Annotated in this window: 88 protein-coding genes and 17 pseudogenes (1 of these 105 cut by a window edge); 66 read left to right on the top strand and 39 right to left on the bottom strand. The window is 57.9% G+C overall.

The annotated features are described in order from the left end of the window. Nucleotides 1-28: 28 nt before the first annotated feature. Together PZN02_RS30265 and PZN02_RS30260 are read right to left on the bottom strand one after the other, a co-directional pair. Nucleotides 29-268 (bottom strand): hypothetical protein, encoded by a 240-nt coding sequence (locus PZN02_RS30265; protein ID WP_280663698.1) that lies wholly within the window; start codon nt 266-268, stop codon nt 29-31. Continuing rightward, nucleotides 265-642, bottom strand: a complete 378-nt coding sequence (locus PZN02_RS30260; protein ID WP_280663697.1) for a hypothetical protein — start codon at nt 640-642, stop codon at nt 265-267. The genes PZN02_RS30265 and PZN02_RS30260 overlap by 4 nt, the downstream gene beginning before the upstream one ends. A gap of 884 nt (nt 643-1,526) precedes the next feature. On the opposite strand from PZN02_RS30260, the gene PZN02_RS30255 reads away from it, so the two are divergent. From PZN02_RS30255 to PZN02_RS30200, 12 genes and pseudogenes are all read left to right on the top strand, one after another. Further along, complete coding sequence (locus PZN02_RS30255) at nt 1,527-2,876, top strand: M16 family metallopeptidase (RefSeq protein ID WP_280663696.1); 1,350 nt, start codon at nt 1,527-1,529, stop codon at nt 2,874-2,876. Continuing rightward, nucleotides 2,876-4,240, top strand: a complete 1,365-nt coding sequence (locus tag PZN02_RS30250; RefSeq protein ID WP_280663771.1) for a M16 family metallopeptidase — start codon at nt 2,876-2,878, stop codon at nt 4,238-4,240. The genes PZN02_RS30255 and PZN02_RS30250 overlap by 1 nt, the downstream gene beginning before the upstream one ends. 177 nt (nt 4,241-4,417) lie before the next feature. Then, nucleotides 4,418-4,714, top strand: a complete 297-nt coding sequence (gene groES / locus PZN02_RS30245) for a co-chaperone GroES (protein ID WP_280663695.1) — start codon at nt 4,418-4,420, stop codon at nt 4,712-4,714. A 77-nt stretch (nt 4,715-4,791) separates the two neighbouring features. Then, a complete protein-coding gene (gene groL, locus PZN02_RS30240) occupies nt 4,792-6,429 on the top strand; it encodes a chaperonin GroEL (RefSeq protein WP_280663694.1) in 1,638 nt (545 codons plus the stop codon). A gap of 527 nt (nt 6,430-6,956) precedes the next feature. Beyond that, a pseudogene (locus PZN02_RS30235) lies at nt 6,957-7,462 on the top strand (TolC family protein); the annotation flags it as partial. After that, nucleotides 7,460-7,621 carry a hypothetical protein gene (locus PZN02_RS30230; RefSeq protein ID WP_280663798.1) on the top strand — a complete coding sequence of 54 codons (162 nt, stop codon included), beginning with the start codon at nt 7,460-7,462 and terminating at the stop codon, nt 7,619-7,621. The pseudogene PZN02_RS30235 and the gene PZN02_RS30230, both read left to right, overlap by 3 nt. Before the next feature lie 97 nt (nt 7,622-7,718). Further along, nucleotides 7,719-7,904 carry a hypothetical protein gene (locus PZN02_RS30225; RefSeq protein WP_280663693.1) on the top strand — a complete coding sequence of 62 codons (186 nt, stop codon included), beginning with the start codon at nt 7,719-7,721 and terminating at the stop codon, nt 7,902-7,904. 159 nt (nt 7,905-8,063) lie between these two features. Continuing rightward, the gene (locus tag PZN02_RS30220) at nt 8,064-8,738 is read left to right on the top strand and encodes a VOC family protein (protein WP_280663692.1); all 675 of its coding nucleotides are present in this window, start codon (nt 8,064-8,066) and stop codon (nt 8,736-8,738) included. Between the two features lie 733 nt (nt 8,739-9,471). Further along, nucleotides 9,472-9,633, top strand: a pseudogene (locus tag PZN02_RS30215) (helix-turn-helix domain-containing protein); the annotation flags it as partial. A gap of 91 nt (nt 9,634-9,724) precedes the next feature. Further along, nucleotides 9,725-11,116, top strand: coding sequence for an ATP-binding protein (locus tag PZN02_RS30210; RefSeq protein WP_280663691.1), 1,392 nt, complete (start codon nt 9,725-9,727; stop codon nt 11,114-11,116). Nucleotides 11,117-11,590: 474 nt separating this feature from the next. Next, the gene (locus PZN02_RS30205) at nt 11,591-12,094 is read left to right on the top strand and encodes a VOC family protein (RefSeq protein ID WP_280663690.1); all 504 of its coding nucleotides are present in this window, start codon (nt 11,591-11,593) and stop codon (nt 12,092-12,094) included. Between the two features lie 727 nt (nt 12,095-12,821). Beyond that, nucleotides 12,822-13,976, top strand: coding sequence for a TlpA disulfide reductase family protein (locus PZN02_RS30200; RefSeq protein WP_280663770.1), 1,155 nt, complete (start codon nt 12,822-12,824; stop codon nt 13,974-13,976). A 966-nt stretch (nt 13,977-14,942) separates the two neighbouring features. On the opposite strand, the gene PZN02_RS30195 is transcribed toward PZN02_RS30200, so the two are convergent. From PZN02_RS30195 to hemN (PZN02_RS30185), 3 genes are all read right to left on the bottom strand, one after another. After that, nucleotides 14,943-15,617, bottom strand: a complete 675-nt coding sequence (locus PZN02_RS30195) for an OmpW/AlkL family protein (protein WP_425336382.1) — start codon at nt 15,615-15,617, stop codon at nt 14,943-14,945. Nucleotides 15,618-16,349: 732 nt separating this feature from the next. Beyond that, nucleotides 16,350-17,681 carry an oxygen-independent coproporphyrinogen III oxidase gene (gene hemN / locus PZN02_RS30190; RefSeq protein ID WP_280663688.1) on the bottom strand — a complete coding sequence of 444 codons (1,332 nt, stop codon included), beginning with the start codon at nt 17,679-17,681 and terminating at the stop codon, nt 16,350-16,352. 462 nt (nt 17,682-18,143) lie between these two features. Then, a complete protein-coding gene (hemN, locus tag PZN02_RS30185) occupies nt 18,144-19,496 on the bottom strand; it encodes an oxygen-independent coproporphyrinogen III oxidase (RefSeq protein ID WP_280663687.1) in 1,353 nt (450 codons plus the stop codon). Nucleotides 19,497-19,724: 228 nt separating this feature from the next. Between hemN (PZN02_RS30185) and PZN02_RS30180 the strand changes: the two genes are divergently transcribed. The 14 genes from PZN02_RS30180 (at nt 19,725) to PZN02_RS30115 (ending at nt 33,495) form a co-directional block, all read left to right on the top strand. After that, nucleotides 19,725-20,168 carry a pseudoazurin gene (locus tag PZN02_RS30180; protein ID WP_280663686.1) on the top strand — a complete coding sequence of 148 codons (444 nt, stop codon included), beginning with the start codon at nt 19,725-19,727 and terminating at the stop codon, nt 20,166-20,168. Between the two features lie 314 nt (nt 20,169-20,482). After that, nucleotides 20,483-22,000, top strand: a complete 1,518-nt coding sequence (fixL, locus tag PZN02_RS30175) for an oxygen sensor histidine kinase FixL (RefSeq protein WP_280663685.1) — start codon at nt 20,483-20,485, stop codon at nt 21,998-22,000. Continuing rightward, the gene (gene fixJ / locus PZN02_RS30170; protein ID WP_280663684.1) at nt 21,993-22,607 is read left to right on the top strand and encodes a response regulator FixJ; all 615 of its coding nucleotides are present in this window, start codon (nt 21,993-21,995) and stop codon (nt 22,605-22,607) included. The genes fixL and fixJ overlap by 8 nt, the downstream gene beginning before the upstream one ends. Before the next feature lie 98 nt (nt 22,608-22,705). After that, nucleotides 22,706-23,050, top strand: a complete 345-nt coding sequence (locus tag PZN02_RS30165; protein WP_425336171.1) for a response regulator transcription factor — start codon at nt 22,706-22,708, stop codon at nt 23,048-23,050. Between the two features lie 79 nt (nt 23,051-23,129). Beyond that, complete coding sequence (locus PZN02_RS30160) at nt 23,130-23,768, top strand: helix-turn-helix domain-containing protein (protein WP_280663683.1); 639 nt, start codon at nt 23,130-23,132, stop codon at nt 23,766-23,768. A 796-nt stretch (nt 23,769-24,564) separates the two neighbouring features. Further along, nucleotides 24,565-26,184: a cytochrome-c oxidase, cbb3-type subunit I gene (gene ccoN / locus PZN02_RS30155; protein ID WP_280663682.1), complete on the top strand. Its 1,620-nt coding sequence runs from the start codon at nt 24,565-24,567 to the stop codon at nt 26,182-26,184. Nucleotides 26,185-26,195: 11 nt separating this feature from the next. Next, nucleotides 26,196-26,927, top strand: coding sequence for a cytochrome-c oxidase, cbb3-type subunit II (ccoO, locus tag PZN02_RS30150; RefSeq protein WP_280663681.1), 732 nt, complete (start codon nt 26,196-26,198; stop codon nt 26,925-26,927). Between the two features lie 11 nt (nt 26,928-26,938). Further along, nucleotides 26,939-27,091 (top strand): cbb3-type cytochrome c oxidase subunit 3, encoded by a 153-nt coding sequence (locus PZN02_RS30145; RefSeq protein ID WP_280663680.1) that lies wholly within the window; start codon nt 26,939-26,941, stop codon nt 27,089-27,091. 3 nt (nt 27,092-27,094) lie between these two features. Next, a complete protein-coding gene (gene ccoP / locus PZN02_RS30140; protein WP_280663679.1) occupies nt 27,095-27,964 on the top strand; it encodes a cytochrome-c oxidase, cbb3-type subunit III in 870 nt (289 codons plus the stop codon). 249 nt (nt 27,965-28,213) lie between these two features. Further along, the gene (gene ccoG / locus PZN02_RS30135) at nt 28,214-29,788 is read left to right on the top strand and encodes a cytochrome c oxidase accessory protein CcoG (protein ID WP_280663678.1); all 1,575 of its coding nucleotides are present in this window, start codon (nt 28,214-28,216) and stop codon (nt 29,786-29,788) included. A 6-nt stretch (nt 29,789-29,794) separates the two neighbouring features. After that, nucleotides 29,795-30,286, top strand: a complete 492-nt coding sequence (locus PZN02_RS30130) for a FixH family protein (protein WP_280663677.1) — start codon at nt 29,795-29,797, stop codon at nt 30,284-30,286. Next, nucleotides 30,283-32,568: a cation-translocating P-type ATPase gene (locus PZN02_RS30125; protein WP_280663676.1), complete on the top strand. Its 2,286-nt coding sequence runs from the start codon at nt 30,283-30,285 to the stop codon at nt 32,566-32,568. Before PZN02_RS30130 ends, PZN02_RS30125 begins: the two co-directional genes overlap by 4 nt. Further along, nucleotides 32,565-32,720 (top strand): cbb3-type cytochrome oxidase assembly protein CcoS, encoded by a 156-nt coding sequence (gene ccoS / locus PZN02_RS30120; protein ID WP_252746777.1) that lies wholly within the window; start codon nt 32,565-32,567, stop codon nt 32,718-32,720. The genes PZN02_RS30125 and ccoS overlap by 4 nt, the downstream gene beginning before the upstream one ends. Nucleotides 32,721-32,802: 82 nt before the next feature. Continuing rightward, nucleotides 32,803-33,495, top strand: coding sequence for a Crp/Fnr family transcriptional regulator (locus PZN02_RS30115; protein WP_280663675.1), 693 nt, complete (start codon nt 32,803-32,805; stop codon nt 33,493-33,495). Between the two features lie 384 nt (nt 33,496-33,879). Here PZN02_RS30115 and PZN02_RS30110 read toward each other — a convergent pair whose 3' ends face one another. The 5 genes and pseudogenes from PZN02_RS30110 to glmS form a co-directional block, all read right to left on the bottom strand. Beyond that, the gene (locus tag PZN02_RS30110; protein WP_280663497.1) at nt 33,880-34,911 is read right to left on the bottom strand and encodes an IS110 family RNA-guided transposase; all 1,032 of its coding nucleotides are present in this window, start codon (nt 34,909-34,911) and stop codon (nt 33,880-33,882) included. A gap of 799 nt (nt 34,912-35,710) precedes the next feature. Continuing rightward, a pseudogene (locus PZN02_RS30105) lies at nt 35,711-35,872 on the bottom strand (MaoC/PaaZ C-terminal domain-containing protein); the annotation flags it as partial. 6 nt (nt 35,873-35,878) lie between these two features. Then, the gene (locus PZN02_RS30100; RefSeq protein ID WP_280663674.1) at nt 35,879-39,100 is read right to left on the bottom strand and encodes an efflux RND transporter permease subunit; all 3,222 of its coding nucleotides are present in this window, start codon (nt 39,098-39,100) and stop codon (nt 35,879-35,881) included. Nucleotides 39,101-39,103: 3 nt separating this feature from the next. Continuing rightward, a complete protein-coding gene (locus PZN02_RS30095; protein WP_280663673.1) occupies nt 39,104-40,207 on the bottom strand; it encodes an efflux RND transporter periplasmic adaptor subunit in 1,104 nt (367 codons plus the stop codon). A gap of 87 nt (nt 40,208-40,294) precedes the next feature. Further along, nucleotides 40,295-42,121, bottom strand: coding sequence for a glutamine--fructose-6-phosphate transaminase (isomerizing) (gene glmS, locus PZN02_RS30090; protein WP_280663672.1), 1,827 nt, complete (start codon nt 42,119-42,121; stop codon nt 40,295-40,297). A gap of 1,140 nt (nt 42,122-43,261) precedes the next feature. Between glmS and PZN02_RS30085 the strand changes: the two genes are divergently transcribed. Beyond that, on the top strand, nt 43,262-43,393 hold the full coding sequence (locus tag PZN02_RS30085; protein WP_280663671.1) for a hypothetical protein: 132 nt from the start codon (nt 43,262-43,264) through the stop codon (nt 43,391-43,393). A gap of 105 nt (nt 43,394-43,498) precedes the next feature. Here PZN02_RS30085 and PZN02_RS30080 read toward each other — a convergent pair whose 3' ends face one another. Then, nucleotides 43,499-43,972: a Ros/MucR family transcriptional regulator gene (locus PZN02_RS30080; protein ID WP_280663670.1), complete on the bottom strand. Its 474-nt coding sequence runs from the start codon at nt 43,970-43,972 to the stop codon at nt 43,499-43,501. A gap of 837 nt (nt 43,973-44,809) precedes the next feature. Here PZN02_RS30080 and PZN02_RS30070 point away from each other — a divergent pair. From PZN02_RS30070 to dnaE2, 7 genes and pseudogenes are all read left to right on the top strand, one after another. Further along, entirely contained in the window at nt 44,810-45,739 is a 930-nt protein-coding gene (locus tag PZN02_RS30070) for a TauD/TfdA dioxygenase family protein (RefSeq protein WP_280663669.1), read from the top strand. A 25-nt stretch (nt 45,740-45,764) separates the two neighbouring features. Further along, nucleotides 45,765-46,850, top strand: a complete 1,086-nt coding sequence (locus tag PZN02_RS30065) for an ABC transporter substrate-binding protein (RefSeq protein WP_280663668.1) — start codon at nt 45,765-45,767, stop codon at nt 46,848-46,850. Between the two features lie 61 nt (nt 46,851-46,911). After that, nucleotides 46,912-47,736: an ABC transporter permease gene (locus PZN02_RS30060; protein WP_280663667.1), complete on the top strand. Its 825-nt coding sequence runs from the start codon at nt 46,912-46,914 to the stop codon at nt 47,734-47,736. Between the two features lie 70 nt (nt 47,737-47,806). Continuing rightward, a complete protein-coding gene (locus PZN02_RS30055) occupies nt 47,807-48,514 on the top strand; it encodes an ABC transporter permease (protein ID WP_280663666.1) in 708 nt (235 codons plus the stop codon). Then, on the top strand, nt 48,511-49,383 hold the full coding sequence (locus PZN02_RS30050) for an ABC transporter ATP-binding protein (protein WP_280663665.1): 873 nt from the start codon (nt 48,511-48,513) through the stop codon (nt 49,381-49,383). Before PZN02_RS30055 ends, PZN02_RS30050 begins: the two co-directional genes overlap by 4 nt. A 331-nt stretch (nt 49,384-49,714) precedes the next feature. After that, nucleotides 49,715-50,425, top strand: coding sequence for a sulfotransferase family 2 domain-containing protein (locus PZN02_RS30045; RefSeq protein ID WP_280663664.1), 711 nt, complete (start codon nt 49,715-49,717; stop codon nt 50,423-50,425). A gap of 449 nt (nt 50,426-50,874) precedes the next feature. Further along, nucleotides 50,875-51,218 (top strand): annotated as a pseudogene (gene dnaE2, locus PZN02_RS30040) (error-prone DNA polymerase); the annotation flags it as partial. Between the two features lie 797 nt (nt 51,219-52,015). Here the strand turns inward: dnaE2 and PZN02_RS30035 are convergent. Continuing rightward, a pseudogene (locus tag PZN02_RS30035) lies at nt 52,016-52,705 on the bottom strand (aminotransferase-like domain-containing protein); the annotation flags it as partial. Between the two features lie 16 nt (nt 52,706-52,721). Here PZN02_RS30035 and PZN02_RS30030 point away from each other — a divergent pair. The 3 genes and pseudogenes from PZN02_RS30030 to PZN02_RS32335 all read left to right on the top strand — a co-directional run bounded on the left by PZN02_RS30030 (nt 52,722) and on the right by PZN02_RS32335 (nt 54,921). After that, a pseudogene (locus PZN02_RS30030) lies at nt 52,722-53,540 on the top strand (dihydrodipicolinate synthase family protein). Between the two features lie 130 nt (nt 53,541-53,670). After that, complete coding sequence (locus tag PZN02_RS30025) at nt 53,671-54,222, top strand: sugar O-acetyltransferase (protein ID WP_280663663.1); 552 nt, start codon at nt 53,671-53,673, stop codon at nt 54,220-54,222. Nucleotides 54,223-54,699: 477 nt separating this feature from the next. Then, a complete protein-coding gene (locus tag PZN02_RS32335; RefSeq protein ID WP_425336389.1) occupies nt 54,700-54,921 on the top strand; it encodes an aminotransferase class III-fold pyridoxal phosphate-dependent enzyme in 222 nt (73 codons plus the stop codon). A 66-nt stretch (nt 54,922-54,987) separates the two neighbouring features. On the opposite strand, the pseudogene PZN02_RS32330 reads toward PZN02_RS32335, so the two are convergent. Then, nucleotides 54,988-55,293, bottom strand: a pseudogene (locus PZN02_RS32330) (site-specific integrase); the annotation flags it as partial. 541 nt (nt 55,294-55,834) lie between these two features. After that, nucleotides 55,835-56,962 carry an omptin family outer membrane protease gene (locus tag PZN02_RS30015; protein ID WP_280663661.1) on the bottom strand — a complete coding sequence of 376 codons (1,128 nt, stop codon included), beginning with the start codon at nt 56,960-56,962 and terminating at the stop codon, nt 55,835-55,837. Between the two features lie 659 nt (nt 56,963-57,621). Between PZN02_RS30015 and PZN02_RS32325 the strand changes: the two are divergent. Further along, a pseudogene (locus PZN02_RS32325) lies at nt 57,622-58,160 on the top strand (transposase family protein); the annotation flags it as partial. 142 nt (nt 58,161-58,302) lie between these two features. On the opposite strand, the gene PZN02_RS30005 reads toward PZN02_RS32325, so the two are convergent. From PZN02_RS30005 to PZN02_RS29990, 4 genes and pseudogenes are all read right to left on the bottom strand, one after another. After that, nucleotides 58,303-58,866, bottom strand: a complete 564-nt coding sequence (locus PZN02_RS30005; RefSeq protein ID WP_280663660.1) for a YecA/YgfB family protein — start codon at nt 58,864-58,866, stop codon at nt 58,303-58,305. Nucleotides 58,867-59,207: 341 nt separating this feature from the next. Next, the gene (dcd, locus tag PZN02_RS30000; RefSeq protein WP_280663659.1) at nt 59,208-59,774 is read right to left on the bottom strand and encodes a dCTP deaminase; all 567 of its coding nucleotides are present in this window, start codon (nt 59,772-59,774) and stop codon (nt 59,208-59,210) included. A 24-nt stretch (nt 59,775-59,798) separates the two neighbouring features. After that, complete coding sequence (locus PZN02_RS29995; protein ID WP_280663658.1) at nt 59,799-60,038, bottom strand: hypothetical protein; 240 nt, start codon at nt 60,036-60,038, stop codon at nt 59,799-59,801. 307 nt (nt 60,039-60,345) lie between these two features. Further along, nucleotides 60,346-60,556, bottom strand: a pseudogene (locus tag PZN02_RS29990) (IS481 family transposase); the annotation flags it as partial. A 121-nt stretch (nt 60,557-60,677) separates the two neighbouring features. Between PZN02_RS29990 and PZN02_RS29985 the strand changes: the two are divergent. Continuing rightward, nucleotides 60,678-61,838 (top strand): annotated as a pseudogene (locus tag PZN02_RS29985) (IS110 family RNA-guided transposase). A 310-nt stretch (nt 61,839-62,148) separates the two neighbouring features. On the opposite strand, the gene PZN02_RS29980 reads toward PZN02_RS29985, so the two are convergent. Beyond that, the gene (locus tag PZN02_RS29980) at nt 62,149-62,418 is read right to left on the bottom strand and encodes a hypothetical protein (protein ID WP_280663768.1); all 270 of its coding nucleotides are present in this window, start codon (nt 62,416-62,418) and stop codon (nt 62,149-62,151) included. A 203-nt stretch (nt 62,419-62,621) separates the two neighbouring features. Between PZN02_RS29980 and PZN02_RS29975 the strand changes: the two are divergent. The 6 genes and pseudogenes from PZN02_RS29975 to PZN02_RS29950 all read left to right on the top strand — a co-directional run bounded on the left by PZN02_RS29975 (nt 62,622) and on the right by PZN02_RS29950 (nt 71,240). After that, nucleotides 62,622-63,330 (top strand): annotated as a pseudogene (locus PZN02_RS29975) (IS5 family transposase). A gap of 561 nt (nt 63,331-63,891) precedes the next feature. Next, nucleotides 63,892-66,552 (top strand): glycosyltransferase, encoded by a 2,661-nt coding sequence (locus PZN02_RS29970; RefSeq protein WP_280663657.1) that lies wholly within the window; start codon nt 63,892-63,894, stop codon nt 66,550-66,552. Next, entirely contained in the window at nt 66,552-68,003 is a 1,452-nt protein-coding gene (locus tag PZN02_RS29965; protein WP_280663656.1) for a radical SAM protein, read from the top strand. The genes PZN02_RS29970 and PZN02_RS29965 overlap by 1 nt, the downstream gene beginning before the upstream one ends. Before the next feature lie 811 nt (nt 68,004-68,814). Continuing rightward, nucleotides 68,815-68,904, top strand: a pseudogene (locus PZN02_RS29960) (OmpW family outer membrane protein); the annotation flags it as partial. Between the two features lie 865 nt (nt 68,905-69,769). Beyond that, nucleotides 69,770-70,429 carry an HAD family hydrolase gene (locus PZN02_RS29955; RefSeq protein WP_280663655.1) on the top strand — a complete coding sequence of 220 codons (660 nt, stop codon included), beginning with the start codon at nt 69,770-69,772 and terminating at the stop codon, nt 70,427-70,429. Further along, entirely contained in the window at nt 70,398-71,240 is an 843-nt protein-coding gene (locus PZN02_RS29950) for a phosphoribosyltransferase family protein (RefSeq protein WP_280663654.1), read from the top strand. Before PZN02_RS29955 ends, PZN02_RS29950 begins: the two co-directional genes overlap by 32 nt. A 20-nt stretch (nt 71,241-71,260) precedes the next feature. Here the strand turns inward: PZN02_RS29950 and PZN02_RS29945 are convergent. Beyond that, nucleotides 71,261-71,624, bottom strand: a pseudogene (locus tag PZN02_RS29945) (transposase); the annotation flags it as partial. A 1,100-nt stretch (nt 71,625-72,724) separates the two neighbouring features. Between PZN02_RS29945 and PZN02_RS29940 the strand changes: the two are divergent. The 3 genes from PZN02_RS29940 to PZN02_RS29930 all read left to right on the top strand — a co-directional run bounded on the left by PZN02_RS29940 (nt 72,725) and on the right by PZN02_RS29930 (nt 76,029). Next, on the top strand, nt 72,725-73,774 hold the full coding sequence (locus PZN02_RS29940) for an NAD-dependent epimerase/dehydratase family protein (protein ID WP_280663653.1): 1,050 nt from the start codon (nt 72,725-72,727) through the stop codon (nt 73,772-73,774). Then, a complete protein-coding gene (locus PZN02_RS29935) occupies nt 73,771-74,124 on the top strand; it encodes a DMT family transporter (protein WP_280663652.1) in 354 nt (117 codons plus the stop codon). The genes PZN02_RS29940 and PZN02_RS29935 overlap by 4 nt, the downstream gene beginning before the upstream one ends. Before the next feature lie 387 nt (nt 74,125-74,511). Then, nucleotides 74,512-76,029, top strand: a complete 1,518-nt coding sequence (locus PZN02_RS29930) for a GMC family oxidoreductase N-terminal domain-containing protein (RefSeq protein ID WP_280663651.1) — start codon at nt 74,512-74,514, stop codon at nt 76,027-76,029. A gap of 48 nt (nt 76,030-76,077) precedes the next feature. Here PZN02_RS29930 and PZN02_RS29925 read toward each other — a convergent pair whose 3' ends face one another. The 3 genes from PZN02_RS29925 to PZN02_RS29915 are packed head-to-tail and all read right to left on the bottom strand — an operon-like array spanning nt 76,078 to nt 80,642. Next, the gene (locus PZN02_RS29925) at nt 76,078-78,054 is read right to left on the bottom strand and encodes a hypothetical protein (protein ID WP_280663650.1); all 1,977 of its coding nucleotides are present in this window, start codon (nt 78,052-78,054) and stop codon (nt 76,078-76,080) included. 32 nt (nt 78,055-78,086) lie between these two features. Further along, on the bottom strand, nt 78,087-79,157 hold the full coding sequence (locus PZN02_RS29920; RefSeq protein ID WP_280663649.1) for an NAD-dependent epimerase/dehydratase family protein: 1,071 nt from the start codon (nt 79,155-79,157) through the stop codon (nt 78,087-78,089). Nucleotides 79,158-79,175: 18 nt separating this feature from the next. Beyond that, nucleotides 79,176-80,642 carry a UbiA family prenyltransferase gene (locus tag PZN02_RS29915; protein ID WP_280663648.1) on the bottom strand — a complete coding sequence of 489 codons (1,467 nt, stop codon included), beginning with the start codon at nt 80,640-80,642 and terminating at the stop codon, nt 79,176-79,178. Nucleotides 80,643-81,503: 861 nt separating this feature from the next. On the opposite strand from PZN02_RS29915, the gene PZN02_RS29910 reads away from it, so the two are divergent. The 5 genes from PZN02_RS29910 to PZN02_RS29890 all read left to right on the top strand — a co-directional run bounded on the left by PZN02_RS29910 (nt 81,504) and on the right by PZN02_RS29890 (nt 86,017). After that, the gene (locus PZN02_RS29910; protein WP_280663647.1) at nt 81,504-81,692 is read left to right on the top strand and encodes a hypothetical protein; all 189 of its coding nucleotides are present in this window, start codon (nt 81,504-81,506) and stop codon (nt 81,690-81,692) included. A 45-nt stretch (nt 81,693-81,737) separates the two neighbouring features. Next, on the top strand, nt 81,738-83,054 hold the full coding sequence (locus PZN02_RS29905; RefSeq protein ID WP_280663646.1) for an extracellular solute-binding protein: 1,317 nt from the start codon (nt 81,738-81,740) through the stop codon (nt 83,052-83,054). 81 nt (nt 83,055-83,135) lie between these two features. Then, nucleotides 83,136-84,065, top strand: coding sequence for a carbohydrate ABC transporter permease (locus PZN02_RS29900; RefSeq protein WP_280663645.1), 930 nt, complete (start codon nt 83,136-83,138; stop codon nt 84,063-84,065). A 13-nt stretch (nt 84,066-84,078) separates the two neighbouring features. After that, nucleotides 84,079-84,906, top strand: a complete 828-nt coding sequence (locus PZN02_RS29895) for a carbohydrate ABC transporter permease (protein ID WP_280663644.1) — start codon at nt 84,079-84,081, stop codon at nt 84,904-84,906. A gap of 43 nt (nt 84,907-84,949) precedes the next feature. Beyond that, nucleotides 84,950-86,017 (top strand): ABC transporter ATP-binding protein, encoded by a 1,068-nt coding sequence (locus tag PZN02_RS29890; protein WP_280663643.1) that lies wholly within the window; start codon nt 84,950-84,952, stop codon nt 86,015-86,017. Between the two features lie 8 nt (nt 86,018-86,025). Here the strand turns inward: PZN02_RS29890 and PZN02_RS29885 are convergent, their stop codons facing one another. After that, on the bottom strand, nt 86,026-86,610 hold the full coding sequence (locus tag PZN02_RS29885; RefSeq protein WP_280663642.1) for a phosphoenolpyruvate hydrolase family protein: 585 nt from the start codon (nt 86,608-86,610) through the stop codon (nt 86,026-86,028). Between the two features lie 138 nt (nt 86,611-86,748). Between PZN02_RS29885 and PZN02_RS29880 the strand changes: the two genes are divergently transcribed. Genes PZN02_RS29880 through PZN02_RS29860 form a run of 5 tightly spaced genes read left to right on the top strand, consistent with a single transcriptional unit; the run spans nt 86,749 to nt 92,431 of the window. Continuing rightward, nucleotides 86,749-87,957, top strand: a complete 1,209-nt coding sequence (locus PZN02_RS29880) for a Tm-1-like ATP-binding domain-containing protein (RefSeq protein WP_280663641.1) — start codon at nt 86,749-86,751, stop codon at nt 87,955-87,957. Continuing rightward, nucleotides 87,947-88,804: a phosphoenolpyruvate hydrolase family protein gene (locus PZN02_RS29875; protein ID WP_280663640.1), complete on the top strand. Its 858-nt coding sequence runs from the start codon at nt 87,947-87,949 to the stop codon at nt 88,802-88,804. The genes PZN02_RS29880 and PZN02_RS29875 overlap by 11 nt, the downstream gene beginning before the upstream one ends. Nucleotides 88,805-88,823: 19 nt before the next feature. Next, on the top strand, nt 88,824-89,453 hold the full coding sequence (locus tag PZN02_RS29870) for a cupin domain-containing protein (protein WP_280663639.1): 630 nt from the start codon (nt 88,824-88,826) through the stop codon (nt 89,451-89,453). 40 nt (nt 89,454-89,493) lie between these two features. Then, nucleotides 89,494-90,579 carry a Gfo/Idh/MocA family protein gene (locus PZN02_RS29865; protein WP_280663638.1) on the top strand — a complete coding sequence of 362 codons (1,086 nt, stop codon included), beginning with the start codon at nt 89,494-89,496 and terminating at the stop codon, nt 90,577-90,579. Nucleotides 90,580-90,601: 22 nt separating this feature from the next. After that, complete coding sequence (locus PZN02_RS29860) at nt 90,602-92,431, top strand: phosphoenolpyruvate hydrolase family protein (protein ID WP_280663637.1); 1,830 nt, start codon at nt 90,602-90,604, stop codon at nt 92,429-92,431. A gap of 290 nt (nt 92,432-92,721) precedes the next feature. On the opposite strand, the gene PZN02_RS29855 is transcribed toward PZN02_RS29860, so the two are convergent. The 6 genes and pseudogenes from PZN02_RS29855 to PZN02_RS32320 form a co-directional block, all read right to left on the bottom strand. Further along, complete coding sequence (locus PZN02_RS29855) at nt 92,722-93,495, bottom strand: phosphocholine cytidylyltransferase family protein (protein WP_280663636.1); 774 nt, start codon at nt 93,493-93,495, stop codon at nt 92,722-92,724. Between the two features lie 35 nt (nt 93,496-93,530). Next, complete coding sequence (locus PZN02_RS29850) at nt 93,531-94,721, bottom strand: aminotransferase class I/II-fold pyridoxal phosphate-dependent enzyme (RefSeq protein ID WP_280663635.1); 1,191 nt, start codon at nt 94,719-94,721, stop codon at nt 93,531-93,533. A gap of 47 nt (nt 94,722-94,768) precedes the next feature. Then, nucleotides 94,769-95,692 carry a phosphoenolpyruvate mutase gene (gene aepX / locus PZN02_RS29845; RefSeq protein WP_280663634.1) on the bottom strand — a complete coding sequence of 308 codons (924 nt, stop codon included), beginning with the start codon at nt 95,690-95,692 and terminating at the stop codon, nt 94,769-94,771. Between the two features lie 546 nt (nt 95,693-96,238). After that, nucleotides 96,239-96,406 (bottom strand): hypothetical protein, encoded by a 168-nt coding sequence (locus PZN02_RS29840; RefSeq protein ID WP_280663633.1) that lies wholly within the window; start codon nt 96,404-96,406, stop codon nt 96,239-96,241. An 81-nt stretch (nt 96,407-96,487) separates the two neighbouring features. Continuing rightward, nucleotides 96,488-97,198 carry a GntR family transcriptional regulator gene (locus tag PZN02_RS29835; protein WP_280663767.1) on the bottom strand — a complete coding sequence of 237 codons (711 nt, stop codon included), beginning with the start codon at nt 97,196-97,198 and terminating at the stop codon, nt 96,488-96,490. Between the two features lie 166 nt (nt 97,199-97,364). Continuing rightward, nucleotides 97,365-97,485, bottom strand: a pseudogene (locus PZN02_RS32320) (IS30 family transposase); the annotation flags it as partial. 712 nt (nt 97,486-98,197) lie between these two features. Here PZN02_RS32320 and PZN02_RS29830 point away from each other — a divergent pair. From PZN02_RS29830 to PZN02_RS29815, 4 genes are all read left to right on the top strand, one after another. Further along, nucleotides 98,198-98,809, top strand: a complete 612-nt coding sequence (locus tag PZN02_RS29830) for a CDP-alcohol phosphatidyltransferase family protein (protein ID WP_280663632.1) — start codon at nt 98,198-98,200, stop codon at nt 98,807-98,809. A gap of 17 nt (nt 98,810-98,826) precedes the next feature. Next, the gene (locus tag PZN02_RS29825; RefSeq protein WP_280663631.1) at nt 98,827-99,741 is read left to right on the top strand and encodes a class I SAM-dependent methyltransferase; all 915 of its coding nucleotides are present in this window, start codon (nt 98,827-98,829) and stop codon (nt 99,739-99,741) included. Between the two features lie 32 nt (nt 99,742-99,773). Further along, nucleotides 99,774-101,663 carry an asparagine synthase (glutamine-hydrolyzing) gene (asnB, locus tag PZN02_RS29820; RefSeq protein WP_280663630.1) on the top strand — a complete coding sequence of 630 codons (1,890 nt, stop codon included), beginning with the start codon at nt 99,774-99,776 and terminating at the stop codon, nt 101,661-101,663. 222 nt (nt 101,664-101,885) lie between these two features. Further along, on the top strand, nt 101,886-103,601 hold the full coding sequence (locus PZN02_RS29815; RefSeq protein ID WP_280663629.1) for a pyridoxal phosphate-dependent aminotransferase: 1,716 nt from the start codon (nt 101,886-101,888) through the stop codon (nt 103,599-103,601). A gap of 250 nt (nt 103,602-103,851) precedes the next feature. On the opposite strand, the gene PZN02_RS29810 is transcribed toward PZN02_RS29815, so the two are convergent. From PZN02_RS29810 to PZN02_RS29780, 7 genes and pseudogenes are all read right to left on the bottom strand, one after another. Beyond that, complete coding sequence (locus PZN02_RS29810) at nt 103,852-104,685, bottom strand: ABC transporter permease (RefSeq protein ID WP_342394747.1); 834 nt, start codon at nt 104,683-104,685, stop codon at nt 103,852-103,854. Between the two features lie 9 nt (nt 104,686-104,694). After that, nucleotides 104,695-105,636, bottom strand: a complete 942-nt coding sequence (locus tag PZN02_RS29805; protein WP_280663628.1) for an ABC transporter permease — start codon at nt 105,634-105,636, stop codon at nt 104,695-104,697. Then, nucleotides 105,636-106,595, bottom strand: a complete 960-nt coding sequence (locus tag PZN02_RS29800) for an ABC transporter ATP-binding protein (protein WP_280663627.1) — start codon at nt 106,593-106,595, stop codon at nt 105,636-105,638. The genes PZN02_RS29805 and PZN02_RS29800 overlap by 1 nt, the downstream gene beginning before the upstream one ends. Next, the gene (locus PZN02_RS29795; protein WP_280663626.1) at nt 106,592-107,623 is read right to left on the bottom strand and encodes an ABC transporter ATP-binding protein; all 1,032 of its coding nucleotides are present in this window, start codon (nt 107,621-107,623) and stop codon (nt 106,592-106,594) included. Before PZN02_RS29795 ends, PZN02_RS29800 begins: the two co-directional genes overlap by 4 nt. 5 nt (nt 107,624-107,628) lie before the next feature. Beyond that, nucleotides 107,629-109,188, bottom strand: coding sequence for an ABC transporter substrate-binding protein (locus PZN02_RS29790; protein ID WP_280663625.1), 1,560 nt, complete (start codon nt 109,186-109,188; stop codon nt 107,629-107,631). Between the two features lie 225 nt (nt 109,189-109,413). Beyond that, entirely contained in the window at nt 109,414-110,187 is a 774-nt protein-coding gene (locus PZN02_RS29785) for a DeoR/GlpR family DNA-binding transcription regulator (RefSeq protein ID WP_280663624.1), read from the bottom strand. 312 nt (nt 110,188-110,499) lie between these two features. Beyond that, nucleotides 110,500-110,646 (bottom strand): annotated as a pseudogene (locus tag PZN02_RS29780) (IS5/IS1182 family transposase); the annotation flags it as partial. Between the two features lie 211 nt (nt 110,647-110,857). On the opposite strand from PZN02_RS29780, the pseudogene PZN02_RS29775 reads away from it, so the two are divergent. Then, nucleotides 110,858-111,266: pseudogene (locus tag PZN02_RS29775) on the top strand (IS66 family transposase zinc-finger binding domain-containing protein); the annotation flags it as partial. A gap of 615 nt (nt 111,267-111,881) precedes the next feature. Here PZN02_RS29775 and PZN02_RS29770 read toward each other — a convergent pair. Continuing rightward, complete coding sequence (locus tag PZN02_RS29770) at nt 111,882-113,123, bottom strand: alkaline phosphatase family protein (protein WP_280663623.1); 1,242 nt, start codon at nt 113,121-113,123, stop codon at nt 111,882-111,884. Nucleotides 113,124-113,239: 116 nt separating this feature from the next. Here PZN02_RS29770 and PZN02_RS29765 point away from each other — a divergent pair, with 116 nt between their 5' ends. Genes PZN02_RS29765 through PZN02_RS29755 form a run of 3 tightly spaced genes read left to right on the top strand, consistent with a single transcriptional unit; the run spans nt 113,240 to nt 115,333 of the window. Beyond that, entirely contained in the window at nt 113,240-114,040 is an 801-nt protein-coding gene (locus tag PZN02_RS29765) for a formyltransferase family protein (RefSeq protein WP_280663622.1), read from the top strand. Then, nucleotides 114,031-114,948, top strand: coding sequence for an NAD(P)-dependent oxidoreductase (locus PZN02_RS29760; RefSeq protein WP_280663621.1), 918 nt, complete (start codon nt 114,031-114,033; stop codon nt 114,946-114,948). Before PZN02_RS29765 ends, PZN02_RS29760 begins: the two co-directional genes overlap by 10 nt. A gap of 34 nt (nt 114,949-114,982) precedes the next feature. Then, nucleotides 114,983-115,333 (top strand): amidase family protein, encoded by a 351-nt coding sequence (locus tag PZN02_RS29755; RefSeq protein WP_280663620.1) that lies wholly within the window; start codon nt 114,983-114,985, stop codon nt 115,331-115,333. On the opposite strand, the pseudogene PZN02_RS29750 reads toward PZN02_RS29755, so the two are convergent. Continuing rightward, nucleotides 115,320-115,343: pseudogene (locus PZN02_RS29750) on the bottom strand (IS5 family transposase); it runs 733 nt beyond the window's last position. The gene PZN02_RS29755 and the pseudogene PZN02_RS29750 sit on opposite strands and share 14 nt — an antisense overlap.

The following is a 115,343-nucleotide window of genomic DNA, read 5'->3' as shown; positions in this document are numbered from 1 at the left end:
GGACCTTCCAGGGCTCGTATCTTCGTATTCACAGAGCGCCGTCTAAGGCACAACGCAGCGGTATTGCGGCGTCAGCCAGCGCCGCCAGTGCGGTGATTACGTTGCGAATGTTGGTGACGCGTAATCCGGTTTGCCCTCTGACGAATGGCGGCGACGGCATCACCCAGGTGGGATTTACCAGCTCGCGTTCGCCTCCGACCGTGTTGCGGATGAGAGGCCCGGGTTTGTCGGGAAACACCTCGGTCGTCGAGTTCGCACGGTTGGTCATGTCGCCGTGCGGCCTGCCCGCGTGCCACAGCTGGTCAAACTCGACCTCGATCCGACACCGATTGCACATGCGTCCCCCTTGTCCGTCGCGGTGCGCTCTGCCGAGATCTTGATGCCAAACGGACGCAGGAGCCCACGGACCTGCCTGTAAAGCTGGCGCTTCACATTGGCCAGTTGCTCACGCGCTCCGAGCAATGCCTTCAACCGATGGCTTTCCATGGTCTTCACATGCACCGCCGAATACCAGCCGCTTGCCAGCATCTCGGCAAGCGCCTGCGCATCCGCGCTCCCGCGCCACACCACCTGCCGATCGTGGTCCATAATGCAGATGTGCGTGCTCTTGAGACTGACGTCCAAGCCAACGTAATATTCCATCGCTGCTCTCCTTAGGTCTTCGACAAACCAGGGCAGATGTCTCATCCGCCGAGGGGAGCAGCAACCTCATGTATGGGATGTATTAGATCGATCCCAGTCGCTCGCAACCGATCGGCCCTCAGCTCACGAAGATGCTCGTAATCCTCTTCGAGCGCAACGAGGTCCTCGGACGTTCCGTGATGCCGACCTGTTTCACTGCGCCTTAAGAGTGCTTTTGCCGGCGGAAAGCAGGCCTTGATCACGCTGGGCTTTTATGTCTGCTCATCGTCGGGTTACTTCTTGACCTCACAGGCGCTACGCGGGTAGGTGCCCGCACGCATTCACAAATACACCCACGGCGGAGCCGATGAATGTGAGCGTTTACGCGACCAAACTAGGGCCCGTAGGCGCATCATCTCGTGAATGGTCGACTGCCCTGCTTTGGCAACGGGAGTGTGACGGGTCTATGTCGCTTAGCATTGTCCCATGAACGACAATGTTGGACATGCGACACAGCTGGTTTCATCGATCACGTTGTATTTAAAAGAGTTTTCCTCTGGCACGCATGTTGCATTGAGTCATTTGCCACAGGGACCACCATAATGGCGCGGAGATGTCGAATGTCAGCAAAGTTCTTTCTAGCGGGGTCTGCGTCCGCTTATTCTACAGCAGAATGTTCCATATGCAGAAGAATGAAGAGGCCGTACTCGCCAAGGAATAATCCGGCCGAGGCTGAGCAGGCACTTTTGCGTCGGTTGTCCTCGCGCGAACGCCAACTCTCACATTCGCTTCAAACCGACGATTTCCTGGGAGCCCGCAGAGCGCGCACGGCCGCGGCGACTGGGGGAGGGCGCCCGGTGACCCATGCTAGGATGGTTTCGCGAATTCGGGCATTTGTCCTGAGCATGATCGCGCTGCAGCCTCTCATGACCTGGGAAGCGGCGGCCGTCGAGGCACCGCGCGGCAAGTCCGAGATCGGAAATTTCATGCTGAGCAACGGCATGCACGTGGTCGTCATACCCGATCATCGGGCGCCAATCGTCACGCAAATGGTCTGGTACAAGGTCGGGAATGCCGATGAGCTACCCGGCAAATCCGGCATCGCTCATTTCTTAGAGCATCTGATGTTCAAGAGCACGAAGAAGCACCCGGCCGGCGAGTTTAGCGCAAAGGTCAGTGAGATTGGCGGCGAGCAGAACGCATTCACATCGTCCGACTACACCGCCTATTACCAGACGGTCACGCCGGAGTCCCTCGGGACGATGATGGAATTAGAAGCTGACCGGATGCGCCAGCTTGTACTCACCGACGCGGTAATCGTGCCGGAGCGCGATGTCATTCTGGAGGAGCGGCGCGGCCGTGTCGAAGCCATTCCCGAGGCGCTCCTCGAGGAGGAAATGCGGGCGACCCTCTATCAAAACCATCCTTACCGCATCCCGGTCATCGGTTGGATGCACGAGATGGAACGGCTCAGTCGCGAGGACGCCGTAGCGTTCTACGACCGCTACTACGCGCCGAACAACGCCATACTCGTGGTGGCTGGCGATGTGGACACCGGGACCGTGCACAGGCTGGCAGAGAAGACCTACGGGGCCGTACCGCGTGGCCGCGAACTGCCGCCGCGGGTGAGGCCGCAAGAGCCGGAGCAGAACACCAAACGAACCGTCGTGCTCACCGACCCGCGTGTGACCGTGGCGAGCTTCGAGAAATCTTGGGTGACCACGTCGTACGCAACGGCCGAGCCGGGCGAAGCGGAAGCCCTCGATCTTCTGTCGGAGATTCTCGGCGGAGGAAAGCGCAGCCGGATCTATCAGGAATTGGTGGTGAGACAGGGAATAGCCTCCTCGGGCGGTGCCTATTTCTGGGGAAGATCGCTCGATCCGACGAGCTTCACAATTTTTGGCTCGCCGCTGGGCGAGGCAAAGGTTCAAGCGGTGGAAGACGCCATCGACACTGAAGTTCGGAAAATCATCGACGCCGGGGTTCCCGACGTCGAGCTCGAGAACGCCAAGAACCGCTTGGTGCGCTCGGTCATCTTCGCACGCGACAGCCAACAGGAAATCGCCCAGCTCTACGGCGAGGCGCTTGCGACCGGCAGTACTGCGTACGACTTGCAGGTATGGCCGTTGAGGGTCCGTGCAGTAACTGCGCGAGAGGTGCAGGCGGTTGCCAAGAAGTACCTTAATCCGGACCGGTCCGTGGCGGGATATCTGCTGCCGCCGGCAAACACATTTTCGGGGGATCAAAAGCGATGATGATGATGTTCAACAGACCGCCGCTCGGGGCGGCCAAGTCACTGCTAGTCGTGCTCGTATTGCTGAGCCTTGCCGCGACGACGCACGCTCGGGCGGCCATGGCAATTCAAGAGGTTAACTCATCGAGCGGGATGAAGGCCTGGCTGGTGGAGGATTATGCGGTACCGATCGTAACGATCCGTTTCGCGTTCCGGGGCGGCAGCGCGCAGGAGCTTCCGGGTGAGGAAGGCCTCGCCAATCTCATGAGCGGGTTGCTTAACGAGGGGGCCGGAGATCTTGACAGCAATGCCTTTCAGCAGCGACTGGATGATGTTGGCGCCGAGATGAAATTCGACGCCGGGCGCGATGCGGTTTACGGGTATATGCGGGTGCTTGCCGATCGGAAGGATGAGGCCTTTGAATTGCTCCGGCTGGCGATCGAGCAGCCGCGCTTCGACCAAGCGTCGCTGGACCGCATTCGCGCTCAGATCGTCTCCGGCATCATGGCGGGAGCCAAGGATCCGCAGACGGCCGCGGAGGTTGCATGGATGAAGGCGATCTATGGCGATCATCCGTATTCCAGGCGCAAGGAGGGCACCGCGCAAACCCTAGCCGCTCTCACGACCTTCGATTTGAAAGCCTTTCACCATCGGCTTTTCGCGCGCGGCAATGTTACCATCGCAGTGGCGGGGGCGATCGATGCCCGCGCGCTCAAGCGCGACCTGGATCGTATATTCGGCGGTTTACCTGCCCATCCCTTTCTAATGCCCGTGGCGGAAACGACGCCGAAGCTGGGGCAGGAAGTTCGCGTCCACGATGATTTACCTCAGAATCGGCTGCACCTGGCCTATTCGGGGATCAGCTACAAAGACCCGCAGTTCTTCGCGGCCTATCTGATGAACCACATCCTCGGTGGTGGCGCGTTCACGTCCAGGCTTTGGAACGAGGTGCGCGAGAAGCGAGGGCTCGCTTACAGCATCGAATCTAGCCTCGAGATCAGTGACCATGCCTCGGCGCTGGTCATCGACACGAGCACCCGCCCCGATTGCGCCGCAGAGACGCTCTCCCTCATTCGCGCCGAGGTGAGGCGGATGGTGGACGAGGACGTCACCGAGGAGGAGCTCGAAGCGGCGAAGAAAAATATCATCGGCGGTTATACGATCGGCAACCTCAATTCATCGAGCGCGGTCGCCGACACTCTGGTCGAACTCCAGCTGAAAGGTCTAGACATTGACTATATCGACCGGCGGGGACAGTTAATCCAGGCCGTAACCGTTGCGGACGTCCGGTCGGCCGCGAGACGGCTTCTCTCCGCTGCCCCCGCCTTGATGATCGTCGGACCGCCCCTCGAGGGGAAGAAAGCGCTCGAGGGAAAGAAAGGATGACTATCGACTGGGAAATGCCGTCCGTCTCGGCGGCAGAATTCATGCCGCGAGATATCGCTGCCGAGGCTTGAGAACTGAGGATTATCGCGGCGACGCTAGCACTCGCTTGTGAAGAGTGCTAGCACCTCCACCGGATCGATGAAGATCCACACTGTCACTTGATCAAGGGAATAGACAATGGCAAGCACCAATTTCCGTCCGCTGCACGACCGCGTTGTGGTCCGCCGCGTCGAGTCTGAAGAAAAGACCAAGGGCGGCGTCATCATTCCGGACACCGCGAAGGAAAAGCCGCAGGAAGGCGAAATCGTGGCTGTCGGTTCGGGCGCTCGCGACGAAAGCGGCAAGGTTGTACCGCTCGACGTTAAGTCTGGCGACCGCGTCCTGTTCGGCAAGTGGTCCGGCACCGAAGTCAAGATCAACGGCGAAGACCTTCTGATCATGAAGGAAGCCGACATCATGGGCATTATCGGCTGATCGCCGGCAACCCTCCAAACTTCCGCAATTTGAAACCGGGCACGTTCCGGAATTTCGAAACCAGGAAAGCTATCAAAATGACAGCAAAAGAAGTCAAGTTCGGCCGCAGCGCGCGCGAAAAGATGCTGCGCGGCGTCGACATCCTCGCCGATGCAGTCAAGGTAACGCTTGGCCCGAAGGGTCGTAACGTCGTCATCGACAAGTCGTTCGGCGCTCCGCGCATCACCAAGGACGGTGTGACGGTCGCCAAGGAAATCGAGCTCGAAGACAAGTTCGAGAACATGGGCGCCCAGATGGTCCGCGAAGTCGCTTCGAAGACCAATGATATCGCCGGCGACGGCACCACGACCGCAACCGTTCTCGCCCAGGCGATCGTTCGCGAAGGCGCCAAGGCCGTTGCTGCCGGCATGAACCCGATGGACCTGAAGCGCGGTATCGATCTCGCCGTCACCGAAGTCGTCAAGGACCTGCTCGCCAAGGCCAAGAAGATCAACACTTCGGAAGAAGTTGCCCAGGTCGGCACGATCTCGGCAAACGGTGAAAAGCAGATCGGCCTCGACATCGCCGAAGCGATGCAGAAGGTCGGCAACGAAGGCGTCATCACGGTTGAAGAAGCCAAGACCGCCGAAACCGAACTCGAAGTCGTCGAAGGCATGCAGTTCGACCGCGGCTACCTGTCGCCCTACTTCGTCACCAACCCGGAAAAGATGGTCGCGGACCTCGAAGACGCTTTCATTCTCCTGCACGAGAAGAAGCTTTCGAACCTCCAGGCCATGCTCCCGGTTCTCGAAGCCGTCGTCCAGACCGGCAAGCCGCTCCTCATCATCGCTGAAGACGTCGAGGGCGAAGCTCTCGCTACGCTGGTCGTAAACAAGCTGCGCGGCGGCCTGAAGATCGCTGCCGTCAAGGCTCCTGGCTTCGGCGACCGCCGCAAGGCCATGCTCGAAGACATCGCCATCCTGACGGGCGGCACGGTGATCTCCGAAGATCTCGGCATCAAGCTCGAAAACGTCACGCTCGACATGCTCGGCCGTGCGAAGAAGGTCTCGATCTACAAGGAAAACACGACGATCGTCGATGGTGCCGGCCAGAAGTCGGACATCGAAGGCCGCGTTGCCCAGATCAAGGCGCAGATCGAAGAAACCACCTCCGACTACGACCGCGAAAAGCTGCAGGAACGTCTTGCCAAGCTCGCCGGCGGCGTCGCCGTGATCCGCGTCGGCGGTGCGACGGAAGTCGAAGTGAAGGAAAAGAAGGACCGTATCGACGACGCGCTCAACGCGACGCGCGCTGCTGTTCAGGAAGGCATCGTACCGGGCGGCGGCGTTGCCCTGCTGCGCTCCTCCGTCAAGATCACCGTCAAGGGTGAAAACGACGACCAGGAAGCGGGCATCAACATCGTTCGCCGCGCTCTGCAGGCTCCGGCCCGTCAGATCGTCGAAAACGCTGGTGACGAAGCCTCCATCGTGGTCGGCAAGATCCTCGAGAAGAACACCGACGACTTCGGCTACAACGCCCAGACCGGCGAATATGGCGACATGATCGCCATGGGCATCATCGACCCGGTCAAGGTCGTTCGCACCGCGCTCCAGGATGCAGCCTCGGTTGCTGGCCTCCTCGTCACCACCGAAGCCATGATCGCCGAGCTGCCGAAGAAGGACGCTCCGGCAATGCCGGGCGGAATGGGCGGAATGGGCGGCATGGACATGATGTGATAGCGCGAAAGCCTTAGCACAGGTTGATCCATCCGGATCGAAGGGCGGCTCTCGGGCCGCCCTTCTGCGTGGTCTCCGGGACTGGACCCGTCGCAGCTCTATGCGTGCGTCGTAAGGTGCCTTCGTCGATCCTGATGTGATGCAGCGCACGCAAGATGGCAAGCGATCCGAGCGGCTACTCACCTTAGGTCGCGCGGCTGGTCCGCACGCTTCACTACCGGTGGCATGAAGTGTTCGCACCGAAGGGGTGGTCCCGGTCAGTTCATCTATAGCGACACGCTGCGGTTGTCGGTTTCGACCTCACCGTTCTTTCGGGAGAGGATCGCGGGCCGATACTGAAGGGCACCGACACTACACGGAGAGACTCGGATAAGTCTCAAAGAGCCGCCGAGGGGGAACGGATGGGGAAAAGTCAGGAAAGAACCGCAACGGCGGTTGGAGAGGTGACGTAGCCGTGCGATGGCTGCGCTCATGGCCGGCTGAATCTCGGCTTGCCGCTTCCGCCCGGGCCGTGAGCCTTGCGTCCCGACAACCGGGATCTCAACGCGTGCGCGGGTCTGCGGGCAACGGACGAGGGGATTCCGATCGCCAAGGCCAAGGTACCGGCCGCGCGTTTCTGGTGCGGCGACCGGCATGCTCACGCGCGTCGACTCGGAGGCAACCGGTACGCGCGACTTTCACAAGGGGCAGGTAGGCATCTCCATCACGCAAACGATGTTTGATGGATTTCAGACCCTGAACAATGTCAGAGCGGCCGAGTCGAACGTGTTATCGAGCTGCGAGAGTCTGAAGGCCAAGGAGGTCCAGATCCTTCATCGGCTGCGCAATCTTACGCGAACATCGCCCGCGACCACCAGATCGTTTCGATCCGCCGTCAGAACCTGACCTTCCTTCGTGAACAGTTGAACGCGGCCCAGAGCCGCCTCGACGTGGGCGAGGGTACGCGTACCGACGTGAGTCAGGCGGAAGCGCAACTCGCAAACAGTCCCTGCTCGTCGCCGCGGTCGCGCAGCTGAAGGACGCGATCACCGTGAACCGCTCGTTCGTGCGCCAGACCGATTTCGTGCGCGGCGCGCACGCCATCGCGTCAGGCCCGTTCGGCGAGACCTATACTTGCCTGCCGCGCGAGGCGCAACTCGAGCAGGCGCCCTCCGTTGCGATGCCCTTCTTCCGGAAGCATCAATGTCGGTGACGCTTAAGGCCATCCATCTCGGTGCCGAGAAAGAGTGCGTGGGCGAAGGTCTCTCTGACAGCGCCAGTATCCGCGAGGATACCTAGTTGGCGACCCCATGACGCTGAAGCAGCTGGTCGAGGCGCGCGCGTGTCACCGTCAACGTCAGCAAGGAAGCCGCAGCAGCAGTGACGGGAATTGCTATAAGCATGCTTGTATTTTCCGCAAGCTCATCCCGATCCGCGTGCCGTGCGCCAGGTTTTTGACGGCCCAGGAATCCCTTTATCCGTTTGCCCGCTGTTGAGGCGTCAACTGATATAAGCGTCGCTTGGTCGGGGCGCTTCCGCAGGTGGGCTGCGTTGCGCGATGTATGACAATGTCGGACATACGACTTTAGAGGATTAGCGCTACCAGGTTGTTCTAAAAAGGTTTTATGTTTTGGCGCAGTATGTGCAGGCGAGGAATGAAGAGCCGCGATGTCATCCTATCTGACCAGTTTGGTCAGATTGAACTCAGTTACCCTGAACGGCCCGCTGATGAGGCTACTCCTGTCGTCACCCTGTTGCCAGGCTGCTGCCTGGTGATTCATCCCGCTACCGAAAGTAGAAGGACTCAACAAATGAATGGGTTTGTGAACTCGCCAATCAATGCCGCTCGGCAAAACTCTAGCGAAACGGGTAGCCATTCTAGTCCACTATTTTGCAGTGTTGATCACATCGCTTTAGCTGTTCACAACTTAGACGACGCAATTCATTTGTTTCAAGATGTCCTTGGCTTTAAGCTCAAGCGTTTGCACGTAGGTAAGGGTGCAGGGACGGTTTGTGCGGACATGGTTCGCGACGGGATGTGCTTCGTGCTTTGCCAAGGTACGGGGCCAGAGTCTCAGGTTTATCAACTTGTCGAAAATTTTGGGGCCGGCCTCTATCATGTTGCCTTGGCCGTCGACGATGTACCGGCGGCGGTCGATACTCTCAAAGAGCGAGGGCTGTCCTTTGACACGACCGCTGTTGAGAGTGCTGGCCTGACACAGGTAAGTCGATGCCCCAACACGGGGATGAGCATTGAACTCATCGATCGGAACAGCGAGGGTAGGTTTCTCGACAGCAATAGCTTGAGCAAACCGGAAAAGAACAATTGACTCGTAAACGAGCCAGCAGTTCAGCAATTGACGACATCTCACGAATTCAGACGAGCGGGCGCTGACCGCTCTCTGGACCTATTCATCTACACCCTGCCTGTGCGGCTTCAGCTGGAGGGAAGCTGGGTCGGAGCGAGTGCGTGCAGCACGCATGCAGTGGAAGTCAAATATAATCGAAGGACGGAGCGGAGTGGCTCCCAAACGAAGTCGCTGCCAACGCTCATCAAATCTCGGGCGGCGCTTTTGGCCCTTGCCGTGTTTGTCACGGGTTTTCCCTACCGCTTGGGAGTGCGATGGGCGCAGCCCGGTCTGCTACCGGCCACGCGTGATCTGGACCAGGTAAGATCGATGTCAGGAACTACCGTTTTGTGTCACGGTCTCCTGCCGTCAAAGGACGTCATGCGGCGTGTCGCACGCTATCTCTGGATCTTAGCGCCGCTCACCGCGCGCGAAGCACGTGTCTAAAACCCGACAGGAGGTGTGGCTCGAACGTGACAACAAGGTCCAATACAGGCGGCCATTGACAGCATGCTGGGAGCTTCGAAAGCACAATCAGGAACTTACTGCCTGCTAAGCGCGGCTGGCACGCCCTTTGCAACAGTGAGTAAGGACAGACGCGCAAGGAGGAGCGATGCTCTCTTCCCTTGAACCCGTGGGCCTCACGCTAACAGGGAAACAAACTCATGCATAAAGTCGCGCAACCTTCTGAAATAGCTTTGGGGAACGACATGGTTTGCCGATGTTGCGGCAGGACATTGCCGACTATCTCGGCCTCACGATCGAGACAGTATCGCGCGTGATGACAAAACTCAAAGACCGCAGCGTCATCGCTCTTAGAGGCGCAAGGACGATCGACATCATCAAACCGGATGCTCTCCGTGAACTTTGCACCTGAGGGTGCCCGCGGCCTGTGCAAGGTCCCGGCCAGGATGGCAAATGTACGGCTCCGCAAAACTCATCCCAGAAACAAACGTCGAAAGTATATCATGACCAGTATAGACCGCTTCGCATGGCAAGCCCTTCATCGCCATTTCAAGAACGATGATTTGACCGGTCTCGTTAGCTCCCGCCGAAGGTTTGCTCCACATCTCCTGCCAGACATTCAAACCGTCATTGAAGAGCAGATCGCACCTCTGTCTCCCAAGCTTGTCGGCGTCCAGCAGCAAGACGAGCGCTTCCCCATGAAGCTGGCAGACCTGGTCATTCGCGAGGGAGGCCGCGCCGTTTCGCTGACGCCGTTGCGATATGAGGACATCGACATCGGCGGAGCTGAGCCTTTCGCTTCTCTGCACAACGCTCTGTGGCTATTCCAGATCGGCCACGAGCCGGTCGCGATTCTTCTGTCGCAGTTCCATGACTACTGGCGCCGGGTGCTTCAAGTAGAAATCGCTCATCTGCCCGGCGAGGAGGCATCCGCCTTATCGCGCGGATTTCTTCGGAACATCCAGGCCGCGGGCGAGAGATCACGGTATTATCGCAACAAGGTTCTCTCCTTCGAGCTCGATACAGGCGAGAATGGGATGCAGGGTACGATGCGCGTTCATCGCCTTCCTAACATACAGCGGGAAGACGTGGTGCTTTCCGAAGCAACTATGGCGCGTCTCGACACTCACATCCTCGAATTTGATCGACACCGAGAGGGGCTGAAGCGCCGCGGCCAATCAGTGAAAAAGGGTATTCTGCTCTACGGGCCACCTGGCACCGGCAAGACGCACGTCATCCGTTATCTTTCTGCGAACCTACCGGGGCGCACCACCATTCTGGTCACGGCTGAGCAGATGACGATCCCGTTCGCGATCCAGTACTACATCGGGCTGGCCCGTACCCTGCAGCCGAGCATCGTCGTGCTGGAGGACGTCGATCTGGTGGGCCGGTCGCGAGAAGATATTTATAGTTACAAAGCCGAAGGCCTCCTCAATCGTCTGTTGAACGAAATGGATGGTCTTGCAGCAGATGCAGACATTTTCTTCATCCTAACGACGAATCGGCCGGAGGACATTGAAGACGCGCTCGCCTCGCGCCCAGGCCGCGTGGACGAAGCTATTGAGGTTCCGCTCCCCGACGCTGTTTGCCGCGAGCGGCTGATCAAGCTGTATGGTCATGCACTCGTTTTCGAGAACGGAGCCATGGCCGATGCCGTCGCGCGGTCAGAGGACAGCAGCGCGGCTTATGTCAAGGAGATGGTCCGCCGTCTCGCGCAACGGAGCCTTGCTCGAGATGGCGGTCATTTTGTCTCCCGCGAGGATGTGGAGGTGGTCGTTGGCGACTCCGCAGTATTGGCCGACCGCCTCGGTAGGCGCATTGTTGGCCTCAGCGTGAAAACTTCAAGAAGAGGAAGACAAAGCGCCGAAGAAGATGACTCAAACTGCTGCGATTAAAGGTCCTACCACTGACACTCCATATGAGAAAGGTCGTTCTCCGTTTGAGCAAGCTGAGAATTTGGCGAGAGCCATGGCGTCGGTGGCGAGCTTCGCCGGCGCCAGCCAACCTTGGCATCACGAAAATCCACCGGCGGCCGCCGCCGGCTGGGCCCGGTGCAGGTGGGCATCACGGCAAAACGAGCAGAGAGCGGACCGAGGATGACCAATTCCAGAACGATGGAGCAGTTCCGTCCCCTGCCGGTCTCGCGCGTGACGCTTGGCGGACTCTGTAATGTCCGATGTTGAACAATGTTGAATATGCGACACGCTGGTTCACGAGCTATGGAAGAGAACGCAAGCTGGCGGAGTAGCCCCCTTGTCGTTGCCAACTGGCTGGTGGCCGCGCCTGGAGCGGGATGAGGAAGGTGTGGGTAGTTTTCTGGCCTCGTCCCCCCTCTAGCTATTCGTGATCCGGCGAGAAAACGAGAGGCCATGCTGGTCAGGGAAATGTCTCTCCAAGAAGGTCATGGGCTCGTGGCGGCGGGAGGTCTGGCGCGATTGCCCCCTGATCACATCGCCTTAGCTGTTCGCAATTTAGACGACGCAATTCATTTGTTTCAAGATGTCCTTGGCTTTAAGCTCAAGCGTTTGCACGTAGGTAAGGGTGCAGGGACGGTTTGTGCGGACATGGTTCGCGACGGGATGTGCTTCGTGCTTTGCCAAGGTACGGGGCCAGAGTCTCAGGTTTATCAACTTGTCGAAAATTTTGGGGCCGGCCTCTATCATGTTGCCTTGGCCGTCGACGATGTACCGGCGGCGGTCGATACTCTCAAAGAGCGAGGGCTGTCCTTTGACACGACCGCTGTTGAGAGTGCTGGCCTGACACAGGTAAGTCGATGCCCCAACACGGGGATGAGCATTGAACTCATCGATCGGAACAGCGAGGGTAGGTTTCTCGACAGCAATAGCTTGAGCAAACCGGAAAAGAACAATTGACTCGTAAACGAGCCAGCAGTTCAGCAATTGACGACATCTCACGAATTCAGACGAGCGGGCGCTGACCGCTCTCTGGACCTATTCATCTACACCCTGCCTGTGCGGCTTCAGCTGGAGGGAAGCTGGGTCGGAGCGAGTGCGTGCAGCACGCATGCAGTGGAAGTCAAATATAATCGAAGGACGGAGCGGAGTGGCTCCCAAACGAAGTCGCTGCCAACGCTCATCAAATCTCGGGCGGCGCTTTTGGCCCTTGCCGTGTTTGTCACGGGTTTTCCCTACCGCTTGGGAGTGCGATGGGCGCAGCCCGGTCTGCTAGCCGGCCACGCGTGATCTGGACCAGGTAAGATCGATGTCAGGAACTACCGTTTTGTGTCACGGTCTCCTGCCGTCAAAGGACGTCATGCGGGCGTGTCGCACGCTATCTCTGGATCTTAGCGCCGCTCACCGCGGAGCACGTGTCTAAAACCCGACAGGAGGTGTGGCTCGAACGTGACAACAGCAGGTCCAATACAGGCGGCCATCGAGGGATGCTGGGAGCTTCCAAAGCACAATCAGGACTTATGCCTGCTAAGCGCGGCTGGCACGCCCTTTGCAGCAATGAGTGAGGGCAGAGGCGCAAGGAGGAGCGACGCTCTCTTCCCATTGAACCCGTTTACCTTGTCTCTAACAGGGAAACAAACTCATGCATAAAATCGGGCAACCTTCTGAAATAACTTTGGGGAACGATATGGTCTTGCGTATGGGGTCTCCGGCTCCAGCGATCAAAGTGCAGAACTGGCTGCGTGGCGAGCCCCTCGCGAACTTTCAGCCGGACAAAGTCTACATCGTCGAGTTTTGGGCAACTTGGTGCGGACCCTGTGTGGCGGCGATGCCGCATCTGGTGCAGCTCCAGGAGCAATACAAAGACAGCGGACTTGAGGTCGTCGGTGTTGCGGCACATGAACACGCTCCAACGGCCGATGAGGCCCGAACCAAGTTGGACGCGTGGTTGACCGAAAAGTGCTCGAATCTGAACTATCGGATCGCATTCGACTCCACAGGCGAAATGAACAAGCGTTGGATGGAACCGAGCTTTTCTGTTGGGATTCCGACCTCGTTCGTGATCGACCGAGACGGCCACATTGCCTTTATAGGTCACCCGATGTCACTCTATGACGTTTTGCCGCAAGTGCTTGACGGCAGCTGGCGCACCAGTGATCAAGCGAAAGCCGCCGATAGGGAGCGGATCGCCAAAACGGAACACACAGCGCGAGAACAAGCGTTGAAGAAGCCGATCAATGACAAATTTTGGGCGGCGGTGAAGGCAAAGGATTGGAAGACGGCCCTCTCGGCAATCGAAGACGGCATCGCCTTGATGCCGGACGACATCAATTTCCGCGTAGCTCATGCGCACCTGTTGCTTCACAGGATGCGCGACATGCAGACCGGCTTGCCCGTCATACGCCAATTGGTTCGCGACGCAATCGACCGAAACTCCGAGCATTGGATGATTATGGCGATAGACCAACTCTTCCATCCGGCAAATGACTATTCGGGGTTTCCGGCTGCTGAGCGCTTTGCGATGGGTAAGGAGCTCTCCGAACACATCCTGGCACCAAATCCCTCACCAGACGACGTCCCTAAGTTCCTGTCTTATCGGGCGGTCGCTCACTACTATCATGAGATCGGCAACAAAGATCGCGCGATCGCGTTGTTGGAGCTGGCAATAAAGGCGCTGGACGGTCCAGAGCCTATGCCGGACGAACTGAAACGGGACTTTCTACCGGGTTTGCTGCAGACCCTCGCCAACTACAAGGGCGAGAAGGTTTGTTACGGCGCTCTCTGTGCGACTCCGCAAACGATTTCCCCCACGCCGAAGGCGGACAAGGAGAATTTGACTTGAAGATGTATAAGAGGACTTCTTGTCCTGCCGGGCGGCCGTGCTGACGGCGGCGTGACGCCGTAGAACGCTGCAGCGGCGTGTGCCCCAGCACGCCGCAATGTCGCGCCCCCTCTCTTGGTCTGCCGCTGCGGGCGCCAGTGCAACAAGTGCGGTCGGGGTGGTCGGCCCGGTTCCAGGAAATCATCATCAGCCGCTTGCTTCGGCATCCTCTTCGGCGCGCCGTGGACCTTCCAGCAGCGCCACCCTCTCGTCCAGCGACGCAACCGTTCCACAAGCAGGCGCAAGATCGGTCGGGCATCTCAGGAATGCTGGAGCGGTCAGCCTCGATCGCCGCCACAAGCTCGGACACATGGAAGTCCCTCCGTCGCTACTACCCCTCGGCGAGATGGCCGCGGATCGCAGTGATGGGCGACCCTTCGCCGCTATGATGCCGAACTTTGTCAAGTGCGCCCGGACCACATTGCGGATCTGCGTGCGATTTCCTGAAGCCGCCCCAAAACCGTGAGAACCTGCGCAAGCCCCCATGCCGATCAAGCAAACAACTGGCTGCGGCGAAGCTGGCGGCGCACGACAACCCGACCGCTCTCATCTGGACTGAAAGACGCTCTTTGCGGGTCGATACAGCTGTGGCCGCGCTCAGACATGGATGGCTCCTTCGCTCGGGACGACAACTATGGCGCAAACGCCGGGAGCAGGAGCCACCCACACCGTCAATCGAAAAGCTCTTCGCCAAGAGGTGCAAGCCAGGTCACGGCAGGCCATCTACGACTGACTGTGGACAAACCTCAACGTCGTCGCCCCGCAAGAATGCGATGATTACCTTACCGAACCCGGATATGACCGGACCTAAAAAGCATCAGCTCTAATTTGAAGGAGAGCTTTAGCCCTAAGGTCGGCCAAGGGGCGACTGCTGCGAACGATTCCTCGATATCTAGCTCCGAGGATGCTTGATATCGCCGAAGCGAATTAAAAACGATAGGTAATGCCAACGCCGAAGAGCAAGGGATCAAGCTTCGCTTTGCCAGTGACATTCCTTCCGCCGACGTTAGCATCGAAATCCGGCCTCAAGAAGATCTTCTTCGCGTCTGCGTTGAAGCCCCAATGATCATCGATCATGTAGTCAAAACCAACTTGCAAGACCGTACCAAACGCGTTCTTGACGTCGAGCCTGTCAGCGGATTTGCCTGACTGATTGTAGAAGACCGTATAGTTCACGCCGGCGCCCACATAGGGTCGGAAGGCACCAAAGTCGGTGAAATGGTATTGCAGGGTTAACGTCGGCGGCAGCAGCCAAGTCTTGCCGAGCTCACCTAAACCGGCAATTGAGCCACCGCCTTGGACCCTTGCATATGTCGTGCCGAGGATGAGCTCGGCCGCTATATTGTCATTGAAGAAATAGGAGATATCGAATTCTGGGACGACAGTGTCAGAGAAAGAGAGGGCGGAGCCTGCTAATCCATCAACGCGGCCAGAGTCTCTTGTGATGACGTCGAGTGCGCGCAGGCGCACCTGCCATGGGGTAGGGCTAGCCGCGATTTCGGCCGCATCGTGTGCGCTGATAAAGTCGGCTGCTTCAGCTGCACCAGCCACAGCGACGATCGCCGCGGTGATACTCGCATAGAGAATTTTTATGATGTTCACGTTTCTCTCCATTAGTAGTGTTGGCCATGAAGGTGGTATGAGCTGCTTGATGACGAAGGTGGGGGTACCGGATTGAGACTGCGAGCCGCCGGAGAATGACAGTAATTGGCCACACACCATTGCTTGACCTGCTTGTGGCTTCCATAGAAGTGTTCAACGGCGAGGGTGAAAAGATGAGTTTCTCGCATAGAATCACGCCTCGATGTTCGCACCAACACGATGGGCAGTTCCGAACGCTTAGTGTGCGTTCTTGGACGACGAAGCATGTACCGTGCCAAAGGAGAAAACCGTTCAAAAGCAACATGCTGCAGCGCACTGCCTTATGTCGCAGGATCGACACTTGTCGGAGATCGTACAACGCGAGCGGTTGTCACCGGCATATGAATGAACGCGTTCCCAGCAACATTGACCGACGAAAAACGGCAGAAGAAGATTGTGTCCATCGAATCCTTGACGACGGCTTCGCTTTCCCAAGTGACCGGCTAGACTAGAAAGGTGGGACCGACGACATCCAGTTCGGCGGAGAGGGGGCCATCCCTTCCGGCAAGTGGGAGGAGCCCGGCTACGGCCGGGCAGGAATATGCGCAATACGGTGTTGCTGCCGGATTGATTAGAGCCGTCATTTGCGTTGCGACTAGCTAAGCTGGCCAGTGTTGCCTACGGTTTACCGAAGCCGTGTCGGTTGGCGACGCGCGGAGCTCCCCTCGATCTCTGCTCGCGCTGTTGGCGTGCTTACGGAGAGCGGTCGAGATAAGCGTCGAATGCGGCAGCGACAGCGCGAATCACAAAGCGATAGTCGTGGCGGACACGGATGAATCCGTTCTCAACGTCCACGATACCGTCGTCCGCCAGCATCGCCAAACGTTCTACTGTATCGAGAAACGGCACCGGGTCCAGCCCATGGGCGGCGCAGATTGCCGCCACGTCGACCTGCAAATCGCACATCAGCCGCTCGATGATTGTGGCTCGCACGCGGTCTTGGTCTGTGAGACGGTGGCCCTTTGACGTCGCCAGGCGGCCAGCTGAGATGTGCCGGCTGTAGGATTCCAGCGCAACTTCGTTCTGGACGTAGCCCTCGCCAACGCGGCCGATAGCCGACGCGCCGAAACCGATCAAGGTTTTGCAGGTGTCGGCCGAGTAACCCAGGGAATTACGCCGCAGGCGACCGGCTTTCTGCGCCAGCGTGAGCTCGTCTCCCGGCAAGGCGAAATGGTCGAGCCCGATCTCTCGGTAACCGGCGGCAACCAGCGTCTCAGCTACGGCCGCAGCCTGTTCGGCGCGGGCAGCGTTGTCCGGCAGCGCTGTCTTCTCGATCAAGCGCTGATTCTTTATAGCGGACGGAATGTGCGAGTACCCGAACACCGCAAGCTGGTTCGGGCGCATGGCGACTGCCGCCGTCGCGGTTTCCACGCAGGACTTCACCGTCTGATGCGGCAGACCGTAGATAAGGTCGAAGTTGATGCGGCTTACTCCATTCCTGCGCAAGTTTTCAACGGCAGCCGCTGTCTGCCCCTCACTCTGGACGCGGTTGATCGCTTTTTGAACTAAGGGATCGAAGCTCTGAATGCCGATGCTCGCGCGGTTCACGCCGGTGGCTCCTAAGGCTTCGGCCATCCCGAGCGTGAACGTGCGCGGATCAATCTCGACGGCCACGGCTGCCGTTTCCACGAACGCGAAACGGCGGCGCAGGAGCTCCATCAGACCGAGGAACTCTGCTGGCTCGATGAGGTTAGGGCTTCCACCGCCGAAGTGCACGTCGCTCACCGGCAGCGCCTGCCGCGTTTGCTCCGAGACCAAACCGATCTCGTCACGCAGTACCGCGAGATAATGGAGGATCGGCGCATCCAGGCGGGCGATGTTGGTAGGGCAGCCGCAATACCAGCAGATTGATCGGCAGAACGGAATGTGAATATAGAGCGATATCGCATCCTTAGCCGGGAGCTCCCTCAGCCAGTGCTCATAAGCCTCGGCGCCAACTGCCGCGGAGAACTGCGGTGCAGTCGGATAAATGGTGTACCAAGGGGGGCCGGGGTCGCTGTATTTTGCCAGGATGGAGGTCGGCAATGGTTGCACTCCGATGCTGAATGTCACCATCTCACTAACCGGGGCGCCCTCCTGTGTCTTTGAGCTATATCAAATCTGTTCCGCTCGGCGGGAGATTTGCATCTCGTCCAATGCTCACGCGCGCGGAAGGCGATGTTTCGCAGCCAATGCATTCAGGCAACGCTAGCTTGACCGGATGGATGGTTCCGTCGTTTGTGCGGCAACCCGGGTCTCTATGAGAGAGTCGGCGCGCCGCTCGGGGCTGCATATGTTCGGAGTTGCCGGTTGAGCGCGAGGGGAAATCTCACGTGCCGACGATCTTCGTACATAACGCCTATGCCGTCGTAAGGCATATAGTAGGCTAACTGCGGTCCTGCCGCTTACCACTGGCTTGTGCGATAGGCGGGGGCGGCCGTCACGGAAGGGCCTGGTAGTGCCCTGGTAGTGCCACCAATGCTGGGGCCCTCTGTCTTCTCGGATAACTCACGCCGACTTGCTGTGCGTGCGCGCCGACTGGTCCAGATAGGCATCGAACGCGGCCGCCACGGCACGGATCAGGAAGCGCCCCTCCTCGCAGAGCCGGATGACGCCGGCGGTATTTTCGAGGATGCCGTCGCCTTCCAGCATGACGAGCCTCGCATTGTTTTCGAGCACGATGCCGGGATCAAAGCCGTGCGCGGCGGCAATGGCCGGAATGTCCGCGGAAAAGTCGCACATCAGCCGCTCGATGATCGCTGCCCGCAGCCGGTCCTCCTCGGTAAGACGATAGCCTTTCATTGTGGCGAGACGGCCGGCAGCGATCTTTTGCGCATAGAGGCCGGGCGGCACCTCGTTCTGTGCATAGCCCTTCGTCGTCCGCCCGATCGCCGAAGCGCCGAAACCGATCAGCGTATCGCAGGCATCGGTCGTATAGCCCTGGAAGTTGCGATGCAATTGCCCCACGGCTTGTGCGACCGCCAGGCTATCGTCGGCGCGGGCGAAGTGATCGAGGCCGATGCGGCGATAACCGGCGGCAACGAGCGTTGCAGCGATCGCCTCCGCCTGGACGATCCGGCCCTCCGCATCGGCAAGCGCGGTCTCGTCGATCAGCATCTGGTGTTTCTTGAAGGACGGAACATGCGCATAGCCGAAGACGGCGAAGCGGTCGGGCCGCATGGCGATAGCGGCCTCGGCCGTGTTGACGCAGGATTGAACAGTCTGGTGCGGCAGGCCGTAGACGAGATCGAAATTGATGCTGTCGACGCCTGCCCGCCGCAGCCGGGCAACGGCTTCCATCGTCTGTTCCTCGCTCTGATTCCGGTTGATCGCCTTCTGCACGACCGAGTCGAAGCTCTGGACGCCGAGACTCGCGCGGCGCACGCCTGCTTCGCCAAGAGCCTTCGCCATTTCCCGTTCGAGCGTTCGCGGGTCGATTTCCACCGCGATTTCGGCGTCTTTCGTGAACCCGAAACGGTCGCGCAGAACGCGGATGAGATCATGAAACTCCTGCGGCTTCATGATCGTCGGCGTTCCGCCTCCGAAATGCACGTGATCGACGGCGAGGTTTTTCCTCGCCGCCACCGAGACCAGGCGCACTTCCTCGCGCAGCATGTCCAGATAGTCGAGGATCGGCTGGTCGCGCTGGGTGATCGTCGTGTGACAGCCGCAATACCAGCACATCGAGCGGCAGAAGGGGATATGCAGATAGAGGGATACCGGCTTTTCCGCCGGTGTGGCCGCGAGCCAACCGCCATAGGTGCCAGCGTCGATGGTCGGCGAAAAGCGCGGTGCGGTCGGATAGCTCGTGTAGCGGGGCAGGCGTGCCTCGCCATATTTGGCGACAAGATCCGGTTGCATGAAGGCAGCCCCCTGTAGCGGATGACAGAACTGAGACGATCCTAGACAGGCTCCGCGTCTTTCTCTTTGAGCAATGTCAAGAATCCGCGACAAAGGCTCTTCCACTTCGCATTCAAAAACACACAGCTTCATCCAGTGGTTTGACGAGCATCAAAGAGACAGCGTCGTATCTATCGTATCTCGTTGCTGCAGGAACCAAGTAGGGTTCTTAAACCAAAGGAGAATTCCGTGCAGACATTCTCAAAGGGCGCTGCCGCTGCCGTTTTGCTTGCGGCGTTCGCCGGCAGCGCATATGCGGCCGATTTCGAAGTTCACATGCTCAACAACGGTGCTGAGGGAGCGATGGTGTTCGAACCGGCATTCGTCAAGATGAACCCGGGCGACAGCGTCACCTTCGTCCCAAAGGACAAGGGGCATAACGTCGAGACGATCAAGGACATGATCCCCGACGGCGCAAGGCCCTTCAAGAGCAAGATGAACGAGACCTATAAGGTTACGTTCGATGCACCGGGCATTTACGCCGTCAAATGCGCGCCGCATGTCGGCATGGGCATGGTCGGCGTTGTGATTGTCGGAGATGCGCCTGCGAACGTCGAAAAGGTGAAAACCGGCAAACTGCCGAAGAAGGCGCGGGAGCGCCTCGACGCCGCTCTCGTAGCTGCCCTTCCGTAACTGGGCCCACCAGCCACATGAGGAACGGGTTTGGTGTAACGGAACCAGTCGCCGGACCCGTTTTGCGCCTTGCATTTATGACAAGTTTACCCTAGCGCAGCCGAGTAGGGACGAGACTCAACCGGAGATGACTCATGAAAGGCCATGAGGGAATGACGCCCATCGGCGCTGAATCATGGCACGATTTGTTCAGACGAGCGGATGGCTGACTGGCACCAAAATGGATTATAGAGGCGCGAGAGTGTGCGGCCGGCCGCGACCCAGTCGCGACAATCTGTACACAACGACAGTTCGTTCCTGCAGTGGATAACGGAATGCAGTCAACGCGCATTGTCGAAGGGACGCGGCTCGGGCGGTCGCTCATCAGATGGCAACTCAATCGCACCTTGACCTACATTCTCACGACGGCGGCGGTGTTGAGTGTTGTTGCGCTGCGCTTGGGGCTATGGAAGCTCTTGGGCGGTAGCGCCATTCTCCTTTCCTTCACCCCCGTCATCCTTCTCGTCGCAATTGCCGGCCGATCGGGTCTGGTCGCCTTTGCGGCCGGGCTGTCATTTGCCGCAGCGGCCACTCTTCAGCAGCTCGAGAACGCCTCCGATCCGAGCTTAGTTGAGTTGATCTCCTTCGGAGTGGCGGTGCTTCTGACCATGGCTCTCGCGGAAGTACTCCAGGCGGCGAGACGCGCCATCGGCAGGACGGAGGAGGTCGTGAAGGCCCGCGATGCGCATCTGAGATCCATACTCGATACTGTTCCGGACGCGACTGTAGTCAGTGCCACCGATGGTACAATCGTCTCCTTCAACGCCGCGGCCGTGCGGCAGTTCGGATATGCGGAGGAGGAAGTCATTGGCCAGAACCTGCGCATATTGATGCCGCAACCCTATCGCCACGACCACGACGGATACATGCAGCGTTACGTAAGAACTGGCGAAAAGCGCATCATCGGCATCGATCGGGTCGTCTCCGGGCAACGGAAGGACGGATCGACCTTTCCGATGAAACTCGCCGTGGGGGAGATGCAGTCAGGGGGTGAGAGGTTCTTCACTGGCTTCATCAGAGACCTCACGGAGCGGGAGGAGTCCGCTGCGAGGCTCGAGCAGATCCAGGCTGAACTTGCGAGGTTGGCCCGCTTAAACGAGATGGGCGAGATGGCGTCGACGCTTGCCCACGAACTGAACCAGCCGTTGTCGGCGATCGCCAACTATTCGCATGGCTGTACGAGGCTGTTACGTGACATGGACGGCGCCGTCGCCACGCGAATGCGCGAGGCGCTTGAAGAGGTGGCCAGCCAGTCGCTGCGGGCCGGCCAGATCATCAAGCATCTTAGGGAGTTCGTCACGAAGGGCGAGACGGAAAAGGCCCCGGAAGACATTCGCAAGCTGGTGGAGGAGGCCGCCGCGCTGGCTCTGGTCGGTTCTCGCGAGCAAGGTGTCCGGACCGTATTCGAATATTTGCCCGGTGCCGAAATGGTAATGGTCGACCGAATCCAGGTCCAGCAAGTCCTCATCAATCTGATGCGTAACGGGATTGAGGCGATGCGCCACGTCGAGGGCCGAGAACTCACGATCCGGACGATGCCGGCTGATCGGGGCGCGGTTGCCGTGGTCGTCGAGGACACGGGCGGAGGCATTCCAGAGGAAATCGCCGGTCAGCTTTTCAAGCCGTTCGTTACGACAAAGGCAAGCGGAATGGGCATCGGGCTTTCCATTTCGAAACGCCTCGTCGAGGCGCATGGCGGTGAGATGATTGTCTCGAAAAACACGGCCGGTGGGGCTACTTTCCGCTTCACGCTTCCCGCATATGAAGATGAACGGATCGATGCCAATGACTGACTTTACGGTGCACATTGTCGATGACGAAGAGGCAGTCAGGAAATCGCTTGCCTTCATGCTGACGATGAACGGCTTCGCTGTGAAAATTCATCAATCGGCCGGTGCCTTTAGCGCTTTCGCACCGAGCGTCAGAAACGGGATTCTCGTGACGGATCTGAGGATGCCGGAAATGTCCGGCGTCGATCTGCTGCGCAACCTCGGCGACCGCAAAATCAAGATACCTTCGATCGTGATCACCGGGCACGGCGACGTGCCCATGGCGGTGGAGGCCATGAAGGCCGGGGCCGTGGATTTTATCGAGAAACCTTTCGAGAATTCCGTGATCATTGAGGCGATCGAGAGAGCATCTGAACATCTGGCCGTTCCGGAAGCCGATGCAGAGGAAGTCGTCGACATTCAGGCACGCCTGCAGACTCTCAGTGGGAGAGAACGCCAGGTGCTCTCGGCTGTGGTGGCGGGCCTTCCCAACAAGTCGATTGCCTACGACCTGGACATCAGCCCGCGCACCGTTGAGGTGCACCGCGCCAACGTGATGACCAAGATGAAAGCAAAGAGCCTTGCGCATCTTGTTCGAATGGCTCTCGCCGCGGGTTTCGGTCCTCCCTAACTTGGCCGAGTTGATCTCGCGCAATGCGTCGCATTGCCGCAAGCGCTCTAATGCCGGCTGATGGCTGCCAACACACGCCAGATGAGCGGGATTTCAATTTGTTAGGTGGAAGAAGCATTGTCGTCGTTGCAGCCGACCACGGACTCCGAAGGTCCGTGGCTTTCGCGCTTGAGGTCGAAGGATATTCGACCGAGTCCTACGACACCGTGCAGAAGGCCGAAGACTCTTCCCGTGAGGCGCTGTGCACAATTCTCGACGATGAGATACTGAGATCAGAGCCGCAGGCCGCCGCGCAATTCCTCAAGAAGCTCGGAGCGAGGGCCATTCTGCTGGTTGACGGGCTGTCGGCGCACCAAGCGCCTGTCGACAACGTCTTGACGAAGCCGTTCACCGGTCCCGACCTGCTCGGCGTGATCAACAGCCTGATCGAAGCGGCTAAGTAATTTCCCGTAGTGGTCTAACCGAGTTTCTCCAAGTCGCGTGAACTGTCAATCTGTCCCCACACTGAACAGGGGACACGACATGTACGCCGCTGCACAACCCAAAGAACAGTCCTTCCAACCGGCCGAAGACGTTGCACGGACCCAAATTTCTGCGCCCCACCTTGTCGCCACCTACAAGGCTGGTCGGGAGATTTATGCCGAGGGCGATTTGATCGAGAAGTGCTATCAGGTTTCTACTGGAGCCGTGCGTGTCTATCGCCTGCTCTCGGACGGACGGCGACAGGTCGTATCTTTTCATCTTCCAGGTGAAATGTTCGGTTTCGAAGCTGGCTCCAACCATTCTTTCTTTGCCGAGGCCGTCACCGAAACAACACTGGCCGTGTTCGGGCGGCGGCATATGCAGGAGCGTTCGCGGGAACTTCTCGCTCTCGCCTTGACCGGCATGGCGCGCGCCCAACAGCACCTTCTGGTGATCGGCCGGCAGTGTGCAGAGGAACGAATTGCGGCATTCATGGTCGACCTTTGCGAACGTCAAGGAGGGGGCAGGCAGGTGCGATTGCCGATGTTGCGGCAGGACATTGCGGACTATCTCGGCCTCACGATCGAGACGGTATCGCGCGTGATGACAAAACTGAAAGAGCGGAGCGTCATCGCCCTTAGAGATGCAAAAACGATCGACATCATGAAGCCGGACGCTCTCCGGTCGCTTTGCAACTGAGGCCGTCTGCGCGCTGTACCGGCGCCGTCGCTCTCCGCGTCGCTTCGGGGAGGGGTGGTGGCCAGGGCCTGGAGCGGGATGAGGAAAAGCTGGTCCTTTCCGACCTCATCCCGCTCCAGCTCATCCCGGGATCCAGCCGAGGAGGAGAGCGATGCTCGCCAGAAACGGCCAGGAAAGTCATGGCTCGTTGCGGCCGGAGATTGGGCGCGAGCGACCTGCTGGGACAGCCCATGTGGATCAACTAAGCGCCTCGAGCAACGGGCTCTATGGTTTTGCAAGCCCCGCCCAGAAAATGGACTGAGTGCGTGGCAAGGTCGTCCTCAGATCGACAATTTGATAGCGCGAGTGAAAGAGCGCGCTCCTACCAGATCGACACCGCAAGCTCCCGGCAGCGGCAGCCCGCCACAGCAAGCAGCTTCATGCATTGTCCGAGTTGAAAAGAAGGCCACTGGTGCGAGCCAAGCGGACTGACACCTTATGCCGCCGAAAGATTTCAGAGCCGTCGGCGCATACTTGTGTGCGCCGATCCGACGAGACGACCGGTCTTTCAGCCTACGAGGTGAGTTTGGTCTCCCTCCATATAGACAGATCGAGCGTAGTACCCCCCCGGGTGCCCCACGTCTTGCCTCGCCGCCCGCCCCCCGTTCTCAACTTTCGAGACATGCTTTGCGAGCGGTCGAAGCGCGACCTTGATCTGGATCAAGGTATCGAGAACTCCGCTGTGACAATTCTCAGAAGACTCCGGCGGACTGTGTGCCGAGTCGTACGCCAGTTTGGAAAAGAGTTGGGGCCTTTCATGAAACATTCAGTCGAGATAGTCGTGCTTGCTGCCGGCGCCTTCGTGGCGCTGGTCGGAGCCGGCTTTGCCCAGGACCACCTATTCGGCGCGCATCTGTGGGTTCTGTTCTTCGCGCTGATCGGCGGTACGCTAGTGCTCATGCGCCGCGTCAACTTCCGGCCGGTGGCCGCGCGTCGCGAAGCCCGCCAAACAGAATACTTCGACGAGGTCGTGAAATACGGCGTCATCGCCACCGTGTTCTGGGGCGTAGTGGGGTTCCTCGTTGGCGTGATCGTGGCGTTGCAACTCGCTTTCCCGGACCTTAACGTCGAACCCTGGTTTAATTTTGGCCGGGTCCGTCCGTTGCACACCTCCGCCGTCATCTTCGCATTCGGCGGCAACGCGCTGATCGCGACTTCTTTCTATGTCGTCCAGCGCACCAGCCGCGCGCGTCTTTTCGGCGGCGATCTCGGCTGGTTCGTGTTCTGGGGCTATCAGCTCTTCATCGTGCTTGCGGCAACCGGCTATCTGCTCGGCATCACCCAGAGCCGCGAATATGCCGAGCCTGAATGGTATGTCGACCTCTGGCTGACGATCGTCTGGGTCGCCTATCTCATCGTCTTTCTCGGCACAATCCTCAAGCGCAAGGAGCCGCACATTTATGTGGCGAACTGGTTCTATCTCGCCTTCATCGTCACCATCGCCATGCTGCACATCGTCAACAACCTGGCCGTGCCGGTATCATTCCTGGGCTCCAAGAGCTATTCGGCTTTCGCGGGCGTGCAGGACGCGCTGACGCAATGGTGGTACGGGCACAATGCCGTCGGCTTCTTCCTGACGGCCGGGTTCCTGGCGATGATGTACTACTTCATCCCCAAGCAGGTGAACCGTCCCGTCTATTCCTACCGGCTGTCGATCGTCCACTTCTGGGCGCTGATCTTCATGTACATATGGGCCGGTCCCCACCACCTGCACTACACGGCGCTACCGGACTGGGCTCAAACGCTCGGCATGGCCTTTTCCATTATGCTCTGGATGCCCTCCTGGGGCGGCATGATCAACGGCCTGATGACCCTTTCCGGCGCCTGGGACAAGATCCGTACCGATCCCGTCGTCCGAATGATGGTCATGGCTGTCGCCTTCTACGGCATGGCGACGTTCGAAGGACCGATGATGTCGATCAAGACGGTCAACTCGCTCAGCCACTATACCGACTGGACCATCGGCCACGTGCATTCCGGCGCACTCGGCTGGAACGGCCTGATCACATTCGGTGCCGTCTATTTTCTGGTGCCGAAGCTCTGGAAGCGCGAACGGCTCTACAGCCTGCGCATGGTCAATTGGCACTTCTGGCTCGCCACGCTAGGCATCGTCGTCTACGCCGCCGCCATGTGGGTTGCCGGCATCCAGCAGGGGTTGATGTGGCGCGAATACGACGACCAGGGCTTCCTCGTCTATTCCTTCGCGGAAACGGTCGCGGCCATGTTCCCCTACTATGTCATGCGCGCCGCCGGCGGCGCCCTGTTCCTCGCCGGCGCACTCGTCATGGCCTTCAACGTAACAATGACGATCCTCGGACGCGTGCGCGACGAAGCCCCGATCGTCGGCGCCGCGCCGCAGCCCGCGTCTGCGCGATAGGAGTGTAGATCATGTCCATTTTCGACAAACACGGGCTGATTGAACGCAACGCCACCTTGCTGCTCGTCGGCTCCCTGCTCGTCGTCTCCATTGGCGGAATCGTGGAAATCGCGCCGCTCTTCTATCTCGAAAACACGATCGAGAAAGTCGAAGGCATGCGGCCCTATTCGCCGCTGGAGCTTGCCGGCCGCGACATCTACACCCGTGAAGGCTGCTATGTCTGCCACAGTCAGATGATCCGCCCGTTCCGCGACGAGGTCGAGCGCTACGGCCATTACTCTCTGGCGGCGGAGTCGATGTACGATCACCCCTTCCAATGGGGGTCGAAGCGCACCGGGCCGGACCTCGCCCGTGTCGGCGACCGCTACTCCAACGAATGGCACGTCCAGCACATGATCGAGCCGCGCTCGGTCGTGCCGGAATCGGTGATGCCGAGCTATGCTTTCCTCAAGGAGGCACCGCTCGAGGTTAAGAACGTTTCCATGAAACTCAAGGCCAACAGAGCCGTCGGCGTTCCTTACACCGAAGAGATGATCGACAATGCGGCCGCGGACCTCAAAGCTCAGGCGGATCCCAACTCCGATACGTCGGGCGTCGAGGCCCGCTATCCCAAGGCCAAGGTCGGTGACTTTGACGGTGACCCGCAAAGGCTGACGGAGATGGACGCGCTCGTCGCCTATCTGCAGATGCTGGGCACGCTCGTAGACTTCTCCACCTATGACAACACCACGGGCTACCGCTGAGAGGAACGCAGATGGAAACCTACACGGCCCTGCGCCATTTTGCCGATAGCTGGGGGCTGCTCGGCATGACGTTTTTCTTCCTCGGTGTCGTCCTTTTCAACTTCCGGCCGGGCGCCAAAAAGGCCGCCGCTCAGGCCTCTGCCATCCCCCTGAAGGAGGACTGATCCATGGCGGACAAGCATAAGCACGTTGACGAGGTGAGCGGCGTAGACACCACCGGGCACGAATGGGACGGCATCCGAGAGCTCAACAACCCGATGCCGCGCTGGTGGGTCTATACCTTCTACGCCACTATTCTGTGGGCTGTCTGCTACGCGATCGCCTATCCCTCCTGGCCGATGCTGACGGAGGCGACCAAGGGCGTGCTCGGCTATTCTAGCCGCGCCGAGGTCACCGCGGAGTTGTCCGCCGCCAAGGCCGCGCAGGCCAGCAACCTTGAACGCATCGCCTCGAGGACGGTCGAGGACATCATGGCCGATCCGCAACTGAAGCAGTTCGCCATCTCGGCCGGAGCCTCCGCTTTCAAGGTGAACTGCGCCCAATGTCACGGTTCGGGCGGGGCCGGTGGCAAGGGCTTCCCGAACCTGAACGATGACGAGTGGCTCTGGGGAGGCAAACCCGAGGAGATCTACCAGACGATCGCGCATGGCGTCCGTCACCAAGGTGACGGGGAGACGCGGGTGTCGGAAATGCCGGCCTTTGCCGACATGCTGGCGTCGGAGGAGCTCCGCGCAACCGCAGCCTATGTCGTGAGCCTCACCGGAATACCCTCCAACCCGGCACTCGTGGAAACCGGCGAGCAGCTCTTCACCGACAATTGCGCCTCATGCCATGGTGCAGATGCAAAGGGCAGCCGCGAATTCGGCGCGCCCAATCTCGCCGACGCGATCTGGCTCAAGGGTGAGGGGGAGCAGGCGATCATCGATCAGATGCGGTCGCCAAAGCATGGCGTCATGCCCGCCTGGCTCCAGCGCATAGGCGATCCGGTGGTGAAAGAGCTGGCGATCTTCGTCCATTCTCTGGGCGGCGGCGAATAGTAAGCGCGGAATCCTGGCGGCCGCGCGACAGCAGCGCGGCCGGCGGAGCAAAATGGCGATTAGAAACGGCCGCCGCAAGGTTCGATCCATTCAAATCGGGTCTGACACACGGTCGAGCGTATCCCGGAGAGGGTGGCTCTCACTGCCGGTGGCGGCGCCCGCCCGCCAACTTGACGCAGATCAAGGCGCGCAATCGCCACATGGCGCAAAACCGCATCTGACAATCGAGTTCTAGTCGGGACTGCCCAAATGCTTCACAAGCCCGCGCATAAAGCTGGCTCAGTCGAGCGGCTCGAAGCCGAGCCCGTCAATGCCGCGCGTCACCGCAAGCCGCTTTACGAGAAACGGCGAAAGATTTTCCCCAAACGAGCCGAGGGCCGCTTCCGCCGGTTCAAGTGGCTGGTAATGCTGGTGACGCTCGGCATCTATTATATGACGCCCTGGATCCGATGGGACCGCGGTGAGCATGCGCCCGACCAGGCAGTTCTGATCGATCTTTCGGCGCGGCGGTTCTATTTCTTCTTCATCGAGATCTGGCCACAGGAATTCTTTTTCGTCGCCGGGCTCCTCGTCATGGCGGGCTTCGGCCTTTTCCTGGTGACCTCGGCCATCGGGCGCGCGTGGTGCGGCTACGCTTGTCCGCAAACGGTCTGGGTAGATCTCTTTCTGGTGATCGAGCGCTTCATCGAGGGCGACCGCAATGCCCGCATGCGCCTCGATGCCGGGCCATGGACGCTCCACAAGATTCGCAAGCGGGTTGCCAAGCATGCGATCTGGCTGGTGATCGGCGTTGCGACGGGGGGCGCCTGGATATTCTACTTCGCCGACGCTCCCACGCTCCTCAAGAGCTTCGCCGCTCTTCAGGCGCCGCCGGCGGCCTACATGACCGTGGCGATCCTTACCGCCACCACCTACGTGTTCGGCGGTCTCATGCGCGAGCAGGTCTGTACCTATATGTGCCCCTGGCCGCGCATCCAGGCTGCGATGCTCGATGAAAACTCGCTGGTCGTCACATATAACGACTGGCGCGGCGAGACGCGCTCGCGGCATGCCAAAAAGGCAGCCGCAGCCGGCGAGGTGGTCGGCGACTGCGTCGACTGCAATGCCTGCGTTGCGGTTTGTCCCATGGGGATCGATATCCGTGACGGCCAGCAACTCGAATGCATCACCTGTGCGCTCTGCATCGATGCCTGTGACGGCGTCATGGACAAGCTCGGCCGCGAACGCGGTTTGATCTCTTATGCGACGCTCAGCGACTATGCCGCTAACATGGCTCTTGCCACTGACGGCGGTGCGACTACGATCGATCCTCGGCGCGTGCGCGGCGCCAACGGCGCCTTCGTCGCCGGCATCAGGCATTTCAATTGGCGGACCATCTTCCGTCCGCGCGTTCTTGTCTATTTCGGCGTCTGGGTGCTCGTTGGGCTCGGCCTGCTCTACGCGCTCGTCTCACGCGACAGACTAGAGCTGAACGTACTGCATGACCGAAATCCGCAATATGTGGTCGAGTCCGACGGTTCCGTCCGCAACGGTTACATGATCAAGCTGCTCAACATGATCCCCGAGCAGCGGCGCATTACGCTCGCCCTCGAAGGGATGCCGTCGGCGCACATGCGAATTGCGGGCCGGGCGCAGGGCGACGGCCGCAGCTTTTCAGTTGCAGTAGATCCGGACAAGGTGACGTCGCTCAAGGTGTTCGTCACGGTGCCGAAAGCAAAGCTCGCAGAGGCGGAGGAAGGCATTTCTTTCAGAGCCGAAGACCCTTCCAGCCACGAGCGGGATGTCTACCGCGCGAACTTCAATCAACCGGAAACAGCAAAGTGAGCCGCTATGATCAGCCAACGCAGTGAACCGCGTCGTTTTACCGGATGGCATATGGTGGCGGTGATGGCGCTGTTCTTCGGCACCATCATGTCCGTAAACTTCGTCATGGCTTGGAATGCCAGCCGAAGCTGGAGCGGCCTCGTCGTCGAGAACGCCTACGTCGCCAACCAGCAGTTTAATGGCAAGGTGGCGGAGACACGCGCCTTTGCGGCAAGGGGCATCAAGGGCGAACTTACCGCCGAGAACGGCCTCCGTTATGTGTTGACCCGAAGAGGCGAGCCGGAGCGGGCGGTCGATCAGGTTGTCGCAGTGCTCAAACGGCCCGTCGAGGCGCATGAGGATGTCCGCGTCGAGCTCGTTGCCGATGGTGAGGGTGTGTTCATTTCGACGCAGGCGCTCAAACCGGGGCAGTGGATCGCGGACGTGACGGCTATGGCGGGTGGAGCGCTCGTCTACCGGCAGGCGGTTCGTTTCATCGCGCCGGGAGAGGGCCGATGAGCTGCTGTGCCACGGCGGTCGGCACGACCGTTATTGCAGACGCGGCGGGGCAGGGGCTGCCCTCTTCCGAGGAGCTGTGGCTCGCCAGCCGGGCGCTTGGGAACGGGTTGCGCCAGACGGATCTCAGCGCGCCGGGCGTCCACTGCGGCGCATGCATCACAACGCTCGAGACGGCGTTGCGGGCGAGACCCGAAGTCGAGCGGGCGCGCGTCAATCTTTCCTCCCGACGCGTTTCGATCGTCTGGAAGGAGGAAGTTGCCGGTAAACGCAGCGATCCTGCAGAACTCGTGCGCGCCATCAGCGAGCGGGGCTACGAGACGCATCTCTTCACCCCCCGCGGGGAGGAAGGCGATGCCGTCCTGAAGCAATTGATCCGCGCGGTCGCCGTTTCCGGCTTTGCTGCGGCCAATATCATGCTGCTTTCCGTCTCCGTCTGGTCGGGGGCGGACGCGGCTACACGCGATCTCTTCCACTGGGTATCGGCCATGATGGCGGGGCCGGCGCTGATCTATGCCGGCCGCTTCTTCTACCAATCCGCCTGGAACGCGCTTCGCCACGGGCGGACCAACATGGACGTACCGATCGCAATTGCGGTCACGCTCTCCTACGGCATGTCGCTACTAGAGACGATTAGCCATGGGACGCATGCCTGGTTCGATGCGACGGTCACCCTCCTGTTCTTCCTGCTCATCGGCCGGACGCTCGACCACATGATGCGGGACCGTGCACGCTCCGCGATCAGCGGTCTGGCGCGGCTGTCGCCGCGCGGAGCGACAGTCTTGCATGCCGACGGTTCGCGGGAATACCGCGCCATCGACGAGATCAAACCTGGTGAGCGCCTGATGATCGCTGCCGGCGAGCGAATACCGGTCGACGGACGCGTGGTCTTGGGTAGCAGCGATCTCGACCGCGCGGTGGTCAGCGGTGAGAGCGCGCCGATGCCGGTAACCGCCGGCAATATCGTCGAGGCCGGCACGCTCAACCTGACGGGTTCGCTGGTGCTCGAGGCGACGGCGAGTGCGCGGGAATCCTTCCTGGCCGAAATCATGGGTCTGATGGAGGCGGCCGAAGGCGGCAGGGCCCGCTATCGCCGAATTGCCGATCGTGCCGCACAATATTATTCGCCGGTCGTCCACTTGCTTGCGCTTTTGACCTTCGTGGGCTGGATGATCATCGAAGGCGATGCTCGCCATGCCATGCTGGTCGCCGTTGCCGTCCTCATCATCACCTGCCCCTGCGCATTGGGGCTTGCAGTGCCCGTCGTACAGGTCGTTGCCGCCGGACGGCTTTTTCGAGGCGGCGTCATGGTCAAGGATGGCTCGGCCATGGAGCGGCTCGCCGAAATCGACACGGTGCTGTTCGACAAGACAGGCACGCTGACGGTCGGCAGGCCGTGGCTGGTGAACGCGGCGGAAATTGCGCCCGATGCCCTCGCCATGGCCGCTGCGCTTGCCGTGCACTCAAAGCACCCGATCGCAACGGCGTTCCAGGACGCCGCACCGCGAGTGTCGCCGCTCGAGGCCGAAATCCGGGAGATCCCCGGCGCAGGAATCGAGGTTGAGACGCCGGGCGGTGTGTACCGGCTCGGCAGCCGGAACTTTGCGACTGGTGGGCCGGGTTCAGGAAGCGGGCAATCGGAGGCGGTCCTCTCTGTTGATCGGCGGGAGCTTGCATGCTTTCGCTTCGAGGATCGTCTGCGTCCGGCAACCGCGAGCGCGATTGACCAAATCGGCGAAATGGGACTGACGGTCGCAATATTGTCCGGCGACCGCAAGCCGGTCGTACAGGCACTCGCGGAGCAATTGGAGATCAAAGACTGGAAGGCCGAACTGTCGCCTCGCGACAAGCTTCAAGTCTGCGCTGACGTCTCTGACAGTGGTCGCAGGGCGCTGATGGTAGGCGACGGCATCAATGACGCGCCGGCTTTGCGTGCCGCCCACGTTTCGATGGCGCCGGCGACTGCGGCCGACGTGGGCCGTCAGGCGGCGGATTTCGTGTTCATGCATCAGCCGCTGATCGCCGTCCCCTTCGCGATCGCAACGTCGCGACGGGCGGGCCGCCTGATCCGCCAGAATTTCGCGTTGGCAATCGGCTACAATCTGATTGCCGTCCCGATTGCGATCCTCGGCTATGCGACACCTCTGGTAGCGGCGGTCGCGATGTCCACCTCGTCGCTGATCGTCGTTGCCAATGCCTTGCGGCTGAACGGCCTCGCATCGTCGAGCGCCGACGAAGGCAGATGGTCTGCCGCCGCTACGCAACCGTCAGGGAGCGGCAGATGAACACGCTGGTCTATCTTATTCCGATTGCGTTGGTCCTCGGCGGTCTCGGCCTCGCCGCCTTCCTCTGGGCGCTGAAGAGCGGACAATATGAAGATCTGGACGGTGCGTCCTGGCGCGTTCTCGACGACGGCGACGGCAGACCGCAAGACTGACAGGCTCTTCAGTTGTTTGACCGAGGTCAACCAACTTTTCCGCAAGAAGGCTAGATTGATGTGATCTTGTTAGGGCACGTGCATGAAGACCTTGCAATTGACTTCGAGGGATCGGGCGATCTTTTCCGCCTCCCGTTTTTTCGCGCGGCTGCCGGGCTCCAGCGTCGAGGCTATTGTCGAAGGAGCGACGCTATCGACCTTTGAAAAGCAGGACGTCCTGTTCCATCAGGGCGACGACATTGCCGATGTGTTTTTCGTGCTTTCCGGTCTGGTCCGGCTTTGCCGGCTGGGAAAGGACGGGCGCCAGGCCGACGTTGCCGTACTCGCAAGAGGCGAAATGTTCGGCGAGAACGCGATGTTTTTGGGCCAGCGCGCCACGACCAGCGCCGTTGCCGCCGAAGCATCGATCGTCGTGCAGGTCGATAGCGGCAAGCTTCGGCAGCTTGCCGCGGCAGATCCCGACATGGCGCAAGCAATGATCGAGCATCTGTGCCATCGCGGCAAGATGACGGAGGACCTGCTCGCGGAAGATCGCCTGCTCACCGCCCCTCAGCGCGTTGCAAACTATGTTCTCAGCCATTGTCCGAAAGACACGGCCAGCTTCTCGTTCCGCCTCCCGTTCCAGAAGCGCGTGCTCGCGGGCAAGCTCGGCCTTGCCCCGGAAGGCCTGTCGCGCGCCTTTTCGAGGCTACGCGAGTCGGGCGTCATGGTAAAAGGTCGAATGATCCAGATCCACGACCGGCGCGCGCTCGAGCGGTTCCGACGTGATGGTTGAATCGACGCGGCGGAGATTGTCGGCGCAGAAGCGGCGGAGTGAACTGTGGTGGTTGTCTAATCGCAGTCCATCCGTCAAGCTGGTTTGAGCATTCAGCGACCCTTTCCGGCTTGCGGGACAGGCAAACCGGCTGAACTGATTGGCTGGATCCGCCCTCACCGGCCGTGTCCTTCGGAGCTATCCAATGCTGGGAGCAGGGTTGTCTCCGCGGTCGACAAATGTCGCCGCACAATGGTTTTCGCAGGTGGGATCTTCCTGATGTTCGAGGCGCAGTCTCAACGAGCTGCAGCCACCAGAAGCGGAATGATCCTGCCCACGTCCGCAGCAGGGACGCTCAGCACCCAAAGTTAGATGGCGCGCTGAGGGAGGAAGGCTAAACGTCTCCTATATGGTCGCGCCAGCCGATGCGTTGAACACTTCTCCCGTCTTGAGCATGCTGTGCATGATGACCGCGAGTTTCCGGGCGACGGCCACGGCGGCCCGTTTGAAGCCAAGTCGCTCGCGCAGCTTAAGTCCCCAACGCTTGAGACTGCTCTCCGTCCTGGCACTGGTTCTCGTCAGAAGCACTGTCGCTGCTTCATAAAGCAACCCACGTAAACGATTGTCACCCCTTCGCGAGATATGGCCGTCATAGTCGACCTCGCCTGACTGATAACGCCGGGTTGTCAGCCCAAGCCAGGCGCCCACCGAGCGCGACGTTCGAAAGTTTTCTGGATTTTCAATTGCTGTAACGTAGGACACCGCCGTGACCGCGCCGATTCCCGGAATCGTCATCAATAGCTTCGTGGCTTCGCTCCGACGGGCCACTATAAGCAGCTGGCGACCAAGATCGGCTGCGCGCTTGCGGATATCGTACCACGCCTCCAAAAGAGGCAAGATAATCTTCGCAAGCTCGACGTTCCCATCTAAAAGCTTCCGCACATCGCCATCAAACACCCGACCCTTCCCTTTTGGGATGATCAGACCGAAGGTCTTCATCAGACCGCGGATTTGATTGCCAAGTTGTGTTGAGATGTTCAGAAGCTGTTCGCGGGCAGCCACCAACGTGCGGGCCATCATAGCGTCAAACGACTTGACGCGAACCGCTTTGTAAAAGCCTGCTTCAGCGAGTTGAGCTAAACCGTCCGCATCGTTGGCATCGGTTTTGTTGAGCGTTTCGTTCAATACCTTTTGCGCGTGCCGCGCTTCAATGCAGACCGCCGGCAACCCCTCGCTCGTCAGCGCGTGATAGAACCACGTCGACAGCGGTCCCGTTTCGAATACGACGCGCCGCGCGCGCGGAGCTTTTTTGCGGATCATCTGCGCGAGAAGATTGGGATCCGAAGGACATTTCCCCCGCCAGATCCGTTTCCCGTCCTCCCGGATCGAAATTGCGGTATCTTTCAATGAAACATCAAGGCCAATATATTGGTTCAAGGTTGCCTCCATCCGATGTTTGGCCCCGGTTCCAATCGAGAGCCCGTTTTTCCATCCTATCGGGGGCAACCACCCTCACCAGCCCAAAAACCAGAGACGGTCGCGCCGCGATTACTCCATGTTCGAGTGGTTGAGCTCAGACGTAAGTTTTACCAGCACAGCTTTGCTCCTGGGCCCCAAGGATGTGCGCCAGGAAAAGTCAGCAAAAGATTGACATCGGCACTGAACCTTGTTGCATGTTGCTGACCGCGCCTGCCCTCTCACCGCCACCAACGGCCCCACGAAGCAGTATATCAAGAAACTGACCGCGAACGAGAAGCGGCCCATAGACACCTCGGCGTTCTATGTGGAGCATCGCTTGGCGTTCAACGAGCGGCGATAATGCCGTTACAGCAATGCTGTGTTCTTCTTCTTTGCAGCGGCCGATCGCGTCCTGGCAAACCCGATCGCATTCGCCACGATGCTGGCGGCGTGCTGATTGCTGTCCCTCTTTCACGGTGAGGAACGCGGTGGTGCCGCCGAATCATACCCGAGCGATTGTTGCTGCGCTTCGGCACTGCGCTAGGCCGGTTGGGTGTTTCCTTGTTTCGGAGAACGGCACGGGTTTCGACATTCCGCTAATAGCAAGCGCGCTCTTGACGCCGAACTGTATTTCTACGCGATCGAGGTGTTTGGAGCGGGCTTGGCTTTCTAGTGCTTCTCGGCCGGTTGGCGCGTGCGTCCGTCTCCCGGCACAGGACCTGGCGACCTCGAGCACGAAGTTCGATGCGCGCAGAGCGCGAAAGCATACCTTTCCATAGCTTTCGGCCGCTGCGCGTTCCGGGTCCACGTGAATGAATTGATGGTCATGGGTCGCATCGGCGAAGAGGTTGATCATCCTTTGATCGACAGTGATCCATTTGGATGTACCGAGTTCCTGGCCAACCAACCCCGGTACGTCCGCGAGGGAAATTTCATGCATACGACCTCACTTATTTGCTGTGCCGAACTGACGTCCGATCGGTGTTGTCGTGGTCTGCTCGCCTGCGACAGAGACAGTACGACTTTCGTGCTTATCGAAGTCGTTGGGCTGAGCCGAGGCGTTCGTCTCTGCAGGATGCGTGAGCCAGCGTTTGACGCGCCTGGCCAAGGCATCGAGGTACGTGAGTACGACAGGCACAAAGACCAAAGTGAGGAGGGTCGAGGATATCAACCCGCCGATGACCGCATGGGCCATCGGGGCGCGCTGCGCGCCGCCTTCGCCTAAGCCCAAGGCCGTCGGGAGCATACCGAAGATCATGGCGAGGGTCGTCATTACGATCGGCCGGAGCCTTACCGCTCCGGCATCAGCGAGGCTCTGACGCAGACTCTTGCCTTCCCGAACGCCTAGATTGGAGTAGTCGACGAGAAGAATCGCGTTCTTGGTCACCAGCCCCATCAGCATGACGAAGCCGATCATCGAGAACATGTTGAGAGTCGATCCGGTAAACAGAAGACCAAGTAGGGCGCCCATCAGGGATAGCGGCAATGTCATCATAATAGCAATTGGCTGGATGAAGGAGCCGAACTGAGAAGCCAGAATGATGTAGATGAAGATTGCGGCTAGCACCAGCGACTGGAGTGCATAGGCGGTGCTCTCGGCCAGGTTCTTCGCATCACCGCCGAACGAGATGCGAAATCCGACCGGGATGTCCATCTTTGCGATCGCGGCGTTCAGATCGGCCGCAACGTCGCCCAAAGCTCTTCCTTCGATATTACTGGATATGCGGACCTCCCGCGATAGATCCTTGCGGGTGATTGCATCAGCCGCGGTGCCCTCGACGACGTCGGCGACTTGATCCAGCAATACTGTTACCGGCTTGCCGTTGTCGTCCGTACGGCCGGTCGAGATTGTGAGATTGCGGAGCTGTGCGGCATCCCGTCGGCCGGTCGGGGGCAGACGCACCACAACATCATGGGGCTCTCCGTCGGGGCCGTTCCATACGGATATCGCATCGCCGGCGATGAGTGGCCTGAGCGTATCGCCGATCATCGCGATCGACACGCCCAGATCGCTCGCCGCCTCTCGGCGTACCCGGACCGCCAGCGTTGGTCGAACATTTTCAATCGAAGATTCGATTTCCGTCGCGCCTGGGATAGCCGCGAGCGCCGAGGTGATTTGATCGGAGAGCCGTCGCAGCTCTTCATCACCATCCCCGAGAATCGAGAGTTCCAGCGGCTTCAACGATCCGCTCAGTCCGGAAGGCTGTCTGACGGAGATATCTAGGCCGGCGATTCTAGCAAGCCGCTGACGGATGGGATCAATGGTTTCCGCCGTCGTCAGCCTCCGTTGATCGCTGGGCACAAGTTGCACGGCCACCATGGCCTGGTTCGAGCCGCGCACTCCGCGGGAGTTGATGGTGGAATAGGTCGAGGCGACATAATCGAATTCCCGCAGCACTTGTTCGACTTGGCCGACCTTTGCGGCCATATAATCGAGGGAAGCGCCTTCGTTGGCTTCTAGCGATATGCTCACTTCACCCTGGTCGGCTGGCGGCAAAAACTCAGTTCCGATGCGCGGCACAAGCACCAGGCTGCCAACGAACATGCCAACGACAACAGCAATCGTCGTTTTCCGGTGGTCGAATGACCAGTGAATGACAGAGCGGTACCGGCTCGTGAGACCCTCGAACCATTGATCGAATCGCTCAATCATCCGACCGAAGAAGCCTCGCTTAGCACCTTTTTGAGATTGGGGGTCGTACCAAACGCTCGACAGCATCGGATCGAGGCTAAAGGAGACAAAGAGCGAAATCACCACGGCCACGGCGACGGTAACGCCAAACTGCAGGAAGAAGAGACCAATCAGCCCGCCCATGAACGCCACAGGTAGAAACACCGCGACAATGCACAGTGTAGTCGACAGAACGGCAAGGCCAATCTCGTTGGTGCCATCGAGCGCCGCCCTGACATGATCCTTGCCCATATGGAGATGCCGGGTGATGTTTTCACGAACGACTATCGCGTCGTCAATGAGAATACCAATCGACAGGGAGAGTGCCATCAGCGTCATGACGTTCAGCGTGAAGCCGAAAGCGTAGATGGTCGCGAATGTGCCGATGACTGAAATGGGGAGCGTAAGGCCGGTGATGACCGTGGATCGCCAGGAGTTCAAAAACACGAACACGACCAGCACGGCCAGAACACCGCCTTCGATCAGCGTCCGCTGAACTTCGGAAACCTGGGAGGCTATGGGCCGGGAGTTGTCACGCGTGATGGTGAGCTGAACGTTCTCCTTTGCTAGTTCTGTGTTCAACGCAGCGATTTCCCTGCGAAGCGCGGACGCTACCTCTACCGTGTTCGCGCCGCGGATCTTGACGATATCCACCCCAAGAGATGTCATGCTCTGAAAGTTCGCACGGCTGGTCACTTCAGCGCCTGTGTCGAGAACAGTCGCCACGTCCGAGAGGTAGACGGGATAGCCGCCGCTTTGAGCGACGATGATGCTGTTGAAGCCTGAAGCGTCCGCGATGCGTCCCTCGACCGTCACGATCCGCTGGTTAATGCCGGATATGAGCGTTCCCGCCGCCCGGTCCTGGTTCTCGCGTCGGATTGCATCCATGACGGTAGAGACACCGACGCCATAAGCCTCCAAACGATCAGGATCCACAATCACGAGAACCTGCCGCTCGCTACCGCCAACCAGTGAAATCTGGCCGACGCCGGATATGACGCTCAGGCGATTAGTGATCACGCGATTGGCAAGCGTGGTGATTTCGGGCAGCGTCCGGCTGTACGAGGATGCCGCAAGAGAGAGAATTGTCTGGTCGTCCGGTTTGAAGCGCGAGACTTGAGGTGTATCCACTCCGTCGGGGAACGTCGCTTGCAGCCGCGCAACTTTCTCGCGTACCTCCTGCGCCGCGATTTTTGGGTCCACATCGAGTTCGAACTGGACCGCAACGATCGAACGTCCTTCGTAGGATTCCGAGGTGATGCTGTCGATGCCGCCGATCGTGTTGAGCGCCGATTCAATCGTCCGTGAGATCTCGGTTTCGACCGATACCGGTGACGCTCCGGTGTAGGTGGTCTCGACCACGACGATCGGGAGGTCGGTCTCGGGGTAGTGATCGACGCCTAGTCGACCATATGAAAAGAGTCCAAGGACAAGGATCGTCACCATCATCATGGTGGCGAAGACCGGATGGTTGACGCTGATACGCGTAAGGAACATCCGTCAGGTGCCCTCGATGGCCACGGGCGTGTCGGGGACGAGATCGGGCAAGGGGGCGGTGACGATAACATCACCCTCATTCACCCCCGACAGCTGCACAAGATTTCGGTCGCTCCAACTCCTGCCGAGCTCGACAGGTTGCCTGCGCAAAACGCCTCCTTCCACCTTGAGAACGAAAGATCCATCTGCGTCATGCCGGATGGCGGCCGGCGGAAGTGCTATAACATCCTCCTGGTCGTCGATTTTGAGGATGCCGGTGGTGAACATCCCGCCTCTCAATAGGCCGTCCTTGTTATTGATGGCGATGAATACCCGCACAGCGCGCGATCCAGCGACCGCGGTGGGCGAGATACGGACGACCTCACCAGGGAACGTGCGGCCCGGAAAACCTTCTACAGTCAGCTCTACAAGCTGCTTGAGGCGAACCAATGGGATGCGGCTCGTAGGAACCCCGGCTTCAACCTCCATCCGCTTGAGCTCGACAATAGTCATCAGTTCGGTGTTCAGCGGCACGGTCTGGCCCTGTTCCACCGGACGCGCAGCAATGACGCCATCGAACTCGGCGCGCAATTCTGCATAGGAGAGTGAGCGTTCGGCATCCGCGACCTCGGCCTGTTTCGATCTGAGCTGCGCGCGAAGTTTGAGCACGTTCGCCCGCGCTGAAAGCCTCGTCGCCTCCGATGCCGCACCTCGTTCACCCAGCGTGGTGTTTCGCTCAAGCACCGACTCAGCGAGTTCGATCTGGGCGTTAAGGGCATCCATCTCTGCTGTTCGTGCTGTCACGGCCGATCCGAGAGCTTCCGTATCAAAACGGACGAGGAGGTCGCCGGCTTTGACCACGTCTCCGATCTGCACGGGCAGCCCAATGATTGTCGAGGATATCCGAGATGTCATTGTCGAACGTCGAATGGGCGTAAGAGAGCCGGCTATACGGACTTCGTTTACGATGTCCTGCCGAACGGCGGTGCTCACGTCGGCTTGAGCAAGCTCGATCGGGCTGCCACGTTTAGTTTGCGCAATCGCCCAACCTGCGGAAAGGAGGGTGGCGATTACCATGGTTATGGCGACTGCGAGTTTCCCGAAATTGCACCGACCAATTATCGTCATCTGGATCTCTATCCGGGCTTTGATTTCTAAGTACGAAGTGTTGGCGTTTCCGATGGAGGAGCCTTGCCACTTATGAAAGTGTCACAATCATTCGACGGTCACCGATTTGGCGAGATTGCGCGGCTGGTCCACATCGGTCCCCGTGAAGACGGCCGTGTGATAGGCGAGGAGCTGCACCGGCAAGGAGAAGATCATCGGAGCGATGACCTCGTCGACGTTCGGCAGCACGATCGTGTGCATCGTGTCGAGCTTCGATACGGAGGCTCCCGTCTCGTCCGTAATGAGAATGATGCGCCCGCCACGAGCGGCAACTTCCTGCATGTTCGAGACGGTCTTGTCGAAGAAGCGGTCGTGCGGCGCGATGACGATGACCGGCATGTTCTCGTCGATCAGCGCGATCGGTCCGTGCTTCAGCTCACCGGCCGCATAGCCTTCCGCATGGATGTAGGAAATCTCCTTAAGCTTCAGCGCGCCTTCCATCGCCAGCGGGAAGCTGGTGCCGCGGCCGAGGTAGAGCACGTCACGGCACTTCGACAGTTCGCGCGACAGGAGCTCGATCTTCGGCTGGATGGTGTTCAACACCTGGCCCATGATCCGCGGCATCTCAGCGAGGCTCCTGACGAGCGCCTGTTCTTCCTGCTCGCTGACCGCCCCTCGCGCCCGGCCAGCGCCGATGGCAAGCGCGGCGAGCACGGCAAGCTGGCAGGTGAAGGCCTTGGTCGATGCCACGCCGATCTCGGGACCGGCGAGGATCGGGAAGACGGCGTCTGACTCTCGCGCGATCGTCGATTCGCGGGTATTGACGACGGCACCGATCTTCAGGCCGTGTTCCTTGCAGTACCTGAGCGATGCCAGCGTATCGGCCGTTTCGCCAGACTGCGAAATGAAAAGAGCGGCCGATTGCGGCGAGAGCGGGATCTCGCGATACCGGAACTCTGAAGCAACATCGATTTCGACCGGAAGACGCGCATAACGCTCGAACCAGTATTTGCCGATCAGCCCGGCCAGATACGCCGTGCCACAAGCGGAGATGGCGAGGCTCGGAACTTTGGCAAAATCGATGCCGTCGGAAACGGGCACGACCCGATTATCGATGAAGTTGATGTAGTGGCCGAGCGCGTGGGAGATCACCTCCGGTTGCTCGTAGATCTCCTTTTCCATGAAGTGACGATGATTGCCCTTGTCGACCAGATAGGCGGCAGCCATCGAGACCTGCCGCGGGCGCGCGACGACGTTGCCCTCGGTGTCGAAGATGTGCACGCCGGTCCTGCCGATGACCGCCCAGTCGCCATCGACCAGATAGGTGATTTCGTTGGTGAAGGGTGCGAGCGCGATCGCGTCGGATCCGAGGAACATCTCGCCGTTGCCGTGGCCGATCGCCAGAGGCGGTCCGTTGCGTGCGGCCATGATGGTCGACGGATCATCCTCGAAGAGGACCGCAAGCGCATAGGCGCCCCTGACCCGCTTCAGCATCGCATGCATGGCCTCACGCAGGCCCATGCCCTCGCGGCGGTATTTCGCGAGAAGATGCGCGACGACCTCCGTGTCGGTTTCAGTCAGAAACTCCGCTCCGACCGCCGACAACTCGTCCTTGATTTCCGCAAAATTCTCGATGATGCCGTTGTGGACGACCGCGACACCGCCGGTGAAATGCGGGTGGGCATTGCGCTCCGTTGGAGCACCATGGGTCGCCCAGCGCGTGTGGGCAATGCCGATGGTGCCGCTCAGCGGCTCTTCCTTCAACCTCGCCTCTAGATTGACGAGCTTGCCCTCGGCACGCCGGCGATGCAAGGCGCCCTCGGTGATCGTCGCAACGCCGGCCGAATCATAGCCTCGATATTCCAGCCACTTCAACGCATCGACCAGCCGCTCCGACACCGGCTGTTTCCCTACGATGCCAACAATGCCGCACATGTTCTCTCCAAATTCGTTCCTGCACTTCAGCCGACGCAGTAATCACGAGCACCGACAAGCGCCTGGGGCCTTCATTCAGGATCTTCTAATAGCATTGGTCAGGATTGGTATAATCGATAGTTGGGATAACAATCATCCATCTTATGGATATACGAAAATGCGTTTGAGAGGAGTTGTCAGATCGTCGGGCGGTGATCGAACTATTGCGCCGCTGTCTAAAGATAAGGCAGCGTTCGGTGACGGCTTTCCCCGGATGAATGCGGAGCGTTGCCAGGCGGTGCGACGAAGAGAATTCGAATGGCGGAGAAGATCGCTGTGAGACCCAGCCATCGGACCCGGAACCCTCATCAACTACGAGATATCCCCAAACATTCCAGGACCGGTGTATTGTCTCCTTCACGGTTACGTTTCGTCGGTCGCATGGCGCGCTTCTGCAGGTCGATGTACCCGAGACGCGTTGATCGTTCGACGGGCCCGGCCGACATGCAGTTCGTTTGCACATTCAGTTTGTTTGCACATCCGGACCAAGCGCGAAACTGTTGGTTGGTCTCGCTTGAGGGTAGTCTCTCTTGATGGTCGTGGGGATGATCTCTTCCCGCTTCTCATCACAAGACCCCGGTAGCCCCGGTGATCGAGTGCGGTCTTCTGTCAGGCCTTTCGCTACGGTACTTGAGAAGCCGCTGGCCGGTATGATGATCTGCGGATCGGTCCAAATCTGCCAAAGGAGCTCCCGCCCACAGTTAAATCCTGATTTTCCCGGTCCAGATCTGTTCGATCATGCGCCCATTCAGGTCATCGACTTCTCACACCTGGTGTCTGCCTTTTGGTGGTGGTGCCCATTGGCGCTTTCGCGCCGACATGGATCCCTTCTCCGCTGCCCACGATTTCGCGGCCGTGATTGGGGCTTGTACCACGACAGCACTCCTGAGCATGGTACGATGACGCGGATCAGAGGGCGGAGCCGCCACGGCTTCCGGCCGAAAGCCGTTCGAGGAATAGCCTCCCGCGGATAAAGGCTTCCATCTGAAAACAGGGCGGCAAACAATGAGACAATGCCGTCCGTAACGCGGGCCATCGATGTGCGGTCGCAGGACTTCGCAGGGAGCTTCGTCCGTTTCATTTCGGGGCGATTCGGGTCGCATGCCCCATACCGAAGGCTTTTGCTTCGGCATGTCCGACGGCAGCGATATCGACGATGATCTCGCCCTTGTGGCCAATGCCCGTCGACCGGCTGGCGAAGGCTTGGCCGCCTTTTATACATCCTGGTGGTAGAGCGTCGCTAGAACGGCACTGCCCTCCCAGTCGTCGTTGACGGCCGCTGCTCTGTCGGCGCCGCACACCGGTGTCCGTGGGCTGGAGCAACAGATGTCACCGGAACTAGAGGTTTATCTTCTTGCGGGCACGAGCTTCCGCGGCGGGCGCGGATGCAGGCGCCGGCCCTTCAGGGTTCTTTCCGAGACCAATCGCACGCGCTAGTTGGGAGCGCTGGTGGGCGTAGTTTGGAGCGGTCATTGGATAGTCGAAGGGAAGCTTCCACTTCTCACGATACTGCTCCGGAGTGAGGCCGTACTTGGCCATCAGATGTCGCTTCAGCGATTTGAATTTCTTGCCATTTTCCAGGCAGATGATGAAGTCCGCAGTGACTGATTTCTTGATCGGCACTGCGGGGCGCGACTCGCTGGCCGGTTCGGTTTTTTCCGCCTGAGATGTGCCACATAAGGAGTCGTAGGTCTGTTCAATCAGGCGCCGCACTTCCCCGGCGGGCACAGTATTGCGGCTCAGATAGGCCGCGACGATACGGCTGGTGAGCTCAAGTCTGCGTTCCCGGGCGTCCATGCGCGATTCGGTCATGCTATTCTCCTTGCCTGTAATGGAACAAAAACGAATCGCATAACTTGCAGGTATTTTGGTCTGAAGGAAGGCTGCAGATTGGAGTCGATGTTTATTGACTGCTTCCGCAGGATTTTTCTTAGCTCTAGACCAATTCCGTTGCCCAAACATGGCCGGCGTTCTATCTCGATAGCTCTCGTCCCGGGCTACTCGGGTCCATGAGCACCACCAATACTGATAACGATGCTATAACAACTCGAATGTTTCCCGCGTCCCGCCATAAAACCATTCCATCATACCACTTCGCGCTTTCGCGGAGCTACTGAAGGCGAGCCAACATTCACGTGTGCGCATCTTCGCTCAGCGCAGTCTGTTCGGCACGAAGGATTGCCTGAAGGCTTGCGGATACCGCTGCCCTAAGTGCTTGTGGATCGATTTAAAGCCCGATGGGTTTCGGCGACGGCAATTCGGGTCGTGGCCCATAGTGCACGCCACGTTCCGCTGCGCCTCACGTCGCGCGACACAGCGAACACCCCAAGAAGCGCATGGGAGGGAGGAGGGACAGTGGGCACTGTTCGCGGCGGCTCTCGCCAGCCGGTCGAATTTCGGCGCCGGTAGGTTCGCGAATATCCGGAGGCACGTTCCGCCGGCTGTCGTGAACAGAATTCAACACCGAGACCGGCGCAACGGAGATCGCTGTTGCGTGGGATCAGGTAAATTTAGAACATCTTCTCTATAGATATACAGGATTATCCTGTTCGATAGCTCTGTCGACTAGCGATGAGAATTTCAACGCGAGCGGACATCCGCTGGCCGGATGCGATTTGCTGTACTCTTGCAATCAACCAGGAGATCCCCATGAGCAACCCGATCCTTGTCAATCAGACCATTCCTGAGTCCGACGTTGTACCGCTGACTGGACGTGTCGGAGCCGAAATCAGAGGCGTCCGCCTTGGCGGAGACCTTTCCGACGCAATGATAGCAGCCATCAACCAGTTGCTTCTGAAGCACAAGGTCATCTTCTTCCGCGGCCAGGAGCACCTCGACGACGCGGAACAGGAATTGTTCGCGCGGCGCCTGGGTGACCTTGTCCCTCATCCCACACAGGGACCGATTGCCGGCACCGCCTCAATTCTCAACCTCGATTCCAGCCGCGGCGGCGGCAGGGCAGACCAGTGGCACACCGATGTGACGTTCGTCGATGCCTATCCGAAATTCTCGGTTCTTCGTGGCGTCGTCATTCCGGCGGCGGGGGGCGACACGATCTGGTCCAACACCCACGCCGCGTATGAGAGTCTGCCGGCGCCGCTGAAGCTCTTGGCCGACAATCTTTGGGCGATCCACAGCAATGCATTCGACTACGCGGCCGTGCGTCCTCGCGCCAGCCCTGAGGAGAAGAAACACTTCGAGGAAGTCTTCACCTCGACGATCTACGAAACGGAGCATCCGGTCGTCCGCGTCCATCCGGAAACTGGAGAACGGACGCTGCTGCTCGGCAATTTCGTGCAGCGCCTCGTCGGTCTGTCGAAGAGCGATTCCGCCAAACTTTACGAGGTGTTTCAATCCTATGTCACCGCCCCCGAAAACACCGTGCGGTGGCGCTGGCAGGCTGGTGATGTCGCCATCTGGGACAACCGTGCCACCCAGCATTATGCGGTCAACGACTATGGCGACCAGCACCGGGTCGTGCGCCGCGCCACGGTTGACGGTGACGTTCCGGTTAGTGTCGACGGTCGCCGCAGCGTAACCCATGTCAAGGCAACCAAGCCGGTCGCGAAGGCAGCCTGAGCGGCGCTGAACAGGGGGAAAGATCATGAAACTTCGTATCGCCGCGGTGCTTGCCGCACTTCTCACCTCGCTTAGCTCAGTCTCAGCCGAGGAACTGACCATCCGCCTCGGCCACCCCGGAACTGGCCTTGACAACAGGCAATATTCGCATGGGGACGCGACGTCTTATGCGCGGGCCCGCGAGCTCATCGAGAGGGAATTCGCATCCGATAAGGACATCAAGGTCGAGTGGACCTACTTCCGTGGCGCTGGTCCTGCGCTCAACGAATCCGTTGCGGCAGAGCAGCTCGACTTCTTCCTGCTCGGCGACTTGCCGGCGATCGTCGGCCGCTCGCGCGGGCTTGAGCACAAGTTCCTATTCGCCACCAGCCGGCATGAGCCGATCTATCTCGCCGTGCCGGCCAACAGCGATATAAAGTCGATCGACGACGTGAAGGGCAGGAAGGTTGCGCTCTTCAAGGGAACCAATTTGCAGCTCGCCACCGATCACGTGTTGTCCACCCACGGCCTCACGGAAAAGGACGTCCGCTTCATCAATCTCGACACCAGTGCTGCCGTAGCTGCACTCGCGTCGGGCAACGTTGACGCCGTGTTTGGCGGCCCGGAATTTCTGGCACTGGCGAACAAAGGGATCGTGAAGATCGCCTATACCACCAAGGGCGACGATCCGACACTTGGTCGCAATTCGTCCTATCTGGTCACGGCCGCCTTCGAACAGGCCCATCCTGATCTGACGCAGCGGGTGGTTACCACCTTCGTCAAAGCGGCCGCCTTTGCTTCGGATCCATCTAACAAGGACGAGGTCTTCGATGGCTGGTCGCTTTCGGGTTTCCCCAAGGATGTCTTCGAAACGGACCTTGAGGGCGACACGCTTGCGAACCGGCTCAATCCCCTCATCGATGATTTCGTCGTTGCCCGTTACAAGGACAAGGTCGCGCGGGCAAAGACCTACGGCTTGATCAAGGGCGACGTCGACGTCGACGGCTGGCTGGAGCCGAAATATCTGCGGCAGGCGCTCAAGGAGCTGAAGCTGGAGAACCACTGGTCAAGCTTAACGGCCAACGGCGAAGTCGCCAGGCGGGGCGACCTAGACAAGAAGCAGACGAACTGAATGTCGATAGGACTGGACCGCGCCGCCAGCGCGGCCGGTCCTTCGCCAACGAGGACGAGAGATGACCTTCACTGTTTCGGCCGATCCGCCTGCAGAACGACAGTTCACCCGATTATTGCCGGCTTTGACCGACATCGCCTACGGGATTTCACTGCCACCAACCCTGTTGCTGGTATGGGGATTTTTGTCGCGCTTCGGCTGGCTGCCGCAACAGATCCTGCCGGCTCCTGCGGTGGTCTGGGCAACCATCGTGGAATTGTGGCGCGACGGGTCCCTTGCCGAACACACCCTTCAAAGCCTGCGGCGCGTCGCCATCGGATTCACAATCGGTGCGATGCTGGGTCTCGTCGCCGGGGCCGCCCTCGGGCTCGCGCCCAGGATCAGAGCATTTGTAGCGCCGGTCTTCACCGCCCTTGCGCAGGTCAACACGCTTGCCTGGCTGCCGCTCCTCGTGTTGTTCGTCGGCATCGACGAGGAACTCAAATATGTCTGCATCGCCTGGTCGACGGCGATACCGGTGATCCTGGCGACCACGCGCAGCATTACCGACGTCTCCCCCAAACTTGTGGAACTCGGTCGCGTCCTCGATTTCACACCGTTGCAGCGGGTGTCGGCCATTGTTCTGCCGGCCGCGCTGCCGTCCCTGTTCACCGGCCTTCGCGAAGGACTGGCCGCCGCCTGGCAGAATCTGGTGATTGTCGAATTGTTCGCGTCCTTCGAAGGTCTTGGCTACCTGATGACCTGGGGCCGTCAGCTCTTCCAGCTGGAACTGGTTATCGCTGCGATGGTGGTTATCGCGGCAATCGGCTTGTTGCTCAACGCGACACTCCAATATCTGGAACGTCTCGTCCAGCCCTGGAAGACGGAGGACGCCTATGGCCGCTGACGCTTCGCCTTTCCAAGTGCTTCGCTGCGCAGCGCGGCATTGGCGCCCCTTTTTGGCTTTCGGGACTATCATGCTTCTTTGGTTTGCGGCAGCGCAGTTTGCATGGGTGGAACCCCGTTTTGTTCCTTCGCCAGCAGCCGTGGCTGCCCGTGCCAGAACGGAATTTACGACCGGCACGCTGGCCTTCGATATCAGTGAGAGCCTCAGGCGAAACATCACTGGCTTTGCGATTGGTGCATTCGCCGGCCTGTTGCTCGGCCTGTGGCTTGGCTTCTCGCGCACAGCGGAGCGGATTGTCGGTCCAAGCCTGCTGGCCTTTCGTCAGATCGCGCTTTTTGCCTGGGTACCGCTCTTGTCAGCATGGTTTGGCGGCGCGGATGCCGGCAAGATCGCCTTCATCGCCGTCGCGGGGTTTCAGCCGGTGGTCATCAACACTTGGCAGGGCGTGAGAGGGCTGCCTCCAGCCTATCGGGAACTATCGGAGGTGTTGATCTTCAGTCGGATCGACTTTGCGCGTCTCGTTGCTCTGCCTGGTGCTCTCCCCTCCATATTCACCGGTCTGCATTCCGCTCTTATCTATGCCTGGCTCGCGACGCTCGGGTCTGAGCTTTTTCTCAATGTGACGCCAGGAATCGGCGGCAGGCTCAATGAGGGCAGCCAACTGTTCGAGATGGATCTACTCTTTCTCGGCATCATCGTCCTGGCCGTCATCGGCCTCCTCTACAATAGCTCGGCTGTCTGGCTGGAAACATGGCTTCTCAGGAGAAGAACGCGATGAACCGGATATACCCATCGTCCACTTTTCAGGGTAATGTCGCGCCGGCACTTGAAATTCGTCATCTCGACAAAAGCTTCACCGTCGCAGGGCGAGAGCTGAAGGTGCTTGCCGGTGTCGATCTTTCCGTCAAGACCGGAGAGTTCGTCACGATCGTGGGCGCGTCAGGCTGCGGGAAGTCTACTTTGTTGCGGCTTATTCTCGGCCTCGATCTCGACTACAGTGGGGATATCCTGGTCGACGGCGCGCCCGTCCGTCGGCCAGGTCTCGATCGCTCGATCGTCTTTCAGGATCACAGGCTGTTGCCTTGGCTCACGGTCGAGGGAAATGTCGCGGCTGCGCTGCAACGCAGCCCTTTATCACGATCCGCGAAGCAGGAGACAGTGCGCGAGCATATCGATCTCGTCGGTCTGTCGCAATTTGCCAAGGCCTACCCTGCGCAGTTGTCGGGTGGAATGGCCCAGCGTGTTGCGATTGCCCGGGCGCTCGTCAACCGGCCGCGATTTCTGCTGCTTGATGAGCCGCTCGGTGCCTTGGATGCGCTCACGCGCCTGAAGCTGCAGGAGGAACTCAAACGCATCGTTCAACATGAGGGGACGACGGCGCTGCTGGTGACCCATGACGTCGACGAGGCGGTTCACCTCGGACATCGGGTCGTTATCATGCAGCCTCACCCCGGCCGCATCGCCACGATCCTTTCGATCCCCGAGCAAGCGCGTCAAGACCGGTCCAGCCGCGAGTTCATCTATCTGCGGGACAAGGTACTCGGAGTTCTCGGAATCGGTGCTGCGGCACGCCAGACAACGGCACAGGCAGGAGCCGCGGAATCATCTTGTGAAAAAGGGCGTAAACCGACCAGTTGCGAGCGCTGATCGCTGACCACGTGACAGACAAGGACGGATAATCGTCTGCTATCTGGACTGAGGAGGGAGCGGGTTGTCGCCGAGGGTCGAGGGCGTCCGAGCGCATTGTTTATCCTCTAGACAATGTTAGCCTGGCGGCGGTTAGCCCGATGACGGTGCACTATCTTGTCGGACCGTGACCGGAGTCAAGAAGGGAAGTGCCCACATACCATCGGAATGGGCCCCAGCTCTCTCAAAGTGCAGCTGCGCCGTATTGCCGCCTCCTTCGCTTCCGGGCTGAATCTGTACATGGGATCAGCTATCACAGGCGGATCACCTCTGGATAGGAGTCAACAGGTCAGTGATCATCTCACATCGGCACAAATTCGTGTTGCTCACGCCGTGGAAAACAGCCAGTTCAACCACGCATGCTCGTCTTCAGGCTCTCAATGAAAGCCCATACAGCGGATTTTTTCACTTTAACCCATTCCTCAACCGTGTAGTTCATCGACACATTACCTACGCCGAATTCGCAACTCTCCCCGAAAGCAGATTGGGCTACAAGGTTGCCGCGTTCGTTAGAAATCCATACGACAGGGCTTATTCGGGCTTCCTGCAGTTACAGAGAGATATTAAGGATCAGCCATCACTTGAATTTCCAGCAGACTGGATAAAAACATTAGTAATGAAGCAGCTGGTTGAGAATCAAACCAAGCTATTTGAGGCGCGCTATGACTTCGATCTTTGGATCGAACTATTGGAGGAATACGAAGTTTCCGAGGTAGGGCGAAACACGAGCCTGCCTCTATACCCGGCGAACTACTGGACCCACTATAATGCCATTCAGGCAGTCAACTTCGTTGGAAAGGTGGAAGAATTCGAAGCTGATTTCGCTGCATTCTGCCGCTTCGTGGACATCGATTTTCCGGAGCGGATCAACGAAAACGTCTCTGTGCAATTTGCGGAAGGCGGTCGATATAGGTATGAAGCGCAGATGTCTGCGTCAACTCTTTCTAAGATAAATGAATTGTTCAAATCCGATTTCGATCTCTTCGGATATACTCAAATTTGACTTTTTAGCCGTAACCAAGAGATACGAAGTTCCCGTTGTCTATGCCAGTCGGCAGGGCTTCGAAGGGCGTCCCGAATAGCATCATGCTCGAAAAGCAATTCGCCTTTCAATAATGCGGCGATCCGGCAAGCAGTTGCACAAGACCCGAGCTCTAAGGCAGTGCTCTCAAATAGCGAATGTCGCGCCCGACGCTCACAGCTTGAGCCGCATGAATGATCGCACTGGTACCAGGTCCATGATGTCGGTCGATCGGCAATCGTCCCTTCCTGCCCGAAAGGCTCAATCCCCAACGCCTTGACCCGGTGCCCGATAGAGCCACCGATGCAGGCGAGTGTTGCAGGTGGCCGTCAATCACCGTGGCGATCCCGCAGTCCGCGACAACGGCGCCAACAGACGCTCGATGTGGCTCGTTGCATCGACCGCTCCCGCTGACGGGCACGCTCCGCCGCCCGACACCCGAATTGGAGGCCTCCATAAGACACTGGGGCGTGCCATTGTTCCAGGAGTCGGCAATGAAGGTGGCAATGGTGTGCGGGTTCACGGGTCGCAAAGCGGACCAGCTCCGGAAATCCATACCGACGTTAAAGCTCACGGGTGGCGTTTCACGCTTCAAGGACAAGTTCGTTTCAGGAATGGTCCGGAACGGCTAGTCTGCCGGATTTCGCTGAGAAGACATTCAGGCAGCTCAAAGGCTTGACTCCTGTGGTTTCGGGAAAGCCATGCCGCGTCCTTCGTGCTGATCGCCTATGGCTCCAACTACGTGAAATGCCATTTTCCGGATGTCTTCTGCGCCCGCGTCTGCGGATGAAGACCGAAACGGCGCAGGGTAGCCAAACCAACGGTCAGGTGGATATAGTTGATCTGCAGGGTGGAAGCACCGATATTCAGGCCAGAACGTCACTTCCGACTGACCACTTGGGTCGAATGAGGAGCTGGCCGGGCTTCAGATTTTCTCGCTGTTCTCCATAGAGAGCCGCTTGTCAAGATGCTCTGCGGGTCGAAATACGCTCCCAGCGCCGCGGCAGTCGCCTTGATCTGGTCGTTGTGTGCCCACCGGAAGCGATCGCGGTGGCGTGCTCACCGGTTGTCAGGTTGAACAATTCGTTCTTCGCGCTTCCGCGCCTATGCTTTCCGACCTGGAAGAGTTTGCGAGGAGACGGCTGAGCGGGACGCCTGGGGTCGTCAGATTGCGTCTATGATCTCGGGCGCGAGCTTGGCTTTGAAACCCAGGATCTTGGGCTCGCCTTTGGCTATTGCCTCCACAACCTCAGCCTCGATTAGCGTGACTTCGCGAATATCGGGTTTTGGCGAATAGGTTCCCGTGCAATCCCACTGTTTGCAATCAGTTGCGCTCCCGCCAGTTCTTCCATTTCGTGGGAAGCCGCAGGCGCAATATATGTGGAGCAGTCCACCCGGCCAAGTCATGCATCAGCCCCATCAAGTTTCGATGCGGGCCTCCAAGTGAAGACCATATCAGCTTTGTGAACCGGCGCGCTGGTGCTCGTGTCTCGCAAATCCCAGCGGTCACGGCACCAGCCGCGGTCATCGCTGAACTGCGCGCGTAACTGGTCCTCTAGACAGTGCCGTTCGCTATGTTGCTGGTCCAGTTTCACTTCGGATGCGGCTGGCTAGTGTCAGGGCTGAATACCCCATGACAAGTCCAAGCCGATACGCTGTGGCCTCTTCTGGTTCTGGCTCATAAAGAGGCGAGATCGCATGAACGCCAAGGCCAGCACGTCGGGCGGTCTCAAGCAAGGCCGCCTCGGACGACATCGGCAGTTCGTTGAACCAGACCACCACATGCAATCCTGCATCGGCGCCTTCTACAGTGATCCGTTCGCCAAACACCCGCTGCAGCGCATTCAACAATGTCTCACGGCGCTCCCTGTTCAGCCGCCGTACGCGGCGCACATGGCTTTCATAGGCGCCGCTTTCGATCAGAGACGCCAAGGCTGCCTGTTCGGTCACCGGCGAATGTCTGTCCACAGTTGCTTGGCGGTCGCGAACACGTCCTGCAGTTCCGGTGGCACGACGAGATAGCCGATGCGCATCATCGGCGACAGCGTTTTGGAAATCGTACCGAAATAAATGACGGCGCTTGCAGCGTCGAGACTATGGACTGGGGGGATCGGACCGATATCGTAGCGGTACTCGCTGTCATTGATCGTCCTCGATGACATAAGCGTCGTTCTCCCGTGCCCATTCGAGGAGCTGATGACGGCGAGAAATCGGCATGACGCCGCCGAGCGGAAACTGATGGGAAGGTGTGACATAGGCAAGGTTCTGCAGCGCGCGCGTGGATTCGATCGGTATCCTCGGTAGCGCCGGAACCTACATGTATCTGTCGCGCGAGGGCGCCGCCGCGCCCTTGGTGCAGCTCTGGAGGAAACTGCGGGGACTGTCCCTGTCGTCGCAGGCGTCGGCGCCATGCGGACCGATGAAGCAGTCAAGTTGGCTCAGGATGCGAAAGACCTGGGCGCTGCGGCGGGCCTGCTTGCCGCCGTCTCCTACACCCCCCTGACCGAGGACGAAGTGTTCGAGCACTTTTGCGCTGTGGCTCGTGAGAGCGGTCTGCCTATCGTCATCTATGATAACCCGGGAACCACCCATTTCCGCTTCACGCCGACGCTCGTGGCGCGGTTGGCTCAGGTACCGGGCAACGTGGCCATCAAGAACCCGACGGACAAAAGCCACGAAACTGGGGGCCATCTTGCGGATCAGAGACGAATCACGCCAGACGATTTCTCGATCGGTTATAGTGGTGACTGGAACGCCACAGAAGCCATGATCTGCGGCGCAGATACCTGGCACAGCGTACTCGCCGGAATCATGCCCGACGTCTGTCTCCGCATCGTAAGGGCGGCTCAAACTGGCGATGTTGCCGAGGCGCGCCGGCTCGATGCGAGCCCTGACCCCGATTGGGACCTCTTCAAGCAGTTCTCTAGCCTTCGCTCAGTGTATGCGCTTGCCGACTTGCTCGGAGTCTGCCAAGCAGAGCCTCCCCGTCCATCTGCCGCTTCCGGAGCCGGCCGGGCGCAAGGTCGCTGACTACCTGTCGGCAATTCGGCAGGTTGTCTCTCCGCTTGAGCACACGAAGATCGATCCGGCCGCCTGAGGGAAAAACTGCTTTGTGTGATCTGAGAACCCCTATAACTTCCATTCGTCGTCGCAGTTGCGAGTGGACGAAAGACCATGTCGCTCGGCCGACACTTACCACCCTATGGAACACGATCTGAGAAGAAACAATGACACGCAGTCAAAAAGAGAAGATGCTTGCAGGCGAAATGTACAATGCGGCGGATCCGGAAATCCAAGCCGACCTGCTGGCCACCGGGGCTTGGCTGAAGCGGTATAATGATGCACTGGACGCCCGCCCCGATCAGTGGCATGCACTCCTCTGCGAACGGCTGGGAGAGGTTGGGCTTGGAGCGGTCATCCGCCCGCCCTTTTACTGCGACTACGCCTTCAACATCCGGCTCGGAGCCCACGTTTACGTCAATTTCAACTGCGTCATCCTTGACGTGGCAGAGGTGGCGATTGGCGAAGGAACTGCAATTGGGCCGGCTGTGCAGATCTATACCGCCGATCATCCACATGATCCCGAGCAGCGGCAGGCTGGGTTGCAGCTCGGACGACCTGTCCGCATCGGGCGCCACGCCTGGATCGGCGGTGGAGCAATCATTCTCCCGGGCGTGACGATTGGCGATCATGCGGTCGTGGGCGCTGGCAGCGTCGTCACGCGAGACGTTCCTGCAGGGGCAAAGGTCGTCGGAAGTCCAGCTCGGGGCAGGGGCTGACACATGCCTCCTGCAACTTGTGAGGACTTCTACCAGCTCTCGGTTCAGTCTTGGGACTGAAGTTGGATGGGGCTCCCCGAGATGTCTTAAGGCGTCGCATCATCTGAGTTCCTCAACTGGAGATCACGTGTCGCGCTATGGAATGTTCAAGGTTTGTTCGAAGGATGAAGTTCTCGAAAAGTCGGGACGATGTTGGAACCTGGGAAGACTCGCCTGTGGCGTGAGGCCGGTATCGATTTGGTTATCGATAAGCGCGAAGGCTACGAAATTTTTGACATGGATGGCCGCTGGCTGATCGACCTCCACACCAATTGACAGAATCCTGCGATAGTCGAACGCTAAATCGGCCCTCGACCCGTTTCGACATTGGGAATCACTGGTTCCTTTCGATGGCGCGAGGGCGCCGGCCGAGCATTGGTGAAGGTCAGTCCAGGATCCGACTATGCCTTTTTCTCGCCGAGCGCGCGGAGGCGATCGATGTCGCGATCAAGTCGGCAGGTACCGTTCAACGATTTCAGGGGCTCTCTCCGGAAGACGGTGGCTGCAGTCATAATTGAGACCATTCCTGCAACGTATGGAATTCGGATGCCCAATGACGGTTACAACCCGCTCGGCAAGGAACTGTGCGAACGTTATGGAGCACTCTCCATTGCCCATGAAGTGCAGATGGGCCTGTTGCGCACCGGCCAGGTGTGGTGATGGCAGGCGGATATCGACGCCGCTCTCGAGCAGATGCGTGGCAAAGCTGTGCCGCAGCGTGTGCACGCTGACCCGCTTGGTCAATCCCGCCGTCTTGGTCCCCGAACCGCAGGCGGCATAATGCACCTGCACATCGATCGGCTTGTTGCCCGTCCGGCAAACAGCCAATTCCTCGGGCGTGCCAGCCGCCATAGGTGCGGCAGGATGCCCGAGCAACTGCGGCGAGAGCATCACCGTGCAATCCTTGGCGCCCTTGCCGTGACGGACCTGGATCACCATGCGTTGGCTGTCGATGTCGGCGACCTCCAGGCTATGCCCAGTCAGGGCGGCATAGGCGGTCGTCAGCGCCGTGCGCGCCTTCAAGTACGGCACCGCTTCGAGAAAGCGCGCGACCTCGTCGGCGCTCAAGATCGCCGGCAGCTTGCGCAGCGTGCGCGCGTAGCCAATCCGTTCGGGGATCTCGGCCCGGTCCAGCGTCACGCCGAAAAAGAAGCGGAGCGCGCAAACCGCCTGGTTGAGCGCCGGCCAGGCTCCAACCCGGCCGATCCGGCGAGCGGCCGAATAGCGGCTGAACTTTGTCACGGAATTCACGTAGGATCGTTTCGTGGCCGGTGACAAGGCGGACTGAATCGAACGTCGATCTCGGCTATTTCAGTTTCGCGTTTGCGGCTCACCGTCTTCCTCGTTAGTGAATGTGGACCATGCTTGAATCAGCACAAGTCCAAGTGGACCACCGATCAGACCGCCGACCAATCCAAGTAAGAAATTCAATATCATTAACGCCACCTCAGTTGAATGGGTCCACTCGGCCCTGCCGCCTTCTCACCACCTCTCCTGCGTCAGCGCCTAAATACATCCCGTTCTAGGCCGGAGCGCGGCGATGGTCTTCGATGAAATGCAGCCTCGTACGCCGTCAAAATCTACTTTTGAGCCCGAAGGAGATTGACGTCCTTTGGAATGTGGCGCCGGCGCTATCCTTCTCGAATTCATTTTTGCGTGTCTCCCCGTCGTGCACTTTCATGTCGCCGCGGCTGCCAAAAAACACCCAGTCGAAGGACCCGGACAGATAGAGCGAGGTGGCCGGCGTCAACGCGTAGTTGACAGCGACAGTGGCGCCGATCACCGGCGCCGGATCCATGTAGTCATGATACTGGTTATTGCGAAGCCAGTGGTTGTCGATGTCCTTAATGCCGAAACTTAAGCCGGACTGAAGGGCGCCGCTGATCGTGAGATCGCCCACGACGTGCTCGCCGCTCAGGCTGAGGAAGCCAACCGGAACCTTTTGCCGGTAGCTGATGCCTCTTACCCAGTCTGGATCCTTCCAGTGGTCGTCTCGGAATTTTCCCTCGCTCGAATAGATGCCCGATCCGCCATACGCAGTCCACTTGACGTCGGTATAGCGATAACCGGCGCCGACCGCGATACTGGTGGTATCATCGCGGTAGATGATCCGGTCCAACTCGATCGCTCCGCCGACATAGTGGCCGAGCTCGGTATTGGGATGAATTGAGCGGTCGCTCCAGTCATCCCGGTCATCCCAATCGGTGTCGACCATGTGACCGTTGCCGCCGGTGCCGAAGTTGACGCTGCCCTTCAAGCTCCAGCCGTTATCAATCTGCGCGTCGACGCCAACGGTGAAAATGGTCACCCCCTTGCTCTCCCAGTTCAGCTGGCTGATCTTCTGGTCGCCGTCATAGACAAATTCCTGGGCCTTGATGTTAGCAACGCCGATTCCGCCGAAAAAGATGAAACTGCCGTCGTCGGAGGAAAACAGAACGTCGTCGGCGGCGGCGAATGACGGGGTGGTCATCAGGAAAGACGAAGTGACCACTGATCTGATGATGACAGGCTTTGTAGGCTGACCGCGTTTTTCGTTCAGCACCTCCGTGTTGGCCCTGATCTTCTCCGCCTCGCATACCCCTTGTCTGGCCTCAGACTTGCCCACGGAGCGAGCCGCTGCTGTTGATGGACCGGTTTCGCCGTGCTGTTGCGAGGCAGGCCGCGTGAGCCGCTTAAGGGAAGGGAAGTATTCGCAGAACATTTGTCACCCTTTGCTGGAGAGCGATGGAATTGTTAGGACTGGGTCGGAGCGGCGCACACCTAGCGATCCGCGGAGCCGATGTGGAAACTGCCGGGCGCGTTCAGACAAGGCGCTCTACAGTGTCGCTCCGCCGGGCTTCATCAGGCGGCGGGACGAGCGAGCGCCGTTTTGTTAGGCGTCGACCGCGTCGTGAGACCTTGGCTTCCCCACATGCGGCGGGAGATTGACGGTTACAGACTTGGCCACATGGTAACCGGTGGGTGGCTTCGCTCGCATTAATCTCGTCGTAGCGACTGCCTGGCCGGCGGGGCTGTTCATGGCGGAACTCCTGTTGGCTGAGTTAAGTGTAGCTCGCTTTATCGGAGCAACTGCTGGGCCAACCAGAAGATTGTTGTAAAACAATGGGATAACGGTCACAGTGCAGTGTCTCATGTCCGACATTGTCCAATATCCGACAGCGTCGACAACTCGACAATGAACGCCTGACCGCCTCTTGCACCATAAGAACCAAGCTGCGAACTTCAGTGTCTGACGACGCAGCAGCACGGACTCAACTGGCCTATGTCCAACGGGACCGGGCCACAGGTACGTCGGCATTCTTAACCATTGGCCCTATTGCCTTTGTCGCATCCACGAACGAGAGCTCGGCGGGCGGCCCGGCGCTGCAGCCGACAATCCCGCACCTGACGCGCTCCTCGCTGACCGCTGCGCCATGGCATCGGTCGTCTGCCGGATGTCGGCGGCGACAGGCCGGCGAAGAAGAAATTCAAGAGCTATCCAGTCGGCTAGTTCCACATCGACATTGCCGAGGTGCGCACTGAACTGGGCAAGCTGCACATGTTCGTTGCCATCGATCGCATCTCGAAGTTCGCCTTTGTCGAACTGCACGAGAAGGCCACCACCGCCGTCTCACGCGAGTTCCTGCTGCGTTTCATCGCAGCCGTCCCGTACAAGATCCATACCGTGCTCACCGACAACGGCATCCCAGTTCGACACCCGGCGCTTGCGGCTCGGCTGTCCCGCTGATCAAGGAGGCAATCGCCGACGGTGAACGCTTCTGGGCCCATGCCTTCGAATACGCCAGCACCTCGCCGATTTCGTTGCCGCCTACAACTTCGGCCGTTGGCTCAAGACGTTCAACGGCTTCACCCCTTACGACATGTGCACGGCATGGCGCGAAGGGAAAGCCTGGGCTTAACAGATCCCAAACGATCTCAGTGAATGGCGGGACGTCAGCTCAATTGGGCCGACGTTGACCGGGGCCCTCCTGAGTGGTGAGCGCGATGAACAGCCCACGGCTTTCGATGTCGAAATCGGCGGAATGGGAGTAGCGCGTCGTTTCAGAACTGTTGCTTTGCTCGCTTTGGCATGAAGTAGCTTCGGATTTTAACGAGCGCTTCAGCGACCGCTGCGGCGTCCGATTGGGTGGCCGGTCCAGTAGCTTCACTGAGCTTGCGGATCGGCGCGATGATATCGCCAGTGATGGCGTGGCCGCGGATGACCGGCCGCCACTGCTTTTGCGAGAAGCCTGTCCCCATCAGGAAGCTGACGTGCCAATCCATGGCATCGAAGGTTCGGTCGTCGATCCTGCTGAACCTCGGCCGGTGATCCTCAGGTGTTTCGGCAAGGCTCGCGGAGATCCGGTTATATTCCGCAACGATGGTCTGCACGGCCTGGTGCGCTGTCGTTTCCATCGGCATATCCAAGGCCTCTGAACCGGTGAGCTCCGGGATCCATTCGAGTGGGTCTATGAACTTCGGACCGATGATAAGCGCGGTCAGATAGCCGTCGAGGCCGCTCATCGTCCAGATCGGAGATACTGGACGGCGCGCCCTCATGAAGGCTTCGAACGCCTCGTCGTCGAGCTTCGGCCGTGCGGCGGTACCCTGGCTCTTATGTGTCATGCTGCACACCGCCCTTGGTCTGCAATGCCCTCTCGTTCGGCCTTCCAGGCCCAGGGGAAGAGCGTCTAGGAAAAGGAACGCGATACGCACAAGCCTAGCGCACTTCGAGAAGGTCCTTCGCTATATGGTAGATCATTCGGACTGCATCACTCCGGATGTAACCCCCAACGCTGGCGAGCACACAATGAGCGCCTGGCCCAGTTGGGTGCACTGAGGAGATCCGGACTAGATTTCCGCGGAATGCGTGAGTGGGTTGTCACCGACGTGGGGCGCGCAGAGGTCAAGCGAATCGACGGGTGACGGAACTGGAGTTCTGAGCCGACTTGGGAGCGGAATAGTTGTTATCCCTTCTTCGCGTTCGTTTGTCCGGCAAACCGGCCCTCATAGCCTCGTACAGGCGTGCCAACTGTCTGTTCAAAGATAAGCTGACATATCTTCATGCCGGGGCGAAGTTTAATCGGAAATTTGTTGTGGTTCACCATCTCAAGCCGTATCTGCCCGGAAAAACCCGCATGAATGGTAGGCGCTGTCAGATGAATGCCTATCCCCAGCCTAGCAAGTGAGCTCTTGCCCTCCACCCTAGCTGCTATGCGCGATTGGGACTTAAGTTCGACATATTCCCTGGTCCATGCCAGCAACATCTGGCCAGGCTTAAAGTCATAGCCTAGTGCGGCATCGATATCGTGGGGTGAAGTAGTCTCCCCCAGAATCTCTTCGTGATTATACTTGGGGTCTGAAGGGTCGATTGTTATCGCCAATCCGCCCTTTGGCTCTTTGAAAAGAGTTAGCCTTCCGTCAAGCGTCAAATCAAGACTGGTGGAGCTGTATAAGGATAGATCTGGGTCTGGATCAACAATGATGGCGCCAGTCTGTATTGCAATCTGTATTTCGCGGTCAGTCAAAATCATTGCGCGTCAGCCCCAGTGACCCGATTATTCAACCACCACTGCTTCAGGCACCCAGACACGCCAAGAGCCAGAAATGGTTTCTCTCGGCAATTCAACTAAGAGGCTGTTTCGATCTCGGTTAATCGGGTATCCGATGTCGAGTCCGTTATCCTTGATGGATCTCTGGTGGACGACCAGCCTTTCTGGCCCACTCGTCGTATCGACGGTAACAATCACCTCGCTGGGATGTGTCCCATGACCGACTTGGGTGACTTTAACTTTCATAGCCATATTCCTCCATTTTGGACATCAGACCGGAAAATCGACTGATTCGATATTGTGGATTTTTTTCTCCACATCTTTTCTCTCATAGTGAGAACAAAAAGTGAACAAAAAATATGGTGGCCTCACCACAGTCTCTAACTCAGTAGTAAACAAAGCGTTTCCGCCGCTTGGCAAATCACATCCTTTTACAGAAAGCCTTTGTCGCACGCAGACTAAGTTGTGATTTTCAGATCGGCTCAGTTGCCTCCGATACACAGCCTCCCGCTCTAGGCGTTCAGTCTCAGGAATGGTCGGCTGCAGTGAATTAGAGGCAATCTTCCTCCGGCGACAGGACCGTCGAGCGCGGCTCCCGCGGACTGGTCGAACGATCGGCAACGGAGCTACGTCTTCCACTTCGCCACCGTCTTCGGATTGATCCCGTACCGCTTCGAAAGCGCCCTCAGGCTCTCTTGAGTATTTTGTATTGCTCGACGGATTGCCTCTGTCATCGTGGCGCTGCTGTGTAGAACCTGTCCCATGGTGCCTCTCTCCAAGCCGGCGAAAACATTGCACCATCAAAGATCCCATGACGGGTGGTGGATAGCGACCTGCGCTCTGGCAGAGTCGGGTTGCTGACCAACAACTCTGTGGAGGCCAATCATGCATGTTGTAGCCGATCGATCTGCGGCGCCTGCCACTATCCGCACCGATCTTGGCGCGATCTTCGTTTCTTTGGAACTGAGTAAATCGACCTGGTTGATCACTTCGCTGTCGCCGGGCAGTGGGGAGAGGATGTCGAAACATGCGGTACGCGGCGGCGATATCACCGGACTGCTGGCACGCTTTGCCCAGCTTCAGGACAAGGCACAGGTGCGCACCGGCCGGCACTTTGCGCTTGTGGTCATTCAGGAGGCGGGTCTCGACGGCTTCTGGATCCATCGAATCCTGGAGACCGAGGGGATCGAAAGCCATGTCGTCGACGCCGCCTCGATTGCCACGTCGCGCCGACGGCGTCGTGCCAAGACCGACAAGATCGATGGTGAGGCATTGGTGCGTGCGCTGCTCGCCTACAAACGGGGCGAGCCGCGCGTGTGCGCGATGGTTAGGGTACCGAGCGTCAAGGAGGAGGACCATCGGCGCATCGGCCGTGAACGCAAGGTTCTGGTTGGTGAGCGGACCTGCCATGTCAACCGCATCAAGGGCCTACTATTTGCCCAGGGCATCACCGGCTACGAGCCGCTGCGCCGTGACCGGCGGCATCGGCTTGAGGAACTGAGGACCGGCGACGGCCGCGCGCTGCCTGAACATCTGAAGGGGCAGATCCGTCGCGAGCTCGACCGCCTCGAACTGGTGATAGCCCAGATCAAAGAGGTGCAGGCCGAACGCGACGCTCTGCTGGCAATCGAAGTCGCCGAGACTCCGGCAGCGACATTGCTCGATCTCAAGGGTATCGGCCCCGAGTGTGCGGCCATCCTCTACGCGGAAGGGCTGTTTCCGGCACTTCGATAATCGCCGGCAGGTCGCTGCCTATGCCGGGCTCGCGCCGACACCTTGGCAGAGCGGATCGGTCCAGCACGAACAAGGCGTCTCGAAGGCCGGCAACCCCCGGCTGCGAACGACGATGATCGAGTTGGCCTGGCTATGGCTGCGCAATCAACCGGGTTCGGCGCTTACCCGCTGGTTCCACGAACGCGTGATGCGCAATCAGGGCGCCTCAAAAAGACGACCCTCGTCGCCCTTGCAAGGAAGCTGCTTGTGGCGCTGTGGAAATACGTCACCGCAGGCGTCGTCATCGAGGGTTCCGTCATGAAGGCTGTCTGACGGGACCGACACACCCATCCCTCGAGGCCTGATCAGCCTCGGCGGATCCAGAAGGCGAACCGAGATCCCAGCTGGCTGGAATGCCGTATCAAAGACGGGTTTCGCCCTTGTGGGCCCTGCCGCCGCAAGCGGGATATTGGTGCAGCCGCCCCAAGCGGCGACCGGATGTGAGTTTGACTAGACTTGACTGACCGAGCCGTGTCACGCAATCGGGCCCAGCTCTGGATTCCGCTGCCAATTGGAGCAACACGATGCCGCCCTAACACACCTCTTGACCTCAGCATCGTCATGTGAGCCTGGGATCAAACACCTAGAGCTCGTCCTTCCCATCAAGCACAATCTTCAATGTCCTGATGACGTCAGCGGCATCGACGAGGGCGTCTCTGATATCTGCGGCGGAAAGGTCGCGGGCGCGCTCGGACGCCACTCGGAGGTCTATCAGCACGTCTTTGACGCCGTGGATGCCGGCAATCCCTGTCTGCTCGCGCATGTCGCGTATCGTATCGATCGAGCCATCGAGAAGACGACTGACTTCATAAGGCAGACGACGGGCAGGCCGTTTTCCCGGAACCATGGACATCCGTAGATGCTCATCTAGATGCACGTCAAAACGCGCAATAACGTTGCCGCCGCCTAGTTCGGGCCGGATGTCGATGATTTTCATTCAATAGCGCCTATCGGTTTCTAGACAAAATGGGGCTAACCCATTAATGCCGATTTGTCTTCTAAGGCCTGTTGAGATTCAGGATTCCCGCCGCGGCTTGTTTATGAGTCAAGCTTCGGATGGAACGATTCGTATTGACTGACGCCCAATGGGCGAAGATGGAGCCGCACTGCCTGGGCAAGCCGACAGACCCCGGGGCGAAGCGGCAGCGATAACCGGCAGTCCGTGGCGTGACCTTCCCGCCTTCTTCGGCAACTGGAACACCGTCTTCAAGCGGTACCGTGATTGGGTCAAGGCCGATGTCTTCGTACGGCTTTTCGAGGCCTGCTCGGACGAGCCCGACATGGAATACGCCATGATCGACGCCACCAAGGTCCACCGCCACGGCCAGGGCGCAAAAGGGGGACTCAGAGCCAGGCCATAGGCCGTTCCAAGGGCGGCATGACCGCCAAAATCCTCGCGCTGACCGACGCGCTCGGCAACCTTGTCCGCTTCGTCCTGCTGCCCGGCCACCGCTTCGATACCGTCGGCGTGCCGCCGCTCATTGACGGCGTCGCTTTCGGCGCGCTGATCGCCGATAAGGCCTTCGACAGCAACACCATCATCGCCGACCTCGACGACCGCGGCGCCAAGGTTGTCATCTCCCAGCATCCGCGCCGCGCCAAGCCATTACCGTTCGACGCCGAGATGTACAAATGGCGTCATCTCATCGAGAACTTCTTCTGCAAGCTCAAGGAATTCAAGCGCATCGCCATGCGCGCCGACAAAACCGACCAGAGCTTCAACGCTATCATCCATCTCGCAGCAGCCGTCATAAACTCAAGATGAATCTCAACAGGCCTTAGACAGAAGTTGCGCGTGAACCTGATTGAAAAAGCACGCTTCGTCGCGGATTGCTTTTCCTCAATTGCGTCGCCAACAGGATCGACGAACTCCCCCCTTGCTCTCCTCAGACATGGAGTCCACTTAAATCCACAGTGGACACTATCCCCGGCAATCCGAACGCTACGATGCGGGCATCACGCCAGGCTATCTCTCTGCTACCGGTGGCGACGACGCTCCTCGGACGAACGCGATGAGCCTCTTGCGATCTCTGGCCAATCCATAAGGTCCGCGAGGGCAGTTTGCACTAGTTGTCGGCTTCCTGACTAAGTCGGACATGAAGCACTGGCTATCAGAGCGGTCCTATTGATTTTAATGGCTTTCCTGGGTCGGCACGGCACTTGCTTCGCCCAGTACAACTCAGCACGGCATTGATTGAGCAGGGTATCTCCATGAACAACCCACCAAACATGCAGACGTCACCGGGAGATCTCTGCGCGACTACCTCTACAAGCGCAGCCGCCCTCCGGTCGGAATCGGCCTGGGACAAGAAAACGGTATAGAATAATGAATATTCGTGCTGGAGCCATATTTGTATCGTTTGATGCTGTTGCTGTATCAGGAGTTACTGTAGAAGCATTCAAGGTAGCTAAAAATCTCGCACGGAATCGGATTAAATCCTATCTGGACCTTGGTTATGACATAAAAATAGATAAAGGCAAATTTAACAAGCCTTACGATTATGAAAAAGAGATTTATAGTGATATACTTACCCTGGTTCGTGTCGATGATATTGATTCCGTTCCGTACTACAATGTCAGTTTTATTGAGCACTCACACAATATTTTGATAAGTGGGAAAACGACCGTTTCTTCCGAAGAACAGGAAGAAATCATGCTTGCAATTAGCGAGTCGTCTCGACAACTAGCCCATCGAATTGTACAGCTATGGGAGGGGCTGAACATCAGTTATGTAATCGTTGAGAATGGAACACTTCCAGAAAATATAATTTACACCAAAGCACTTTATCTGGCGATTGACGCGTACGGGAAACGTCATGGACTGGGCAACTTCGTTATTTGGCGCGATCACGACTTAATGTGGAATAGTGAGAAGACCGTGATGAAATACGGCCTTGCACCATATCCTGACGTCGTCAAGCCTATCAAGTCCAACCACATAACATACATCACACTCAATAATCACCTAAAAAACAAGCTTGAGGCGTGGTGCCACCATGAAGTGGAAATCAAGGTTAAGAAGAATACCTATGATTTTACCAGACAGGGTAATTACACAAATATCAGAAAAAATCTGTCCGTACGTGACAACGATATTCTGATTGCTCGTACCACACGTATTATACCTCAAAAACGCATTGACAGAGATATTTATCTAGTCCATCGACTCAACCAGCGTTTTCTTCAGGACTGTGTCGACCGTAAAGTGTTTTTGGTTGTGGCAGGCGATCCTCATGAAGATAGTACTTTCTATCAGGAGCTGAGAGCCTTAGCTAAAAAACTAAACATCGAATCGTTTATTAATTTTATTGGCACACTACAGCATAAATATGCAACAGCAGAAAATAACACTATAACTATTGATGATTTATATTACACGTGCGACCTGGTATCGTTTCTTACCTCTTGGGATTACGACAGTTACGGAAATCCCATTGGCGAAGCGATTAGCTTCCAGCGCTGCTATATCACTACCAGCTACGAGTATTACTGGGAAGTTTATGGGCAATATGGATTTGAAGCGCCCGTTATGGCGATATCAGAGGAGCGGGATGGCCTGCCTGATGAAGCATTCATCAATGATCTGTACGAGTTTGTCAATAATAAGCAACGAATGAATGACGTTGCTATGAGGAACTTCTGCATTGGCAGGCAGGTACTGTCGGATAACGTAATTGACATTATGGACTTTAATTCTTTTGAAGGAGATATGCGCGACAACGTTTTTGTATCGATTGTGCTGCCGGTTTATAACGAAAGCAATCGTATTAATGACGTACTGCTCTCTCTGTTTAATCAGAAAACATATCGCGGCATGATTACTCATGAAAGTTATGAGCTGATTATTGTGGATAATAATTCAACGGACGATTCCGTTGAGAAAATTAACGCCTTCAATGCCCAAAATCCACTCTTGGATATTCATATTATCAAGGAAACCGTTCAGGGCGTCTCGTCCGCCAGAAAACGTGGCATGGATTACGCCTCTTCGCGCTCAAAAGCCCGTGACAGCCGCCTAGGCGTTCAAAAAAAACATTACATTGTTTCCGCAGATGCGGACTGCACGGTAGACCCTTACTGGCTGCACGCGCTGATTGAAAAAATGGTGGAGGAAAATGGGGATCTAGGCACCTGCAATTACTATTACAACGAAGAATCCTTCCGCCATCGCCCCAATCTTTTCCGGGAAATCCAAAAAACCCTGCGCTGTCGTGACATGTCGTTTTCGTTGTTCGGCGGCTTTCCGGACGGCAAAGGTTTTGCCGTTGAGCGCACTTTCTACGATAAAGTGGGCGGTATCGAAATTTTCTACCAGTTGAACAATGGCCGCTTTGTAGAACACCTCTCCGATGACTGGGACTTTGGGATCCGCGTAATCGCCTGGGGCGGCAACCCGGTTTACGCCCGGGATTCTCGAGTGGAAATTAACAGCCGGCGCCTCGATACCATCCTGGAGGAGGTGATCACCGGTACCGCCTACGGACAGGATGGTATCATCATCATGAAAGATGTGCGCCCGGATGTGGGAGAGCAAAGGCCAGCGCTGTGCGACACCACTCCCGCTCAGTCTCAGCAGGTCTGGTTCTACTCCATCAAGGACTACATTCCCAAAAATGTCGTGCTGCCTGCGTTGCTTAACCCGCAGATATTGCTGGAAAACCCCGCTGTGCGTGAATTCTTTACCGGACCGGTGGCTGATCGTTTGTACCAGCGAATCCGTGAAATTAAGCACGAATCGCGCATTATCGACTTCAAAGCGATCCATGCTTACAAAACCCCGGCATATCGGCTTTATTTTGAGTTCTGTAACGAAATTTTCAGTGCTTTGCGGCGCGCTGTTGGTGAAGATATCGGTTTTCCGCCGCCGTTACCGGCGTGCTTCTATGTGGTCAAACCGGAAGAATTCGAGCGCTTTGTCTACTACTTCTGCGAAGACCGTGAGTCTGGTGAAGCTCATAACTACTTCGCTAACGGCGGGGTATTCTGATGAATAGAGAAGCTCTGAACTCGCTGAACGATATCGATGCGGACTATCCGGTGCCGCGAGTATACGATTTTCTCTCGTGCCCGGAGAACAGCGCATTTCTGCAGTATGTGTTTAAAGATCCGTTCGGTTGCCACGTTTTCCCCGGTGATATCTCCCGTTATCCACGCGATTCTTTTTTCGATGACATGGACCGTGATATCAAACAGGCAAAGCAGATACACCTGTGGTCGTATATCCCCACCTGCCGCTACCGTTGCCATTTCTGCCAATACCCAACGGTTACTCTAAACCCAGAGGCCACTTCCTCGCTGGCTGTGTTCCGGGAACTAGTAGATTATAATATCAAAGAGGCCACCATCTGGCTTCGGAGCGTTCCGTGCCTTGCACAGGCCGAAGTCGGCGAATTTAACATCTTCGGTGGCACGCCATCACTGCTTCCTGAACCTGAGCTACGGCGCCTGATGGATTTTTACCGGAGCCATTTTAACTTTTCTGCCGCCACCATGCGCTTTGAAGGCGAGCCTCGGACCCTCACTAAAGACTATCTGCGGCTGTTAAAAGAGTTGGGTTTTACCAAAATAAGCTTCGGTGCTCAGGCCTTCAACGACCGCATTATCACGGCCTGCGGACGTATGCATTCTGCCGAAGAGTGTGTGGGAACCATCTATAACGCGGGCGAAGTCGGGTTCGAATGGGTCAGCGTTGACCTTATCTACGGCATGTTGGGCCAGAGCGTGGATGACGTGAAATATGACATGGAGAAAACCCTCGAGCTGGACCTTTCACACGTAGTCTGCACCAAGTTGCACATGGAAGAGTTCATGAAAAAGCGTACCGGCGTTTCCGGGGAACGAGAAAGCCTGTGGCAGAAAAAGGGCCGTGTTAATATCAACAACATGACTTTCCCGGGGCTCGGCAAGCAGTATCAGATGCGCGAACTGGTCGAACAGTATCTCTTGCCAGGTTATGTGGAACACCCGACGATGTATTTCCACCGGAATAATCAGCATCCGGAAAAATGGAAAGGGTTAATCACCGACCTTGATACGCAGTACCCGGAAGTGGCAATTGGCCTCGGTGGTAGCTCGAAATGCACCTGGGCCGAAGCCATCAACATCACCGGCTACAAAAAATACAAGGAAGCGCTGGATGAAAACCGTCTGCCCATTGAGGAAAGCCGGGGCGTCTCCTCGCTTCAGCGCGAAGTTAACGCCTTCAAAATGGCGCTTTCCACGCTGGTTCCGGTGAATGACAATGTGTTCAGACAACGTTTTGAAGGCAGAAGCTTTTTCGACAACCCGATTATCCGCCGCACGCTCATGACACTAGTCGATAAAGCGCTGGTCACCGCCGACAGGGATGCGGTGACGCTCACCCCCAACGGGGTAACGCTAGTCGAAGCCATAATCAACACCCAGTTCCTAGCACCCGAAGCCCGAGGAGCACACTAGGCAGGGTGAAGTGACATTCATCCGAGCCAGATCGTTGCGGCCGCGAGTAAGGCAAGCCGTTGACGTGGATTGTGCGGCGATCATAGCGGGTGGAAACCGACGGAAGCATTTTAGGCGGTTGAAGCAGCGTTCGATTACGGTTGCGGTGGCGATACGCTTGGGCATCATGAGGAATGGTGACGTTGCGCGAGCGGTTTGAGGGGATGACCGCCTCGGCCTCATGGCGGCGATCGTCTCGCGCAGGGCATTGCTGTCATAGGCTTTGTCAGCGAGGACGGCGGCTCCGGATCGCCCCACTAGCAAGACCTCTTCCTGCATGACGTCGCCGACCTGACTGGCGGACGACGGGGGGCGTCCGAGCGCATCGACCGGCATGTGGATCTTGGTGGTCAGTCTGCCTCGAGAACGCCCAGCACCTGATCCTTGCCCGGCTTCTTCTCCGCTCGCCGCCTGTTTCCCACAGCAGTTGCTTTGGAGCGCGTTACGGATCGGCCGCCCGATTGAAGAGGGTGTTCGAGGTTTTGGCGGACGGCTCTGGCAGCGGCAGAAGTCCGACCCACTGCTGCGCCGCGCCTCGAACACTTGCACGGCTGTGGCGAAGCGAAAGCCTGGGCTTAACAGATCGCAAACGATCTCGGTGACCTCCGGTCGTGGGCAACACTTGGCGATTACGTGCGACTGCCATTTCATTGCCACCTCGGTTGCCCAATGGCAGGCGAGGGGCTATTGGCGACTTGCTTAAAGCCATGCGAGCGGACTTCGCTGAACCTCGCGAGAAGGATCCGGCGATCATCATGTTGAATGCAATCGGCACCTCGACGTCGACAATCATGTGGGCGCCGCGCTGCAGGTCGGTTTCGACTACATGATTGACGAGCATTGGGGCGTGAACTTCGATGTTCATTCGTGTCCCAAGGGCCGAATGGACAATCTGTTGAAAGCTCACACCAAGTAGGTTTCCGCCTGACATAAGACATAAGAGCCCGGCTCGGTGATTCCTTTCGCACGAGCATTTGCGAGTACGACGCATGTGCACAGGAATATCCTTCACAGTCCCGCGGTCCGATCGCCGACGACTGGCTGGCCAGAGAGCGCAAGTCGCCGCAGAAGCACCTCTGTCGCGGCGAGATCATCCTGTTGAATACCGATGCTTCCACCATCTTAGATCACGTGCCGGCTGCGTGCTTGCCGATGGCGGTTGTGGCTCACATCCACGAGCGCCGATCATAATTGATGTGCCCCGCCGCGGCCGCCGATGGAGATGATCGTCCATGGCTGACGACGAGCTTGTTCCATGCGCACCGCAGGTCGTACCCCATATGAGGGGATGTCAGAAATTCGACACCAATTGTCGAATTGTGCGGTTATCGACGCAGCCTTGTTTGGCGGCATCGCTGTCCCAATCATGGGAACCCTTTGCAAATAACGAGCAAGAATCCACTCCCGAGACGCTCGAGCGCGGTTGGCACGACGTTTGCTAATCCTCAGCCATAAACCGATGGATCGGCCGGACATTCAGGTGTCGAGCGCCGTCACGAACAATTAACGGAAGACAAAGCGAATATGTTAGTTCGCCACAATCCACTTTCAAAGAAGAGCGGCACCGGCAGGGCGATATCTCCCGATGCTCGCCTACCGCCGTTGTCGATGAGGGCATTCAGATCCATTTCGGACCCGCGCCGCATATGTACGGGACGTCGAGGCGGGTGCGGACCAATTGCAGATGCAGGTCCTCCGAGCGCTTTAGAGACTGCGGGAAGGCAAAGTTGATAAGTCACATTTCCTTCGACGTCTGGAACACTCTCGTATCGCCAAATCCCGGCCATGCGCCGATGAGGACCAAGTTTCTCGCGGCCTGTTTCGATGCGGAAGAAGCAGCTGTTAGGAATGCATACGCCGAGGTCAAGATATGGGTGAACCAACACGCGATTGAAACTGGGTACGCTCCATCCCTGTTCGAAAATATCCGTCTGCTTATGATGCGTTGCAATGTTCACAAAGATCCGAGCTACATCGCAAAGTCGTTCGAGGACATTTTTCAGATCTGCAAGCCAATTGTATTGGATACTACCGTGAGGCTAATCCAGGCGTTGGTCGAAGACGGATATACGCTGTCACTAGGCAGCAACTCGAGCTTTATTAGCGGCCGAGTGGTCCACGATTTTCTTGAGAGCACGTTTGGATGCGTGTTTCGGTTCGGAATTTATTCCGATTTGCTTGGATATGCAAAACCGAAGAAAACCTTCTTCAACAAAATCATCAAGTCGTGTGACGTTGCGGCCAACAACATCCTGCATGTCGGTGACCACGCGATCTGCGACCTGCGGGGTGCGCAGAGCGCCGGAATACATGGCGCCCTGCTGAGACGACCTGAAGACATTAGAGAGGTGGTGAATGAATCAATTTCAGGAGTTTGCGCTCCATGAATTTCAGTCGATCGAGGATGCACCCTTTCGACCGGAACAATATTCACGTCTGAAATTCGGTTGCGACGAAGCAGCTCGCGAGATGGGCTACCAGATTGCAGACGCGTTCTTCCAAAAAAACGCACCCGCTCTACTGAACAATCGCTGCCTGATGATTTCGTCGCCATATAACTTTGTCCCGAATGCAGCGACTATAATGACGATGCATTTGCTCAATCGCCTCAACAGCCACATGGTTGATGCCAAAGGCAAACACGTGGAATATGCGACTGTCCCACGAAAGATCAGTTATGTGAACGACTACGGACGCCTGTCAGGGGAACATCGCAAGTCATTGATCGCCGGTGATAGGTTCTACTTCAACTCGCAGCATTTCGAAGGTCGTTGTCTTCTGTTTGTCGACGACGTGAAGATCACTGGCACTCACGAAAACAGGTTAGTCGAGCTCATGCACGAGCAGCAGCTCAAGAACAAAACATTCTTCCTATATTTTGCTCGATACACGGGCGATCGTCCCGACATAGAGTCCGAGATAAATTTTGCTGCGGTTAAGTCAATCAGGGACCTGAATCAGATCGTTGCGGAGCCAAATCATCACATGACCGCTCGCCAAATCAAATATATTCTTACCGCAGCTCCAAGCGAGCTATATCACGATTTTTTAAGGTTCAGAAGCGCCAGATACCTTAAGAGCCTTTATTTCAATTGCTTGCACGAAGGATATTACAAAATTCAAGAGTATGAAACCAACATAGGTGTAATCCGCGACGCGATCGATCACTCGGAAGGCGCAAGGAAACGCTTGGTCTAAGAGACGGACTCGAAAAGAACTTAATGGTAGCAATACCTTGCAAGACGTCGTGTGACGAGGCGAATGTGGGCGATCATGATCCATGCATAGGCTGAAGCGACTGATTTTTCAAAGTCCTTCGCCAGTCTACGGCATCTGCCAAGCCACGCGAAAGTCCGTTCCACGACCCATCGGCGCGGCAGAACCTCAAAGCCCCTTGCCTTGTCAGTGCGCTTGATGATCTCCAGAGACCAGCGCCCGGTTTTCTTCAGCCGCCTCTTCAACTTGTCGCCAGCATAACCGCCATTGGCAAAAACATGCAGCAACCACGGCCATCTCTGGCGGATGGATTTCAAGAGGTCTGGAGTCTTGAATGTCGGCGCTGTGGACCATGAGACCGACCAACTGACGCTGGACCGGGAGATGCTGCAGGACGTCATTCGCCGGAAGCTCTGCGGCCTCCCTCGGAAGCGAGAGCAGGTGGTGTGTTAGCAGGTCGGCTACCCGAGAGGTGCCGGTCACGGCACCGAATTCATGTCCCGCCATCTTGACCTACGGGCCTATGCCAACGTTTGCTGTGCTGGACTTCCGCGGCATAGAGAGCCGACCCCACACGCCTCATTGATTCGCTTAACGGTCGCTTTCGGGCGGAGTGTCTGAAGCAGCACTGGTTCCTGGCCGCCCTTGCGGAGCCCGCGAAAAGAAGGACGTTTTGCGCCGATACGATATGAAAAGCGGCGACCGGTTTGCGGTGGCGCCCGACGGCCAGACGCAACGCCCCGCCCAAGTTTCGCGGAAGACGCCGACAATCGGCGATCTGCGCCGCATCGGGAGCACCGCGACGGGCACTGTAGGCAGATCGCCGGCCCGGTCGCGCGCGATCACCTCGATACCGCTATAGCGTCCGAGCCAAGCGTCGACCGGATCGGCATTGTGGAAGCGCCAGGAGGCCCGTTACGGGCGACGCCGTTCGCGATCGCGCCAGCGCACGGCGCGACGACATAGGCTACGTAGGTCCCCGAATCCGAGCCGCTGCAAAAACGAGGAAGCCGGCTAACCGCCCGACAGAAATGCGCGCCCGACATGGGGCCTATCGTGCTCATAGCCTTCCCCCAACTAAGTTCGCCATGAGCTGCATTGCTTAGATTTGCGCGTGTTCCCCGCGCTCATCTAGCTCGATTAAGCACTTACTGTTTCACTTAATTGTCAGGTTCTCGACACTGTCAGACACGAGGGCAGCGCAATAAGAGTGATCGCGTTGCTATGAAACGATTTTCTCGCTTGGCACAACGCATGCATAGCTATCCACAAACGCGCTGCGGCGCCGCCTATGTGGTGATCCCAAAGCGATAGTTAACGAAGTTCCTGGGTCGCAGCGACTCTTGGCTTGAACGCCTAGTCGGTTGGAGCGGACCTTGGACAGATCCTGCGAATCAGTCGGTATTTGGCACTCGTCGTTTTCGGCTTCCTTCTCTTCAGAATCCGTCAATTCGTATAGGTCAAAGATGGTGAATACAGCTTTAGTTACCGGCGGCTCCGGATATTTCGGGCAAGTGCTGACTGAACAGTTGCTTGAGCAAGGGACTCACGTTCGGGTGTTCGACCTGAACCTTCCTGACTTCAGTCATCCTAATCTGGAATTTTTCAAAGGCACAATTCTTGACCGAAACGCGGTCAAGCAAGCACTTTCCGGAATAGACAAGGTGTTCCACAACATTGCGCAAGTTCCGTTGGCTAAGGAAATAGACCTCTTCTGGTCCGTTAACAGCGGCGGGACTCAGATCATTGTCGACGAGGCAGTCGCGACGGGAATCGAGAAGTTCGTCTATACGTCCTCAAGCGCTGTTTTTGGTGCGCCGGAATTGAATCCTGTAACAGAAAAGACAGAACCGAACCCGGCGGAAGACTATGGTCGCGCGAAACTCGCGGGAGAATTTATCTGTAAGGAAGCAGTGCAATGCCATGGCCTGGATGTGGCAATTGTGCGCCCTCGCACTGTTCTCGGACATGGCCGTCTGGGCGTCGTCCAAATCCTCTTTGACTGGATTGAACGGGGGCTCGATATTCCAGTGCTGGGTGGGGGCAATAACAAATATCAGCTCGTGCACTCGGATGATCTAGCATGGGCATGCATCGCAGCCTCGAATGTAAAAGGTTTTGCCACATACAATATCGGTGCTGCGGAGTTCGGTACCATGCGTGAACTTCTGCAAGTCGTAATCGACAATGCCGGAACGGGTAGCCGCATCAAATCCATCCCAATGGCCCCGACTGCCCTTGCGGCGAATATGGCAAGCGCGCTCGGCCTCTCTCCCTTAGGGCCATACCATTCGCTGATGTATGGGCGAGCAATTTATTTCGATATCTCAAAAGCTCAAAAGGAACTTGGTTATGCACCGAAATACTCAAATTCCCAGATGATTATTGAATCCTATGATTGGTATCAGGCAAATAGGGCGTCTCTCAGTAAGCACGGAAAATCACATCATAAGTCGCCGGTCAAACAGCGGCTGCTGGCATTGGTTCCCTACTTATTGCGGATGATCCCAGGATGAATGCGCTACCACTAATCCTGGTTTTTGCTGCGGGCCTGAATTCCTGTATCGGCAACATATTGCTGAAATGGAGCCGGGCTTCACTGCCTGCCCACGCCGGTCTCTCCGATACGTTTCTCTCTCCCGGCTTTGCAGGCGGACTGGCATTTTATGGCATCAACGTCGTATTATTTGCAAAGGCCCTAGACTCCATGGAGGTGTCAGTCGCTTACCCGATTTTGGCAGGCTCCGGATTCGCGATGCTGATGGTGGCGTCACGTTATATTTTTGGAGAACCGTTCCACCTGCACAAATGGATCGGTCTCGCCTTTGTCTTAGTCGGCATTATCTTTCTGGCGCGAGGAAACTGAGTTGGCATTCAATCGAGTGATCGTGGCAACGTTGACGCCTTCGTGGCCATTATTGGACGTGGAAGAAAAGCTAGCTGTGGCATCAGAGGTCGTACACAGTGTCACTCGGGCAATTGCAACTGCCCCATTTCATATTCGGTTGGCGGTCGAAACCGTTGCGATCATCATAAGCCTCTGCATTGTGTTGATTTCAGCGGGTGCAGGCGGTCCCTTGGCACGCGCGCTCCGCGTAGACAGATTTTATCGTCTCCTGCAAAGATTGCCCGGTCCTACCGGTTCCGCCCTACGGCTTTATCGCTCGATGACGCTGCTTGCATTTTATGAGCAGACGCCGGTCGCCGCAAAGCTGCTAACTGCGCGGCCTGCCCGCAACTCAAAGGCTTGAATATGAAAGGCAGTTTTCGTCGGAACAGCGAACTCCAACTGGAAGCCGATGCGGTGATTATCGGCTCCGGTGCGGGCGGTGCAAGCGTTTCAGATGTACTTACAGCTGCCGGTTTGTCTGTGATCATGCTTGAAGAAGGTGGGCATGTTCCCCCATCATCGGCTCCTCGTGTCGCAAGTGAAGCATTCGCGGCAGCCTGGCGCAGCGGAGGATTAACCGCCGCGATCGGCCGCCCCCCCATTGCTTATGCGGAAGGCTGTTGCGTTGGGGGAGGAACAGAAATCAACAGCGCGATTGCCCAGCGAGCCGATAGCGATCTCCTTGATCAATGGCGCAAGCTTTACAAGATCGAGAATTTTACTCCGGACGAACTGGCGCGATATTACGAGCGCGCGGAGACAACGGTAAATGCAAGCCTGACCTCCGGTCCGCTCGGACGTCCCACCGACATTCTGCGGCTGGGTGGGAAAGCGCTCGGCTGGAAAGTGTCGGAGCTGAAACGGGGGCAGCGTGGCTGCAAAGGCGCCAATCGGTGTTCGTTTGTTTGTCCGAACGGCGCCAAGCAGTCCATGGCGGTGACTGTTCTCCCAAAGGCGGTGGACCGAGGCATGCGGCTGTTTGCGCGAACGCGTGTGGACAAGATCTGCATTGAGAAAGGACGTGCCACAGTAGTCGTCGCCCATTCCCAGGACCCCGTCGGACAAGCCGTGCACATGCGTGTAAGAGCCGGACTGGTGTTTGTCTGCGCGGGAGCAATTCACACACCAGCGCTTTTGCGCCGTTCTAGCCTGCGGAAACGCATTGGCGATACGCTGCGCATTCATCCGACGATCAGAGTGACGGCCCTGTTTGATGAACCTGTTGATGCGCATCAGTCACGCCTTCCGCTGACAGCCGTTACCGAATTCATGCCGGAGCAGCGCATCGGGGGGTCGGTGTTCACGCCCGCGGTCTTTGGCCTCTCACTTGCCGAAGACTGGACCAATCGCGGCGATTTGATGCAGGCTTGGCGTTTTTGCGGCTCGTATTATGGCATGATACGACCTCGCGGGGTGGGCTTGGTGAGACCTCTTGCCGGTATTAATGAGCCGCTTGTCAGGTTCAAACTCGCCCCTGAGGACTGGATCGCTTTGGGCCAGGTTCTCACCCGCGTCGGCCGGGCGATGTTTGCGGCCGATGCCCGCAAGGTACTCCCAAGCATATCCGGCCATGAGGGCTGGACAAGCCCTGATGAGGTCGATGAATTCTGGAACAAACCTCTGCCCAAAGGGTCGACCAACCTGATGACCATACACCTGTTTTCCACCTGCCCACCCGGCGAGCATAGGGACGCTTGCGCCGTCGACAGTTACGGACGGGTGCGCGGCGTCGAAAACCTCTTTGTCGCCGATGGCAGCCTCATTCCTGAGGCGCCCGGCGTCAATCCCCAGATGACGATCATGGCTCTGGCATTCCGGGTTGCGGAAGCGGCACTCAGTCATTCTGCTCAAGAACGCGCCCGATCAGCCGCAAGAGAGTAGGCGTTAAAGCCAGTGTGATGAGGATCGAGAAACCCAGCCCGATGCGCATTATCGATAAATGCGCCATTTGCCTTTTTTCTCGGAAATAAGCTTGTAGACTGAATTGTTGTCCAGCACCGGCTTGCCCCACAAGCCGTCTCTTGACGTGACTACAAGAGTTTTACAAAGATATTTGTCCTTCATAACTCTGAGCTGGTCTTCGGTAGCGGTTGCCTCGAATGCATCCACAAAGAAATTATAGACATCTGATGCTTGTTCTGGCGTTAGTTGAGCAGCATAGGCGCGCAAAAAACCCACCGTAGTTCCGCAATGTCGCCTCTGAGACAAAATTGCCCAGGAAATATTCCCCGGAATGTGCGTCACACTTGCTAGATCAAGCGGGTTATTGGCGACCGCTTCATTCGGTGGCGTTACTTCGCGGACAGCTTTCCACATGTCAGGAGATGCCTTGAAAGCTGTGCCCTCCTCTGTTTCAGGTCCTTCAACTCGAAATCTGAAGGTGTTCGAATACACAGATTTGGCGCCACTCAAAATTGAAGGAGTCAGTAATATAATTGCGGTCATGGTTGTGAGGCGCCCAATTAGCGTACTTTTGCCGATCTGTGTGGAGAAAAGCGCAGCAGTCAGGGCAGTCATGACAAGTATCGACGGGATGAGCACACGCCACCCTAAATCATTGTACATAATTACGCTATGAAGTAATTGTGTGCAAAGTAGAGGCGCCAGCACCGAAACAAAAAACGCACGGTCAATATGTGCGTACCGTTTAATGTCCTCTAATGGCCTAGCTAAGCTCCAGATGATGAATGATAAATATATGATGCCGAACTCGAGAAGGATCAGAACAAGCCAGAATCCTGGAACGTCCAAAAACCAGTGATGCCCCAAAAAAATGGGAAAAACCCAGAAGTCCACGACTTTTCTGTTGTGTAATATAGAAGACTGCTCATAAATAAGCACACCTGCACAGAGTACGGTCATGACAGCCGTGACCGAAAGTGAAATGAAAACTTGCAGCAGCCGTTTGGCCCTTGCCACATGTGAAACCGACAGCGCCCCCACAATCGGTAATGTGAGAAGCAGCGAGAAGCCGCCCGCCCACATCGAGCTGCCATAAGCAGACGCCAACATGGCGCCCATAAACACTGCCAGAACCAGATCGCGCCCAGCGTTGCAATATAGAATTCGCATGTATGCCATGATGGCAATCAAGGCCAGCGTTCCGGAAAATACGTGCTGCGGTACCCATGGGGCCTGGATGATCCACGTTTGGAGGCCATGTTCATGTACCATCCAATTGTCGAGCCACTTTCCGGAGACAAATCGCACGACTGGCTTAAGCGAACCGACAAGCAAGAGCGGGAGTACCCACCAAGCCGCATGTGCACATCTGCTTCGCGCCACAGCCAACCATGCTACGACAAACGTCGAGAACAGCGCTGTCATGCCGGTAAGAGCGATGTCGGCCTCCCAGCCGCTTGCGCCTGTTATCACGGATGAACACGCGGCCATGAAGTGCCAGACGTAGTAGTAAATGAGTGTGTTGGAAGATCCCGTTTCGGAATGGAATGGATTGGCAGGAGGCAAACCGTTTTGAGCTATTTCATTTACGATCGCTATTTTGGCATGATCCCAGATCGGGTGACCGACGCCGGCGCTGCCTCCATAATACTGCGGAATAATCTCGAAGGTTGGGAAAAGACAGAGGAGAAATGCAACAGCTAACCAGGAAAATCCGGGACTCGCAGGCGAACGCAGGAGTGGGTCTATGGTACCTTTCGATAGCCAGAGTGCGACAGCAGAGAATGTGAGGACGACCAGAATAAGATTGAACGCTGTTAAAGGTAAAAAGTGAAAAATGGAAACGCCTGCGGCGCCGAATATTCCCAGTCCGATGACCGGGGATAGAAGCAGGCGCATCCGAATATTGCTGTCGAAATACTTCGAGACAGGCAACCCTATGGCATATCCTATAGCACTTGAAACGAGTGCGCTGGCGATGATGGAAGAAGTTTGCACTAACACTGACGGTCTCCGAATTCTTCGGTAGGCCTTGACTAGAATGCCTGACCGTTCTTAAGGCACCAATCGACCGAACGTCGCATGCCTTCGCGCAACGCGATTTTCGGCGCGTAACCGAGCACTTTTCTGGCTTTTGTGATGTCGCAGGCAATTGTCTTGTTCAGTTCCGACAGCACATGGATTTTCTGGTGATAGATGCCGGCATACTGGAGAGTGGCATCAGCTATCGTTGCGACGTCGCCTACGATGCCCGGCAGATGGAACGTGTTGGGCTTGACGGTCATGCCGAAATCTTCGTGCAGGACCATGCTAACGACCTCGACAATTTCGTTCATGGTGTAGGGCGTCTCGTCTGCAAGCCAGAAAATATCTCCCGCCGCCCGCTCGTGAACTGCGGCAAGAAGGATGCCCTGCGCCAGATTGTCAGTGTAGCCGATGGAGCGGCGGTTCCGCCCCGACCCAACAATGGGAAACTTGCCATCTTTGATCATCTTGAAGAAAAGCGTTTGCCTTGGAGGCTGGTTGGGACCGTAAAACCAAGGCGCGCGGACGATGACAATCTCCATCGGGCTGCCAGCAGCCATTTCCGCACGCAGTGCCTTTTCCATCAGCATCTTGGAGCGGCCGTATCCCGCATACGGCTTATAGGGGCTTTCCTCCGTGAATCTGTGATCCGAGTGAGGATTGAAGCCGACCGGCGAATTCGACGACATGATGACCGCCCGCCGCACACCTGCCTTTTGCGCTGCCGTAACGAGGTTGATCGTGCCCTGTGTGTTGATCGCTTCAAACTCGGCAACATTTTTGGGATGAATGATGCCCGCCATGTGAATCAAGATGGCGCCTTCGGCGCCGGCCACGAATGCACGGACGGATTGCATCTCCCGAATGTCGCCGGTCACGATTTCCAGACCCTGCTCGAGCAGGCGCGATACATCTTCTCCCATTGGCACGAGCGCCCTTATCCGGAAACTGCCTCGTGCGAGAAGACCTGCGTCCGGCAACCCCGTCGTCAACGCGGCCGTCACCCGCCCGCCCAACCAACCGGCAGCTCCAGTTAGGAGTACGAGGGGCGCGCTCAAAGTTATAGGGGTTGTCTCGTGCATATTGGCAATCGCCTGATTTTACATAGCCATCACAAACGCCAAACCGATAATGGCGCCAATAAACCAGCTGGTCTTGTCGTTGAGCGCGAAGACGATAGGGTCGTCGTGCAATTCCATGCGATGACTGAGGAGCCATATCCTTTGCAGCCATATAAACACGCCGAGCGGCGCAACATAGAGCCACGCCGGATCGTGATATAGTTGCGTCACTCTGGGCTCGAGCGCGAGGAAAAGCAGCATGATGACGATTGAAGCTGAGGCGGAAGCAAGACCATAGCCCAAGGTGAGTGGCCAATCGTCAGGCAAGTATCCGCGCCCTTTGATGGCGTCCTTCCCTTTTGAGCACGCGCGCATTGCTTCCACATGACGTTTTGCCAGAGCCAGCGAAATGAAGAACATGGCTGAAAACGATAAAAGCCAAGGGGAGAATGCCAGGCCGTTCAGCACCTGACCCATGACAATCCTCAGGGTGAATAACGCCCCAATGACTGTCACGTCGAGTAACGCATCACGCTTCAAGCGGAATGAATAGGCCAGTGTCAGTACTAGATAGACAGAAACAACCAGCGCGAATTGAGGGTGCAAAAGTAGGGCTACCCCAATGCCCGTGGCCAGCATGAGTAAACTCGCTAGAAAGCCGCTCATCACACTGACTCGGCCTGCAGCGATCGCCCGGAAGCGTTTGGTCGCATGCGCCCGATCCGCCTCCAGATCCGCCAGATCGTTGATGATATAGGTTGCCGAAGCAATCAATCCGAAAGCGAGAAAGCCGACGGCCGTTTTCAGCACGGCATGGAAGTCTGCAATACGGCCGAGAAACAGGGGCACGAAGATCAGCACATTTTTCGACCACTGGTGTATCCTGAGTTCAGAAAGCCAATCCTTCACCGGATGCCTTTTTTCAGGACTGATCGTCCTGACCTCGACACCAGCCTCACGGAGTTGGCTTTCGAACTTCACTCCGTTGCCAACCAGAACGGCTCCGGAAGCCGCCGCCCAGATCGGCAGGTCGGCGGCACTGTCGCCCGCATAGATGAATCCCTCGGGAAAGCGCTCCTGAAGCCATTGCAGTTTGCGGCGACCCCTCAGGTTCAATGAGCCATCACTGCCCTTGGCACCGTCGAAACCGCCAAGATAAGAAATGATGTCATTTGCTATGCTCTGATCAGCTGCCGTAACGAGATAAGTTTCACGTCCCGTAGCTTTCGCGCGCCGAACCAGTTCCAACGTCTGTTCACGGTAGGGCAGCGCCCGCGGTTCAATCGGACGAACGTTCGCCAGAGTTTCCTTCAAGGCCGCGAGACCCTTGAACCAGCGTGGAACGGTGCGAAGCACCTGCTGCGGCGAACGGAAGAAGGCGTCAAACAGATTCTCTTGTAGGCTGTCTGATTTTATCAGTGTGCCATCCAAGTCACAAATCAAAGGCAGATGGCGATCAAAGCAGTCCAGATCGAGCACCTTCATCTCATTTTGCTGTGACTTCATCAGAAGCATCCTCCAGCCGGGCGCCCCGAAAGGGGTCCAAAGTGCGGCGGGCGTATTTTGGGGAGGTGGTGGCCTACGCGCTTTCGCGTAAATGTGAGCTGACGCGGACATGTTGCTTTTTGCCTCTCTCCATCGACCGCGATGCCATCCATCCCCATGGGTGTCAGTACCTCCAGGCGCATGCGACAGAGGAGCTTCAAAGATTGTGCCAACCGTGCGAAAAGAGTATCGGAAGAGACTTTCTGCATATTGTTCAATGACCTGCGTCCGCGGCGGCAGGGATCCTGCTGGACCGTCCTGTGTCGCGGACGCGGCAAGATGGACAGCAGGTGTCTCTTGTTCGACGTTCACTGGCGGGTGATAGCTTAGGCGGCGGACCAAGGCAGGGTAGGGGATCGGAATAGATGCAGGCGCTGCTGCCATGGCTTTCAGTACTGTTATGTCTGTTGGTAGGTCTTCAGCTCGACGCGGATGCCGCTTTGAGCAGTCGCAAATAGGGCACCAGGGCGAAGGCTCGATCCTTGCGGGAAGGCGGAACCCGTTCCGGCGCGATTTCGTGCGCCGCTTGAGCCATTCGCATCACTGTTGATTACACATACATCAACAGCGTCGGGCACTATCATCCGGCCTTGAATGAGCGCGGTCGATGTCGAGGCAGCTCAAAGCTATCCGCCGGGCGTGGTCGGGGGCATCAGCACGCTGTTGAGCGGGTAGAGAACCGCTTTTCTGGAGCCCGGAGGAGACAACGGTCGCCAATTTTCGGCGCCGACTGGCGCTCGGACGAAAGCCGCCCAGCACCCGCAAGGCCGATGATTGGCGAATCCAGCGTCGCGATTTTCTCCTCCAGGGCTGTTACGCGAAATGCTGCTGGAGGACGCCGGGCTACAGCATGTGGTGAAGCTGTTGTTCCTTTCCGGTCAATGCACCACCCGCCGAACACGGGTGTCGAACAAGAGAGTCGCGAAAGTTCAATCGAACGCTGGCGTTGTTACCCAATATTACCCAATCGTCGTGCTCATCGGCGTTGAACCCGCCATGGGGCTGCCGTAAGCCTTCTACGTGGAGCGAGAGGAGAGGCGGTCGAGGGGGCCGCAGATGCTCCAGCAAGGAGGAGATATGAAACGTCGTACATTCAGTGCTGGGCTGGCGGCTCTGCCGTTCCTTGGCCCCAGCCTCACCCGCGCATTCGCGCAAGATGCTGCCGCCTCGCTCCCGAAAACCTATTCGGGGCAGAAAATCCGCGCTCTGGCCTCGACTGGTGCCGTATGGGAATCAATGGCTACCATCAGCCGGGAGTTCACCGACGCGACCGGCATCGCTGTTGAATACGTCAACCTGTCCTATAACGAGCAATACCAGAAGCTGATCCTGGATCTGACCAGCGGAGCCGGTTCGTTCGACGTCTTCAATTTCGCATACCAGTGGAAGTATGAGATCGAGCCCTATTCCACGGATCTTTCAAAAATTCCGACCGAAATCCCCGGTGCGCCAGATCTCGCGCTCGATGATTACCCGAAGCGCGCCCTGGACATCTACGGTCGCGTCAACGACAAGCTTGTGGGTCTTCCGACGATCGGGGACGTAACACTCTTCGTGTGGAACAAGGCCGCTTACGAGGCCGCGGGACTGGATCCAGCCGCGGCGCCACAGACCTGGGATGAAGTAGCCGAGCGCGGCGCCAAGCTGGTTGGCAATGGCCAGTTCGGCTATGCCATGCCGGCGGGCAAGGGAATCCAGACAACCGTCACCTGGATCCTGATCTTCAAGTCGATGGGCGGCGAATACTTTGATGCTTCCGGTGCGCCGACCTTTGGTAGCGAAGCCGGCGTGAAGACGATGAAGTTCCTGGTCGAAAAGCTGGCGCCAGTCAGCCCTCCGGGCAATCTGACCTGGGATTTCCCCGAGATGTTCAACAGTCTGTCGACCGGTCAGTCCGCGCAATCGATGATGTGGCCCGGAGCCTTCGGCGATCTGCTCAACCCGCGAACGTCACAGGTTTCCGATAAGATTGCGTGGTCGCCGACCCCGCAGGCTTCACTTTTGGGTGGCTGGGCCATGGGCGTGAACGACGCTTCCCGCGCCAAAGATGCAGCCAAGCTGTACGTTGCGTGGCTTACATCGCCCGACATTGTTCGTCGGATGGGTCTGTCTGGCGGCGCTCCGGCCCGCATTTCTGCGCTCAAAGATCCGGAACTAGTCAAGCAGGCTCCGAACCGACCTGCGGTGCTTGCCGGCCTGCAGGGCGACGTCGCCGAATATCCGCCGATCAAGGAAGCCGAGCAAATCCACATCATGATCTACGATGAGGTGAATGCGGCAGTGGCGAAGATCAAGACGCCGGAACAGGCGGCCGGCGATCTTCAGGGCAAGGTCGAGTCTTTCATGCGGCGCCGCGGCTATCTCAAAACTTGAGATCGCGCTCCCGCGAGGGGCAGGCGTTCCTCCCCGTCTGCCCCTCTTTTTACAACGGCAAATGCGCGGGTGGTTTACCTGATGACGATCTCTCAAACAATTCCAGGGGACGCAGTGGCGGTTCGCCGGCGTCGCCGCATCCGCATCAGCACGGTGGTCTGGTTCACGCTACCGGCTGCGGCGATCATGCTGCTCGTTCTGGGCGTGCCGCTCGTCTACTCGTTCTACTACAGCCTTACGGGCTGGTCTCTCGTTATACCCGGCAGTGACCAGGACTTCATCGGCCTTCTCAACTATACTGATGTTTTGAGGAGCAGCGAGTTCTGGGCGGCGATCCGCGTGACGCTGATCTATGCCGTGGTTGCGGTGTCGCTGGAATGCGCTCTCGGCATCCTGTTCGCCGTGCTTTTGAACCTGGAATTCTTCGGCCGGGGCCTCTTTCGCTCCCTGATGTTGATCCCCATGGTGATCACGCCGGCGGTCGTCGGGATTTTCTGGAAGCTGCTTTATGAGCAGGATTCCGGAGTCTTCAACTATTTGCTCGTAACCTTGGGTCTCGAGGCGGTGCCGTGGCTGAGCCTCACTGTCGCCTTGGCCTCCGTCATCATCATGGATGTGTGGCAGTCGACGCCGTTCTTCACGCTAATCATCCTGGCGGGCCTGCAGTCTCTCGACCGGGACACGGTGAGCGCTGCGCAGGCGGACGGCGCTAATGCGCTCCAGGTCTTCCGCTACCTGACGCTGCCGCACCTCGTTCCCTACATCATGATCGCCGCAGCATTTCGTATCATCGGCGTCATGGCCGACTTCGACAAGATCTTCTTGTTGACGCTGGGCGGGCCCGGCAACGTCACGACGACGCTCAGCGTCTATGCCTACAACACAGGCTTCAAGGTCTTCGATATCGGCAGGACCACTGCGATCTCGTGGATCTATGTCGTCTTCGTTCTCGCGATCAGCGCACCGCTGATCTGGCGCCTGTTCCGCGGCGCAAGCGTCAACCGCCACTAGGGGAGGTGAGGTAATGGCTATCAAATCCAATCGCACGGCCCGCAAGGCGGTCCTGACCCTCTTCTGGTGTGTGCTCGCCTTCCTCTATCTGTTTCCATACACATGGATGGTGCTGACGGGCTTCCGGCATGGCGTCGATACGATCTCGATGCCGCCACGCTTTATTTTCGAGCCGACACTCGCGGGCTTCCGGCACCTGTTCGAAGTAACCGGGTTCCAGAAATACATTATCAACAGCGCCGTAGTGACGATCGTCAGTGTTTTGCTCGTGATCTGCGTTTCTGCCCCGGCCGCCTATGCGCTTGCTCACGTCAGCAAGCGGGGCGGTACTCTTCTGGTGGCGATCCTTATCGCACGCATCATCCCGGGTATTGCCATCGGCGTGCCGGTCTATCTGATCGCGACACGCCTCCACCAGCTCGACACCTATCAGGCGCTGGTCGTAATCAACGTCGCTGTCAACATCCCCTTCGCGATCTGGCTGATGCGCAGCTTTTTCATGGAGGTGCATCCGACGCTCCGCGAGGCGGCGATCTCGGACGGTTGCAGCGAATGGCAGGTGTTCACAAAGATCATGCTGCCGCTGGTGCTTGGCGGAATGCTGGCCACCTCGGTGTTCGTGTTCATCGCCGTCTGGAACGAGTTTCTATTCGCTCTGATCCTGACCACCTCAGTGAGCCCGACGGCGCCACTCGCGATGCTCGGCTTTAGAACCCAGTACGGCGTGCAATGGGACGCCGTGGGTGCTGCGGCTTTCCTGGTGTCGACGCCGGTCATCATCTTCGCCTTCATTATGCAGCGCTACTTGGTGCAAGGCCTGACCATGGGCTCCGTCAAGTGACAAGCATGGTTGGTGCAATCTTCGCAGAAAGGCCGAGCAGAATATGACTGATGTAACTATCCGCAGTGTCACCAAGCGCTACGGCGCGCTGACCGTCATCCCTCAGCTTTCGTTCAAGATCGAGGATGGGGAGTTCGTAGTGCTGGTCGGACCGTCTGGATGCGGCAAGTCTACCCTGCTGCGCATGCTGGCGGGACTGGAGGAGATCTCCGGCGGCGATCTCCTGATGGGAACCGAGGTGATCAACGACCGTCCCGCCAAGGAGCGGGACATGGCGATCGTGTTCCAGAACTACGCGCTCTATCCGCATATGACAGTCGCCGAGAACATGGGCTTTGCGTTGAAACTGCGCAAACGGCCGCGGGCGGAGATCAATGAACGCGTCGACAAGGCGGCGGCGATCCTTGGGCTCGGCAAGTTGTTGGATCGTTATCCGCGCGCGCTTTCCGGTGGCCAGCGACAGCGCGTCGCCATGGGACGGGCGATCGTGCGCGACCCGCAGGTCTTCCTGTTCGACGAGCCGCTGTCTAATCTAGATGCCAAGCTCAGGGTGCAGATGCGGGCGGAGATCAAGGCTCTGCACCAGAGGCTGAAGATCACCACCGTCTATGTCACGCACGACCAGATTGAGGCCATGACCATGGCCGACAAGATCGTGGTGATGAACGAGGGACGGGTGGAGCAGATGGGCACCCCGCTCGAACTCTACGATCGCCCGGCCAACATCTTCGTGGCCGGCTTCATCGGGTCGCCGTCGATGAATTTTCTGCCGGCGACGGTCGCCTTGACGAACAGCCCGGTTCTGAAGACGCCGGAAGGCATAGAGCTGCCGGTGGACAACCGCGTGACGCTTACGGGACGCGCGGAGGTGACCTACGGCATTCGGCCGGAACACCTGCAGCTGGGCGAGTTCGGTATTCCGGCAGAGGTCGTGGTCGTTGAGCCGACCGGTTCCGAAACGCAGCTCTATGTCACGGTCGGTGGGCGCGAGGTCGTCGCCGTCCTGAAGGACCGGGTCGACGTCCGGCCGGGTGAGAAGATCTGGCTTGCCCCAAGGAAAGGCTGCGCCCATTTCTTCGACCCAAAATCCGGAGCGCGAATTACCGGGTGAACGCCCGCTCACGTTCCGCCAACGGCGTCTGGAAGTCGAAACAGCCCCAGGGAGGTCTCATGCGCAAGCTCCGAGAGTTCGGCGAGCATGGCGTCGTTGGCGTGCCGCGCCGCGATCAGTCCGCTGACGCCGATCGTGACGGCGTCTTGCGCCATCCCGAAGCTGTCGACGACAGCAAGCGCGCCGAAGCCCTTCGCGACAGCCGTCCGCAAGAGATTGATTTCGGCCGTCACTCCGTAGCCGAAGTCCTCGAGGCTGACGCGCATTTCGCCGTCGATCGCGGTCACGCTCGGAAAATTGACGACGCCGTGGCAGCCGGCGGCCTCGAGGGCCTTGAGGATGTCGACGTGGCGCCGGAACGGGTCGAGGGCGAACACGCCCGCAAAAACCTGGCTGTCGATCGGAACGCCGTTCCGGAGCTCGGCGAGAAGACGTTCGTTGGCGTCGTGGATCGGAAGCAGCGCCAGGGTGTCATAGGCGCTGCCGTCTAATCCTTCGCAGGACGGGCAATAGAGCGTCACGGACTTTGGCTGATCGCTAGCACTAGCGGCGAGATCCGTGACGACCGGAATAGAGCGAGGTGTGGAAGGCATGTGCATTGAGTACCCGAGAAGCGATTACCCAATTCTACCCAAATCGTCGGCCCCCGCCAATTGATTTGCTGCGGCCTCGACGACTACGGTCTCCGTGAGGCGAGGAAAGCCCTCTGAGGAGGGGCCGGGAGGAGAACAATGAATACAGTCTATGTGGTGGGAACCTGCGATACCAAGGGCAGCGAACTGCGCTATCTCCGCGATCTTATCCGGGAGGCAGGATGCGACGCCGTTCTGGTCGACGTTTCTGTGTCGGAGTTCCACAAGGAAGCTGCGGATGTCGATGCCCAGCCGTCCGAGGTCGCACGCTTCCATCCGACTTCACCGAAACCCGAAGAGCTCAAGGATCGCGGCAAGGCGGTCGCCGCCATGTCTGAGGCCCTGGTGGAATTCATCCGGTCGCGCACGGATGTCGACGGCATCATCGGCGCCGGCGGAACCGGTGGCACCGCGCTGATCGCCCCTGCCATGCGCGCGCTTCCGATCGGAGTGCCGAAGGTGCTCGTTTCGACTGTCGCCTCTGGCAATGTTGCGCCCTATGTCGGACCAACTGACATAAGCATGATGTATTCGGTGACGGACGTCTCCGGGCTCAACCGGATCTCGCGGGTGGTCCTCGCCAACGCGGCCCATTCCGTAGCCGGCATGGTCCTTAACAAGGTCAGCGTCGCCGACGACGAGAGGCCGGCCATCGGCCTAACAATGTTCGGTGTCACGACGCCGTGCGTCCAGGCAGTCACCGGTGCGTTGGAGGCAGACTTCGACTGCCTAGTGTTCCATGCCACGGGTACCGGCGGCCAGTCGTTCGAGAAACTCGCCGATTCCGGGCTCCTGATCGGCGGGATCGATGTTTCCACCACCGAGGTCTGCGACTATCTGGTGGGCGGAGTCTTTCCCTGTACGGCCGATCGCTTCGGCGCCTTCGCGCGCACCAGGCTACCCTATGTCGGCTCCTGCGGTGCGCTCGACATGGTCAATTTCGGGGCCATGGACACCGTGCCCAGCCAGTTCCGCTCGAGGCGCCTGCATGTCCATAATCCCCAGGTCACGCTGATGCGCACGACCCGGGAGGAGTGCAACAGGATCGGCGAATGGATCGGGGAGCGGCTGAACCTCTGCCAGGGGCCGGTCCGCTTCCTGATCCCGGAGCTCGGCGTCTCGGCGATCGACGCGCCCGGCCGGCCCTTCCACGATCCCGAGGCAGATAGCGCGCTCTTCGCGGCGCTCGAGCGCACGGTCCGCCGCAGCGACAAGCGGCAACTCATCCGCGTTCCCCTTCACATCAATGATCCGGAATTTGCGGAACTCCTGGTCACCAACTTCAAAGAGGCCCTTCGTGAGCACTGATACCTTTGTCAAGCATCCCACCCGTTCTCAGCTGATCGACCGTTTCCAAAAGAAGATCCGCGCCGGCGAGCCGATCATCGGCGGCGGCGCCGGCACAGGCCTCTCGGCCAAGAGCGAGGAAGCCGGCGATATCGATCTCATCGTGATCTACAATTCCGGCCGCTACCGCATGGCCGGCCGCGGTTCGCTTGCCGGGCTTCTCGCCTATGGCAACGCCAACCAGATCGTCGTCGAGATGGCAAGCGAGGTTCTGCCGGTCGTCAGGCACACGCCGGTGCTCGCCGGCGTCAATGGCACGGATCCGTTCGTCGTCATGCCGACCTTCCTGCGCGAACTGAAGGAGATCGGCTTTGCCGGTGTGCAGAACTTCCCGACCGTCGGTCTGATCGACGGGCTCTTTCGCCAGAACCTCGAAGAGACCGGCATGAGCTATGCGCAGGAAGTCGAGATGATCGCCGAGGCGCACAAGCTCGATCTCCTGACTACGCCGTACGTGTTCAGCCCCGAAGATGCGCTGGCGATGGCGAAAGCCGGCGCCGATATCCTTGTCTGCCACATGGGACTGACGACGGGGGGGGCAATCGGCGCGCAATCGGGCAAAACCATGGAGGACTGCGTCGTGCTCATCAACCAGTGCATCAAGGCGGCACGCGAGATCCGCGACGACATTATCATCCTCTGCCATGGCGGCCCGATCGCCAATCCCGAGGACGCGCGCTTCATTCTCGATTCCTGCCCGAGATGCCACGGCTTCTACGGAGCAAGCAGCATGGAGCGGTTGCCGACGGAGGAGGCGATCAAGTCCCAGACGCTCGCCTTCAAGGCGATCCGCCGCAAGACCGCCTGACCACAGGAAGGGGAAATAGATGTCCGTCTTCAGAAGTGGAGATCAACCGCCGAGCTGGTGTGAGCTCACCGGGTTTGAGTTCATTGACCTGGCCGATCAACATTTGCCGATGCCGGTCACGGCCGAAAAGCAGCGCCTGCTTGTCACGCGCGGATCATGCCGCTTGACGAGCGCCAAGGGAGCGCAAGTTCTGAGTGAAGGCCAGTTCCTCGACATGGAGGGGACCGATCGTCCCTTCACCGCTGATGCCGGCGATGGCACAGCACAGGTGCTCGTCTTTTATGGAAGATGGGGCAACGAGCTGGGCGGGTGCGGGGTGTTCAAGCTCGCGCCCGACACGCCTGTTCCGGTAAAGGGCGATCCGGTCGGCTATCCCAAGTCGACCAACTTCGATTCCCACTATCACGACTGCGACGAATACTGGGTCATCATCGAAGGGGCGGGCACGGTCGTCGTCGGTTTGCACAGCTTCGAGGTCGAAGTCGGCGATTGCATCGCCATCGGCATGGGCCATCATCATGATCTTCCCGAGGTCAGGTCCGACGTGAAGGGCGCTTATTTCGAGACGACGCTCCAGGGCAGAAAGCGCTTCGGCCATCTCTGGGAGCACACGCACGGGCCTGCCGACGTGCGCCCCGAGCGGATTTGATCCGTGCGCGCCAAGTCCTGCCTATCTGGAGGTGACATCCATGACGTATAAGGTCCTGCATATCGGCGCTGGCGGTTTCGGAGAGCGCTGGTGCGACACGTTCCTGCCGCCGAACGTGGCGGACGGGACGATCGAGGTGGTCGGGCTCGTGGACATCGATGCCAAAGCGCTCGAAATCGGCCGGAAGCATCTCGGCTTGAAGACCGAACAGTGCTTCACCTCGGCCGCGCAAGCCTTCCAGATGGTGGATGCCGACTTTTGCACCATCGTCATTCCGCCAGCTCTGCACGAGGGGATCGTCGACCTAGCCCTTGCGCGCGGCATGCAGATTCTATCTGAGAAGCCGATCGCCGACACCTTGGAGGCCTCCGTCCGTATCGCCGAGAAAGTGAGAAAGGCCCGCCTTAACATGGGAGTGACGATGAGCCACCGGTTTGATCAGGACAAATCGACGCTGAGAGCGCTCGTGAGTGCCGACGCCATTGGCCGTGTCAATACGATATCGTGTCGGTTTGCCGGAGACTTCCGCGTCTACGATTCCTGGGGGCGCTTTCGCCACGAAATGATGCATCCTATGCTAATCGAGGGCGCCGTACACCACCTGGATATCATGGCTGATCTGGCCGGGGCGCCCTGCACGTCGATCTATGCCCGCACGTGGAAACCGGAATGGGCAGATTACGAGGGCGACACAGACGCCATAGTGTTGATGGACTTTGCGAACGGCGCTCATGGTGTCTATGAAGGGTCTTCGGCACAAGCCACGGGCCTTAATGATTGGACCTTCGAATATGTTCGAGTAGAAGGGGAAACCGGGACGGCTATCCTCGACCATCGTGAGATCGAGGTATTTCACCGCTATCCGATGCGGCTTCGACAAGCCAGCCGGCAAGGAAAAGGTCAGCAGGTGTCGCTGCTACCCGGGAAGAAGTGGCAGAATGCACTGTTGATCGAGCAATTTTGTGAGTGGCTCGATGGCGGCCCGCCGATGGCAACCAGCGTCTGGGAGAATCTGCAGTCTGTTGCGCTTGTATTCTCAGCGATCGAAAGCGTCCGACTGGGTCAGCCGGTGAAAGTACAGGAATTTCTCCAGTCCTACCGAGAGAGGGCTTCGATCGAGTCTTGATAAGATGTAGGTTAGCCTCACAATGGCTGATCCGATCGTTCATCTTGGGGTCCATCGTCCTGAATTTTTCGCTCCCGCGCACGCGAGAGCGGAGATTGTCGCGACTCTGAAAGCTACGCTTGGCAAGCCAAACACGACTCTCGTCGGCGCCGCGATCGGCACAGGAATGGCCGCCCAGGCAGCCTCGCGCGGCGGCGCAGACTTTATCCTCGCTCTGAATGCGGGGCGTTTGCGTAGCATGGGCGCCCCTTCTATCTTTTCCCTGCTCGCATTGCGCAAGTGCAATGACTTTGTCCTGGATTTTGCCAAATCAGAAATCCTGCCTTTCGCCAAAGTTCCTGTTTTTTTCGGCGCCAGTGCTTTCGATCCCCGCTGTTCGATAGAAGCTGAACTGGAAAGAATTGCGGATGCGGGTTTCGGGGGAATTGTAAACTTCCCCACCTCCATTTTCCTTGATGGACGGTTTCGGGGCGATATCGAGCGAGCAGGGCTGGGATTCCAGCGTGAGCTTGAAATGCTTCGCGCCGCTCAGAGAAGAAATATGGCGACCCTCGCCTATGTTAGAACTGTGGCCGAAGCTCAGCAGGCAGCGACCGCCGGCGTGGACATCATAAATCTCAATCTCGGCTGGAACGTCGGAGGGACTGTCGGAAGCCGCACAGAGCTCAGCCTGAGGCAAGCGGCTGAGTATGCGAAGATCATTTTCCGTCAGATACGGGCCATCTCACAGGGCACTCTTTGTGTCCTGGAGGGCGGCCCTATCGTCAGCCCCGATCAAATGTACGAGGTATCCGCACTGTCCAAGGCAGACGGATACATCGGAGGCTCCACCATCGATCGGGTGCCACTCGAAGCTTCGATGGAGCAGATTACATCGGCTTTCAAATCAGTCGGCACCTTGCAAAAGCGAATTGATGAACTGGAGCGCCAGCTCGAGCATGTGCAGCGCGAATACTCGATCGTCGGCCGGTCACCTTCCATCCAGCAAATCAAGCAACGGATCGAAAAACTTGCCGCTTCTGCTCTACCGGTTCTGATTACCGGGGAAGCCGGAACCGGCAAAAAGCTTCTGGCAAGGGGCATTCATGAAGCTGCCAGACGTCCCGGCAGCAAGCTCATCAGCTCCGAAGACGCAAGTGGCGAATCGCTTTTTGGCTTCGCCCCGAGCGAAGGCGGGAGGAAGGTGCTTGGGCTGCTACAGTACCATAGCAAAGCAACCCTGCTGATCGAGAACGTCGAATGCCTGCACGTCGACGCCCAGGAACGTCTGGTAGAAGTCATTGAGACGGGGGCTTACAGGCGCCTGGGCGACAATGAGAGAGGGCGGTTTGAAGGCCGCCTGATCCTGACATCGACGCGGCCGCTCTCTGAGTTGGGCTCAAGCGGGCTGCTGATACCCTCGCTAGAGTCGCGTCTCGCGCCGGGTCACGTCTTTCTTCCCAATCTGCGCGATCGCCTTGAAGACCTTCCGCTCCTATGCGAACACTTCCTACAAGCGCTCCGAAAGGATCGACGCAGCCGGAAGCTGTCGGTGGACCACTCGGCATACCGAGTTCTGATGACCTATGGGTGGCCAGAAAATATCCGCGAGCTCAGATCCGTGCTCGAAACGGCCGCCATCCGCTGCGAAGGCGACTGGATCAAGGCCGAGCACTTGCCGCCGCTCGGCGACGTGAACGCGGACGCGCCACATCCGCATCCGGGGGATGAGCGGGAATGGATCCTCGATGCGCTTCAGCGCCATCGCTTTCGCCGCGGTGAAGCCGCGCGATATCTCGGGATATCTCGAAAGACCCTATACAACAAAATGCGAGCGTACGGTCTACCGTTACAGCCAAGAGAAAGAAGCTAGGCGTGTGCGCCAAATATTTCCCGACCACTCTTGTTCAGCGATGGCAGCGCCGCCGCCGAACGCCAGCGGCAACGCCGCTTGGACGAACATCTGAGCCCCATCGTGCCAACCTCGTCCAGTGTCTCTTGGCAGGTTGCGATGCCGTTAGAGAGGAACCACTGCATCTGCAAGCGACAGGCGAGATGAATCGCGAACCCGGAGAAAAGCTCCCAATGATTGTAGTTGCGTTAGCCGCGATCGATAGGTAATGCTACATACCCATACCTTCTATTCGCCCGCAACGACGGCGTCTATCCAAGTGCTTGCGTGCCGAAGATGCGTTCGGCGACTCGCAGATCACCTACACTGTCGATCTCGTACCACCTTTGGTCGTCGCAGCGTGCAGCGGCGAGTTGCAGCCCGCGCTTCTCGATGAGATAAGCAAGCACTTCCTCCGTGTAGGCTTTCGACGCGCCGGAGCCGATGAGCTCGTCCAGGGCCGGAACGATCGTCATGCTCAGCGCAATGCTGGAAAAGCGCATGAGATTCATCGTCTTGAATAGCGAAGGCCCGTCCGATAGGAGGCTGGCCGCCGTTTGGTTCAATCGGACTTCGAATATTAGGCCGTCCTTAGCGACCAGAACGCCTGAGCCTTCCATCGAAGGGTCGAAAGGTGCGACAGCCGCGGCATTCAGCGCATTGGCCATCATCAGGCAGCGCAGCGCATCCTCTTCGAAGAAAACGTCGCCTTCGAGAACATAGCAGTCGCCGGACAGCAAAGTGTCCCGCGCCAGCCAAAGGGAATAGGCGCTGCCCGTACGCTCGAAGAGGGATGACTCGACATAGTTGATCTCGAGTCCGCCGAAGCGCCTGCCGCAGGCGTACTGAATGGCATCTTTGCGGTAGCCGACGACGATCGTCACCTCCTGGACGCCGACCGCCTCCAGGTTGCGCAAGGCATTGTGGAGGATCGGCGTGCCGTTGACCCTGACAAGCGGTTTCGGTTGCAGATCGGTCAGCGGACGCAGACGTGAGCCCAAACCGGCGGCGAGAATGACCGCCTTTTTCGGTCCAGTAATGGGCATCGCATTCCCCTTCTTCGTTGCACAAGTGACGGGTGTCATCGCCAAGCGTTGAGAACCTGGACAAGCCTGCTCAAGCCAATCCGAAGCCTTACGGGTGGAATCCCGTAAGAGAGACGAAGACCGGTAGGATCACCGAATGTGGTACCCGAAACAGCTGCGACGCCGGCTTCCGAGAGCAACGAATCGACTATATCATCGGCTGTTGTCCGGCCGCCGTTTCCGGATACCGACTGCAGCAGACGTGAAAGATCGAGATAGAAATAGAAGCCGCCTGCGGCTTTCGGCACAGGGACGCGCGTCAGTGAGGAAAGGACGTCAAGGCCCATCTGCCTGGCACTGGCGAGCTGTGACCGCAGCTTGCTTTCATAGGCTCCATCCCCGCGTTGCAAGTGGGCGAGCACCGCGTGCTGCGCGATCACATTGGGGTTGGAAGTCGTGTGCGACTGAAATGCTTTAACGGCATTGATCACCTCTTTCGGACCCGCAAGGTAGCCGATCCGCCAGCCGGTTAGAGCAAGCGATTTGCTGAACCCGTTGACGATCAGGGTACGCGAGCGCACCTCTGGAACTATCGAGGCGATCGGGTGATGCGTGTGGTGCCCATGCACGAAGTCGCCGTAGCATTCGTCGAAAATGATCCAGAGATTCCTTTTGACGGCGAGATCGGCGATGCCGCGCAGTGTCGGGACGTCATAAACGGCGCCTGTGGGATTGTTGGGCGTGTTGATGACAATAGCTCGCGTCCGATCCGTTACCGCTGCCTTGATATCCACAACGCGAGGCACATAGCCGCTTGTGCGCGTATCGACGAAGACTGGGGTGCCGCCGGCAATCAGCACCTGCGCCGGAAACGTCGTCCAATAGGGCGCCGGGATGATCACCGCGTCGCCGGGGTTCAGGAGCACCATCGCGGCGTTGAACAAAGCCTGCTTGGCGCCGGACGTCACAGCTATCTCTTCGGCCTTCCAGATCTGGTCAGTATCGAGCGAAATCTTCCTTGCCAGCTCCTCGCGCAGCTCCATAGTGCCGATCGTTTCGGTGTAACGGTTGATGCCCTTATTGATGGCCTCGATCGCGCCATCACGAATGACAGGCGCAAGGTTGCTCCATATTTCTCCGGCGGTGAGATCGATGATTTCCATGCCGGCATCGGCGGCTGCTTTTGCTGCCGCGCGTGCCGCGGCCGTCCCCGATGAACTAAACAGGTTTGCCCGTTGCGCAAGCATGTGCACCCCCCACCACTACCGCTCTGCGGGTTCACGCCCTTCGGCGGCTACGCTGTTTGTTTAGGCAGATACTGTTCTTCCGCCTTAGCCAGCTCGTCATAGGCCATCAGCCTGAACAGCTCATCAAAGCCGGCAATTTCGTCCTCAATAGCCGCAACGCTTTGTTCCGCATGAATTCGGTCGCAGATGTGTCGCATGCCGGCAATGGCCGCTCGCATCGTATGGTTAGCCCAGATGACGGTCGAAATTCTGGCATCGCGATAGGCTGAGACCGGCGTCTTGTAGTATTTCGTCGGCACTATCACGACTGGCAACTTGTTGTTCCATTCCTTGGCAAAGGCCAGGATCTCGTCAGCAACCGGCTTGCGGGAGTGGATGAGGATGGCGTCGGCACCGGCTTCCGCATATGCGTCGGCTCGAACAATCGCCTCGTCGATACCGTGACCGGCGATCATCGCCTCGATGCGGGCGACGAGGACGAAACCGGGGCCGGTGGTGTCCTTTACAGCCTTGAGGCGTCCGGAAAATTCATCGATATCGGCTAACGCATGTCTGTCGCCGACGAAGGAGTTCGTTTTTGGGAACTGCTTGTCCTCAAGGCACAGCCCGGCGGCACCGCGTTGTTCAAGCTTGCGTGCGACAATGCGAGCGTTATTGAAATTACCAAAACCGCTGTCGCCGTCGACGAGAACCGGAATATTGGTTGCATCAACGATGCGTTCGACTATGTCGACGATCTGCGTCCAACTTGCTTCACTGGCATCCCGATAGCCAAGGACCGAGGAGATAGAAAGGCCAGAAGCCCACAGGCCCTTGAACCCCGCGCGCTCAGCGATAGCTGCCGACAGCCCGTCGTGCGCTTCCATCAGAAATGTGAGATCACTCGAAAGAATGAGTTCACGAAGAATTGCCGATGAGATGGTCGGTGACGACACTTCGCCGCTGGCCAGAAATGAAGTTGCCCTGTTCATTGTTATGCTTCCTTCCTGAGACTGGAGAGTGGGCCCCATCTCAGAAAAAGGCAAGTAAGCCATTGATTATTTTAACAAACGTACCGGCAGATATATTTGTCACAATGCGAAAACAATTCCAACGACCCGCATCGCAAAGACACCTTTTGCCAGCGCCAGGCTATCCGTTTGTTGTTCTCAATCTCCAAGAGGTTTCTACCGTCTAATCCAGGCCTCCAACTTACCGCCGCATGTTGTACAAGACAGAGCACGCGATGGCCGATAATGGTCCGTATGCCGATGAGCAGGCGCTTTTGAATTCCGAACTCCATCATCAGTGAGGGGGTATGCTTGCTGTGAACGCCAAGATCGTCACGCCACTCACTGCCATACCCGCGGCTGAGGCTTTCTGCGAACCGCGCGGGACTATATACTCGCGCTAAAGGGCAACTGCCATCATTTGGTAGCGGCCGGAAAAGGCGGTTGTGGCACAAGCGAAGCCGGCCGAATCGAGCGCCTGACCGAGGTCATCGCCGCACCAACCGCGCTGATGGCAGCCTCACCAGCCTACGCGACGAGGCCATGCTGGGCGTCGCGCCTGTTTATGGTATCTGCTGCAATCAGCCCGAGCGCGCTCACCACCAGCCGCTCCCGGTGGGAGATCGAAAACCGCTTGCGTTGGATGCTCGACGTCAATCCCGCCGAGGACGTCAGTCGCGCCACCACGAAAGACAACGCTCGCGCCAACACCGCCCATCAACCAGGCATCAACAGAGGTACGTGGAGCGACGACGGCGTCGCAGTCCGCTCATACGTCTACGTGATTAACGGGAAGCTTTCCAGCCGTCGTCTGCTGAACTCTTGTAGAACCCCGGGTATCGCTCCTTCCTCAAAATCTAAGTGGTTCATCAATGCGGATTTCACCACGTCCGGCGTGTTGCCGAACTGAGGCATCACGTCTGTGAGCCTTGCGAGACTCGCCTCGAAACCAGGAGAGAGCTCTGATGCGGCTATTTCCATGCGCAGAGGATGGGAGCCAAAACAAAATTTCTCGATGATCTGGCAAAGCTCGCAGCTTGACGACCCTTGCGCTATCACCGCGAATATCGTTTCCGCCTGGAGAGCGAGTACCGACGGAGATGACACATCGGAGGACAAAGAGTGGTGGGATGCTTGGGGCTGTACACGCGTTAGTGCAAAGGTGAGAATTTGGCGGGCTATGATGTAGGAATCCAGCAGAGCCCACTCGAGCAATGGCCGCGTGAAGAAGCCTTCTCGAGGAACGGATACGATCCTTCCTTCTGCAGCGAGCCGGATCAGTGCTTCGCGAACTGGAGTCCGGCCGATGTTGAGCTTGGAGGCTAGCTCTTTTTCATTAAGATGCTGCCCTGGCATGTGAGTGCAGCTATAGAGAAACCGCAGGACCGCATCGTAGGCTCGGTCGGCTTTTCCGCGCATCGTGGGCCCACAAGCTAAACTCGGCATTTCTATTCCACGACACTGGGGCAATTTTTCACAGAGCCACATCTCCAAGCTTTTCCTTCCTGAAGTCCTTCACCGGTCACCTGACTTAGCAACGAAAAGGCGGATGAGATTTTCACCAAAGAAGCAGGATAAACCGAGAACAGTGTGATGCTCCCAAATCGAGCGTAGCATGGTGCATCTAAGGTGCGCTACGGCTCAGGCTCCGTTTTATGTGGTCTGGCAGGGCCGTCAGCATGATCCGCTGGATCACCGATTGGCACATGGGAGAACCGGGCGAGCTCGCGCAGCTTAGCTCTGCGCTCACGCGCCATCTCGTTGGCGGTCACGCAAATTCCTTGCAGCTGGTGGAAGATGACTCGGCGGGCTTCGGTGGGTTCAAGGATAAAGTGCGACCTGCGATAGATACGAACTATTTAGACCACGCGAAAGGGAGTAGCCGATCAAAGATCAGGGCGAGATATATTTCGGCGGATACATTAGACAATATATCCAGCATATCGTGGTCGGGGCTGGTATACCGAGATATATTTATAGATACATTCTGATGTGGCTTGAAATTTTTCTGCTGACCATTGAAGTTGATCTTTAAGAGGGAGCCGTGACAATGAATAAAGCAAAGTCATTACCTTTGAGAGTAGATGGCAAATTACCGCTGTATGCTGGTGACTTGCCGGTGAGACCTTCCCTCGCAAACCTCCGCGAACGCATCCTTTCAGATGACATCCTCATCCTGTCGAGCGAGGCTGAAACCGAGCGCCGGCAACCTCGAAACGAGCGGGGCGACTCTCTTCGGGGCTTTCGATTTGATGCGGTTCTGCAGTGCAGCTTTGAGTCCGACAATCGTTGCAGTACTCGACGATCTCATGAGTTCCGGTGCGATAAAGACCACACTGAGGAGCTTCTACCGCATCTCGTCGGCAGGCGAGGTCCCAAGACCTCTGCCACCCGTCGCCTGACATGCATGTTTCAGTTTGCGCGGCCTCTCAAGTCCTTCAAGCCGTATTACGCCGGATCGTTCCTTCCGGCGCAGGGCTATAGGCCATGATACGTTATCTCTACGACCCAGCGAATGCTATCACTGCTCTCGGGCTCGTCCTATCGACGACAGCAATCTATCTCGCCTTGGTGGGGTGTTATGAAATCGGGATCTGTTTTGCCCTATGGGCGCTCCTCGCCGATGATTTGGACGGCATGATCGCGAAGAGCTTGCCCAACCGATCCGCAGTGACAGCCCAGATCGGGGCCGCCTTCGATGGATTTGCGGACCTAGTCTATGCTGCCGTCTTTCCTGCCGTGGTGATATTGTCGTTCAACGCCTTCTCGGCTTTGGCCTTTCTCGCGGCCGTCTGTCTGATGCTATCGGCGGCGCTTCGTCTCAGCTATTTCTCGGTCTTCCGCCTCGATGTGGACGGATACGGGAGAGGACTTCCGCTGAACAACGATCTGTTCGTGCTGGCCATTTTGTTTGCAGCGAATCGCTATTTGGTCATTGGCCGCCTCGGCGGCATTGTGATTGGCGCGGCATTCCTTCTGTCCATATTACATCTTTCCAGTTTCAAATTTCCCGGCACAGGTACCGCTTTGCGTCTGGCTAATCTGACGCTTTCCACTGCCGGTTCTATCGCCTTGCTCGCAGGCGAATTCGCACCCTAATCAATCGGGAGGAAGCCATGGAAAGCGCCTTCGAAACAGAGACCCGTGCCGTCTTCGACTGCCACCAGCGCCAGCAGGAGGATGACGATCACATCTTTGACAGGTTAACATCCCTCATTGGTGATGACTATTTCGGTCTGCCATCGGGAGGCTTTCGCGGTCTCGACATCCTGGATGCGGGATGTGGATCAAACGCCAATGCGTCTTACGCATTCCTCAACAAGGGAGCTCGCAGCGTGACATCGCTTGAATTGGGCGATGCATGGATGGACTGTGCGCGCAAGCGGCTCGGCCGCTTTGGCGCGCGCTCAGTGCTTGTCGCCGGGAGCGTCCTCGACTTGCCGTTCGACGACACGAGTTTCGATTTCGTTCATTGCGCCGGTGTCCTCCCGCATACCAGCGACCCCCAAAAAGGATTCCAAGAGCTCGTGCGTGTCACGCGCCCGGGAGGCAATTTCTTCCTGACCATCATGGGTACGGCCAATGGTGTCCTCTACCGGTGCATCAATCATTTACGCGAACTCTATCAAAGCGACGATCAATTTCGCCGCTCCGTCGACAATCTCAGCGCGGCCACAGCGCGCCAGGCCGTCGACTGGCTTCTGGATACCAAGGACCGCGAAGAAGCCGAATATCTGCCGAACGAAAACGAGTTTTTCCGGAGCCTTTTCGACGATGATCTGTTCGTGACGATACGGGACCGTCTCCAGGCACCGACATATCACGACTTCAATTTCACAGAGATGCAGATCAGAGGTTGGTATGCCGAATCCGGTCTCGAAAATGTCCGTAGGATATCGCGGTATACCCGCGATTTCCACAATCTGCGGCGCTTTCTCGCTCCCATGTACCGCTATTATGACCACCCGCTGGCGCGTTTCTGGTTTGGTGACGGCTGCATCCAGATGATCGGCGAAAAGCCGAGGCAGTAACGAGTTTTCCCCGTAGCGCGAGAGTTACGCCGATGTGCGGAATCTTCGGGATAGTCTTCAGACATGGTGGTGCAGCGGTCTCTGCCGAGACGGTCGAAGATTGCGCCGACGCTTTGGCTCACCGCGGGCCGGATGCCAAAGGCATTTATATTGACGGTTCGGTGGCGTTTGCGCATCGAAGATTGTCGATTATCGATCTAAACTCGAGGGCGAACCAGCCATTTCGCGATGCGGCGAGTGGCGTGGTGATCACCTACAATGGCGAGATTTACAATTACCGCGAACTGAAATACGAGCTCGCGCAACTCGGTCACGGCTTCTCGACGGAGTCGGATACCGAAGTTCTTCTCAAGGCCTATCTCGCCTGGGGCAAGTCGTTCCTAAGCCGCCTTGACGGCATATTCGCCTTCGCCCTCTTCGATCCGAGGTCAGCCAGCGTTCTCATCGCGCGCGATCGCCTCGGCGTAAAGCCGCTCTACTATACCGATAGCGATGCCGGGTTTGTCTTTGCCTCGCAGCCTAACGCACTCATACGCTGGCCAGGAATCACCCGTAAACCCGACCTGGTCGGAGCACTGAGCTTTCTCTCCTACCGGGCCGTTGTCGGCTCCAGAACGCTCTTTGCTGGCATATCAAAATTGGAACCAGGAAGGCTGCTTGAGATCAGAAGAGGTCGACATAGTTGCGAACGTTGGTGGAGCCTTCCGGCGCACCTTGAACGTTCAAGGCCGCGTCCGTCGGAGGTGAAGTGGCTTCTCGGAAATGCGGTCGAGCGTCAGTTGGTCGCTGACGTACCGGTCGCTGCGCTGCTGTCCGGAGGGCTTGATTCCAGCATTCTGGCCTACGAGCTCTCGACTCGGTCGAGCAAGAAGCCGGTCTTCTATACCGGGAAAGTTCAAGGCCCCGACTACGACGAGACCGGCTATGCCAGAGAGGTCGCGACGCATTTTGGTCTTGCCCACCGCATCATCCCGATCAGAGGGCCGTCGGACCTCAAGGAGATCGCGGAGCTGGTTCGTTTGCGAGGACATCCGCTCGGCATGCACAACGAAATCGCCATGTTTACGCTCGCCAAGGCAGTTGCAAAGGAACATAAAGTCGTCTTCACCGGCGAGGGGGCGGATGAGATTTTTGCCGGTTATAGCCGACTGTTTCGAACGCCCTATGATCATCGGCGAAGCAGATTCCTCACCGCATTCCCATCTCCCTTGGCAGAAATTGCTCGTCGGCGGCTCGAATTGGGACGTCATGCTGATAAGCTGCAGTTTTTCCTGGACAGGTACACCTACTTTCCCATCGAGGAGATCCGTTCGCTCACAATCGGAGGCAACCTTCGCGCCGAGGAGATGCAACTTCGCAGTCATTTCGAGCAGCAATTTTCGGAGGCGGTTGGAGATTTCTTCAGCAAGATCGCCCATATCTTCGTCGCGACACATTTGCCGGCGCTACTCGAAATGGTCGATAACACCACGATGGCTGCTGGCATTGAAGCACGTGTCCCCTACACCGATCACCAGCTCGTAACGGCGGCGATGGCCATCCCGGGGTCCGACCGGCTGAAGTGGAAGTCGCCCATCGCGCCGGCTCAGGCGCTGAGTTCTCCCGTTTCGTCCTTCAGCGAGCACCTTGACGTGTCAAAATATCCGCTGCGAAGGGAATATCGCAGCGTCCTGCCGCAGTCCGTTCTTTGCCGCAAGAAGATGGGATTTCCGCTTCCGCTCGGCCAATGGGCAATCGGAGACGGAGCACGGGATTATCGAAACCTCATTCTTGGAGGAGATTCGCCGCTGTGTGATCTATTCGACCTTCATGCCTTAAAGCGCTGGTTCGAAAGCGGACGGGTAAACCCATCTGATGCCTTCGGCCGGAAATTCTGGCTTCTGGCCAACCTCGGGCTCTTCTTCAAGGAGGTTCTGACGTGATGAAACTGCGAGCTTCGGTGGCATGGACGCGCCTGTCAAAAAAAGACGTGGCGTGGCGAAGGCAGCATCGGACCGGCCGAGGATCTGTGCGAGGTCGGGGCGAATGTCTCAGCAGAGTCACAGGTGCCATTTGGTCACCCAGGGCATTCCGGCCGATGGCCGCCCTGCAAGCGGCGCAAAGGGCTTCTACGCATCGGCTTGGTCGCACAAGGGAGTCTGAAGATGGCGAGCACAATGCGAGCGATTTTCTTCCTCGATTTCAGGGGATCGGAAATACACCTTTGGAGCGGCAGTTATAACGCGCCTTCGGTTCCGATTTGCGGCCAACCACTTTTGGAGCGGTTAGCCACAGCATGCATGAAAAGTGGCGTTACGGAAATCCTTGTCTGCGCCAATGCACTCGACGATGACAGGCTGGAGGCGCTTTGCAGCGGGTTCGACGCAATAGCTTGTTCACTATCCGGCGATGGGTTTATCGAAACGCTGCTTCGTTACGAAAACGACACTCTTCTCATCTGGGGGACGCCGCTCTTCGATAGTTCCATTCTTGCCAAGATAAAGCCGGGTCGCGGGCTGCGCGGCACCGCGTGGCGGCCCGAATCGCCAACAGGTGTTTATCATCTAACTTGCCATGATTTGCGCAGGCTTTTGCCCGAAAACAACATTGTGATCAGTGACGATCCGCAACACATCTTCGAAGCGCTCGCAAGGGGCCTGTCTCGAGCAAAAATCCCGCCCTTAGTTAGCAAAGAGGGCACCAAGGAAGAATTGCTCGACATTCGCGATGGCGTGGACGTCTCCGTCGCGGAATTTCGATGCGACGACGAGAACCTGCTGTATCGGCTGGAGACGAGCGTTGGAGGATATTGGCGCAAGCCAATTGCGGAGCACATGCTGCTATGCAACACGCGATTTCCACCGAAAGCTTTCTATCAACGGCTTACGCACAGGATCGAAGGCGCGCTGACATGTTATCCTTCTCAACAAGTTGACATTGCGTCGCTCGTCGCGGCGATGACAGCGCAGCCCAGCGCCTTTCTTGCCGTCGGCAACGGCGTGACGGACCTTATACAGGCGCTCTACGCAACCTTGAACCCGACGATAGCGATTCCGACGCCGACATTTGCCGGGTTTCAGACGCCGCTCGAACAGGAGCGTAAGAAGAGTTTCGTTCTCGCCCCGCCCCTTTTTGACCTCGACGTGAAAGCCTTTTTGGAATTCGTGGTAGCCACCGATGCTGACACTGCAATCGTAGTCAATCCCAACAATCCTACTGGCCGGCTAGTCGATTTCGCAGACATAGTTTGGCTGATCAAAGCGCTCGAAAGTCACGGCCGGCGGCTGGTCGTTGACGAGTCTTTCATCGATTTTCCCAGTGATGGTCGTGCCAGCAGCGCTGAGACCCTTGTGCCGTCCCATGGCAATTTGATAGTGGTCAAAAGCCTCGGAAAGGTCTTCGGATTGGGCGGAATACGGCTGGGCTATCTCATGAGCAGCGACATCGAGTTTGTCGCTGCCGTCCGGCGGAAGCTGCCACTGTGGAACATAAATGGTATTGCGGAATATGCGCTGTTCATCCTGCCCGAATTCCTGAAAGAACTGGACAACAGTCTCAAACTGCTGCGAGAGGATCGAGAGCAGTTCATCCGAGATCTCAGGACCGTCCCGGGACTGGAGATCGTGCCGTCACAGACAAATTTCGTCTTATGCCGGTTGCCCGAGGATTCGCTTTCAGCCGTCGCGTTGAAGCGCCGCCTTGTTGTGCGCGAATCCGTTCTGGTCAGAGATTGTGGCTATCAGATAATGAAGGATGCGGATCGTTATTTGCGTCTGGCAGTTCGCACCCCCGCTGAGAACAAAGTACTGGTAAAGATCTTAGGGCGCAATCTAAGCGATTGCACGATCCCCTTTGCGAGATCGCCTGGGGCCCCAGCTTGAGGGTTAGCCCAACCGGCGCGCTGACGCTGTTTGTCCGGTTCGTTCCTGAAGATTCCGGTCGGTGAGTTTTGGGTTTTTCGCCGACATATCTGCTCTTTACCAGCTATGCTCTTATGTCGCTTACAGCGAAGCCCAGCGTGTCTGCCAACCCGGCTCATGTTCGCAACCGGTGCGCATAGGTCTCGAATGTGTCGGCACTGACGCCGTCAACGAGGATGGAAATAAGCTTCTTTTGCATCGGGATTATCCATTACCTGAGCGTAGGATCGAGTTTGTCGCGGAGTGAGTCGCCAAGAACGCTGATGGCCATGGCCGTGACCACGATGACAATGCTGGGGGCAAGCAACATCCAGGAAGCGCGGGTGATATATTCGCGACCGGTACCCACCATGACGCCGAGGCTGGTCATAGGTGGCTGAACGCCGAGGCCGAGGAAGGAGAGTCCGCTTTCCACAAGGACGATCTCCGGAAAGGTCACGGTCGCCGCCACCAGCAGCGTGGCGGCACTGTTCGGCAATATGTGGCGAAGGTAGATCCGCAAGGGATGCGCGCCGAGCTGCCGGGTGGCGCCGGCATATCCTTGAGCGCCAGCCGCAAGTGCCAGTCCGCGCGCCAGGCGGGCGTTGCGTTCCCATCCGTAAAGCCCCATCAGCCCGACGAACAGCACGAGCGAATTGCCGAAAAAGGCCAGCATTGCAAGTGCCACGATAAGAAACGGAAGCGAGGCCTGAACGTCGATGAGCAGCAGCAGGAAATGCTCCACAACACCGCGGAAATAAGCTGCGACAAATCCGATCGCCGTTCCGATGAAGACGCTGATCAGAGTTGCGCTGAAGGCAATCAGGAGACTTGTGCGGATTGAGAAGTAGAGTCGCGACGCGACGTCACGACCGAGATCATCGGTTCCGAACAGATGCGAGACCGTTCCGCCGAAACCGAAAGGCGGATCGAGGCGGTGGCGGAGATCCATCGCGGTGATGTCATGTGGCGCAATCAGCGGTGCGGCGATCGCGATCAGCAGCATAAGGCAAAGCCAGAGCGCCGCAATGAGCGTCGGCGGGTCGATTTTTTGTTTCTTTTGCACGCGGCTTCCTCAGTGCGATGCGGAGCGATTTGTCCGCAGACGTGGATCAATCACGCCATAGAGCAGGTCCATCATCAGGTTCGCGGAGGTCATCGTCAGCGCAACGAGAAGAAGGATGACCTGCACGACAGCCAGATCGCGGTTTCCAACAGAAATCACGAGAAGCTGGCCGATGCCCGGCCAGCCGAAGACAGCTTCGACAAGCACTGCTCCGGCCACTTGCCCACCCAGCATGAGGCCCAAGAGCGTAAGAATGGGAATCAGCGCGTTGGGCAAAGCGTGATAGTGGATGACCTGGCGCCAGGTAACGCCCTTGGCGCTGGCAGCCACTACATAGAGTTGGGATAAGACCTCGATCATGGCGCTGCGGGTGAAGCGGGCGATGACGGCCGCACCACCAATGCCAAGCGTCAGCACCGGCAGGACGAAACTTTGCCACTTGTCAGCGCCGCCCGATGGAAACAATCCAAGTGTCACCGAAAAGATCAGAATGAACAGTAGCCCGAGAACGAAACTCGGAACCGTGAAGCCAAGCACTGTCAGCATCATCACGCACCTGTCGATCCAGCTGTCGCGGTGCATGGCGGCATAAGCGCCGATCGGAATGCCTATCAGAACATTCAGTGCGAGCGCAGGGAGCATCAGCGCTAGCGTCAGGGGCATTCTCTCAAGGACCAGCTGCATTGCAGGCCTGCCGCCCAACATCGAGTTTCCGAAGTCGCCCTGCAAGGCGGCCCAGAGATAGTGGACATACTGGATGTAAAGAGGCTGATCCAATCCCCAGCGCTGCCGGAACGCCTCGAGATCCGGAGCGCGAGCGCTCGGCCCGAGGATTTGCAGCGCAGGATCGCCCGAGGCACGCAGCACGACGAATGTCAGGGTGACGACCACTACGATCGAGAGGGCAGCCCGCAGGATCTTGGGGGCGATATAATAGACGAAGGATGTCATCAGTCTGTCACCAGATGGCAAGCAACCTGCCGTTCCGGTTCCGTTGGTAGGAGAGGCGGTTCGCTGTTGCGGCAGATGTCTTTTGCCAGGGCACAGCGTGGATGGAAAGGACATCCCTGCGGCCGATCGGCGGGACTTGGCGGTTCGCCGGGTAAGGGGACATAGTGCTCGAAGCCACCTGGAAGCCTCGGCAGAGCCGACACGAGCGCCCGCGTGTAAGGATGAGCCGGTCGATCGATGACGGCGTCAGCACGTCCTTCCTCAACCACCCGACCGAGATACATGACGACGATACGGTCGCTGACATGTCGAACGATCCTCAGGTCGTGGCTGATGAAGAGAATGCCCAGCCCGTGTTCGCGCTGAAGGTCCATGAGCAGGTTGACGATTTGCGCCTGGACGGAAACGTCGAGCGCGGACACGGGCTCGTCGCAAACCAGAAGCGATGGGTTCGGCGCGAGCGCGCGCGCCAGCACCACGCGTTGGCGCTGGCCGCCGGAAAGCTGATGCGGATAGAGCGCTTGGTGATGCCTGCTGAGACCGACGGCTTCGAGAAGTTCCAGAACACGTTGCGCATGATCTCTGGCTTTGCCGATCCGATGGATGATCAAGGGCTCGGCAATCAGATCGCCTACCGTCATTCGCCGGTCGAGCGCTGCCAAGGTATCCTGGAAGACAAGCTGCATGCGCTGCCGCTTCGCACGCCAATCCTTTGTGTCAGCCTGCGGCAGTGGAATTCCCTCGAACAGGACCTGCCCGCCATCGGCTTGCTCCAAACCCAGCGCAATGCGTCCGGTAGTGGATTTTCCGCAGCCGGATTCGCCAACGACGCCGGTCGTCTGGCCTTTGCGGACCTCCAGCGACACCGCATCGACTGCGGTCAGAAAGTTCTTTTGTCCGAAGACTTGTGCCCCGATCGGATATCGGCGGCTAACCGCATTGAGACGCAACAATGTCATTGACGTACCCCTTCGCCGACATGGATGCAGCGGACGACGTGCTGCGACGAAACCCTTGCCAGGTCAGGTTTCATATTGCTGCACCGGCCATCGGTACTTCGACAGCGGGGCGCGTAGGCGCAGCCGGACGGCAAGAAACCGTGGGGCGGGCCGCCCGGAATGGACGTCAGCCTAGTACGCGGCCCGTCCGAGGGAGGAATCGCTCCGATAAGGTCGCGCGTGTAAGGATGTTGCGGATCTGTCAAAAGCACTCGCGTCGGCGCTTCCTCGACGATCCGGCCGGCATACATGACACACAGCCGGTCGCAAACCGCCGCCACGGCGGCCAGATCATGGCTGATCATGACCAGCGCCATGCCGGTGTCGCGTTGGATCTGCTTGAGCAACAGCAGGATTTGGGCTTGCACTGTGGCATCGAGAGCGGTCGTCGGCTCATCCGCGATAAGGAGCTCGGGCTGTCCGGCCAGCGCGATGGCGATCATTACCCGCTGGTTCTGACCGCCCGACAGTTCGTGAGGATAGGCATTGAGCCTTCTTTCAGCGTCGGGGATCCCGACCTGGTCCAACAGTCGCCTCGCCTCGGCGCGTGCAGCGGCGCCGAGCAGACCTCGGTGCAGGCGCAGTGCCTCGATTATCTGGGCGCCGATGCGATGGACCGGATTGAGCGCGCTCGCCGGGTCCTGGAAGATCATCGCGATGCGACCGCCGCGGAATTTATCCAGAACCGCCTGTGGCGCACCGGCAAGGTTGGTGTCCTCCATCCGAGCCTCACCGTTGATGCTCGCGGATTTTGGCAATAGGCCGAGCACGGCGCGCCAGGTAACGGACTTGCCGCAACCGGATTCGCCGACAATGCCGACCGCCTCGCCCTTGTTGACGAGAAGGTCGACCCCATGCAGCACCGGCACGCCATCAAACGCTACCGTCAGACCGGCGATTTTCATAGCCGGTTTGGCGCAAGTGGTTATGGGAGGAGCAGCGGATAACAGCGCGGGGACCGCGCTGTTCCTAGCGAACATTGTGAGCATAGAGCTTACGCCACCGGTTCAGATGGCAGTTTGGGACCAAGATACATCTGTGGCAGTGGGTTGGGTTGCCAATCGATGTCCTTCTTCTGCCCGTAGATGAATGGCATCGAGTGCAGCGGCGTGATGCAGGGATCGTCGATTTCGACAATGTCCTGCATGCGCTTGAAAGCGGCCTTGCGTTTGGCAAGATCGGTCGTCGTCTCGAGTTCGTGTCCGAGTTTGTTGAACTCGGCATTGGCCCAGCCGCCCGTGACCTGTAGCGAATTCGTCGGACCGAGGATTTGCCACAGCATCGAAACAGGGTCGGCGTAAAAGGCACCCCCCGAGGAGTCGTTGATGCCACCAAGGTTGTCGACCTGGTCCCAATTCTCGCACATGATCAGCTTGACGTTAATGCCGGCCGCCTTCCACATCTCGACCAGAGCCTGATTGTCGGGAAGCTGCATCGGGTAATAGGTACCGACGGTCGGATAAGGAATTTCCTCGCCCTTGTAGGACGATTTGGCAAGCAGTTCCTTGGCCATGGCCGGATCGTACGAGACGCCCTTGCGGTCCGGATCGTTGATCTCACCGAAGATCGGCAACTGCCAACCGGTGAGCGCCTTGGCGCGACCATTCCAGAGGCCCTCGGCAAGCGCATCCCGATCGATGGCAAAAGCGAGCGCCCGACGCAAATTGACATCCCTCAGGATCGGAGTCTTGAGCGGAGCAAATGTGAGAAAGCGGAACCACATGGCCTCGCCGCCCGCCACAGACAGACCGCTGACACCGTCGATCTCCGAAATGTGGTCCGGGGTGATATCGGTGACGATGTCGTAGTCGCCGGCTTTGAGGCCGGCAATACGGGCAGCAATTTCTGGCAGCCGCTTGAAGCGGATCGAGGTGAACGGCGGCTGGCCGCCCCAGTATTCGTCGTGGGCGATGAGAGTGATCTCGTCACCGGTGCGCACTTCACCGATCCTGTAGGGGCCCGTGCCGACAGGCCTTGCAGCCCAGGCGTCATAGCTCTCGGCAGCTTTCCAAGCCTGGGCACTGATGATCTGAGTGCCCCAGGCGCCAAGGCGATTGGCAAAAACGGGATCTTCCGTTGTTGTGACCAGGCGGACTGTGCGATCGTCGACCTTCTGGACGTCGGCGATTGATGAGAGGAAGTTGGCGAAGACCGCGGCACCCGGGGCCTTTTCGCCGCGCAGCCGCTCAGGGCTTAACGAAAACACTACGTCGTCCGCCGTCATCATCGAGCCATCATGGAACTTCACATTATCGCGCAAGACGATTTCATGGGTCTTCGCATCGATCTGCTTTAGTGACTTTGCGAGCGCGAAATTGAGTCGGAAATTGTCATTGTAATTCGTGCGCAGCAGCTGATCGTAGATGCTGTACTGCACCCGCCAGGAAACGTTGGCGACGGAAGAAGCATCCACCGGCTCCAGAATGGTGCGCAGATCCTGAACCGCAATATTGAGGCTGGGACGTTGGCCCGCTGCCATGACTGTGCGCGGCAATGCCATGGCGCCAGCCGCCAGCGCCGTCATGCCGAGAAATGTGCGACGTGTCGTTTGCATATCAATACCCTCTCCGTTTCTGCCGGGACCAGCCGCGTAAAGTCGATGCGCTCCCTTCCCAAGGCAGGCAGACACATAGTCGAGTTGTATGACGGTTTTATGAGGGTTTTATGAGGGTTATAGACGGTATGTGTTGGGTTTCTCAGCCTCTGCAGCGAACTTTACCCGCGCATTCGCGGAAACCTGCCTCCACCCTTGCCCGGAAAAATTCGTCGCTGTGAGGGTTTATGACGGGTTTTGCGGGTAGACAATTTCAGCTCCCGCCGACTGTAGTGCCGCCATCACGTCGCTTGCCGGCTTCTGGTCCGTAATGATCGTGCTGATTTCCGAATGTTTGAGTACGCGGTAGCGCGCCGACAGGCCGAATTTGTTGTGATCGGCGAGGACGATGATTTTTCGGGCCTGCTCAGATAAGGTTGCAGCGAGAGCCTGGCCTGCTTCTTCGTGGTCGAAGACACCTTGTGTGGGATGCACGGCATTGACGCCGATGAATGCGATGTCGATCTGCTGCTCACGCAGCGTGCGCAATGCGGCAAAGCCGGTCACGGTTCGAAAATCGCCATTGAAATCGCCACCGAGCACGACGACGTGATGTCGGTGCCCTTCGGCCGCGGCAATGGCGGTGTCGACCATATTGGTGACTATACGCATTTCGGGGAGAGGCGATATGCGACGAGCTAATGAAAGCACTGTGCTGCCGCCGCCCATGAACACGTTCTGGCCGGGCTTTAATAGGTCTACGGCGATCCCGGCGATGGCGCTCTTGCCGGCAGGCTCGGAGATTGTACGAGACGAGATATCTAATAGCTTCGGCTGCTGAGTGGCGACCGCTCCACCGTGAACGCGCACCACCAGTCCATCCTGCTCGAGTTGCTTGATATCTCGTCGCGCAGTCTCCTCTGAGACGTTGAAGTGCATCATCACGTCACGGATGCGCACCTCGCCGTCAGCTTGAATGATCTCGATCAGTTTCTTTTGTCGATTATGGCTGAGCGACATTTTTCCCTCTCGCAATTTTACCAATCTAGCCAAATGGATGGGGCGATGTCATGTCGTAGGGTGCCGCGTCGTACTCGACGGCATCCTGTTGCATGAATCCAGCGTGTAATCGCTTTCCCTTGCGTGCTGCGCAACTGCGCTTCCTCAGGCGGGATTTTGATTTGATCAGACTGGGGAATTTTTGCTTGGGCCACTTCAGGGACTCCTCAAGTATCGTTCTTCTCTGGTTGCCAGCCTTGATGCAATAAGTTTCCAACCTGATGTGTCAGTAATCGAGTGCGTTCTTCTCTCAGAGTCGGACTCGAACAGACGTCAAGCATAGCAATATGTTGCGAGCCGACGGATGATCAGGCGAACATGCGCGATCATGATCCATACCTCGGATGAGGCGATGGACTTTTTGAAGTCTTTTGCCAGGCTGCGGCATCTGCCAAGCCAGGCGAAAGTGCGTTCAACAGTGAGCGCAACGAAGCTCCACCTTTTCCTTTTGTCATCGAGGCAGCGAGATAAGCTCCTTCATCGATAGAAACGGAACGGGATGGTTGGAGATAGCGCTGGTGCCATGCTTGAAGTCATGGATGAAGGCATGCATGAAGCCAGGCATGAGAAAAATATCGTCGGATCGAGGTGATCACCGGTCGGCGGCAGCGGCGGAATCGGACTAACGAGCCTCGAGGGCCAGTTCTTTGGGCCGAAATCGGAGAAGATGACCGACGCTCGACCCGACGCACGCGACGCTCGACCTTGGCGTTCTCAGCGACACTCCCGTTGCTGCCAATGAGACGATGTTGCGCGTCGCCGGGGGACAACGCAGGCACGGCGATCGCCAGCCCGCAATATTGGTCGTTTGCCTAGACACCTTCCTGTTATGAAGAGGTCATCGAACCGGAGAGCAAGGTCTGCCCCTGCCGCTCATTCGAGCTGCATTGCATCGGCACGGATGTCAGTGAGGCGCTCGAATCCTGCCGGGGGCTGTCCGGGTCAAACGGACGATCCGGCTGCGCTATGCATGCCGGGGCTGCGAAAGTGTCATTGTGCAAGCGCCCGCGCCAGTGCGCGTGATGGATGGCGGCATGGTGCCATAACAGTGCCAATACTGCATCATCGATCTTGTCCTCATCGATCTCCATGATCCGATATTATCACGCGGGACGCCCAAAATCCCGCGGCCCTGCTCGGACGGATACCCTGTATCCACGATCTGCTCCCTTTCAACTTCGATGCCTTTCCCAATCCGAAGGCGATCGATCGCCGAAAGGCGGGCGTCAACATGCAGGGAAATTAGCGCAAATGCCAAAGGACATGACAGCAATTGCAGGCGTTGTCGCTTTTTGACAATAGGTCCGACATCAGACACTGCGCTGTTAGCCTACCCACCTGTTTGGAAAGGGTTTTCCGGTTTGGCGCGGCAGTTGCTTGGCCAAAGGCAACAACCCTACCGTACGAACGAGCAGGAGTTCCTCCACGTACGAAGGAGGCATGACAATGAACATGGCGATGTCTTTCCCAATGGAAGCCGAGGTCTTGCCGGCGAGATATACGAAAGCTTCAAAAGCCTTCGGCGATTCCACGCCCCCAATGTATCTGCACTACGATCAGCCGCTCGCGCGGTTCTGGCGACGGCTGCACCCAGATGATTGCGCACAGGCCGTCGCTATCTTCGGTTTAATCCAAATGCAAATCGTGTGCCGAATTCAGACCAGGGCTTCAGCGGGGTTCGTTTCGTTGCGCAGGCCCAACAGTCGCGCAAGTGATGCCGCGTACTGTTCTGGCTTAGCATTATCGATCTTCAATTTGGAAACCCCTGCTCCGGCAAAAACGCAGAAACGATCATCCTCAGGGTCACCGGGACGCACACCATGAGTCGAAATGTACTGTGGTCTGCCTGTTTTCTCGCGGATATTGTGGTCCGGCAGTTCCTCAAAGGAATGAAACGTCGGAGCGACGTAGGTCGCGATCGCTTCACGTTCTTCTTCAGGAATATGCTCGCTGGTCCATTCCTCGACACCGAACTCTCGGAGTGCTGCAGTAACGTTCGCCCGCTCCTGCCCGTTTTTCACGGCGACGTGCAAGGTCGCGCCTTCGCACTCGCAATTTATTCCTGGTACGATGGCTTCCGGGAAAATCGCCGTCCTGATTTCCGCGTGGCCGTGATCGCTTGCAATTGCAATAGCATAGTCGTCAATGCGACCGGACTGCCGGAGTTGATTGATGAGCGAACCGATCAGGGTATCGGCGACACAGATAGCCCAATGGGCAACTTCGCTTCCGTAGCCAAAATTGTGCTGGGTCGAGTCGGTCATGCTGATTTCCGTGAGAATAAGGTCCGGCGGCGCATCCGAATTGGCGAGCGCCGCGGCGGTCCGAATCATGAGTTGATCTGCAATGAATCCCGAAACGACCGGGGGAGTATCGCGGACGGTAAGAGTTTCAGGTTCATGGCCATAGGGCGAACTGATGCCAAGTGGTTCCAATCGGCCCTGGATATCACTGATGATACGGGTGCGACCCAATCTGTCGGCGGGGATGTGTTTGTGGAACCTGCTTCCCCGCAAGAAGCCACGGAGCCAGGCCGGCGGGATAAAGACGTTAGTATCTTCTGGTCGAATCATACCAGCGCCGACACACGCAACATCAAGGCCCGCATTTTTCGCAAGCGTCGCGATGGTGGGCAATCGAACGTCTTCGGGATAAGCGGGCTTGAACGCGCCATTGTACAAAATGTGGTTCCCGTAGACCCCGTGCGAGGCGGCCGTGGCGCCGGTCAACATACAAGAGCGGCCAGGCATCGACGTTCCCGGCACCGCTGCACCGAGTCTGTCAACCATCGTGCCCGACTCTCCCAAACCATAAATATTCGGGAGGAGATGACGGTGTTCACGGACGTAGTTGGCACTCAGGCCATCGACTAAAATTGCAATCAGTTTCTTTTTCATCAGGAGCAAGCCTAGCGGAAGCATCAGATTCAGAAAGTTTAATGTTCTAAAGCTGGTAGGCGAGGTTTGTTGCGCTCATGTGACAATCGCACTGCGCTCGTTGCACGAGGGGCGAAATGATTATAGGTCTTGGAAAAAAAATCCTCTTTGCCGGGACTCGCGGTTTGAGCGTGCGGTGCTTGGCGTTTCTTGCTGACGTCCTCGGATCGAGCCGCATAGCAGCGGTTTTAGGTGCCCCGCGAGATGATGATCCTTGGTGGAAGGGCGAGAGCTGGATCGAGTTGTGGGACTTGGCCGATCTGCGTGGCATCAGATACGTGTCGGAAGATGAAGTCGAGACCGTTGATTACGATTCGATCGTCAGCGTGATGTGGAATAAGGTATTTTCGCCGGGCGTGCTGTCGGCCGCAACCTTTGGCGGAATAAATTTCCATCCCGCGAGACTTCCTGATTACCGTGGCAGCTTCGCAAGAACGCATGCGATTCTCAATGAAGACCGATCCTTCTCCGTAACGATGCATTACATTGTTGAGCGTGTCGATGCAGGAGACATCATAGGTGAGCTGACGTTCCCGATTTTGCCGGGAGAGGGCGCGCTTTCGCTAGACATGCGCGCCCAGTCTTACGGGTATGCTCTTTTCTGCGAAACCATTCTGAGACTTCTCGATGGGTCAGTCGTCGTACGGAGCCAGTCGTCGCCCATCGAGCGTGAAGGCCGTGTCTCAAGGTTCTATCCGCTTAATGCAGTTCAAAGCCTCATGGCCGAGCCGCGCAATGGACTGGCTCTGGCTGATTTGGCTCGTCTATATCGTGCCCTATACCTGCCCCCGCGCCTGAAGCCTCCTGACTGGTTGGTTGACCGATTAGAGGAGTCGAGAAGCGAGGTCCTCTCGGAAGTAGCGCAACAATGGCCTTGAAACTCGCGACATATGGGCATGTACCCGCGCGGTTCCGCAGAACACTGTCTACATTTGGCGAGTTGGTGGACCTGAGTTCATTGGCAGCCCGTTCGGACAATGGCTATTATGACGCATTGATCCTCGGGGATTGCGATGAGGGCGCAATCTTAGGGAGCGATCGCTATCGTTTCAGCCAGCTGTGCCTCTATGGAACTCAGTATGGCGGCGACCTCCTTCGATCGGTCGCTGCTGTTTCTGAGCGCATCTTGGATCCATATGTTAAACATCGCGCGAGTATCGCGGACTACATTGCCTCCCTCGCCGTCAGCCTTCTTTCGAAGGTGGTTCAAGAAGATCCATACGTTCGGTCCGGCATGTGGGCTATCAACGACTTTTCACCACCCTTAAGGCGAGGGCTCCCGTTTGTTCGCATAGGAATCGCTGGCGCGCCAGAGGTCTCCGAAACGGTCTCGACCCGATGCACGGCATTTGGAATGGAAGTCGCCGTTTTTGCAGCTGACCACAGGTCGCACAAACTTCCGGTTTTTAGTTCCCTCGAAGAACTAGCGATGTGGGCGGATCTTCTCGTGATCGCTAGTAAATTCCGTGGCGGCCCGGCAATACTTCTCTCAAGGCACCTGGTTCAGCACCTTGGACGCGACGGAGCGCTCATTTTGCTTTCGGGCACCACGCAACGGGATGTCGAAGTAGTTCAGGAAATGTTGGAAGACGGCTCTATAGCGGGCGCCGCACTTTGCGTAGAACGGTCGAACTTGTTCCTCGACCATCCGATATTCTCGATGCACAATCTCATCCTCTCCCCAAGATCAGCAATCCATTCGCAACAAAGCCTCGGTGCGATCGAGGGTGATATATGCGCGCGCCTTGCTCCAGAACCTCGCGAACAAGGGCCGAAAACACCCTGAACAGCACGTCATATAGAGGCGCAGGAGTATGAATGTGTGCGGCATTTCCGGTGTCATCGACCGCTGTGCGACCAGCTCAATTGATGCGCAGCAACTGCGCCGTTGCGCCAAAACGCGAGACGTGATCGGCCCGATCTCGCGTTCCGCCGAAGATACAGCTCTTCTGGCTGCAGCAATTGCCGGGTTCGCTTCAGATGATGTAACGACCTCATCGGAAAATGTATCTGACTACAAGTTCTACTCCAGCTCGTCGAAGCTGTCCCAATTGTCGATCGGATATGACCCCGCAATATGCGCTGCAATAAATGACGCGCAGGTGCGGGCACTCTTTGTGTCCACATCGAACGCATTGGCTGATTTAGGGCATAGACTCATAACGACCTGATCCAGATGCG

The organism is Sinorhizobium garamanticum (genome assembly GCF_029892065.1).
GTDB lineage: Bacteria > Pseudomonadota > Alphaproteobacteria > Rhizobiales > Rhizobiaceae > Sinorhizobium > Sinorhizobium garamanticum.
This window is presented reverse-complemented; position numbering and strand designations above follow the sequence as displayed.

Bases quoted from the DNA above. Each gene is read 5' to 3' on its own strand.
- PZN02_RS30265 (WP_280663698.1), bottom strand. From the start codon at position 268: ATGACCAACCGTGCGAACTCGACGACCGAGGTGTTTCCCGACAAACCC.
- PZN02_RS30260 (WP_280663697.1), bottom strand. From the start codon at position 642: ATGGAATATTACGTTGGCTTGGACGTCAGTCTCAAGAGCACGCACATC.
- PZN02_RS30255 (WP_280663696.1), top strand. From the start codon at position 1,527: ATGATCGCGCTGCAGCCTCTCATGACCTGGGAAGCGGCGGCCGTCGAG.
- PZN02_RS30250 (WP_280663771.1), top strand. From the start codon at position 2,876: ATGATGATGTTCAACAGACCGCCGCTCGGGGCGGCCAAGTCACTGCTA.
- groES (WP_280663695.1), top strand. From the start codon at position 4,418: ATGGCAAGCACCAATTTCCGTCCGCTGCACGACCGCGTTGTGGTCCGC.
- groL (WP_280663694.1), top strand. From the start codon at position 4,792: ATGACAGCAAAAGAAGTCAAGTTCGGCCGCAGCGCGCGCGAAAAGATG.
- PZN02_RS30225 (WP_280663693.1), top strand. From the start codon at position 7,719: ATGACGCTGAAGCAGCTGGTCGAGGCGCGCGCGTGTCACCGTCAACGT.
- PZN02_RS30220 (WP_280663692.1), top strand. From the start codon at position 8,064: ATGAAGAGCCGCGATGTCATCCTATCTGACCAGTTTGGTCAGATTGAA.
- PZN02_RS30210 (WP_280663691.1), top strand. From the start codon at position 9,725: ATGACCAGTATAGACCGCTTCGCATGGCAAGCCCTTCATCGCCATTTC.
- PZN02_RS30205 (WP_280663690.1), top strand. From the start codon at position 11,591: ATGCTGGTCAGGGAAATGTCTCTCCAAGAAGGTCATGGGCTCGTGGCG.
- PZN02_RS30200 (WP_280663770.1), top strand. From the start codon at position 12,822: ATGGTCTTGCGTATGGGGTCTCCGGCTCCAGCGATCAAAGTGCAGAAC.
- hemN (WP_280663687.1), bottom strand. From the start codon at position 19,496: ATGCAACCGGATCTTGTCGCCAAATATGGCGAGGCACGCCTGCCCCGC.
- fixL (WP_280663685.1), top strand. From the start codon at position 20,483: ATGCAGTCAACGCGCATTGTCGAAGGGACGCGGCTCGGGCGGTCGCTC.
- fixJ (WP_280663684.1), top strand. From the start codon at position 21,993: ATGACTGACTTTACGGTGCACATTGTCGATGACGAAGAGGCAGTCAGG.
- PZN02_RS30160 (WP_280663683.1), top strand. From the start codon at position 23,130: ATGTACGCCGCTGCACAACCCAAAGAACAGTCCTTCCAACCGGCCGAA.
- ccoN (WP_280663682.1), top strand. From the start codon at position 24,565: ATGAAACATTCAGTCGAGATAGTCGTGCTTGCTGCCGGCGCCTTCGTG.
- ccoO (WP_280663681.1), top strand. From the start codon at position 26,196: ATGTCCATTTTCGACAAACACGGGCTGATTGAACGCAACGCCACCTTG.
- PZN02_RS30145 (WP_280663680.1), top strand. From the start codon at position 26,939: ATGGAAACCTACACGGCCCTGCGCCATTTTGCCGATAGCTGGGGGCTG.
- ccoP (WP_280663679.1), top strand. From the start codon at position 27,095: ATGGCGGACAAGCATAAGCACGTTGACGAGGTGAGCGGCGTAGACACC.
- ccoG (WP_280663678.1), top strand. From the start codon at position 28,214: ATGCTTCACAAGCCCGCGCATAAAGCTGGCTCAGTCGAGCGGCTCGAA.
- PZN02_RS30130 (WP_280663677.1), top strand. From the start codon at position 29,795: ATGATCAGCCAACGCAGTGAACCGCGTCGTTTTACCGGATGGCATATG.
- PZN02_RS30125 (WP_280663676.1), top strand. From the start codon at position 30,283: ATGAGCTGCTGTGCCACGGCGGTCGGCACGACCGTTATTGCAGACGCG.
- ccoS (WP_252746777.1), top strand. From the start codon at position 32,565: ATGAACACGCTGGTCTATCTTATTCCGATTGCGTTGGTCCTCGGCGGT.
- PZN02_RS30115 (WP_280663675.1), top strand. From the start codon at position 32,803: ATGAAGACCTTGCAATTGACTTCGAGGGATCGGGCGATCTTTTCCGCC.
- PZN02_RS30100 (WP_280663674.1), bottom strand. From the start codon at position 39,100: ATGTTCCTTACGCGTATCAGCGTCAACCATCCGGTCTTCGCCACCATG.
- PZN02_RS30095 (WP_280663673.1), bottom strand. From the start codon at position 40,207: ATGACGATAATTGGTCGGTGCAATTTCGGGAAACTCGCAGTCGCCATA.
- glmS (WP_280663672.1), bottom strand. From the start codon at position 42,121: ATGTGCGGCATTGTTGGCATCGTAGGGAAACAGCCGGTGTCGGAGCGG.
- PZN02_RS30085 (WP_280663671.1), top strand. From the start codon at position 43,262: ATGCCCCATACCGAAGGCTTTTGCTTCGGCATGTCCGACGGCAGCGAT.
- PZN02_RS30080 (WP_280663670.1), bottom strand. From the start codon at position 43,972: ATGACCGAATCGCGCATGGACGCCCGGGAACGCAGACTTGAGCTCACC.
- PZN02_RS30070 (WP_280663669.1), top strand. From the start codon at position 44,810: ATGAGCAACCCGATCCTTGTCAATCAGACCATTCCTGAGTCCGACGTT.
- PZN02_RS30065 (WP_280663668.1), top strand. From the start codon at position 45,765: ATGAAACTTCGTATCGCCGCGGTGCTTGCCGCACTTCTCACCTCGCTT.
- PZN02_RS30060 (WP_280663667.1), top strand. From the start codon at position 46,912: ATGACCTTCACTGTTTCGGCCGATCCGCCTGCAGAACGACAGTTCACC.
- PZN02_RS30055 (WP_280663666.1), top strand. From the start codon at position 47,807: ATGCTTCTTTGGTTTGCGGCAGCGCAGTTTGCATGGGTGGAACCCCGT.
- PZN02_RS30050 (WP_280663665.1), top strand. From the start codon at position 48,511: ATGAACCGGATATACCCATCGTCCACTTTTCAGGGTAATGTCGCGCCG.
- PZN02_RS30025 (WP_280663663.1), top strand. From the start codon at position 53,671: ATGACACGCAGTCAAAAAGAGAAGATGCTTGCAGGCGAAATGTACAAT.
- PZN02_RS32335 (WP_425336389.1), top strand. From the start codon at position 54,700: ATGTCGCGATCAAGTCGGCAGGTACCGTTCAACGATTTCAGGGGCTCT.
- PZN02_RS30015 (WP_280663661.1), bottom strand. From the start codon at position 56,962: ATGTTCTGCGAATACTTCCCTTCCCTTAAGCGGCTCACGCGGCCTGCC.
- PZN02_RS30005 (WP_280663660.1), bottom strand. From the start codon at position 58,866: ATGACACATAAGAGCCAGGGTACCGCCGCACGGCCGAAGCTCGACGAC.
- dcd (WP_280663659.1), bottom strand. From the start codon at position 59,774: ATGATTTTGACTGACCGCGAAATACAGATTGCAATACAGACTGGCGCC.
- PZN02_RS29995 (WP_280663658.1), bottom strand. From the start codon at position 60,038: ATGAAAGTTAAAGTCACCCAAGTCGGTCATGGGACACATCCCAGCGAG.
- PZN02_RS29980 (WP_280663768.1), bottom strand. From the start codon at position 62,418: ATGTCCATGGTTCCGGGAAAACGGCCTGCCCGTCGTCTGCCTTATGAA.
- PZN02_RS29970 (WP_280663657.1), top strand. From the start codon at position 63,892: ATGAATATTCGTGCTGGAGCCATATTTGTATCGTTTGATGCTGTTGCT.
- PZN02_RS29965 (WP_280663656.1), top strand. From the start codon at position 66,552: ATGAATAGAGAAGCTCTGAACTCGCTGAACGATATCGATGCGGACTAT.
- PZN02_RS29950 (WP_280663654.1), top strand. From the start codon at position 70,398: ATGAATCAATTTCAGGAGTTTGCGCTCCATGAATTTCAGTCGATCGAG.
- PZN02_RS29940 (WP_280663653.1), top strand. From the start codon at position 72,725: ATGGTGAATACAGCTTTAGTTACCGGCGGCTCCGGATATTTCGGGCAA.
- PZN02_RS29935 (WP_280663652.1), top strand. From the start codon at position 73,771: ATGAATGCGCTACCACTAATCCTGGTTTTTGCTGCGGGCCTGAATTCC.
- PZN02_RS29930 (WP_280663651.1), top strand. From the start codon at position 74,512: ATGAAAGGCAGTTTTCGTCGGAACAGCGAACTCCAACTGGAAGCCGAT.
- PZN02_RS29920 (WP_280663649.1), bottom strand. From the start codon at position 79,157: ATGCACGAGACAACCCCTATAACTTTGAGCGCGCCCCTCGTACTCCTA.
- PZN02_RS29915 (WP_280663648.1), bottom strand. From the start codon at position 80,642: ATGAAGTCACAGCAAAATGAGATGAAGGTGCTCGATCTGGACTGCTTT.
- PZN02_RS29910 (WP_280663647.1), top strand. From the start codon at position 81,504: ATGCTGCTGGAGGACGCCGGGCTACAGCATGTGGTGAAGCTGTTGTTC.
- PZN02_RS29905 (WP_280663646.1), top strand. From the start codon at position 81,738: ATGCTCCAGCAAGGAGGAGATATGAAACGTCGTACATTCAGTGCTGGG.
- PZN02_RS29900 (WP_280663645.1), top strand. From the start codon at position 83,136: ATGACGATCTCTCAAACAATTCCAGGGGACGCAGTGGCGGTTCGCCGG.
- PZN02_RS29895 (WP_280663644.1), top strand. From the start codon at position 84,079: ATGGCTATCAAATCCAATCGCACGGCCCGCAAGGCGGTCCTGACCCTC.
- PZN02_RS29890 (WP_280663643.1), top strand. From the start codon at position 84,950: ATGACTGATGTAACTATCCGCAGTGTCACCAAGCGCTACGGCGCGCTG.
- PZN02_RS29885 (WP_280663642.1), bottom strand. From the start codon at position 86,610: ATGCCTTCCACACCTCGCTCTATTCCGGTCGTCACGGATCTCGCCGCT.
- PZN02_RS29880 (WP_280663641.1), top strand. From the start codon at position 86,749: ATGAATACAGTCTATGTGGTGGGAACCTGCGATACCAAGGGCAGCGAA.
- PZN02_RS29870 (WP_280663639.1), top strand. From the start codon at position 88,824: ATGTCCGTCTTCAGAAGTGGAGATCAACCGCCGAGCTGGTGTGAGCTC.
- PZN02_RS29865 (WP_280663638.1), top strand. From the start codon at position 89,494: ATGACGTATAAGGTCCTGCATATCGGCGCTGGCGGTTTCGGAGAGCGC.
- PZN02_RS29860 (WP_280663637.1), top strand. From the start codon at position 90,602: ATGGCTGATCCGATCGTTCATCTTGGGGTCCATCGTCCTGAATTTTTC.
- PZN02_RS29855 (WP_280663636.1), bottom strand. From the start codon at position 93,495: ATGCCCATTACTGGACCGAAAAAGGCGGTCATTCTCGCCGCCGGTTTG.
- PZN02_RS29850 (WP_280663635.1), bottom strand. From the start codon at position 94,721: ATGCTTGCGCAACGGGCAAACCTGTTTAGTTCATCGGGGACGGCCGCG.
- aepX (WP_280663634.1), bottom strand. From the start codon at position 95,692: ATGAACAGGGCAACTTCATTTCTGGCCAGCGGCGAAGTGTCGTCACCG.
- PZN02_RS29835 (WP_280663767.1), bottom strand. From the start codon at position 97,198: ATGTGGCTCTGTGAAAAATTGCCCCAGTGTCGTGGAATAGAAATGCCG.
- PZN02_RS29830 (WP_280663632.1), top strand. From the start codon at position 98,198: ATGATACGTTATCTCTACGACCCAGCGAATGCTATCACTGCTCTCGGG.
- PZN02_RS29825 (WP_280663631.1), top strand. From the start codon at position 98,827: ATGGAAAGCGCCTTCGAAACAGAGACCCGTGCCGTCTTCGACTGCCAC.
- asnB (WP_280663630.1), top strand. From the start codon at position 99,774: ATGTGCGGAATCTTCGGGATAGTCTTCAGACATGGTGGTGCAGCGGTC.
- PZN02_RS29815 (WP_280663629.1), top strand. From the start codon at position 101,886: ATGGCGAGCACAATGCGAGCGATTTTCTTCCTCGATTTCAGGGGATCG.
- PZN02_RS29805 (WP_280663628.1), bottom strand. From the start codon at position 105,636: ATGACATCCTTCGTCTATTATATCGCCCCCAAGATCCTGCGGGCTGCC.
- PZN02_RS29800 (WP_280663627.1), bottom strand. From the start codon at position 106,595: ATGACATTGTTGCGTCTCAATGCGGTTAGCCGCCGATATCCGATCGGG.
- PZN02_RS29795 (WP_280663626.1), bottom strand. From the start codon at position 107,623: ATGCTCACAATGTTCGCTAGGAACAGCGCGGTCCCCGCGCTGTTATCC.
- PZN02_RS29790 (WP_280663625.1), bottom strand. From the start codon at position 109,188: ATGCAAACGACACGTCGCACATTTCTCGGCATGACGGCGCTGGCGGCT.
- PZN02_RS29785 (WP_280663624.1), bottom strand. From the start codon at position 110,187: ATGTCGCTCAGCCATAATCGACAAAAGAAACTGATCGAGATCATTCAA.
- PZN02_RS29770 (WP_280663623.1), bottom strand. From the start codon at position 113,123: ATGAAAAAGAAACTGATTGCAATTTTAGTCGATGGCCTGAGTGCCAAC.
- PZN02_RS29765 (WP_280663622.1), top strand. From the start codon at position 113,240: ATGATTATAGGTCTTGGAAAAAAAATCCTCTTTGCCGGGACTCGCGGT.
- PZN02_RS29760 (WP_280663621.1), top strand. From the start codon at position 114,031: ATGGCCTTGAAACTCGCGACATATGGGCATGTACCCGCGCGGTTCCGC.